Raw genomic sequence first — 90,149 nt, forward strand, 5'->3', positions numbered from 1 at the left:
AACGTGAGCGCCATCACGCTGTCGCCGCATGTGGGTGCGCATGCCGATGCCCCGCTGCATTACGACCCGCAAGGCGTGGCCGTAGGCGCTTTGGACCTGCTGCCCTTTCTGGGCCGCTGCCGCGTCATCCACGCGCTGGACGCTGGCCGCTTGATCACCATGGACCTCCTGCAGCACGCCCTGAACGACGTGCCCGAGCGGCTGCTGGTGCGCACCTACCGCCAGTTTCCGCACCAACACTTCGACACCCAACTCACCGCCTTTGACCCCGCCTGCGTGCAGCACCTGGCCGATCTGGGCGTGCGGCTGATCGGCACCGACAGCGCCAGCATCGACCCGGCCGACAGCAAACAGCTGCCCAGCCACCAAGTCATCCGCCAGCGCGGCCTGCGCGTGCTGGAAAACCTGCTGCTCGATGACGTGCCCGAAGGCGATTACGAACTGATCGCCCTGCCCCTGAAACTCATGAGCGCCGACGCCAGCCCTGTGCGGGCGGTCTTGCGCGAACTTTGAACACTGCTTGAAAGACCCAAACATGATGAACCTCACCCCCACCCTGCAAGACTGCGAACTGCTGGACCAACAAGACCCGTTGCGCACCCTGCGCGAGCTGTTCGAGGTGCCACCTGGCGTGATTTACCTGGACGGCAACTCGCTGGGCGTGCTGCCCAAAACCGCCCCGGCCCGCGTGGCCCATGCCGTGACGCACGAATGGGGCACCGACCTGATCAAAAGCTGGAACACCGCAGGCTGGTTCACCCTGCCCCAGCGCGTGGGCGACAAAATTGCCCGCGTCATCGGTGCCCAGCCGGGTGAAGTGGTGGCGGCCGACAGCACCTCGATCAACCTGTTCAAGGTGCTGGCCGCCGCGCTGCACATCGCCCAAGCCGACCATCCGCAAAAAACCAAAATCGTCAGCGAGCGCAGCAACTTCCCCACCGACCTGTACATCGCAGAAGCCTTGTGCAAAGAGCGTGGCTATACCCTGCAACTGGTCGAGGCCGAAGACCTGGCGGCCTCTTTGCAAGCCGATGTGGCGGTGCTCATGCTCACGCATGTGAACTACCGCACCGGGGCCATGCACGACATGCAGGCCGTCACCGCGCAGGCCCACGCCCAAGGCATCCTCACCGTGTGGGACCTGGCGCACAGCGCAGGCGCGGTGCCCGTTGACCTGAACGGCTCAGGCGCCGACTTTGCCGTGGGCTGCGGCTACAAATACCTCAACGGCGGCCCCGGTGCCCCGGCTTTTGTGTGGGTGCACCCCCAGCACACCGACCGCTTTTGGCAGCCCCTGGCCGGCTGGTGGGGCCATGCCGCGCCCTTTGCCTTCACGCCCGACTACCAACCCGCCAAGGGCATCACCCGCTACCAATGTGGCACCCAACCCATATTGAGCCTCACAGCACTCGACTGCGGGCTGGACGCCTTTTTGGCTGCCGAGGCGCTGGGCGGCATGGCCGCGCTGCGCCAAAAGTCGCTGGCGCTCACGGGCTTGTTCATGCAACTGGTGCGCACCCGCCTGCACGGCCACGGCTTTGGCATCGCCACCCCGGCTGAAGAAGCCCTGCGCGGCTCGCAAGTGAGCCTGACTCGGGCCGAAGGCGCTTACGCCATTGTGCAAGCCCTGATCGCGCGCGGCGTGATTGGCGACTTCAGGGCGGGCGATGGCGGCCAGCACCCGGACATCCTGCGCTTTGGCTTTACCCCGCTCTATGTCGGCTATGCCGACGTTTGGCAGGCCGCAGAACACCTGTGCCAGGTCATGCAGAGTGGCGAATGGCAAGACGCCCGCTTTGCGCAAAAGAACGCCGTCACCTGAAAGGCCTGTCATGAGTTCCTGCCCTTTCTCATCCACCACCCACACAGCCAGCGCCAGCACAGCGCAAGGCGAGCGCATCGTGCACGATGAAAAAGCCCAGCTCGACTTTGATGGCCGCATGAGCTACGGCGACTACCTGCAACTCGACGCCATCCTGAACGCCCAAAAACCGCTCTCGCCCGACCACAACGAGATGCTGTTCATCGTGCAGCACCAGACCAGCGAGCTGTGGATGAAGCTGATGCTGCACGAGCTTAAGTTCGCCATGGCGGACATCGCGCAAGACCAGTTGCCCGACGCCTTCAAAAAACTCACCCGCGTCAGTCGCATCATGGAGCAGCTGGTACACGCTTGGGACGTGCTGGCCACCATGACCCCGCCCGAGTACAGCGCCATCCGCCCGTATCTTGCACAGTCGAGTGGTTTCCAGAGCTGGCAGTACCGATGCATCGAGTTTGCGATGGGCAACAAGAACGCGGCCATGCTGCAGCCCCACGCGCATCGCCCTGATCTGTCGGCCATCGTGCAAGCGGCCTACGAAGCGCCCTCGCTGTACGACGAATGCCTGCGGCTTTTGCAGCGCCGCGGTCTGGATGTGCCGGACAGCCACACCCAGCGCGACTGGCGACAGCCCTACCCGGCCAGCGAGGCGGTCGAAAACGCATGGCTCGTGGTCTACGGCAACCCGCAGCAACACTGGGACCTGTACCAGCTGGGCGAAGAGTTGACCGATCTGGAAGACGCCTTCCGCCTGTGGCGCTTTCGGCATGTGACCACGGTGGAGCGCGTGATCGGCTTCAAGCGCGGCACGGGCGGCACGGGCGGCGTGAGCTATTTGCGCAAGATGCTGGACACTGTGCTCTTCCCGGAAATCTGGACGCTGCGCACGCAACTGTGACCCAGCCCCCTAACGATCAAGCTGCGGTCAACAGGTGCATTCATTTGCACTAACATGCCCGCTTGCACCAACGGGGAGAGCACATGCAACTGAACATCAACGGCCAAAGCCAAACCGTCACCACCGACCCCAGCACGCCCCTGCTGTGGGTGCTGCGCGATGAACTGAATCTCACGGGCACCAAATTCGGTTGCGGCATCGCCGCTTGCGGGGCTTGCACCGTGCATGTGGACGGCCAGCCCGTGCGCTCTTGCGTCATGCCTGTGTCTGCTGTGGCCAATCAACCCATCAAAACCATCGAATCCTTGGGCTCGGCAGAAAAGCCCCACCCCTTGCAAAGCGCGTGGATCGCCGAGCAGGTGCCGCAATGCGGTTACTGCCAAAGCGGCATGCTGATGGCTGCAGCCGCCTTGCTCGAAAAAAAACCCCAGCCCAGCGATGCCGACATTGACGCCGCCATGACCAACCTCTGCCGCTGCGGCACTTACCAGCGTGTGCGGGCGGCCATCCACCGGGCTGCGGCTGAACTGAAGAAAGGCGGTGCCGCATGAAACGCCGCACCTGGATTTTGAGCGCCTTGGGCGCTACCGGCGCACTGGTGGTGGGTTGGGGCGCGATCCCCGCCCGCTCACGCCTGGGCTCGCCCGAATTGATGCTGCCCACACAAGGCGATGTGGCGCTGAACGGCTGGATCAAGATCGCCGCCGATGGCGAGGTGGTGCTGGCGATGCCGCGCAGCGAAATGGGCCAGGGCGTGCACACCGCGCTGGCCATGCTGGTGGCCGAAGAACTCGATGTGCCACTGAACCGCGTGCGCCTGGAGCAAGCCGGAGCCGACAGCATTTACGGCAACGTGGCCATGCTGGTGGCCAGCCTGCCCTTTCACCCGCTGGACAGCGAAGGCGAGCACAAGTCCATCAAGATCAAGCTGGCCGAGTGGATGGTGGGCAAGATCGCCCGCGAACTGGGCATCAACGCCACGGGCGGCTCGTCTTCGGTCGCCGACCTGTGGGAGCCGCTGCGCATGGCCGCCGCCACCGCACGCGCCAGCCTGGTGCAGGCCGCTGCTGCCGCGTGGAAGGTGCCCGCCAGCGAGATCACCGTGCGCGATGGCGTGATGCAACATGCATCGGGCCAAAAGGCGCATTACGGCCAAATGGGTGCAGCGGCTGCCGGCAGCACACCGCCGAACATCGCCCCCAAAGCCCGTGAGGACTGGAAGTTGATCGGCCAAAGGGTTGCACGCAATGACATCCCTGCCAAAGTCATGGGCCAAGCGCAATTCGGCATGGACGTGCGCTTGCCCGGCCTGCTGTTTGCGTCCGTGCGCATGAACCCCGTGCTGGGTGGCGCAGCCGCCCCCATGGACACCCAGGCCGCGCTGGCCTTGCCGGGTGTGAGCCAGGTAGTGGCGCTGGACGCTTGGGGCGGCGGAACGGGTGGCTTTGCGGTGGTCGCTACAAACACCTGGCAAGCGCGCCAAGGCGCACAAGCCATGAAGGTGCAGTGGCCAACAACGCCTGCAGGCGCCCCAGACACCACCCGCATCCAGGCCGACCTGCTCAAGGCACTGAACACCGAAAGCGGCTTCACCTTCCACGAGCAAGGCCTGCCACTCAAGGCCGAGCAAACGGCGGCCAGCCGCATTGACGCGCTCTACCAAACGCCCTACCTAGCCCACGCCACCATGGAGCCGATGAACTGCACGGCACGGGTGAAAGACGGCAAAGTCGAAGTTTGGGTGCCCACGCAGGTGCCACAAATGGCGCGGGCCATGGCCGCCAAAGTAGCGGGGGTCAAAGAAGACCAGGTCACCGTGCATGTGACGCTGTTGGGCGGCGGTTTTGGCCGCAGGCTGGAGGTCGACTTTGTCGGGCAAGCCGTGCAAGTGGCCATGGCCTGCAAGGGCGCGCCCGTGCAACTGGTCTGGTCGCGCGAAGAAGACATGACGCACGACTTTTACCGCCCCATGCACCTGGCCAAATTCCAGGCGTCCATCGACGCACAAGGCGAAGTCAGCAGTTTGCGCATCAAGTCGGCGGGCGACGCCATCACCCCGCGCTGGATGGCACGCGCCGCACCGCACCTGTCGGGCCCCATCGACATGCCCGACAAAACCACATCCGAGGGTCTGTTCGATCTGCCCTACGGATTTTTGAACCAGCACATGAGCCATGTGGCCACCCAATCTGGCGTGCCCGTGGGTTTTTGGCGATCGGTGGGCCATTCGCACAACGCCTTCTTCTCGGAAAGCTTCATCGACGAACTGGCCGTGGCCACGAAGCAAGACCCGCTGGCCTTTCGCCTGAAGCTGTTGAAAGACGCGCCGCGTTATGCGGCGGTGTTACAGCTCGCAGCCAAACAAGCCGGCTGGGGCAAGCCTTTGCCCGCAGGCCGCGCGCAAGGCATCGCGCTGCACAAATCTTTTGGCTCCATCGTGGCACAAGTGGCGGAGGTCTCGGTCGAGCAAGGCCAGATCCGCGTGCACCGCGTGGTCTGTGCCATCGACTGCGGCACCGTGGTCAACCCGGACACCGTGGCCCAGCAAATGCAGAGCAGCGTGGTCTATGCCTTGAGTGCCGCGCTGTTCGGCCAAATCGACATCGTGGGCGGCGTGGTGCAGCAAAGCAATTTTCCGAACTACCCCATGGTTACGCTCAGCCAGGCACCAACGGTGGAAACCCACATCGTGCCCAGCACCCGCCACCCAGCGGGCGTGGGTGAACCGGCGGTGCCGCCTCTGGCCCCGGCGGTGAGTAATGCGCTGTTTGCCCTCACTGGCAAGCGTCAGAGGGCATTGCCTTTGAAGCCATGAACCTCTGATGCGTCTGCGTAAAGCCAAGGCACATCCATCACCCGCTCACCCATGAGCCGCATCGACAGATTGCGCCCCAGCGCGACAGCGCCCTGGGCGTGGAAGATGCGGCCGTTGCGAATCGCCCGGGCCTGCACGCGGGCATTGCGCACCCAGCGTTGCTCGGCATAAGCCTGCAGTTGCTCGGCCACTGTCGCGTTGCCCACACTCAGGCACTGCGCCAAGGCCTGTGCGTCTTCGATGGCCATGCCCGCGCCCTGCGCCAAATAAGGCCGCATGGGGTGCGCTGCATCACCCAGCAAGGCCACGCGGCCTTGCGCCATGTCGCTGGCACCGCTCACTGGCGAGCGGTCGTGCAGCGCCCATTGCCGCCAAGCGGGCACCGATGCCAAACGCTCGTGCAAATCGCGGCCCACCACGCCCATGGCCTGCATCAGAGCCTGGGTGTGTCCGGCCTGGTCCCAGTCTTGAGCCTGGTCGGGTTTGGCGCCGTGCACGATGGCCACCAGATTGAGCCACTGCCCACTGCGCACCGGGTAATGCACCACATGCAGGCGCGGCCCCATCCACACGGTGACCTGGTCGCTGCGCAAGTGCGTGGGCAAATCGGCCTGCGCCACCAGCGCCCGGTAAGCCAGATGCCCGGTGAACCGCGCCGAGGCATCGCCCAGCAGTTGCTGGCGCACCGCGCTCCAGATGCCGTCGGCCCCGATCAGGGCGCTGACTTGCAGGCTCAGGCCTTCTGCCGTGTTCACTTGCAAAGCCTCTTCGGTTTCGTACCAGCCATGCACGGTCTGTCCCAGATGCAATGCCAAGCCTGCATCCTGCACCGCCCGCTGCAGCAGGCCCTGCAAATCGGCACGGTGGATGGTGGCATAAGACGCGCCATACAGCGCTTGTGCCCTTTCCCCTAGGCGCAGCGTGCCCAGCACCTGACCGGTTTGCGCATCGCGCGCTTGCAGCTGCTTGGGGAAAGCCGCCACCTCCGCCAGCGCCGCACCCAGACCCCAGGCCTGCAAGATGCGCGTCACATTCGGCCCGATCTGGATGCCCGCGCCCACCTCGCTGAGCTGCGTGGCCCGCTCCAGCAATTGCACTGGCACCCTTTGCCTCGCACAGGCCAGGGCCGCCGCCAGCCCGCCGATACCGCCGCCTGCGATCACCACCGGATTGCGCTCATTTCTTGTCATAGGTCAATTGTGCCCGGGCTTGAAGGAGTCAAAAAATTGGAAAATTGGAAACCATGACCGCGATCAAATCCCCCGAACTTTTATTGCCAGCGGGCTCGCTCGACAAAATGCGCGCCGCTTACGACTTTGGTGCCGACGCCATCTATGCGGGCCAGCCGCGCTACAGCCTGCGGGCACGCAACAACGAATTCAAGCTGGAGCAGATCGGCATCGGCATTGCCGAAGCGCACGCCCGGGGCAAAAAGTTTTTTGTCACCAGCAACCTGCTGCCGCACAACGACAAGGTGCGCACCTATTTGCGCGACATCGAGCCGGTGATCGCCATGAAGCCCGACGCCCTGATCATGGCCGACCCGGGCCTGATCATGATGGTGCGCGAGAAATGGCCCGAAATGCCCATCCACCTGTCGGTGCAGGCCAACACCGTCAACTGGGCGGCGGTGAAGTTCTGGCAGAAGGTGGGCGTGACCCGCATCATCCTGAGCCGCGAACTGAGTCTGGACGAGGTCGAAAAAATCCGCCAGGAATGCCCCGACATGGAGCTCGAAGTCTTTGTGCACGGTGCGTTGTGCATCGCGTATTCGGGCCGCTGCCTGTTGTCCGGCTATTTCAACCGCCGCGACCCCAACCAAGGCACCTGCACCAACGCTTGCCGCTGGAGTTACGGCACCCAAGAAGCCACCGACGAGACCGACTCCGGCGAGGTCCAGCCCGTGCGCATGGCGGGTGACTTCAACTTCGAGCAGGAACAGGAAAACGCCGACAAAGCTTTCTCGGCCTGTGGCGACGGCCAGCGCCACCCCGCCGCCGACAAGGTCTACCTGATCGAAGAAGCCGGACGCCCGGGTCAGCTCATGCCCATCATGGAAGACGAGCACGGCACCTACATCATGAACAGCAAGGACCTGCGTGCGGTGGAGCTGATCGAGCGCCTGGTCAAGATCGGGGTGGACTCGCTCAAGATCGAAGGCCGCACCAAGAGTTTGTATTACGTGAGCCGCACCGCGCAGGTGTACCGCCGGGCCATCGACGACGCGGTGGCCGGTCGCCCCTTCAACCCCGAGCTGATCAGTGAACTCGACGGTCTGGCCTCACGCGGCTACACCTCGGGCTTTCTGGAGCGCCGCCCCGCGCAGTACTACCAGAACTACGAAACCGGCCACTCGGTGGGGCACCGCAGCCAATTTGTGGGCGAGGTGCGTGAGGTGGGTGATGGCTGGGCGCTGGTCGAGACCAAAAACCGTTTCGCGGTAGGCGACACGATCGAGGTGATCCACCCCAGCGGCAACCGCAAACTGCCGCTGACGCACATGAAAAGCGAATCCGGCGAAGCCATCGAGGTGGCTGCGGGCAATCCGCTCAAGGTGTGGATTCCGCTGGACGGCCCGGCCGAGGGTGCTTTGATCGCTCGGATGTTCTGACCCGCATCCGCGCCTGCGATGCAGGCGCAGGCACAGGCACAGGCACAGGCGCAGGCGCAGGCGCAGGCGCAAGTTTTAAGTACCCATTAACACCGGCAAGCCCTGCACCGCAGAAAAGTCGCGGTCATGTGTGACCAAGGCCGCTGCGCCGATCTGCAGCGCCGAAGCCAGCTGCACCGCATCGGGCAGCTTGAGGCGGTACTGCACCCGCAACTGCGCCGCCAGACTGGCCACCGCTGCGGACAAGGGCACCACCTGGTAAGCGCCCAGCGCCGTCTCGTAGCGCTTAGCCAGGGCCGTCTGGCCCGCCTTGAAAGGACCGGTCAGCACTTCGGCCAAGGTCACGGTGCTCAAGGCCAGCTGAATCTGGCCGCGATCTGCGGCTTCGAAAAGACCCACAAAACGGGGCGCGAATTCGGCATGGTCTTCGAGCAGGTAAATCCAGGGCGCGGTGTCCACCAGCACGGTGGCCCCCTCGCTCAGGCCGCACCACAGCGATGCCGAAGCACGGACTCGGCCACGGGTTCCCACCGCTCAAGCCCACTCATCGCGCAGCTGGGCGACCGCCGAGGCCGCACCCTCCGGCCACAGGCCTCGGCCCGAGCCACGCAAGGCTAGAACACCCCCTTGCCTGGAGCGGATCTGCTCCTCACGCCACTGCGCCACCGGCACCACCACCGCCACCGGCTTGCCGTGGCGCGTGATCACACTGCTGTAGCCCGCCACCGCCTCGGAGGCGATGAGCGGCAGCTGCGCCCGGGCTTGTTCGAGGCCGTATTGCGGGGTGTCTGACATGGCGAACTCCTTGATTTCCGTACAGACTGTACAGAAACTCAGAGGCGTTTGTCAATCACCCCATTGGCGCATCGATGCCCACTGCAACCGTCAGAGGCCAACACACACGCGGATTTCAGCGCCCGTTCAAAGGGTAAGAAGGGTCGTTGTAACCGGGCGTCGACGGATGCCCGGGCGCCACGAGGCTGTTGACCAAGGCTTCGTCTTCGGCGGTGATCGTCACCTCCAAAGCGCCCGCATAGTCTTGCCACTGCGCCAGCGTGCGCGGCCCGGCGATGACCGCGCTCACATGGGGGTTGGCCAGCACCCAGGCGGTAGCAAAGTGCGCCAGCGACACGCCCTTGGCCTCGCAATGCTGGCGCAGCGTTTGGGCAATCTGCAGCGACTCTTCGCGAAATTCGGTTTCCATGATGCGCTTGTCACCACGCGCTGCGCGGCTGCCCTGGGCGGGGGCCTGACCGGGTGCATATTTGCCTGTCAACACGCCACGCGCAATCGGGCTGTAGGGCACCACACCCAGACCGTAATGGCCGCAGGCTTCCAGAATTTCCACCTCGGGCAAGCGGTTGAGCAGGTTGTAATAAGGCTGGCACACCACCGGGCCGGGCATGTTCATCTGGCGGGCCAAGTTGACCATCTCGGCGATGCGCCACCCCCTGAAATTGGACACGCCCCAGTAACGGATCTTGCCGTCGCGCAGCAAAGCCTCGATGGCCCGCAAGGGCTCCTCCAGGTCCATGCCGTTGTAGTCGCGGTGCAGGTAATAAATGTCCAAGTGGTCGGTGCCCAGGCGGTGCAAACTGTCTTCGCAGGCACGCATCATCCAGCTGCGCGAGTAGCCTTGGCAGTTGAGTTGGTCCGACATCGGATTGCCGACCTTGCTGGCCAGCACCCAACGGTGGCGATGCCCCTGAAGGACCTGGCCCACCATGTCTTCAGACTTGCCGAGGGTGTAAATGTCGGCGGTGTCGATGAAGTTGCAGCCTTTTTCCTGTGCATCGGCCACAATGCGCCGGGCATCTTCCAGCAGCGTCTGGTCGCCGAACATCATGGTGCCCAGGCACAGGCGGGACACTTTCAGAGGGCTTTTGCCCAGGGTGGTGGTTTTCATGGCGGGGTCCTTGGCATGACAAGTAGAAGTGCAAAGCCTAAAGCCAAGGGGTCAGCCCGTCTGTCACCTGTGTAGACGACAAAAAAGCCCCCGGGCTTTTCAGCGCGGGGGCTTGAAGACTCGCTTTCGAAGGCGATCAGGCGGTCACGCCCTTGGCGTTCTCCACGTACTCCTCAATCTGGTTGAAGTTCATGTACTTGTAGATCGCCGCGCCATCCTTGTTCACAATGCCCATAGCTTCGTGGTACTCGGCCACGGTGGGGATGTGTCCCAACTTGGACGCGATCGCCGCCAGCTCGGCGCTGGCCAGGAACACGTTGGTGTTCTTGCCCAGACGGTTGGGGAAGTTGCGGGTGGAGGTGGACACCACGGTGGCGCCTTCGCGCACCTGGGCCTGATTGCCCATACACAGGGAGCAGCCGGGCATCTCGGTGCGGGCACCGGCTGCGCCGAAGTTGGCGTAGTGGCCTTCCTTGATCAACTCGCTCTCGTCCATCTTGGTCGGTGGGGCGACCCACAGCTTGACGGGGATGTCGCGGCTGCCGCCGAGCAGCTTGGCCGCAGCGCGGAAGTGGCCGATGTTGGTCATGCACGAACCGATGAAGGCTTCGTCGATCTTGGTGCCAGCGACTTCGGACAGGAACTTGGCGTCGTCCGGATCGTTGGGGCAGCACAGGATCGGCTCTTTGATCTCGTTCATGTCAATCTCGATGACGTGCGCGTATTCGGCGTCCTTATCGGCTTCGAGCAGCTCGGGCTTGGCCAACCAGGCCTCGACCTTCTCGATGCGGCGGGCCAGGGTGCGGGCGTCAGCGTAACCGTCGGCGATCATGTTCTTCATGAGCACGACGTTGGACTTCAGGTACTCCTCGACCGGCTCTTTGTTGAGCTTGATCGTGCAACCCGCAGCCGAGCGTTCGGCAGACGCGTCGGACAACTCAAACGCCTGCTCGACCTTCAGGTTGGGCAAGCCTTCGATTTCCAGGATGCGGCCCGAGAACTCGTTGATCTTGCCGGACTTGGCCACGGTGAGCAGGCCCTTCTTGATGGCGAACAAGGGAATGGCATGCACCAAATCGCGCAGGGTCACGCCGGGCTGCATTTCGCCTTTGAAGCGGACCAGGATCGATTCAGGCATGTCCAGAGGCATCACGCCTGTGGCGGCACCGAAGGCCACCAAACCGGAGCCCGCTGGGAAGCTGATACCAATGGGGAAACGGGTGTGCGAGTCGCCACCGGTACCGACGGTGTCAGGCAACAACAGGCGGTTGAGCCAGCTGTGGATCACGCCGTCACCGGGGCGCAGCGACACGCCACCGCGGTTGCTGATGAAGGCGGGCAGTTCGCGGTGGGTTTTGACGTCCACAGGCTTGGGGTAAGCGGCGGTGTGGCAGAACGACTGCATCACCATGTCGGCGCTGAAACCCAGGCAAGCCAGGTCTTTCAGCTCGTCGCGGGTCATTGGGCCGGTGGTGTCTTGCGAGCCCACGGTGGTCATCTTGGGTTCGCAATAAGTGCCGGGGCGCACGCCTTGGCCTTCTGGCAGGCCCACAGCGCGGCCAACCATCTTCTGGGCCAATGTGAAACCGGCCTTGGTGGCGGCTGGTGGCGTGGGCAGACGGAACACAGTGGAAGCGGGCAAGCCCAGGAACTCGCGGGCCTTGGCGGTCAAGCTGCGGCCAATGATCAGGTTGATACGTCCGCCGGCGCGCACTTCGTCAAACAGCACGTCGCTTTTGAGTTTGAACTCGGTGACGGTGGCGCCGTTTTTCACGATCTTGCCGTCGTAGGGCAGGATGTCGATGACGTCGCCCATCTCCAGCTTCGTCACGTCCACTTCAATCGGCAAAGCGCCAGAGTCTTCTTGGGTGTTGAAGAAAATGGGAGCGATCTTGCCGCCCAAAGTCACGCCACCAAAGCGCTTGTTGGGCACAAACGGGATGTCTTGGCCGGTGGCCCAGATCACGCTGTTGGTGGCCGACTTGCGGCTGGAGCCGGTGCCGACCACGTCGCCCACGTAGGCCACCAGATGGCCTTTTTTCTTCAGGTCTTCGATGAACTGCATGGGGCCGCGCTTGCCGTCTTCTTCGGGCTTGAACGCCGCGCCGGGGCGGGTGTTCTTGAGCATGGCCAGGTAGTGCAGCGGGATGTCGGGACGGCTCCACGCGTCGGGCGCGGGCGACAAGTCGTCGGTGTTGGTCTCGCCGGGCACCTTGAACACGGTGACGGTGATTTTTTTCTCGACTTCGGGGCGGCTGGTGAACCACTCGGCCTCGGCCCAGCTTTGCATGACTTCTTTGGCTTTGGCGTTGCCGGCCTTGGCTTTTTCGGCGACGTCGTTGAAGAAGTCGAACATCAACAGGGTTTTCTTCAGGGCCTCAGCGGCCACACCGGCCACTTCGGCGCTGTCGAGCAACTCGATCAGGGGATGCACGTTGTAGCCACCCACCATGGTGCCCAGCAGTTCCGTGGCTTTGGCTTTGGAGATCAAGCCAACTTGGACTTCACCATGGGCCACAGCGGCCAGGAAAGACGCCTTGACCTTGGCGGCGTCGTCCACGCCAGGTGGCACGCGGTGGGTCAACAAATCCATCAGGAAGGCATCTTCACCAGCGGGTGGGTTCTTGATCAGTTCGATCAACTCGGCCACTTGCTTGGCATCCAGCGGCAATGGCGGGATACCCAGAGCAGCGCGTTCTGCTGCATGTTCACGGTAAGCTTTCAACATGGTTTTTTCTCCTGTCAGTCAAAGTTTCAAGTTTTATCGACCCATGCCTGTCGTATCGATCAGGCTGGGCGGGGGATTGGTTTTCATGTTCTCGGCAAAGGCCACCTGTTCGGCGTTGGCGCATTCATCGGCCAAGCGGCGGCCTTTGTTTTGATCCATCAACATGGATTTGTTGGCCAGTTGCAACCAGACAGCGCCCGCTTTGCGGTCTTCCAGACGGATCGCGCCTGTGCTGGTGGCCACGGGGTGCATGCGGTAGCGAAAGCCTTTGCCGTGCAAATAGAAGTAGCCAGGCTGCGAGGCGTCAGCCTCCAGACGCACCGTGGCACCCAGCTCGCAAGGCAATTGGCCTTTGTGCACGCGCTCGGCAATGGCCAGCTCTTCCGGGCCCATCGGGGTGTCGGGTTCGGGCTTGGGGGCCTCGGCCAGTTTGGATTTGGGCGCCGCTTTGGCGGCGGACGTCTTGGGTTTGGTTGGCGTTGCTTTGGAGGAAGCTGCAGGGGCTTGTGACCATGCCGGCAGCGCCAGCAGGGAGAACACCAGTGTCGCCATCATGTTTCGCATCTCGATCTCCTTCGCACGAATGTTCTTCATCATGAAACAGATCGGGCTGGCTTGCCGTCACCCGAAAAGAAAAACTGAATCCCGGAAGGCAAACGACAACCGGTGTGGTGCGCACGCTCGATCAACTGCCAGAAAAACCGGTAGCTGGCCCGGTCGTGCAGTTGACCTGCGTGGCTGATGGGCGCCCACTGGGCCGCCTGCGCGGCCAGAATGATCTCACTGGCTTGTTCAATTTGCGCCTCGCTGGGCGCCATGGCCTGCAGGATCGGCCGAATCTGGTCAGGGTGGATACTCCACATGCGGGTGTATCCCAGCTCACGGGCCGCTTTTTGGGCGGCCATGCGGATCGCTTCGGTGTTTTTGAACTCGGTGACCACACAATGCGAGGGCACTTTCCCGTGGGCGTGGCACGCGCTGGCAATCTCGAGTTTGGCGCGCAACACCAGCGGGTGGGTGAACTGCCCCTGAATACCCATGCCATCGGCGGGAATCGCCCCGCCATGGGCCGAAACAAAGTCCATCAGGCCAAAACTGATCGATTGCACTCGCGGGTGCGCCGCAATGTCGAAGGCACGGTTCAAAGCAGCGGGGGACTCGATGAGCACATGCAAAGGCAAATCGTGGGCACCGGCCTCATTCAAGGCCTGCTCGGCCAGCTGCACATCGGCCACCGACTCGACCTTGGGCACCATGATGTGCGTCAAGCGCTTCGCCGCCTGGCCTGCAATGGTGGCCATGTCGGCTTGGAAACTGGGGTGGTCCACGGGGTGCACACGCACGCCCACACGGGCACCGGGTGCCGCGCCAAGGGCCAGCTCGGTGACCAGCGCGGCATGCTCTACCTCGCCACCCACAGGGGCGCCGTCTTCGCAATCGAGGGTCACATCAAAGACGCAGGTTCCAAACTCCTGCGTCATTTCGACTTGCAGCTGCAAGCTTTTGCGCATCCTCGCGTCGACACCGCTGTAATGGTCACAAACCGGCAGCTGAACGCTTCCGGCTTGCGCACCCAACAGGACGTCGCGAGGATGGCTCACTGAATGTCTCTGGGAGGCAATCAGATCAGGTGAGCGACGCCAGCTTGCTCGTCGGTCAGCTCTTTCAGGGTCTTGTCGATGCAAGCCTGGCTGAAGGCGTCGATCTCCAGACCTTCAACGACCTTGTACTCGCCGTTTTCGCAGGTGACGGGGAAGCCAAACATGACATCCTTGGGGATACCGTACCAGCCTTGCGACGGGATACCCATGGTGACCCACTTGCCGTTGGTGCCCAGGGCCCAGTCGCGCATGTGGTCGATGGCGGCGTTGGCAGCCGAAGCGGCCGAGGACAGGCCACGGGCTTCGATGATGGCCGCGCCACGCTTGCCCACGGTGGGCAGGAACACGGTTTCGTTCCAGACCTGGTCGTTGATCATGGCCTTGACGGATTCGCCCTTGATGGTGGCGAAACGGTAGTCGGCGTACATGGTGGGCGAGTGGTTGCCCCAGACGCACAGTTTTTCGATGTCGGCCACGGCCTTGCCGGTCTTGGCGGCGATTTGCGAAGCAGCGCGGTTGTGGTCCAGACGCAACATGGCGGTGAAGTTGCCGGGCTTGAGGTCAGGCGCAGACTTCATCGCGATGTAGGCGTTGGTGTTGGCGGGGTTGCCCACGACCAGCACCTTGACGTTGCGCGAAGCCACGGCGTTCAGGGCCTTGCCCTGGGCAGTGAAGATGGCACCGTTGATGGCCAGCAGCTCGGCACGCTCCATGCCTGGGCCACGAGGACGCGAGCCGACCAGCAGGGCGTAGTCGGTGTCCTTGAAAGCGGTCATGGGGTCGGAGTGGGCTTCCATGCCGACCAACAGCGGGAACGCGCAGTCTTCCAATTCCATCATCACGCCCTTGAGGGCTTTTTGGGCCTTTTCGTCAGGGATCTCCAGTAGCTGCAAGATGACGGGCTGGTCTTTGCCCAGCATTTCGCCGGAGGCGATGCGGAACAACAATGCGTAACCAATTTGACCTGCTGCACCGGTGACGGCAACGCGGACGGGCTTTTTGCTCATGATGGAAAACTCCAGAAGGTTGAAAACAAGGGTTGCAGGCGCTGACCAACCATCGGCCAGGGGGTCTGCCCGGCACGCCGGACCCGCGCGCCGCACCCAGATTCATGAGCGCGAAACGCAAGCAAACAGCTTGGAAGTGTACCCGCGAAAACCCTGATTCGTCAATTTGTCTTATGTCTTATATAAGATATCATGTGCCACCTGACGCGCAACTGACCCGCACGCCAGAATTCAACCTATGAACAACACTTCCCCATTGGCCGACAACAGCTCTACCGCGACCGAGACGTCTGTGCCGACGCCGGCATTCAGCCCGCTGTACCAGCAGATCAAAGGCCTGATTCTGCAGAACCTGCAGTCTGGCGAGTGGAAGCCTGGCGAATCCATCCCCAGCGAAATGGAGCTCGCCGCCCGTTACCGGGTCAGCCAGGGCACTGTGAGAAAAGCCGTCGACGAACTGGCCAGCGACAACCTGCTGGTCCGTCGCCAGGGCAAGGGCACTTTTGTGGCCACCCATGCCGAACACCATGTGCAATACCGGTTCCTGAAACTGGTCCCTGACCGCGGCGACCTGGACACCGAGGGCCCCGCCCAGCGCGAAATCGTGGATTGCAAACGGCTTCGGGCCACAGCCGACATTGCCCGGGCGCTGACCTTGAGAACCGGAGACACGGTTTTGCAGGTCCGCCGTGTACTTTCATTTGCAGGAACTCCCACCATTTTGGAAGACTTGTGGCTGCCTGCCGCGCCCTTCAAAGGCCTGACCGCAGAAAGACTGGCCGACTACCACGGCCCCATGTACGCACTGTTCGAAACCGAGTTTGGTGTGCGCATGGTCCGCGCTGACGAGAAAATTCGCGCAGTCCTGCCCGATGCCACCCAAAGCGAGCTGCTCAAAGTGACTCCCGGCACCCCCTTGCTGAGCGTGGAAAGGGTGGCATTCACCTACAACGACACCCCCATGGAGCTGCGCCGGGGCTTTTACCGCACCGAAAGTCACCACTACCACAACGCCTTGAGCTGAGCCACCCGAAATGTGCAGAAGATCTCCCAGCGCAGCCCGTGTGCAATGCTCATGTCAGTTTGTTGCGTTGCAATAGAATCCACCGGTTTGTCATCCAAATTACGAACGCGTTACACCCAGAAAGTACCCACATGACTGAACTCGCCCGAAAGCGGCCTGAATTCCGCAACATCAACGCCTTGAAAGACTTGCCCACTTACCGCCTCCCGGCGGCCGGTATTGTCTCCATCTTGCACCGCATCAGCGGTTTCCTGATGTTTTTGCTGATGCCACTAATCATCTGGATGTTTGACAGTTCGATCACTTCGGAGATTTCCTTCGCCAAGCTGTCGGCCGCCTTCAATGCCGGTCTCGGTTTTGTGCCCGGCTGGTTCATGAAACTGGTGGCGCTGGCGCTGATCTGGGCCTACCTGCACCACTTCATTGCCGGCCTGCGTCACCTGTACATGGACATCTGCCATGCGGTCACCAAAGAGTTTGGCAAATCCTCCGCCATCGTCACCCTGGTGCTCAGCATCGGCCTGACCGCCGTGCTCGGCGCCAAGATGTTTGGTTTGTACTGATCTGCCCCATAACAACAAAGGAAACTGACCTATGTCCGTGAACTACGGCTCCAAACGCATCGTCACCGGTGCTGGCTACGGCTTCCGTGACTGGCTCGCGCAACGCGTGACCGGCACTCTGATGGCCCTTTTCACCGTGATCTTGCTGGCCCAGGTGATCTTCACCGCTGGCCCCATCGGCTACGAAGAATGGGCTGGCATTTTTGCTTCCCAGTGGATGAAGGTCCTGACCTTCTCCGTCATCCTTTCCCTGCTTTACCACGTCTGGGTGGGCATGCGTGACATCTGGATGGATTACGTCAAGCCACTGGCCGTGCGTCTGGTCTTGCACGTCTTCACCCTCGTCTGGCTGGTCGGCTGTGCCGGCTGGGCTGTTCAGGCCCTGTGGCGCCTGTAACGCGTCAGCCCTTCGCCTGTCATTGCGCTGAAACCACACCAACCAAGTTAAACCATGAGCTATACCAAAGACAAAATCACCACCCGCAAGTTTGACGTCGTGATCGTCGGCGCCGGTGGTTCGGGCATGCGTGCCTCGCTGCAGCTGGCCCGCGCCGGCCTGAACGTGGCCGTGCTGTCCAAAGTGTTCCCCACCCGCTCGCACACCGTGGCGGCCCAAGGCGGCATCGGTGCCAGCTTGGGCAACATGTCCGACGACAACTGGCACTACCACTTCTACGACACCATCAAAGGCTCCGACTGGCTCGGCGACCAGGATGCGATCGAGTTCATGTGCCGCGAAGCGCCCAAGGTCGTGTACGACCTGGAGCACATGGGCATGCCTTTTGACCGCAACCCGGACGGCACGATTTACCAGCGTCCATTTGGCGGCCACACCGCCAACTACGGCGAAAAGCCGGTGCAACGCGCTTGCGCTGCGGCTGACCGTACTGGCCACGCCATGCTGCACACCCTGTACCAGCAAAACGTGGCAGCCAAAACCAGCTTCTTTGTGGAGTGGATGGCGCTGGACCTGATCCGCGACGCCGAAGGCGACGTGGTGGGAGTGACTGCCCTTGAAATGGAAACCGGCGACCTGCACGTCCTGCACGCCAAGACCGTGCTGATGGCCACCGGTGGCGCTGGCCGCATTTATGCGGCTTCCACCAACGCCTTCATCAACACAGGCGACGGCCTGGGCATGGCAGCACGCGCTGGCATCCCACTGGAAGACATGGAGTTCTGGCAATTCCACCCCACAGGCGTGGCCGGTGCTGGCGTGCTCTTGACCGAAGGCTGCCGTGGTGAAGGCGCGATCTTGCTCAACAGCAATGGGGAGCGCTTCATGGAGCGCTATGCGCCCACCCTGAAAGACCTGGCCCCGCGCGACTTCGTGTCCCGCTGCATGGACCAGGAAATCAAGGAAGGCCGTGGCTGTGGCCCGAACAAAGACTACGTGCTGCTCAAGCTGGACCACCTGGGTGCTGACACCATCCACAAGCGCCTGCCCTCGGTGTACGAAATCGGCGTCAACTTCGCCAACGTCGACATCACCAAAGAGCCGATTCCCGTCGTGCCCACCATCCACTACCAGATGGGCGGTATCCCCACCAACATCAACGGCCAGGTCGTGACGCAAAACGCCACCGACCACAACGCCGTGGTCAACGGTTTGTATGCCGTGGGCGAATGCTCTTGCGTGTCGGTGCACGGCGCCAACCGCCTGGGCACCAACTCGCTGCTCGACTTGCTGGTATTCGGTCGTGCTGCCGGCAACCACATCGTCGACTTCGCCTCCAAGACCAAGTCGCACAAGCCTTTGCCCGCCGACGCTGCAGACTACACCCTGAGTCGCTTGAACAAGCTTGAAGGCCGTGGCGGTGAATACGCCCAGGACGTGGCCAACGACATGCGCGCCACCATGCAACAACACGCAGGTGTGTTCCGCACCCAAGCCTCCATGGACGAAGGCGTGCAAAAAATCGCCGCCATCCGCGAGCGCGTCAACGCGATCGGTCTGAAGGACACCTCCAAAGTGTTCAACACCGCCCGCATTGAAGCCCTGGAAGTGGACAACCTGATCGAAGCCGCGCAAGCCACCATGGTGTCTGCCGCTGCCCGCCGCGAGTGCCGTGGTGCCCACACCGTCAGCGACTACGAGCGTCCAGTGGACGACGCCGTGGCACCATTGGGTCGTGACGATGCCAACTGGATGAAGCACACCCTGTGGCACAGCGCATCCAACAGCCTGACCTACAAGCCTGTGAAGCTCAAGCCCCTGACTGTGGACTCGGTGCCACCCAAGGTCCGCACGTTCTAAAGATTGTCTGGACCGCGCACTCCAAGTGGCGGTCCACCACCCGAATACACCAGGAGTTCTTTCATGACCCTACGCACTTTCCAGATCTACCGCTACGACCCTGACAAGGACGCCAAGCCCTACATGCAAACCATCCAGGTCGAACTGGACGGCAATGAACGCATGCTGCTCGACGCCCTGATGAAGCTCAAGGCTGTGGACCCCAGCATTTCCTTCCGCCGCTCCTGCCGCGAAGGCGTGTGTGGCTCTGACGCGATGAACATCAACGGCAAAAACGGCCTGGCGTGTCTGACCAACATGAACACCCTGCCCGGCACCATCGTTTTGAAGCCCCTGCCTGGCCTGCCCGTGATCCGCGACGTGATCGTGGACATGACCCAGTTCTTCAAGCAGTACCACTCGATCAAACCCTACTTGATCAACAGCACCATCCCGCCCGAAACCGAGCGCCTGCAAAGCCCGGAAGAGCGTGAAGAGCTGAACGGTTTGTACGAATGCATCCTGTGCGCCAGCTGCTCGACCAGCTGCCCCAGCTTCTGGTGGAACCCCGACAAGTTCGTGGGTCCTGCCGGTTTGCTGCAGGCCTACCGCTTCCTGGCCGACAGCCGCGACGAAGCCACGACCGAGCGTCTGGACAACCTGGAAGACCCTTATCGTTTGTTCCGCTGCCACACCATCATGAACTGCGTCGATGTCTGCCCCAAGGGTCTGAACCCCACCAAGGCCATCGGCAAGATCAAAGAGATGATGGTTCGCCGCGCTGTCTGATGCCCGTCACCCCCATCCTGGAAGACGCGTCACTGGTCGGCGCCGACCGCCTCGCTCCTTTGAGCGAGCGGTCGCTGAGCAAGCTGCGCTGGCGCAGCCGACGCGGTCTGCTCGAAAACGATTTGTTCATCGAGCGCTTCTTCAACCGCTACGCCGCTGCGCTGACGGTTGGCCAGGCTCGGGGCATGTACGTGCTGATGGACCTGTCAGACAACGATCTCATGGACTTGTTGTTGCGCCGCAAGGAGCTGCAGCCCGAGATCAGCACCGAAGAGGTGCGTGAAGTCCTGGACCTGCTAAGAAGTTGACCCATCACGGGTCGAGCACGGATTTATTGAGGAAACCCACCATGAAACTCGCCGATAACAAAGCCACCCTGTCGTTCTCCAACGGCAGCCCCAGCATCGAGATGCCCGTCTACTCCGGCAACATCGGTCCTGACGTGATCGACATCCGCAAGCTGTACGCACAAAGCGGCATGTTCACCTACGACCCGGGTTTCCTGTCCACGGCTTCTTGCCAGTCGGCCATCACCTACATCGACGGCGACAAGGGCGAGCTGCTGTACCGCGGCTACCCCATCGAACAACTGGCCAACAAAGCCGACTACCTGGACACCTGCTACCTGCTGCTGAACGGCGAACTGCCCGTGGGCCAGCAAAGCAAGGACTTCCACAAGCTCGTGAACCAGCACACCATGGTCAACGAGCAGATGCAGTTCTTCCTGCGCGGCTTCCGCCGTGACGCACACCCCATGGCCGTGTTGACTGGCCTGGTCGGCGCCCTGTCGGCCTTCTACCATGACAGCACCGACATCAACAACCCTGAGCACCGCCACATCGCCGCGATCCGCCTGATCGCCAAAATGCCCACTTTGGTGGCCATGGCTTACAAATACGGCGTGGGTCAGCCCTTCATGTACCCCCGCAACGACCTGTCCTATGCAGGTAACTTCCTGCGCATGATGTTCGGCACACCTTGCGAAGAGTACAAGGTCAACCCCGTGCTTGAGCGCGCCATGGACCGCATCTTCATTTTGCATGCCGACCACGAACAAAACGCCTCGACTTCCACTGTGCGTCTGTGTGGTTCGTCCGGCACCAACCCGTTCGCCGCCATCGCGGCGGGTGTGGCTTGCCTCTGGGGCCCTGCCCACGGCGGTGCCAACGAAGCTTGTCTGAACATGCTGGAAGACATCCAGAAAATGGGTGGCGTCTCCAAGGTTGGCGAGTTCATGAACCAGGTGAAAGACAAGAACTCCGGCGTCAAGCTGATGGGCTTCGGTCACCGCGTGTACAAAAACTACGACCCCCGCGCCAAGCTGATGCAGGAAACCTGCAACGAGGTGCTGGCCGAACTGGGCCTGGAAAACGACCCCCTGTTCAAACTGGCCAAAGAGCTGGAAAAGATCGCTCTGGAAGACGAATACTTCGTCAGCCGCAAGCTCTACCCCAACGTGGACTTCTACTCCGGCATCGTGCAACGCGCCATCGGCATCCCCGTGAACCTGTTCACCGGCATCTTCGCCCTTGCCCGTACCGTCGGCTGGATTGCCCAGTTGAACGAAATGATCAGCGACCCCGAGTACAAAATCGGCCGCCCACGTCAGCTGTTCACCGGCTCCCCACGCCGCGACGTGCAGCGTTGATCGGTTTTCAACCGAACCCGAAAGCCCGCCCATGTGCGGGCTTTTTTCATGCCCACTGCGCCTGTAGGTCGGCACCTTCAGGTCCGACGTGGTGAGCGTCGGCGCGGGTGGTACGCCGGGGCTGAAGCGACCTACCGACAAGACACCACAACTGGCATGGCTGTGGCCCGGGGCTGTCAGGCCGATTTGCTGGCGCGAAGCGACTGATGAGGCCTGGCAGCCCCGGGCCACAGCCGCGCAAGTCCCTGCGACGGCGGCATCACGGTCACGCAAGTCCCCACAGAGACCTCAGACCCTCAATGAATGGCAGGGATACAGCGCTCTAACCGCATAAAATGGCAGGCTGCACAGCAAGGAAGCTCCATGGCACGTACGCTTTACGACAAGATCTGGGATGAACACGTCGTCCACACCGAAGAAGACGGCACCTCCGTCCTCTACATCGACCGCCACCTGGTGCACGAAGTCACCAGCCCCCAGGCCTTTGAGGGTCTGCGCCAAGCCGGCCGCAAAGTCTGGCGCGTCAGCTCCATCGTGGCGACTGCCGACCACAACACCCCCACCACCGGCTGGGAACTGGGCTACGACGGCATCACCGACCCGATCAGCAAAGAACAAATCACCACGCTGGATGCGAACATGAAGGAATACGGCTCGGCCGCCTTCTTTCCGTTCTTGTCCAAGCGCCAGGGCATCGTGCACGTCATTGGCCCAGAAAACGGCGCCACCCTGCCCGGCATGACTGTGGTCTGCGGCGACTCGCACACCTCCACCCACGGCGCGTTTGGCGCACTGGCCCACGGCATCGGCACCTCCGAAGTCGAGCACGTCATGGCCACCCAAACCCTGCTGGCCAAAAAAGCCAAGAACATGCTGGTCAAGGTCGAGGGCACGCTGGCCAAAGGCCTCACGGGCAAAGACATCGTGCTGGCCATCATCGGCAAGATCGGCACCGCAGGCGGCACCGGTTACACCATCGAATTCGCAGGCTCAGCCATCCGCGCGCTCAGCATGGAAGGCCGCATGACGGTCTGCAACATGGCCATCGAAGCAGGCGCACGCGCAGGTCTGGTGGCGGTCGACGAGAAAACCATCGAGTACGTCAAAGGCCGTTTGCTCTCGCCCACGGGTGTGGAGTGGGACCAGGCCGTGGCCTACTGGAAGACCCTGCAGTCCGACCCGGGCGCGCACTTTGACGCGGTGGTCGAGCTGGACGCCAGCGCCATCGTGCCCCAAGTCACCTGGGGCACCTCGCCCGAGATGGTGCTGGACATCGACGGCCACACGCCCGACCCGGACAAGGAAAAAGACGACGTCAAGCGCGATGCCATCGAACGCGCCCTGACCTACATGGGCCTGCAGCCCGGCAAGGCGCTGTCTGACATCACCATCGACAAGGTCTTCATCGGTTCGTGCACCAACAGCCGCATCGAAGACATGCGCGAAGCCGCCGCGATCGTCAAGAAGCTCGGCCAAAAAGTGGCCAAGAACGTCAAGCTGGCCATGGTCGTGCCCGGTTCGGGTCTGGTCAAGGAACAAGCCGAGCGCGAAGGCCTGCACGAGATCTTCAAGGCCGCAGGCTTTGAATGGCGCGAGCCCGGCTGCTCCATGTGCCTGGCCATGAACGCCGACCGCCTCGAGCCCGGTGAGCGCTGCGCCTCGACCAGCAACCGCAACTTCGAAGGCCGTCAGGGCGCGGGTGGCCGCACCCACCTGGTCAGCCCCGCCATGGCCGCTGCTGCTGCAGTGCACGGCCACTTTGTCGACATCCGCAAATTCGCCTGAATCCAAGGAGCCTGGTCATGAAAACACTGATTCGCCTGACCCTGATTGCCAGCCTGCTGAGCCTGGCCGCGTGCAACACCGTGCGCGGCATTGGCCAGGACATCGAAAAACTGGGCTCCACCATCGAAGGCGCTGCCAAGAAATAAAGCCATGCAAAAATTCACTTTACTCAAAGGCCTGGTGGCCCCGATGGACCGCGCGAACGTGGACACCGACGCCATCATCCCCAAGCAATTCCTCAAGTCGATCCGCAAAACCGGCTTTGGCCCCAACCTGTTCGACGAATGGCGCTACCTGGACGTGGGCTACCCCGGCCAGGACCCGGCCAGCCGCAAGCCCAACCCGGACTTCGTGCTGAACCAGCCGCGCTATCAGGGCGCCAGCATCCTGCTGGCCCGCAAAAACTTCGGCTGCGGTTCATCGCGTGAACACGCCCCCTGGGCCATCGACCAGTACGGCTTTCGCTGCGTGATCGCACCCAGCTTTGCCGATATCTTCTTCAACAACTGCTTCAAAAACGGCCTGCTGCCCATCGTGTTGTCCGAAGCCGTGGTGGCCCAACTGTTTGACGAAGTGGCCGCCTTCCCCGGCTACGAACTGACGGTGGACCTGGAGCGCCAGGTCATCGTGCGCCCGCAAGGCGAAGAAATCCCGTTCGAGGTGCAAGCCTTCCGCAAGTACTGCCTGCTCAACGGTCTGGACGACATCGGCCTGACCCTGCGCCATGCCGACAAGATCAAGGCGTTTGAAGCCGAACGCCTGGCCACCAAACCCTGGCTGGCCCACACCGCCCACTGAATATCCACACCGAAGCACCCCTTGTGGGAGGCTGCCCCTGCAGCCGAATGCACGCACACATTTCGGCCGCAGGGGCGGCCTCCTACCTGCAGACCCGACATCATGAAAATCGCAGTCCTCCCCGGTGATGGCATCGGCACCGAAATCGTCGCCGAAGCCGTCAAAGTCCTGAACACACTCGACCTGAAGTTCGAGATGGAAACCGCCCTGGTCGGCGGCGCCGCGTACGACGCCTATGGCCACCCCCTGCCCGAGGCCACGCTGAAGCTGGCGATGCAGTCTGATGCCGTGCTGTTTGGCGCGGTCGGCGACTGGAAATACGACAAGCTCGACCGCCCCCTGCGCCCTGAACAAGCGATTTTGGGCCTGCGCAAAAACATGGGCTTGTTCGCCAACTTCCGCCCCGCCATTTGCTACGAGCAGCTGGTAGGCGCCTCCAGCCTCAAGCCCGAGCTGATTTCGGGTCTGGACATCCTGATCATCCGCGAGCTGACGGGCGACATCTATTTTGGCCAGCCACGCGGTCGCCGCGTGGCCACAGACGGGCACTTCCCCGGCGCCGAAGAAGCGTTTGACACCATGCGCTACAGCAAGCCCGAGATTGAGCGCATCGCCCATGTGGCCTTCCAGGCCGCCCGCAAACGCAACAAGCGCCTGACCAGCGTGGACAAGGCCAACGTGCTCGAAACCTTCCAGCTTTGGAAAGACGTGGTCACCGAAGTCGGCCGGCAGTACCCCGACGTGGCGCTGGACCACATGTATGTGGACAACGCGGCCATGCAGCTGGTCAAGGAACCCAAGCGCTTTGACGTGGTGGTCACCGGTAATATGTTCGGCGACATCCTGAGCGACGAAGCCTCGATGCTGACCGGCTCGATCGGCATGCTGCCCTCGGCCAGTCTGAACACGAAAAATCAGGGGCTGTACGAGCCCAGCCACGGCAGCGCCCCCGACATCGCAGGCAAAGGCGTGGCCAACCCACTGGCCACCATCCTGAGCGCCGCCATGATGCTGCGCTTCAGCCTGAACCAGGAAGAAGCCGCCCAGCGCATCGAAGCGGCGGTACAAAAAGTACTGGCCCAGGGCCTGCGCACAGGCGACATCTGGAGCGAAGGCACCACCAAGGTGGGCACCGCGCAAATGGGCGATGCGGTGGTCAAGGCCCTCGGCTGATCCGACCACTCCAAAAAAGACCCGGCACCTGCGAAGGTGGCCGGGCTTTTTTTCGTTCAAAACACCGTGCAGCGGGTCAGTGCTGCCCCATGCGCACCAACCGCCCGGGGCGTGCTTCGGTGATCGCACCGCCCTGCTGAACCGCCTCACCCGCGACCCAGGTGGCCACATAGCCTTCGGCCTTTTGCACAAAGCGTTTGCCGCCTGCGGGCAAGTCGCGCACCAATCGGGGCAAGCCCACGCTCAGGCGGGCCGGGTCGATGGCATTCAGATCGGCCCGCATGCCTTCGGCAATCACGCCCCGGTCTGACAAGCCCAGGTAACGGGCATTGCGGCGGGTCAGCATTTCCACCGCGGTTTCGAGCGGGATCGCGTCCCGCCCCCGGTCCCGGACCCAATGGGTGAGCATGAAGGTGGGAAAGCTGGCATCGCACACCGTGCCCACGTGCGCGCCCGCATCGCTCAAGCTGCTGAGCGCCCGGGGATGGTCCAGCATGCGGCGTACCGTGTCGAGCGAGCCCTCGTTGTAGTTGAAGATCGGGAAATAAATCAGCCCCTCGCCGTTTCCCGCGCACAGGTGGTCGTAAATCACGGCCAGCGGCGAGACACCCGCCTGCTTGGCACGCACCAGAAAACTCTGCATCACCGAGGGCTCGTAGTTGAGGTTGCCCTCGAGCGCAAACATACGCCCACTGATCAGGTCAATCTTGGCCAACAAAATGTCCACCAACGGCGGGATTGCGCTGCCGTCTCCGGCCAGGCGTTCGGACTTTTCAGACAGGATGCGCGCCTTGCGGGCCGGATCGCGCAAGGCTTCGGCCCGCTGTGCCAGCGGCAGATGGGCCACTTCTTTGTAGGACGGGAACCCCATAAAAGGGTGAAAGCTCGCGTCCAGCCCATTGATCACGCCGATGCCGCGGACAGCGGTTTGCAGGAACAAGGGCAGCCCCGCCTTCACGGCCGCCTCGACCCGCTGCTGGATCTTCAGGTATTGCTCGCCGCCCGGATCGCGCTGCAACCAGGTCAGCGACACGTGCCTGCCGCTCGCACGCGCGAGCGCCTCCACACAATCGAACTCGGCATCAAACTGCTCCGGACCGCTGAGCAAGTTGTAATCGCTCACCACCTGGATCACCCCGTGGTTCAGCCCTTCAAAAGCCTGCGCCAGCCCGGTCAACTCGTCGTGGCCCGCATTGGCCGCAGGCGTGTCCTTGCCCTCGGACGTGCGGTGGTTGTCGCTGCGCCCGGTGCTGAAGCCGGCAGCGCCCGCCTGCAGGGCCTCGCGCAGCAGGGCCTGCATGACCCGGATGTCGTCGGCATTGGCCTGCTCATGGGCCTGCGCCCGCTCGCCCATCACATACATGCGCAAGGGGTCATGCGGCACCTGCACCAGGTAGTCCAGGCTGCGCGGCGTGGCTGCCAGCGCGTCCATGTACTGCGGAAAGGTCTCCCAGTTCCAGCGGATGCCTTCGTGCAAAGCCGCGCCCGGGATATCCTCCACACCTTCCATCAGCTTGATCAAATCATCCTCATGGCCGGGGCGTTTGGGGGCAAAACCCACGCCGCAGTTGCCCATGACCAGCGTGGTCACACCGTGGTAAATGCTGGGCGTGAAGCATTCGTCCCAGGTCACTTGCCCGTCGTAGTGGGTGTGGATGTCCACAAAACCCGGGGTGATCCACAAGCCCGTCGCATTCAGGGTTTGCCGGGCGGGCTCGTCCACCTGGCCCACCGCCACAATGCGGCCGCCGCGCACCCCCACATCGGCCACGCGCGCAGGCGCGCCCGTGCCGTCGACCACGGTGCCATTTTTAATCAACCAATCGAGCATCTTTTTTTCTCCAATACAGGGCCAGGCCCATGCCGCTCACGATGTGCCAAATGCCCCATAGGCTGGCCAGCGTGACCATGCCCAGATCGCTGCCAAACTGCACCGCGATGATGCCCAGCGCCAGGCCCGAGTTCTGCATGCCGCCTTCGATCATGATGGCCCGGCGGTCCCGCTCGCTCACGCGCATGGCCAGGCTGGTGGCCCAACCCAGAAACAGGCCGCTGGCGTTGTGCATCACCACCAGCAGCAAAGTGGGCAAGAGGCCCAGTGTCAGCAACTGCCGCTCCTTGATGAGCCCCGCCACGATGAACAAAATCAAAGCGCCCACCGCAAAGTGGCCCAGCGGCTTGCGGATGCGCTCGGTCAACGCAGGCAGTCGGTGCGAGAAGACCAAACCCAGCGCCAGGGGGATGCCCAGCAGCAGCACCAGACTCAGCCAGATGCCGGACGGGTCGATCGACAACTGGCGCAACCAGGACGCGGTTTCAGGGTTGGCCGCGATCATCCAGCTGAAGTTGAAGGGCGTGGCAAAGAGCGCGATCACGCTGGCCACGGCCGAGATGCTCACCGACAGCGCGGTGTTGCCCCGCCCCATGTGGGTCACCACATTGCTCAGGCTCCCGCCCGGGCAGGCGGCCACCAAAATCATGGCCGCCTCGATGTTGGCGGGCAAATCCAGCGCCAGCGTGGCCAGCCAGGTGCCCACGGGCAACAAGATGAACTGGGGAATCAGCCCGCAGACCACCGCACGGGGGGTTTGGGCCACGCGGCGGAAATCCTCGATTCGCAGCTCCAGTGACACCGAAAACACCATGGTGGCCAGCACCAGGCTCAAAACCAGTTGTTGTGAAGTCATTCGTATGTCCTTTCAAAAAGTATAGACAACGCCAGACCTCTGACCACAAAGGGTTTACGCGCAGGCGTGCCTGCACGGCGACAACCCGGTGCCCACCGCACCCGTCAGGCACGCACAAGGCAATCCGGTACAATGCCACCCCATGTTCTACGCCCGCCTGTTCTCCCTGAACCCGATCACTGCCGCTGCAGCGACGGCCGGTGCGCGTGCAATCACCACCAAAACCACGACCATTAAGGGCTGATCCGGCCTGGTTCGTCGTGCGCCCCTCCCGGCCAGACGAGCCGGGCAAACAGTCAGGTCAAACACTGTTTTAAAAACTGAAAGGGCGTTGAAATGAGCAAGTTAGTAGGTTTGGTCGGCTGGCGCGGCATGGTCGGCTCGGTATTGATGGACCGCATGGTTCAGGAAAAAGACTTCGACCTGATCGAACCGGTCTTCTTTTCCACATCCAACGCAGGCGGCAAAGCCCCCGCGATGGCCAAGAACGAAACCACGCTGCAAGACGCACATAACATCGACGCCCTCAAGCGCTGCGAGATCATCATCACTGCCCAAGGCGGCGACTACACCTCTGAAGTCTTCCCCAAGCTGCGCGCGGCTGGCTGGACTGGCCACTGGATTGACGCGGCTTCGACCCTGCGCATGGAAAAAGACGCGGTCATCATCCTGGACCCGGTGAACATGCCCGTGATCCAAAACGCCCTGGCCCACGGTGGCAAGAACTGGGTGGGCGGCAACTGCACCGTATCCTGCATGCTGATGGGCGTGGGCGCACTCTACAAAGCCGGCTTGGTGGAGTGGATGAGCACCCAGACTTACCAGGCGGCATCGGGTGGCGGCGCACAACACATGCGCGAGCTGCTGACCCAATACGGCACATTGAATGCCGAAGTCAAAGCCTTGTTGGACGACCCCAAGAGCGCCATTCTCGAAATCGACCGCAAGGTGATCGCCAAGCAGCGCGCCCTGACCGGTGCCGAGACCGCCAACTTTGGCGTGCCGCTGGGTGGCTCGCTGATCCCCTGGATCGACAAGGATCTCGGCAACGGCATATCCAAAGAAGAGTGGAAGGGCATGGCCGAAACCAACAAGATTCTGGGCATGGGTGAGTCTTTTGGCACTTCCGCTATCCCCGTGGACGGTTTCTGCGTGCGTGTGGGTGCCATGCGCTGCCACAGCCAGGCTCTGACTTTCAAGCTGAAAAAAGACGTGCCCGTGGCCGACATCGAAGCCATGATCGCCGCCGACAACGAGTGGGTCAAAGTGGTGCCCAACACCCGCGAAGCCACCATCCGCGACCTGACCCCCGTGGCCGTGACCGGCACCATGACCATTCCCGTGGGCCGTGTGCGCAAGCTGGCCATGGGCCCCGAGTACGTGGGCGCGTTCACCATCGGTGACCAGCTGCTGTGGGGCGCGGCCGAGCCGCTGCGCCGCATGCTGCGCATCCTGCTCGACGCTTGATATTGACCCGACCCACGGCCCCCTGACGCCATGTCCAGCACGCGCCGCTCCAAGACCCGCCCCCCTGCACTGCTCAGGTCTTGGGCCGTGGCCTCGGTGCTGGTCTGCGCCAGCTGGTCTGCCCAAGCCCTGAGCCTGGGCCAGGTTGCCGTGGAATCTGGCTTGGGCCAGCCCCTTCGTGCAGCCGTTGAAATCACGCAATACAAGGTCGAAGACCTGCGCAGGCTCCAAGTGCAACTGGCCGAGCCCGCCCGTTTTGAACAAGCGGGCATGGCTTTTCACCCGGCCCTGAGCGGGCTGCAGGTCCGCCTGGAGTTTCGCGGCGACGGCAAGCCTTACATCGCCTTGTCCGGCCAAACGCCCGTCAACGAGCATTTCATCGATGTCATCGTGGAGGCCCAGTGGCCCTCAGGGCGTCTGGCCATGAATTACACGCTGTTGGTTTCACCCGTCGGCGCTGGCAAGACCCAGCCCGAAAAAGCCTCGGGTGATGCGCCCATCACAGCCCCGGTGGTCTCTCCGCAAGCCTTGGCCTCCAGCGTGCTACCCACGGTCGACAACGGCTCACCGAAAGACTTCATCACGGTGCAAGCAGGCGACACGGCTTCGAAGTTGGCCTCGCCTCGCCTGCCCCAAAGTGTCTCGCTGGAGCAGATGCTGTTGGCCATGGTGCGGGCCAACCCGGAGGCTTTCATCGAGGGCAATGTGAACCTGTTGCGCGAAGGCGCGCAAGTGCGCCTGCCCCTTGCGCAAGAGGCCACTCAGGTTTCGGCCGAAGAAGCGCGGCAAACCGTGATTGCGCAGACTGTGGACTTTGCGGCCTATGCACGCCGCTTGGCCCAATCCGCGCTGAAAGCCCAGGACAGCCCCAGCCGTGAGATGACCGGCAAACCCGGCCCAGCGCTGCCCCCCACAGCGCCCTCGCCGCCTGAGCGTGATCAACTGATCCTGAGCCAACGCGATGTCACTGTGCGCAGCGCAGAGGCACAACTTGCCATAGAGCGAGAAATCCAGGACAAAACCGAGCAACTGGCTGCGCTGAAAAAAAATCTGGAATCCCTCAAATCCTTGTCGGCTGCGACCGATGCCACATTGGACTCGCCCACGCAGACCTCGTCCCTGAAGCCCAGCTTGCCTGCTGCAGTGGCCGAGTTGCCCACCACCTCCTGGCTGGACCGGCTCCGCCACAGCCCCTCTATAGGGGTATGGGCGGCGGCACTTTTGGCGGGCATGGCGGCTTGGGTGTGGTGGGCCAGACGCCGCCCCGACCGTGAAGAAAATTTGTTTGGCTCGCACGCAACCCTGAGCCCTGGATGGACATCCACGCAGTCGCAGGACAAGGCCACGACCTTGCCGCCACTGCCCTCCGGCTTGCCCCCGCAATTTGCCAACCTGGACTTGAACCTGACGCCCGCACCGGACGCCCAAGCCGCGCCACCTGCGCCGTCACCACAGGGCCCCAAGACGTGAGACTCGCGCTGGGCATTTGCTATTCGGGCACGCGTTACCAAGGCTGGCAAAGCCAGGCCACGGGCCTGACGATTCAGGACAAACTCGAAAAAGCCCTGACGCAATTTGCCGATGTGCCCCGCGTCAGCACCTTGTGCGCAGGCCGCACCGATGCGGGCGTGCATGGCCTCATGCAAGTGGTGCACTTTGACACCGAGATCGAGCGCGACACGCACTCCTGGGTGCGTGGCACCAACCGCTATTTGCCCCCCGACATCGCGGTGCAATGGGCGCAGGTGGTGCCTGAGACCTTCCATTGCCGTGGCAGCGCCACCGGCAGGCGCTACATCTATGTGCTGCTCGACTCGGTCGTGCGCCCCAGCCTGGAAGCAGGTCGTGTGGGCTGGGTGTACCGCCCATTGGCGGAAGCACCCATGCGCGAAGCCAGCCAGCACCTGCTGGGCGAGCACGATTTTTCATCGTTTCGGGCCAGCAGCTGCCAGGCGCTGTCACCTGTCAAAACGCTGCGGCACATCGGCATCACCCGCCACGGCGCTTATTGGCGCTTCGAGTTCGAGGGCAACGCCTTTTTGCACCACATGATCCGCAACATCATGGGTTGCCTGGTCACCATTGGCCAAGGCAACCAGACGCCCGACTGGATGCGCGAGGTGCTGCTGGCCCGAAGCCGGGATGCGGCAGCACCCACGTTTTCGCCCGATGGCTTGTACTTCGCCGGGCCCATCTACAGCCCCGAATGGGGCCTGCCCGACACCACCCCCGCTTTTGATTGGTTGCCATGAGCACAAGCCACACAGCCACCCACGCGCCGACACACCCCGCCCCGCAGCAACGCACGCGCATCAAGATGTGCGGCTTCACCCGCGAGGCCGATGTCTTGGCCGCCTGTGCCGCCGGGGCTGACGCCATTGGTTTTGTGCTGTATCCGCCCAGCCCGCGCAACGTGAGCATCGAGCGTGCAGCCGAGTTGGCCCGCCTGCTGCCCGCTTTTGTGACGCCCGTTTTGCTCTTCGTCAACGAGACGTCCGAGCGCATCGAGGCGGCTTGCGCGGCCGTGCCCGGCGCATTGCTGCAGTTTCATGGCGACGAATCGGCCGAATTTTGTGCGGCCATGACCCAGCGCACAGGCCGCCCCCACCTCAAAGCCGCCCGAATCCCCCTGTCAGAGGTCCATGACTTCGACTTGCTAGAATTTGCCTACCTTCATCATGCAGCCCAAGCCCTCTTGCTCGACGCCCATGTCGACGGATACGGCGGCGGCGGAAAAACATTCCATTGGTCACGCCTGCCACCAAACGTCAATGCTCACCTCGTTTTGTCTGGTGGACTCACACCTGCAAACGTGGGCGATGGCATTCGGGCGCTGCGCACGCACGGCCTGTCTCTGGCCGTTGACGTGAGCTCGGGCATCGAAGCAGGTAAGGGCCTCAAAGATGCCGACAAAATGCGGCAGTTTGTCCAGGCGGTGCGCGCCGCTGACAACGCCTCTCCCCTTTGAATTCAACCCCGGGTCCGTTCGGGCCGCACAGGCAACACCCCCTGCGTGGCCAACACCGAACGACCCCAACCGATTGAGCACCATGTACGAGTACCAACAACCCGATGCCAAAGGCCATTTCGGCGTGTATGGCGGCAGTTTCGTCAGCGAAACCCTGACCCACGCCATCAACGAGCTCAAAGCCGCCTACGCCCAGTACCAGCACGACCCGGCCTTCATCACCGAATTCAAGTCCGAGCTGGCGCACTTTGTGGGCCGCCCCTCGCCCGTTTACCACGCGGCCCGCATGAGCCGTGAAATGGGCGGAGCGCAGATCTTCCTCAAACGCGAAGACCTGAACCACACGGGTGCCCACAAGATCAACAACACCATCGGTCAGGCCATGCTGGCCAAGCGCATGGGAAAGCCGCGCATCATTGCCGAGACCGGTGCGGGCCAGCACGGCGTGGCCACCGCCACCATCTGCGCCCGTTATGGCCTGGAATGCGTGGTCTACATGGGTGCCGAAGACGTCAAACGCCAAAGCCCCAACGTCTACCGCATGAAGCTGCTGGGCGCGACCGTGGTGCCTGTCGAGTCCGGCAGCAAGACGCTCAAGGACGCTCTGAACGAAGCCATGCGCGACTGGGTGGCCAATGTGGACAACACCTTCTACATCATCGGTACCGTGGCAGGACCCCACCCCTACCCCATGATGGTGCGCGACTTCCAGAGCGTGATCGGCGAGGAATGCCTCACGCAGATGCCCGAGATGTTCAAGTCACTCCAAATGGCAGAGCAGCAGCCCGACGCCGTGATCGCCTGCGTGGGCGGTGGCAGCAACGCCATGGGCATCTTCTACCCCTACATTCCTTACGAGAAAACCCGCCTGATCGGCGTGGAAGCCGCGGGTGAAGGCATGGACACGAACAAACACTCCGCCTCGCTGCAACTGGGCTCGCCCGGCGTGCTGCACGGCAACCGCACCTACATCCTGCAAGACGAAAACGGCCAGATCACCGAGACGCACAGCGTGAGCGCGGGCCTGGACTACCCCGGCGTGGGCCCCGAGCACGCCTTCTTGAAGGACATCGGCCGCGCGGAGTACGTGGGCATCACCGACAAGGAAGCGCTCGAAGCCTTCCACTACCTGTGCCGCACCGAAGGCATCATCCCCGCCCTCGAATCGAGCCACGCGGTGGCCTACGCCATGAAACTGGCCAAAACCATGCGTCCGGACCAAAGCATTCTGGTCAACCTGTCGGGCCGTGGCGACAAGGACATCGGCACCGTGGCCGATTTGTCGAACGCCGACTTCTACTGCCGCCCCAGCTGCCAAGGCCAATCGGTCAAAGGTGGCGAGCAGCCTGTGAACTTTGTGAAGTAAAGGCCAGATCATGAGCCGCATCGACGCCACCCTCTCTGCCCTCAAAGCCCAGGGCCGCAAAGCCCTGATCCCGTATGTCACGGCAGGCTTCCCCCAAAAAACCACCACCGTGCCCCTGATGCACGCCATGGCCAATGCCGGGGCTGACATCATCGAACTGGGGGTGCCGTTTTCCGACCCCTCGGCCGACGGCCCGATCATCCAGAAGGCCGGTGACAAAGCCCTGGCCTTGGGCATCGGCACCGTGCAGGTGCTGGCCATGGTGCACGAATTCCGCCAAACCAACACCACCACCCCGGTGGTGCTGATGGGTTACGCCAACCCGGTGGAGCGCTACGACCAAAAACACGGCGCTGACAGCTTCATCCGCGACGCCTCGGCTGCCGGAGTGGACGGCGTGCTGATCGTGGACTACCCACCCGAAGAATGCGTGGAATTTGCCTCCAAGCTGCGCGCCCACAGCATGGACTTGATCTTTTTGCTGGCTCCCACCAGCACCGACGAGCGCATGCAGCAGGTGGCCCAAGTGGCCAGCGGCTATGTGTATTACGTGTCGCTCAAGGGCGTGACCGGCTCGGGTGCGCTCGACACCGACGCGGTCGAGGCCATGCTGCCGCGCATCCGTCAGCATGTCAGCGTGCCCGTGGGCGTGGGCTTTGGCATCCGCGACGCTCAGACGGCCAAGGCGATCGGCCGGGTGGCCGACGCGGTGGTGATCGGTTCGCGCCTGATCCAGCTGATTGACGCAGCCCCGGAAGCCCAAATCAACACCGTGGCATCGGACTTTTTGCATGGCATCCGCCAGGCCCTGGACGCCTGAACAGGCCTGCCGACGTTTCAACGATAATTCGCCGCACAAGGAGAACCCCTCATGAGTTGGCTCGAAAAACTGCTCCCCCCCAAGATCCAGCACACCGACCCAGCCGACCGCCGCTCGGTGCCGGAAGGCTTGTGGGTCAAGTGCCCCAGCTGCGAGACGGTGCTGTACAAAACCGACTTGGAAGAAAACCAGAACGTCTGCCCCGGCTGCTCGCACCACCTGCGCATCGGTGCGCGTGCCCGTCTGAATGCCTTCCTGGACGGTGAAGGCCGCTACGAAATCGGCCAGGAAGTGGTCCCAGTCGATGCACTGAAGTTCAAGGACAGCCGCAAATACCCCGAGCGCCTGAAAGAAGCCATGAACAACACGGGCGAAACCGACGCCTTGGTGGTCATGGGTGGGGCTGTGCACAACATCGAGGTCGTGGCTGCTTGCTTCGAGTTCGACTTCATGGGCGGCTCGATGGGCTCGGTCGTCGGTGAGCGATTTGTGCGCGGCGTGGAAACCGCCATCGCTCAAAAAGTGCCTTTTGTTTGCTTCACGGCCACAGGCGGTGCCCGCATGCAAGAAGGCCTGCTCTCGCTCATGCAAATGGCCAAGACCAATGCCGCCCTGACCCGACTGGCGAAAAAAGGCCTGCCCTACATCAGCGTGCTGACCGACCCGACCATGGGTGGCGTGTCGGCTGGTTTCGCCTTTTTGGGTGACGTGGTCATTGCCGAGCCCAAGGCCCTGATCGGCTTTGCTGGCCCCCGCGTGATCGAAAGCACCGTGCGCGTGACTTTGCCCGAAGGCTTCCAGCGGGCGGAGTTTTTGCAAAGCAAGGGCGCGGTGGACTTCATCTGCGACCGCCGCGAACTGCGCAAAACCATCGCCAGCACCCTGGCCATGCTGCAACGCCAGCCGACAGACGCGGTGAGCTGATCGGCATGGATACCCGCATTCGCGGGTATGACAGAAGCGGCATCAACCCCGACTTGACTGTCTGGTCCCCTTCGATTTGACTTTCTGATCACCTTCGACTTACCCGCCTCGTCACCCCCGACCAGATCGGGGGTCTAGGCCTCCGGCAGTCATGAATGCCCACGTGCGCGGGCATGACAGAGGGCTGATCAGTGCATCCAGCTCATCTGCAAGCCCGACAACAACATGCCCACGATCTGCAACAGCAGCAACAAGGCCAAAGGCGAGAGGTCAATGCCACCAATCAAGGGCACCGCGCGCTGAAACAGGCGCAAAAAAGGGTCGCACAAACGCACGGTCAGGGCGTACATGGGTGAGCCCGGGTTGACCCAGGACATGATGGCCAGGACCAAAACCAAAGCGCTCAGGGCCGAGACCACCAACTGCGCCAAGCCCACCAGACTGACCAAGGGCAACAAACTCAAAGACCCCTGCCCACCCGCCAGCAACCACAGCAGCAAAAACTGCAGCAACTTGACCAACCAGGCGGCCACCCAACTCGACAAATCCCACTGGGTCCAGGCGGGGATGACCTTGCGCAAGGGCAAAACCAGCCAATCGGTCATGGCAAACACGAAGCGGCCCAGTGGCTGGTGAAAGGAAATGCGCTGCCATTGCATCAAAAACCGCAGCAAACAAGTGCCTGCGACCAAGCCCGCCACCACGTCCAAGACCATACTGACCATCTGGAACCACATCGTTTTTTCTCCTGCTCGTGCGATGATACCCAGATGCCCGATCGCGACACCCTACACCCACAAGCCCTGACCGAATTGCCCCTGTTCCCTTTGGGCACAGTGCTGTTTCCGGGGGCTTTGCTGCCCCTGCAGCTGTTTGAGCTGCGCTACCTGCAGATGATTGGCGAATGCGAGCGCCAAGGCACGGGCTTTGGGGTGGTGACGCTCACCCAAGGCCGCGAAGTGCACCGCCCCGGTGCAGCGGCCGAACAGTTTGAGGCCATGGGCACCCGGGTGCAGATCGAGCGCATCGAACGGCCTCAGCCGGGCCTGGTGATGGTCTGGTGCCGGGGTGTAGAGAAGTTTTGCATCGAAGCCACGCAGCAGCGCAGCGACGGCCTGTGGTTGGGACGGGTGGAGCTGCTGCCGCCCGAGCCTGCGGTACAGGTGCCCGAAGACCTGCAGCACCTGTCGGCGCAGATGCACAAGGCCCTGACCCAGCTGAGCGAACAGCCCAGCGTGGTGCCACCCTGGAACGAAGCCTGGCGGCTGCAGGACTGCAGCTGGCTGTCCAACCGCTGGGGTGAGCTGCTGCCCTTGCCCCTGCAGATGAAATACCGGCTGTTTGCCCTGCAAGAGCCCTTGATGCGGCTGGAGCTGGTGGGTGACATAGTGGCCCCTGCCGGAGCGACGGAACAACAATCCGACCAGAAGCCGCCCGCAAACTCTTAAAATAGAGGGCTTTGCGCCCTCGCGCACCCCACAACCCCGGATCGGGCGGCGTCCATGCGCCACGGTCCCCACCGCACCTTGCCATGTCTGACACGACCGCCCCCGCCGCTCCCGCACAAGATGAAAACCAACTGATCGCCGAGCGCCGCGAGAAGCTCAAAGCGATGCGCCAGGCGCAAGCCGATGGCAAGGGCGTGGCCTTCCCCAACGACTTCAAGCCCGAGCACCACGCGGCCAACCTGCACCAGGCCCATGGCGAGAAAGCTGCCGAAGAACTGAACGGCGAAGGCGTGGCCAAAACCACCGCCAAAGTCGCGGGCCGCATGATGCTCAAGCGCGTGATGGGCAAGGCCAGCTTTGCCACGCTGCAAGACGCCACAGGCCGCATCCAGGTGTATGTGACCCGCGACGACGTGGGCGAAGACCTGTACGCCCTGTTCAAGCACTGGGACCTGGGCGACATCGTCGGCGTCGAAGGCCACCTGTTCAAGACCCGCACGGGGGAATTGTCGATCCACGCCACCAGCATCCGCATGCTCACCAAGAGCCTGCGCCCCATGCCCGACAAGTTCCACGGCGTGGCCGACCAGGAAGTCAAATACCGCCAGCGCTATGTCGACCTGATGACCGACGAAGCCGCCCGCAAGCGCTTTGTGGCCCGCAGCAAAGCCGTGAGCGGCATCCGCGAGTTCATGGTCAAGCAGGGCTTTTTGGAAGTCGAAACGCCCATGCTGCACCCCATTCCCGGTGGTGCCAACGCCAAGCCCTTCATCACGCACCACAACGCGCTGGAGCAAGAAATGTTTTTGCGCATCGCGCCCGAGCTGTACCTCAAGCGCCTGCTGGTGGGCGGCTTTGAGCGCGTGTTCGAGATCAACCGCAACTTCCGCAATGAAGGCATCTCGGTGCGCCACAACCCCGAGTTCACCATGATGGAGTTCTACGCGGCCTACTGGAACTACCAGGACCTGATGGGTTTCACTGAAGAATTGATTCGCGACGCCGCCATGACCGCGGCTGGAACGCTGGCCCTCAGCTACAACGGCAAGCCCGTGGACCTAAGCAAGCCCTTTGCCCGCATGACCATCCGCGAAGCGATCGTGAAGTACACCGAAGCGGGCGACAACGTGGACAACGCCGAGTGGCTGATCAACGCCCTGAAAAAGCTGGGCATGAGCGAAGCCAAGGACAAGCTGTCCACCCGCAGCCTGGCCAGCCTGCAGGTGTTCTATTTCGAGGAAACCGTGGAAGACAAGCTCTGGGAGCCGACCTTCATCATGGAGCACCCGACCGAGATCAGCCCGCTGGCCCGCGCCAACGACAGCCGCCCCGAAGTGACCGAGCGCTTTGAGCTGTACATCACGGGCCGCGAGTTCGGCAACGGCTTCAGTGAGCTGAACGACGCCGAAGACCAGGCCGCACGCTTTCATGCCCAAGTGGCCGCCAAGGACGACGGCGACGACGAAGCCATGTACTACGACCACGACTTCGTGCGCGCCCTCGAATACGGCATGCCACCCGCAGGCGGCTGCGGCATCGGCATCGACCGACTGATGATGCTGCTGACCGACAGCGCCAGCATCCGCGACGTGATCCTGTTCCCGGCGTTGAGGCACGTGCAGGAATAAGCGATCCAAGCTCCAAAAACAAACCCGGCCAAGGCCGGGTTTGTTATTTCATGCAGGCAGATCGTCAGCCCTGTTGCCGGGGTGGCAGACGGGGCGCATCGTCCACCACCTCGCGCACTTCCACATCCAAGATGTCGTCCTGGCGCGGTGTCTGAAAGCCGGATGGCGCTCCCGATTGAGGACCAGGCTGGCCGCCCCAGCGAGCGCCCTTGCGCAGAGCACTGAACTGTTGCCAAACCAGCACCACCTGGGGCTTGCGGCCCGTGAGCAGCCAGCGCACGGTGGCAAACACGGTGTAGACCGCCAGCGCCAGCAGCAAGCCCGCCAACAGGCCCAGGCCGATCAGGCCCATGAAAATTTTGCCAATCCAGTTCATCGAAGAGTCACTCCCTTTTTTGCATGTCATGCCGGACTTGATCCGGCATCCAGGTGTTTGCCACCCGAACCCGGCTCACATTAGCCTGAGCTTGTTTATGGCAGGCGGTCGAGCGCCTGCATGTAGTCGGCCGAGCGCACCAGCTCGTCCCAGGGGCGAGCGGGCGAGCGGGGCAAGAGGTTCAGGCGTCGCTCTTCGCTGATCTCGCTGGGCGTCCAGTGCCCTTTGACGGCCGCTTCGGCCAGGCCGTCCAGCACCTCATCGAGCTCGGCACCTCCGTTGTGGGCCGAGCGGTTGCACAGCAAGGCCAGGTCGCACCCGGCCTGCAGCGCGGTCAGGATGGCTTCGGTGTAGCTCAGCGTGCGTCCGTCCAGCTGGCGTGCAGCGGCCATCGACAGGTCGTCGGTGCAGACCACGCCTTGAAAGCCCAGCTGGGCGCGCAGTATGTCCTGCAACCAGCGCGACGAAAAGCCGGCCGGGCGGCTGTCCACCTTGCTGTAAATGACATGGGCGGGCATGACGGCGGTGAGCACGCTGCCCAACCAACGGTAAGGCTGCGCGTCGTCGGCCAGGATGGTTTTGAGGCTGCGCTTGTCCACGGGCAGCGCCACATGCGAGTCGGCCTTGACGGCGCCGTGCCCGGGAAAATGCTTGCCGCAATTGCCCAAGCCCGCCTGCAGCAGGCCCTGCATCAGGCTGCGGGCCAGCAGACTCACCACACGCGGGTCGCGGGCAAAAGCGCGGTCACCGATGACGCCACTCTCGCCGTGGTCCAAATCCAGCACGGGCGTGAAGCTGAAGTCCACGCCGCAAGCGCGCAGCTCGCTGGCCAGCACAAAGCCTGCCGAGGTGGCCGCCTCGCAAGCCTTGAGCACGCCCGAGCCGGGCTGGCCTTTGTCATCCTGCCCCCACAGCGCGCCCAGGGCGCGCATGGGTGGCAGATGGGTGAAACCGTCGGTGCGAAAGCGCTGCACACGACCGCCTTCGTGGTCGACGGCGATCAAGAAGTCGGGGCGGAGGCTTTTGATCTCGGCGCACAAGTCGGTCAGTTGCGAACGGCTTTGCCAATTGCGGCCAAACAGGATCATCCCACCCACCAGTGGATGCGCCAGGCGGCGGCGGTCCACGGCGGTCAGCGTGGTACCGGCAATGTCAATGATCAGGGGGGCGTGCATGGTCATCCTTTGGGGGTCATGGGCGAGTGGATGCCTGCGTGTGCGGGCATGGCAACTTGGCTGGTTTGGATTGGCGGCTGATCTGGCATGCCTTGCAGCGTTTTGGTCTCGACCACGCAAAAACTGGCGGCGTACTCGGACTCGTCGGTCACGGTGATGTGGACACTCAGGCCCTTGGCCTCAAACCACGCTTTCAGCCTCCCGTGCAACACGATGACCGGCTGGCCGCTGGGCAGCTTGCCGATCTCGCACAGCCGCCAGGTCATGGGCATGCGCATGCCCAAGCCAATGGCTTTGCTGAAGGCCTCTTTGGCCGAAAAGCGCGTGGCCAAATAACGCACCCCTCGCTCGGGCCAGCGGGCGCTGCGGGCCCTCCAGGTGGCCATTTCGGCATCGCTCAAGACCTTGGCGGCAAAGCGCTCGCCGTGCCGATCCAAGCTGGCCCGGATGCGGCGGATGTCGCAGATGTCGGTGCCGATGCCGTAGATCATTTTTTCAGGCAATCCAGATACGCCTGCACGGTGGCGGCGTACCCCATCTCCAGCGCATCGGCCATGAAGGCGTGGCCAATCGAGACTTCTTGCAGGCCCTTCACTGCCGCCACAAAGGCGGGCAGGTTGTCACGGTTCAGGTCGTGGCCCGCATTCAGGCCCAGGCCCGCCTGCGTGGCGGCTGCGGCGGCTTCGGCGTAGCGCTGCAGCTGCATGGCTTGTGCTGGCGTGCCAAAGGCTGCGGCATAAGGCTCGGTGTACAGCTCCACCCTGTCGGCCCCCACAGCGCGGGCAGCGGCCATTTGCTCCGGGATCGGGTCCATGAACAGGCTCACCCGCACACCCAAGGTCTTGCACTCGTCGATCAGGGGTTTGAGGCGCTCGGCGTCTTGCGGAAACGTCCAGCCATGGTCGCTGGTGAACTGGCCTTCGCTGTCAGGCACAAAGGTCACCTGGTGCGGGCGCACGGCCCGCACATGGTCCATCAGGTTGTGGAAGGGATTGCCCTCGATGTTGAACTCGCGGTCGGACCAGGCTTGCATGAGGGCGTGCAACTCGGGCACGTCGCTCGCGCGGATGTGGCGCTCGTCCGGGCGGGGGTGGATGGTGATGCCCTGCGCCCCGGCTTGCAAACACAGCTGTGCCGCACGCGTAACGCTGGGGATGCCCAGGTGGCGCGAATTGCGCAGCAAAGCAACTTTGTTGACGTTGACCGAGAGGGCAACGCGTTCGGAAGAGGTGTTCATAAAGTTTGCAAGTCCAGCATCATTTGGCGAGTGCGCAAAGCGCCCACGCCGCAATGGTAGTTGAGCAAAAGGCGCAAGGGGCGCTGCAGCTGCACCAGCAGGTCGGCGCATTCCCGCAGCAAAGCGGCCAAAGGGCTGGGCGAAGCCAGCGCCGCGTGCAGCGCCAGCCACTGTTCGCCGCGCAAGGCGTGGCGCGGGTCATCGCTCACCCACTGCAGCCCCGCCTCGGGCACCAGCGCATAATTGTCGTCGGGCAACAACGGTTTGAGGGTCAGGGTTTGTTGGTTCAGGGCGGGCAACAGGCCCATTTCCTTGAGCAGCAGCAGCTCAAAACCGCGCAAGGCCCACTGCAAGGCGTCCGGGTCGCCACTGGCCAGCAGGCGCACGGCGGCGGCATACACCTCAAACAGCTCAGGATGCGGGTCGTCACGCGCGGTCAGGCGCATCAGCAATTCATTGAGGTAGTAACCTGACAGCAGCGCCTCGCCCGTGGGCATGACATGACCGCCCACCCATTCGGCCGACTTGAGGGTGCGGATGTCGCCGTCGCCCCCAAACGCCAGCGACAAAGGCTGCAGCGGCAAGAGCACCGGGCGAAAGCTGGACGTGGGCCGTTTGGCCCCTTTGGCGACCAGCGCCACCCGACCATGGTGACGGGTGAAGACCTCCAGAATCAGGCTGGTCTCGCTCCAGTCGTAGCGGTGCAGCACATAGGCTGGCTCGTCTGCGATCCGCTTGGCCGCCATGTTGCGTGTTTACTCGTAGCCGAAGCTGCGCACACGGGCTTCGTCGTCGGCCCAGCCCGAACGCACCTTCACCCACAGCTCGATGAACACCTTGGCGTCCAGCAGTTTTTCCAGCTCCATGCGGGTTTCGGTGCCGATGCGCTTGAGCTTTTCGCCTTTGTCACCGATCACCATGGCCTTGTGCCCCTCGCGCTCGACCACGATGGTGGCCGCAATGCGCAGCATGCGCTTGGCGGTGCGACCAGCTTCTTCTTCGAACTTGTCGATCACCACGGTGGAGGTGTAGGGCAGCTCGTCGCCCGTCAGGCGGAACAGCTTTTCGCGCACCATTTCGCTGGCCAAAAACTTCTCGCTGCGGTCGGTGAGTTCGTCTTCGGCATGCCACCAGGGCTGCTCAGGCAGGTACTTTTCGCAAATGCCCAGCAGACGCTCGATGTCCTTGGGCTGCTTGGCCGACATGGGCACAAACTCGGCAAAAGCATGGCGCTCTTGCATGCTTTGCAGCCAAGGCGCGATGTCACCACGGCGGTACACGTTGTCGAGTTTGTTGGCCACCAGCAAGACGGGAATACCGGGTTTGAGCAGGGCCAGCACCTTGGCGTCCGCCGTGGTGAAGCTGCCCGCCTCGACCACAAACAGCACCAGGTCCACATCGCTCACGGCACCGACCACGGTTTTGTTCAGCGACTTGTTCAAGGCTGTGCCATGGATGGTCTGAAAACCCGGGGTGTCCACAAACACATACTGGGCAACGCCCTGGGTACGGATGCCAGTGATGCGGTGGCGCGTGGTTTGCGCTTTGCGCGAGGTGATGCTGATTTTTTGGCCGACCAAGGCGTTGAGCAAGGTGGACTTGCCCACGTTGGGTTTCCCCACAATGGCCACCAGCCCGCAGCGCTGGCCTTCAACAGGCACGGGCGCGGAGGCTGCAGCGACCGGGGGCAAGGCCGCGTCTTCTGTGGCATCGCGTGGCTGGATGGTCACGCCCGCGATTTGGACCGGACGGCGAAGGGTTGGCTCTTGCGGCGTGCGTTCAGTTTCAGGCGTTTTCTTGTCGGTGCTCATGCGGCGCTTTCGGATTTCAGGGTCTGCAGCATGGCGGCGGCCGCTGCTTGTTCGGCGGCGCGACGCGATGCGCCTGAGCCTAGTTGGGTTTGGCGCAATTCGGTCACTTCGCAAGAGACCTCGAACTGCTGGCGATGCGCCGCGCCGGAGGTGCCGACCACGGTGTATTTGGGCAGCGCGAGCTTGCGCCCTTGCAACCACTCTTGCAATTCGGTCTTGGGGTCTTTGCCCACGGCCTGCATGTCGGGTTTGATGTCGACCTGGGCAAACAAGCGCTCGACCAAGGCTTGTGCGTTCTGGTAGCCGCCGTCCAGGTACACCGCGCCAATGATGGCCTCCAGGGTATCGGCCAGGATGGAGGGTCGGTTTTGACCACCCGAGCGCATCTCGCCTTCGCCCAAGCGCATCACGGCGGGCAAATCCAGCGTTTTGGCCAGTTGGTGCAGCGTGTCTTGTTTGACCAGATTGGCCCGCACCCTGGACAAGTCACCCTCGGGCAAACTGGCCAGCTGGGCATACAGCAGGTGCGCCACTGACAGGTTGAGCACCGAATCACCCAGAAACTCCAGGCGCTCGTTGTGGTCAGCGCTGAAGCTGCGGTGCGTCACGGCTTGCTGCAGCAAGCCCGCTTGGAGAAAGGCATAGCCCAAGCGAATTTGCAATTCAGACAGTGCAGGCGATGTGGCCACGTTCACCTCAGTCAAAAGCGCCAACGCGCTGGAGGTTGCCAAAGTTCATCCAGACAAAAAAGGCTTTGCCCACGATGTTGGCGTCGGGCACAAAACCCCAGTAACGCGAGTCCAGCGAATTGTCGCGGTTGTCACCCATCATGAAGTAGTGGCCCGCAGGCACTTTGCAGGTCACGCCCTCAACGGTGTAGTTGCAGTTTTCCCGCCCGGCGAACTGATCGGCACCAGGGATGAACGCCGGACGCTCGTCGTCCTGGATGGTCTGGTGGGGCTTGGCGCCCAAGCTCTCGCGGTGGTGCTTGAAGTAGCGCATGGTCGACTCGTCAAAAAAGTCGGGCAAGGACTGCGTCGGCACAGGCTGACCATTGACGGTGAGCTTCTTGTTCAGGTAAGCCACTTCGTCGCCGGGCACCCCGACCACCCGCTTGATGTAGTCCACGCTGGGTTTGGGCGGGTAGCGGAACACCATCACATCGCCGCGCTGCACGGGCGTGCCCTCGGTTAGTTTGGTGTTGGCCACGGGCAGGCGAATGCCGTAGTGGAATTTGTTCACCAGAATCAGGTCGCCGATGTGCAGCGTCGGGATCATCGAGCCCGAGGGGATCTTGAAGGGCTCGAACAAGAACGAACGCAGGACAAAAACCACCACAATGACAGGGAAGAGCCCCGCCGTCCAATCCAGCCACCAGGGCTGCATCAGCAGCTTCTCGCGCGACTCGCGGATGTCGGTGTCCACCTTGTCGATGCCCATTTTGGCCAACTCGGCGCGGCGCTGGGCGGTTTCGGCTTCAAGTTGCGCCACCGCTTTTTGGCGCTGAGGCAAGAACACCAAGCGTTCGGCCAGCCAGTAAATGCCGGTGATCACCGTGGCCAGCAGCAAGAGCAGCGCAAAGTTGCCCTCGATGACCCCCAGATACCAGGCACCGGCATAGCCGACAAAAGCGGCCAACACCAAAGAAGTCAGGAACTGCATCAATCTTCCACCTGCAAAATCGCCAAGAACGCCTCTTGGGGCACCTCGACCGAGCCAATCTGTTTCATGCGCTTTTTACCCGCTTTCTGCTTTTCCAGCAGCTTGCGCTTGCGCGTGATGTCACCACCGTAGCATTTGGCCAGCACGTTCTTGCGCAAGGCCTTGATGGTTTCACGGGCAATGATGTTGGCGCCGATCCCCGCCTGAATGGCCACGTCGAACATCTGGCGCGAAATGATCTCGCGCATCTTGGCCGCCACCGCGCGGCCCCGGTATTGGGCTTGGGTACGGTGCACGATGATGGACAGCGCATCGACCTTCTCGCCGTTGAGCATGATGTCCACCTTGACCACGTCGGACGCGCGGTATTCCTTGAACTCGTAGTCCATCGAGGCGTAGCCCCGACTGACGGATTTGAGCTTGTCAAAGAAGTCCAGCACGATCTCGCCCAGGGGCATCTCGTAGGTCAGCATGACCTGGCGGCCGTGGTAGGCCATGTTGATCTGCACACCGCGCTTTTGGTTGGCCAGCGTCATCACAGGGCCCACATAGTCCTGCGGCATGTACAGGTGCACCGTGACGATGGGTTCGCGGATTTCCTGCAGCTTGCCCTGGTCAGGCATTTTGGAGGGGTTCTCGACCATGATGACTTCGCCGTCGCCCTTGACCACTTCATAGACCACGCTCGGCGCCGTGGTGATCAGGTCCTGGTCGAACTCGCGCTCCAGGCGTTCCTGCACGATTTCCATGTGCAGCAAGCCCAGGAATCCGCAACGGAAGCCAAAGCCCAGGGCCTGGGACACTTCGGGTTCGTAGTGCAGCGACGCATCGTTGAGCTTGAGCTTTTCCAGCGCGTCGCGCAGCGCGTCGTACTGGTTGGCTTCGGTCGGGTACAAACCAGCAAACACCTGGGGTTGGATTTCCTTGAAGCCGGGCAGCGCCTCGGTGGCCGGGCCCAGGTTGTTGGGCAGCTTTTTTTCCAACGTGACGGTGTCCCCCACTTTGGCCGCCTGCAATTCCTTGATACCCGCGATGATGTAACCCACCTCGCCCGCCTTGAGCGATTCACGCGGCTGGTTGGCGGGGGTGAACACCCCGAGGCTGCCTGCTTCGTACACGGCATTGCTGGCCATCATGCGGATGCGCTCGCCTTTGATCAGCTGGCCATCGACCACGCGCACCAACATGACCACGCCCACGTAGGTGTCGAACCAGCTGTCGATGATCATCGCGCGCAGTGGCGCATCGGGGTTGCCCTTGGGCGGCGGAATGCGGGCCACCACGGCTTCGAGGATTTCTTCGATGCCCATACCGGTCTTGGCCGAACAGGGAATCGCATCGGTGGCGTCAATGCCGATCACGTCTTCGATTTCGGTGCGGGCGTTGTCCGGATCGGCGTTGGGCAAATCCATCTTGTTGAGCACCGGCACCACCTCCACACCCAGGTCGAGCGCGGTGTAGCAATTGGCCACGGTTTGCGCTTCCACACCCTGGCTGGCATCGACCACCAGCAACGCGCCTTCACAAGCCGACAGCGAACGTGACACTTCATAAGAGAAGTCCACATGGCCGGGCGTGTCGATCAGGTTGAGGTTGTAGACCTGCCCGTCTTGGGCTTTGTATTGCAGCGCAGCGGTCTGCGCCTTGATGGTGATGCCACGCTCTTTCTCGATGTCCATCGAGTCCAGCACCTGGGCTTCCATGTCTCGCGCTTCCAGACCGCCACAGCGTTGAATCAAGCGATCGGCCAGCGTGGATTTGCCATGGTCAATGTGGGCAATGATCGAAAAATTTCTGATGTGATTCATCAAACAACGTCTGCAAGTATTTGTGGATCAAGGATCCGTAAAAGAAAAAAGGGCGCGTCTGGTGTTGACGCGCCCTGAACCAACAATCATTGGCAACTGCGATAGTTGGGACTTCATTGTAGGCAAATTGGCCCACGCGCACAGCCCCAAAAATACGTTTGACAGGTCGTTGCTGCTATGCAACATGGAATTTATCCACAACTTATACACAAGATCACGAACATCTTGCTGAACAACTTGTGGGCCATCTGTGGATCACCGGTGGACTCCTGCAAGGAATCTCGCATCGTGAACTCAGCCCTGCGCTTTATGCCATCAATCATGGGTCAAGACCGTTGATTTTAGCCAAATTCGTTATGAGAGATGAATAAAGTTAGTTGGCACAAACTTTAAAAATCTTTTTCATTGGATTCGAATTTTTCAAAAAAAACCCTTCACAGCCTTGCCAGAGACCCCAAAGCCCCGCAGGACACTGAGGACTCTTGACAAGTCCCCAGCCTCACTGGGCAGGGCGGATCAGCACGTATTGCGCGCCATCACCGCGTCGGATCAAAACGCTGGTGGGGCGATTTTTGTCCACACGCGACATGATCAGCTCAAACTCCCGCAGCGAAGTAACCTCGGTGTTGGCAATCGCCACAATCAAATCCCCTTCACGGATGCCTGCCCGTGCGGCTGCATCGGCGACCGCATCCACCCGAACACCCCCGCGCACGCGGAATTCCCGCTTCTGCGCTTCGGTCAGGTCACTGACCGTCAATCCCCAATGCTGTGCGCTGGCTGCTGGCGCTTTCTTTTCCGGGCTTGCTGCAGCCACTTTTTCGGCTTCCACCTCGGCCACCGTGATGCTCAGGTCTTTGTGACCGCCGCGGCGGAACACCGTGATGCCGACTTTGCTGCCAGGTTTGGTGTTGCCCACGGCCCGAGGCAAGTCGGCAGGCTTGTCGATGGCTTTCCCATCAAAGCGCGTGATGATGTCGCCCGCCTCAAGGCCCGCTTTTTCCGCAGGCGATCCTTCTTCAACACCGCGCACCAGCACACCCTGCGCCTTGCCCAAGCCAATCGACTCGGCAACGTCCTTGGTCACAGGCGCAATCTGAACCCCAATGCGCCCCCGGCTGACACGGCCACTGGTTCGCAGCTGTTCACTGACCCGCATGGCCTCGTCCATGGGGATCGCAAACGAAATGCCCATGAAGCCCCCCGAACGGGAATAGATCTGGCTGTTGATGCCCACCACTTCGCCGCGCATGTTGATGAGGGGGCCGCCGGAGTTGCCCGGGTTGATCGCCACATCGGTCTGGATGAAGGACAAATAATCGCCCGTGTCGCGCTGCTTGGCGCTGACAATGCCTGCCGTGACGGTGTTCTCCAGGCCAAAAGGCGAACCAATCGCCATGACCCATTCCCCGACGCGCAAGCGGCTGACATCCCCCACCTTCACGGCCGGCAGACCTGTGGCCTGGATTTTGACCACCGCCACATCGGTACGCTTGTCGGCACCCACGATGCGGGCCTTGAATTCGCGCTTGTCGGTCAGCGTGACCATCACTTCATCCGCACCCTCCACCACATGGGCGTTGGTCATGATGAAACCGTCCGAGCTGAGGATGAAGCCAGAGCCTACACCCCGAGGTTGCGCTTCTTCCTGGGACCTTGGTTGGCGCGGTGCCTGTCTGGGCGCATTGGGCATAGGCACCCCGAAAAAGCGCCTGAAGAGCTCCTGCATTTCCTCGTCGGGTGTTGCACCGCTCTGCGCGCTCTGGCGGACTTTTTCGAGCGTGCGAATATTGACCACGGAAGGGCCCACCTGCTCCACCAGGTCAGTGAAGTCAGGCAAGCCACGTGCGCCTGCGCTGGTGGTCTGGGCCATCACAGCGCCCGTGGGCACCCCGACCAGCCCCAGCGCCAAGCCACTGGCCAGGGCAAACGATGCAGCCGTTTTTATCCAATGTTGCTTCAGCACAAAAATCTCCTTGTGGTGTTCCATCACGACCATGGACCGTCTGGAAGATGTGGCCAAAAGTGACCAATTCAAGCCGTGCCCATCATGCCCCGTCAAAGGTGTAACGGCAGGGTGTCTGTCCTGGGGCGCGAATATACAGCGCATCTAAATCCGTGCCACTTTGAGGGTATCGCGGCCGCGCTCAGCCAGGCGCAGGCCCAGGAGCCATGGCTTGCGCCTTGAGCATCCTGAAAACGGACAAAAAGCAGCAGTACATCCCCCGCATCCCAACCCACCAACACGTCCAGGCCTTGGTGTTCACCATCCACGGGCTGCCAAAACCAGGCCTGCCCGCTCCAGAACAAACGCCCACCTGTCAGCGTTTGCCGCGGCGCCCACACCGCAGCGCCGCCGACACAAAGGCACCAGAACGCCCAAGCGGCAAGCACCTCTGCGGTCGATGTCTGCGCCTGCATGGGCCAAGCCAACAAACCGATGGCAGACAACAAGGCCATCAGCAGGCCTAACGCACGGCCCCAAACAAAACGCCCCACCGGGAAAGCCACAGGTGGGGCGTTGTGCATGGTGGTAACCCGGATCAGATGCGTTTGAACACCAGCGAGCCGTTGGTGCCGCCGAAACCGAAGTTGTTCTTCAGGGCCACATCGATTTTCATATCGCGGGCCGTGTTGGCACAGTAGTCCAGATCACACTCAGGGTCGGGGTTGACCAGGTTGATCGTGGGCGGCACTTTTTGGTGGTGCAGCGCCAGCACGGTGAACACGCTCTCAATGCCGCCCGCGCCACCCAACAGGTGACCGGTCATGGACTTGGTGGAGCTGACCACGGTTTTGTACGCGTGATCACCCAAAGCCGCTTTGATGGCATTGGTTTCGTTGATGTCGCCCAGCGGCGTCGAGGTGCCGTGCGCGTTCAGGTAGTCGATCTGGTCGGCGTTGACACCGGCATTGCGCATGGCATTGAGCATCGCGCGGCGTGGGCCGTCCATGTTCGGCGCGGTCATGTGACCGGCGTCAGCGCTCATGCCGTAACCACCCAACTCGGCGTAAATCTTGGCGCCACGCGCTTTGGCGTGTTCGTACTCTTCGAGCACCATCACACCTGCGCCCTCGCCCAGCACAAAACCGTCGCGGTCCTTGTCCCAGGGACGCGATGCCGCTGTCGGGTCGTCGTTGCGGGTCGACAAGGCGCGCATGGCGGCGAAGCCACCCACGCCCAGTGGCGACACGGTGCCTTCGGAGCCACCGGCAATCATCACATCCGCGTCGCCGTATTCGATCAGACGACCGGCTTCGCCAATGCTGTGCAAACCTGTGGTGCAAGCGGTCACCACGGCCAGGTTGGGGCCTTTGAAACCACTGCGCATCGACACATGGCCCGAGATCATGTTGATGATCGAGGCCGGGACGAAAAATGGGGAAATGCGACGCGCGCCGCGCGCCGTGTACTCGATGTGGGTGTCCTCGATCAGCGGCAAGCCACCAATGCCCGAACCGATCACCACACCGATGCGGCAGGCCTCTTCTTCACTCAGTGCATCGCCTGTGGGCAGCCCGGAGTCCTGGATGGCCTGGGCGGCTGCGGCAATGCCGTAATGAATGAAGCGGTCCATCGTCCGCGCCTCTTTGGCGCTGATGTAGGACTCGAGGTCAAAATTCTTGATTTCACCCGCGATGCGGCACGACATCGCCGAAGCGTCGAAACGGGTGATGGGACCAATGCCGGACTGGCCGGCTAGCAGGTTGGACCATGCGTCGGCGACCGTGTTGCCCACGGGGCTGACGCATCCCAAACCCGTGATAACAACGCGGCGCCGGGTCATCGTCGATCAGGCCTTCTTGCTTTGGGCGTAGTCGATCGCAGCTTGCACCGTGGTGATTTTTTCTGCGTCTTCGTCAGGAATCTCGATGCCGAACTCGTCTTCGAGTGCCATCACCAATTCCACCGTGTCCAGGGAGTCGGCACCCAGATCGGCCACGAAGGCTTTTTCGTTGGTGACTTGTGACTCTTCAACGCCGAGTTGTTCGGCAATGATTTTTTTGACACGTGCTTCGATATCGCTCATGGGGTCCCTCTGAGGGTTGTGAAAAATGAAGATTTTACCTGTCCGGAAGGGGTTTCCGGAAATCAGGCCATGAACATGCCACCATTGACATGCAATTCCTGTCCGGTGACATAACCGGCATGCGGCCCGGCCAGATAGGCCACCGCATGGGCGATGTCATCGGGTTTGCCCAGATGGCCCAGAGGAATCTGGCCCAGCAGGGCTTTTTGTTGCTCTTCGGGCAGGCTGGCGGTCATGTCGGTCTCAATGAAACCGGGGGCCACGCAGTTGACCGTGATGCCGCGGCTGCCCAACTCACGGGCCAGCGCACGGGTCATGCCCGCCACACCCGCCTTGGCGGCGGCGTAGTTGGCCTGGCCGGGGTTGCCGGAGGCCCCCACCACGCTGGTGATGCTGATGATCCGGCCATAGCGCTGTTTCATCATGGGGCGGATCACGGCACGGCTCATGCGGAAGACCGCCTTGAGGTTGGTGTCGAGCACCGCGTCCCAATCGTCGTCTTTCATGCGCATGGCCAGCGTGTCACGGGTGATGCCCGCGTTGTTGACCAGCACCTGCAGGCCGCCGTGCTCCTTGACGATGGCGTCGATCAGGGCCTCGCCTGCTGCGGCATCGTTCACGTTCAGGTTGGCACCCCGGCTGCCGGGAAAGGCCGACAAGGCCTGGCTGATCTTGGCGGCACCGTCGTCGCTGGTGGCGGTGCCAATGACTACATAACCGGCTTTGGCAAGATGCAAGGCAATGGCGGCACCAATGCCCCGCGATGCGCCCGTCACCAGCGCCACTTGTTTTTGTGCTTCGCTCATGCGAGGAGTCCTTTCACTTCAGCCAGGGTGGCGGGGTCGTACAGCGCCACGCCGTTCAATTCAGCGTCAATCCGCTTGGTCATGCCCGCCAGCACTTTGCCGGGGCCGCATTCGACCAGGGTCGTCACGCCACGGGCCTTGATGGCCTGCACGCACTCGACCCAGCGCACCGGGCCAAAGGCCTGGCGGTACAGCGCATCGCGGATGCGGTCAGCGTCGGTTTCGATGGCCACGTCGATGTTGTTCAGCACCGGGATCTGCGGCGCGCCCAAATTCAGGGTGGCCAGCTTTTCGCGCAGCTTTTCGGCGGCGGGCTTCATCAGGCTCGAATGGAAAGGTGCCGACACGGGCAAAAGCAGCGCGCGCTTGGCGCCCATGCCCTTGAGCACTTCACAGGCCTTGTCCACGGCCGCCTTGCTGCCCGCGATCACGGTTTGCGCGGCGTCGTTGAAGTTCACGGCTTCGACCACTTCGGCGCTACCCGCCGCAAAAGTGGCTTGCGCCGCTTTGCAGCCTTCGATGACTTTGTCCGAGGCCAAGCCCAAAATGGCGGCCATGGCCCCCACGCCCACAGGCACAGCTTCTTGCATGGCGGCGGCGCGCAGGCGCACCAGCGGCGCGGCTTGTGTGAGCGTCAAAACGCCCGAGGCCACCAAAGCGCTGTACTCGCCCAGCGAGTGACCAGCCACCACGGACGGCTTGGCACCACCTTCGGCCAGCCAGGCGCGGTAGGCGGCCACGGCCGACACCAGCATCACGGGCTGGGTGTTGGTGGTCATGGCCAGCGCTTCCTTGGGGCCTTCGTGGATCAGTTGGGCCACGTCTTCGCCCAGAGCGTCCGAGGCTTCCTTCAAGGTTTCAAGCACGGCGGGGTGGTCGCCCCACGCGTCCAGCATGCCCACCGATTGGGAGCCTTGGCCGGGAAAAACAAAAGCAAATGTGGTCATGTGCAAATTCAGAGTCTGAAAAGAATGGGGATCAGCGTGCTGCGCACCGCTGGCCCGGGCCTGTCACATCAATAACGCAATAGCACCGAACCCCAGGTGAAGCCGCCGCCCACGCCTTCGAGCATGAGGGTCTGGCCACGCTGGATGCGCCCGTCGCGCACGGCGGTGTCCAGCGCCAGCGGGATCGAGGCGGCCGAGGTGTTGCCGTGCTGGTCGACGGTCACCACCACCTTGTCAGCGCCCAGCTTGAGCTTTTTGGCGGTGCTTTGCATGATGCGGATGTTGGCCTGGTGCGGAATCAACCAGTCAATGTCGGCATCGGTCAGATTGGCCTTGGCCAGGCTGGCGCGGGCGGTGTCTTCGAGCACACCCACGGCCAGCTTGAAGACGGCCTGGCCGTCCATTTTCAGGACGGGGTCGCCCAGAATACCGCCCCGGTTGACGTGGCCGGGCACGCACAAGATGTCCTTGTACTTGCCGTCGGCGTGCAAATCGGTGGCCAAAATGCCGGGTTGATCCGAGGCTTCGAGCACCACCGCGCCTGCGCCATCGCCAAACAACACGCAGGTCGTGCGGTCCTTGAAGTCGAGGATGCGGCTGAAAATCTCTGAACCAATGACCAAAGCGCGCTTGGCCGAACCGGACTGGATCATCGAATCGGCAACGGTCAGGGCATAAACGAAACCACTGCACACGGCCTGGACGTCGAATGCTGGGCAACCTGCTGCGCCCAGTTTGTGCTGCACCATGGTGGCCACCGACGGGAACACCATGTCGGGGGTCGAGGTGGCCACGATGATCAGATCGATGTCTTGCGCAGCCAAGCCCGCAGCGCTGAGTGCCTGGCGGGCGGCTTCGGTGGCCAGATCGCTGCAGCCTTGCTCATCGGCCGCGAAGTGCCGGGCGCGGATGCCGGTCCGCTCCACAATCCAGTCGTCGGAGGTTTCCACCCCCTGCTGCGCCAATTCGGCGGCCAAGTCGGCGTTGCTCAGGCGTCTGGCGGGCAGGTAGCTACCAGTGCCCAAAATGCGTGAATAAATTCTCATACAGATGTGACCGCAGGTTCAGATCGCTCGGCCTGCGCACCCATCAGCAAAGGTGCAGCATGGGCGATGCGGTCTCGAACGCGGTCCAGCAATTGGTTTCGGGCTGCATCATAAGCCCGGATCAGGGCATTCTCAAAAGCCAACTCGTCGGCCGAGCCGTGGCTTTTGAAGACCAGTCCACGCAAGCCCAGCAAAGCAGCGCCGTTGTAACGGCGATGATCTACACGGTTTTTAAATGCAGTTAAGACCGGATAAGCCAACAAAGCGACTGTTTTCGTGAAAATGTTGCGAGAAAACTCAGCTTTTAAAAAGCCGCCGACCATGGTCGCCAGGCCTTCGCTGGCCTTCAAGGCCACATTGCCGACAAAGCCGTCGCAGACCACGATGTCCACCGTGCCTTTGAAAATATCGTTGCCTTCCACGTTGCCATGGAAGTTCAAATCTTCGGAGTTGGCCGCAGATCGCAACAATTCACCGGTTTTTTTGATGATTTCATTGCCCTTGATGGCCTCTTCACCGATGTTGAGCAAGCCTACAGAAGGCTGATCCTTGTCTTGCAGGACCGACACCAGCGCCGAACCCATGACGGCAAACTGCAACAAATGCTCGGGCGTACAGTCCACATTGGCCCCCAGATCAAGCATGGTGGTACCACCACCCTTGAAGTTGGGCATCTGGCCCGCGATGGCCGGCCGGTCAATGCCGTCCATGGTTTTGAGCACATAACGGGCGATGGCCATCAAGGCCCCGGTGTTGCCCGCCGACACCGCAGCAGCGGCCTTGCCGTCGCGCACCTGCTCGATGGCCACACGCATGGAAGAATCTTTCTTCTTGCGCAGCGCCACCTCCAGTGGATCGTCCATTTCGACCACTTCGGTGGCCGCCACCACCACGGCACGGGGATCGGCAAAGGACGCGAGAGCATCCGCACGCCCCACCAGCAACAAACGTGCATCAGGGTGGGTGGCCAGAAAATGGCGGCAAGCCGCCAGCGTGACGCGAGGGCCGTGGTCGCCACCCATGCAATCGACAGCCAGGGTGATCGGGATGGGCGAGGTCATGGATTCCTAGAGCTCAAAACCGTTTTAAAAATCCCCAGCCATAAAAACAAAAGCCCGAGGCTACTTGCAAAGTAGCGCCGGGCCTTTTGAGGCTTGGGGCTGACGCCGATCAGGCTTCAGATTTGTTTTTCAACACCTGGCGGCCACGGTAAAAACCGTTGGGGCTGATGTGGTGACGCAGGTGGGTTTCGCCTGTGGTGGGCTCGACTGCGATGCCGGGCACGTTCAGGGCGTTGTGCGAACGGTGCATACCGCGCTTGGAAGGCGACTTTTTGTTTTGCTGAACAGCCATGATGGCTCCTTGGAAGCTGGGAGGCCGCGCAAATGAAGACGCAGCGTCTGGTTAATGAGAATGTCACCCAGGATTGCTGAGCGAAGCCATTGATTATAGCCTAAGACAAGCCCCACGGGAAGGGGACTATGACAGGCTCATTGGGGCTTGCCGGTTTTCAAGCCCGCCAGAACACCAAACGGGTTCGGCCGCTCGGCGGCCACTTCAAACGCCGGATCCACCGCCGACATGGGCACGGCCTGCGGGCAAACTTCGTGCAAAGGCACCAGTGGCAAAGACAAAATCAGCTCATCCTCGACCAAGGCCAAGGCATCGAAGTCGCGGCTGATGACCAAAATATCCTCTTCGGCCTCATCGTCCAGAGCCGCGGCGGTGGCTTCGTCGGCCACAAAGCGAAATGAGCGCTCGGCCTCCACCGTTTCCAGCACCGGGGTCAGGCACCGCTGGCACTGCATGGGCAAATCCACGGTCGCATGCAAATCCAGCCAAATCTGGTCTGCCCCGCCCGATTGAGGCACCGTGTGGCCTTGCAAGCGCCAAACCACCCGGCCAGCGGCCAGCTGCGCTTGGCCCCATTGCTCCTCGGCTAAACGTGGCCAATCGGCCAAGGCCCCTTCGCCCTCCAGGTGCATGGCGTCACGGGCAAAAGACAGCAAGTCCAAGTGTTGGGGGTCCAATTTTTTTTCCATGGCTGCAGTGTAAGAGAATCACCCATCCGAATTTCAACGGGGATTTGCGCCTTGACACCGACATCTGCTGCCACACCCGCCCTCAGCCGCCCTGTGGTGCTGGGCTCGACCTCGCGCTACCGGCGCGAATTGCTGGAGCGCTTGCGCATCCCTTTCAGCGTGACCGCACCCGAAGTAGACGAAACCCCCATGACGGGTGAAAGCCCCAGGAATCTGGCCTTGCGCCTGGCTTTGGCCAAAGCACAGGCCGTTGCCGCCTTGCACCCGGAAGCGGTGGTGATTGGCTCGGACCAGGTGGCCGATTTGGCGGGTCAGCCCTTGGGCAAGCCGGGCGAGCACGCGCGCGCGGTGCAGCAACTGCGCCAGATGCGTGGACAGACGGTGATTTTTCAGACCGCGCTGGCGGTGGTGTGCCGTGTCATAGGCTTTGAAGCGGTCGATCTGGCCGAAGTCCGGGTGGTCTTTCGTGACCTGAGCGATGCTGAAATCGAGGCGTACCTGCAGGCAGAAAAGCCTTACGACTGTGCCGGCAGCGCCAAAAGCGAAGGCTTGGGCATTGCCTTGCTCGAGTCGATTGACAACGATGACCCCACGGCCTTGGTCGGTCTGCCCCTCATCCGCACCGCACGCCTGTTGCGTCAGGCTGGAGTGAAACTGCTGTGAACGCCCCCCAACCACGCCAAGGCTGCCTGTTTTTGGTGCCCACCCCACTCGACTTTGCTTGCACCGAACAAGCCCCCATCGCCGATGTCTTGCCCACCAAAACCTTGGCCACGGCTGCCGGCATCCAGCACTGGGTCTGCGAAAACGCCAAAAGCACCCGCGCTTTTTTGAAGCGCGTGGGCGAAACCCACCCCTTGATCGCCCCGCTGGCCGAGCAAAGCATCACCGAATTACCCCGCCATGTGCACAAAAAAGGCGACCATCAATCGGGTTTTGATGGCAAACCGCTGCTGACAGCCGCTTTGCAGGGGCACGATGTGGGCCTGATCAGCGAAGCGGGCATGCCCGCCGTGGCTGACCCCGGCAGTTCGGTCGTGCGGGCAGCGCACGATCTGGGCATCGCCGTGGTGCCGCTGGTCGGCCCGGTGTCCTTGCTGCTGGCCTTGGCCGCCAGTGGCCTCAATGGCCAGAACTTTGCCTTTGTGGGCTACCTGCCGCAAGATGCGGGGGAGCGAACAGCCCGCCTGAAACAACTGGAGTCACTGGCCCTCAAAACCGGCCAGACCCAGCTGTGGATCGAAACCCCCTACCGCAATGCCGCCATGCTCAGCGGCTTGCTGCAAAGCCTGAACGCCAACACGCGCCTGGCAATCGCCAGCGGCTTGACGCTGCCGTCGGCCAGCATCCAGAGCCACACCGTGGCGCAATGGAAAAAGGGCAGACAAGGCCCGGATGGTCACACGCCCGCGGTTTATGCCATCGGGCCTTGATGTGGGGTGAGGCCTTGCGACTCAGCGCAGGCCTGTGCTGGCGCGCAAGGCACGCACCGTGCCTTCGCCCACGGCAGCGCCAAAGCGCTTGACCAGACGCTCGGCCACGTTTTCGCGCTGGGTGTAATCGATCACATCCGGGGCCTTGACCACCTCACGTGCGACGCCGTCCAGACTGCCCAGGCTGTCGGCCAAGCCCAGATCCACCGCCTGCTGCCCACTCCAGAAAAGGCCGCTGAACATCTCGGGGGTTTCCTTCAGGCGATCGCCACGCCCTTTTTTCACCACCTCGATGAATTGGGTGTGGATTTGGTCCAGCATCGCCTGGGCGTGCTTGCGCTGCGCCTCGGTTTGTGGGCTGAACGGGTCCAGGAAACCCTTGTTGACCCCAGCAGTCATCAAGCGGCGCTCCACGCCCAGTTTGTCCATCAATTCGGTGAACCCAAAACCGTCCATCAGCACGCCAATGCTGCCCACGATGCTGGCCTTGTCGACATAAATCTTGTCTGCCGCAGCCGCAATGTAGTAAGCGGCTGACGCGCAGGACTCTTCCACCACGGCATAAATGGGCTTGTTGTGCAAAGCCCGCAAGCGAACAATTTCGTCGTTGATGAGGCCCGCCTGCACCGGGCTGCCGCCGGGGGAATTGATCAGCAACACCAAGGCCTGCGAGCCCGAATCCTCCAAAGCCAGGCGCATGGACGACATGACGTTTTCCGCGCTGGCCTCGGTCTCTGAGCCGATCTCACCCACGATGGACACCATGGCCGTGTGCGGCATGGTGGGGTTACTGGTCGGTGCGCTGTAACTGAAGAGCTGCCAAAACACCACTGCCAAAAACACCAACCAAGCCACGCGCAAACCCACTTTCCAGCGGCGGGCTGTTTTCTGCTCGTTCAAATTGGCAAACGCCAGCTGCTCCAAGGTCTGGCGTGCCCAGCCTTCATCCGGGGCCATGACGGCATGGACGGGTTCACTGGCGGCCGAAGCGGACACGGGGTCCTGAGGGTCTTGCATGGTCAAAATTCAAGGGGTTTCAAGTTGTAGGCAGTATGCCAGTGAACCACGCCGTCCCGCTCTGAAAGGTCTATTTTGACCAGGCCGCCACGACAGGGGCCACCGGCACAAGCGCCCGTATCGGGCTGGTAAGTCGCGCCGTGCGTGGCGCACATGAGCCACCGCCCGGTGTCGTCAAAAAAACGGTCTGGCTGGTAGTCCATTTCCATGGCCACATGGGTGCAGCGGTTCAGGTAGGCGTGCACTTGGCCCTGGTAACGGATGGCAAAAGCCCGGCAGGTCTGTCCGGCGTACACGATGTCAAAGGGCACCGCCCGTCCGGCGTTGACCAGATCGGCGCTGTTGCACAAGGGAATCATCTGCTCCATGGGGGCCCCTCGTTTCAAGCGTGCTGCAACAACCAGTCGTGCAATTCACGCACGCTGTGCGCCACATGGCGCGGCTTCAGCACATGAAAAGCCTCAGGCTCGTGGGCCCCGTAACTCACGCCCACGCTGGCACAACCTGCATTCAGGGCCATCTGCAGGTCATGCGTGGTGTCGCCAATCATCAAGGTGCGCTCGGGCTCTGCGCCAAATTCGCGCATCAACTCGTGCAGCATCAAAGGGTTGGGCTTGCCCGCTGTCTCGTCGGCCGTGCGCGAACCATCGAACACACCGCGCAGCTCCACAGCCTGCAAGGCTTCATTTAGACCATGGCGGCTTTTGCCGGTGGCCACCGTCAGCCAGTGGTGCCGGGCTTTGAGGGCGTCGAGCAAATCCAGCACGCCCTCAAACAGGCTGATGTCGTTCTGGTGCTGCAGGTAATGGTGGCGGTAACGCTCGCCCAGGGCCGGGTATTTGTCTTTCGGCACATCGGGCGCGGCGTGGGCCAGCGCGGGCAACAGCGACATGCCGATCACATAAGAGGCCGTCTCGCGTGTGGGCTCCTGCCCGCCCACATCCACCACCGCCCGCTGGATGCAGCGGGTGATGATGGCGGTGGAGTCAAACAAAGTGCCATCCCAATCGAAAGCGATCAGGTCAAACTGGCGGGGTCTGAAGTGGGGCATGGTCGACATACGCTTTCAATTCGGGGGGTAAATCGGCCTGCAGGGCGACACGCTCGGCAGTCACCGGGTGGTTGAACTGCAAGCGCCAGGCATGCAAAAACATGCGTTTGAGGCCTGGGCTGGCGGACGGCTTCTGGAGTTGGCGATTCCACTCGAAATCGCCGTACTTGTCATCGCCCGCGATCGGATGCCCTTGCGAGGCCAGGTGCACCCGGATCTGGTGGGTGCGTCCGGTCTTGATGGTGACCTCCAACAAAGTGGCGCCAGGCAAGCGCTGCGCCATTTTGACCAAGGTGATCGAACGCATGCCGTCCAGGTCTTCAGGGGTGGTGACCCTGACCCGACGCTCACCGTCAGGCAGCAAAAACTTGTGCAGCGGCTGGTCGATCACCTTGAGTTTGGCGGGCCAGTCGCCCTTGACCAGCGCCAAATAGGTCTTGCCCGTTTCACGCTCACGGAACTGGTCTTGCAGGTGCTTCAGGGCGCTGCGCTTTTTGGCCACCAGCAAAATCCCGCTGGTGTCGCGGTCCAGCCGATGCACCAATTCCAGCAGCTTGGCCTGGGGTCGGGCTTGGCGCAGCTGCTCAATCACGCCAAAACTCACCCCCGAGCCGCCATGCACCGCCACCCCGGCCGGTTTGTCAATCGCCATCAGGCTGTCGTCTTCCAAAAGCACCGGAAATTCACGCCCAGGCGCTGGGCGCTCGGCTTTTTCGGCGACTTTTTCAGAAATACGCACGGGCGGCAAACGCACCTCGTCGCCGTTTTCGACCCGGGTCTCGGCCGACGCACGGCCTTTGTTGATGCGCACTTCGCCGCTGCGGATGATGCGGTAGACGTGGGTTTTGGGCACACCCTTCAAGTGACGCATCAAAAAGTTGTCCAATCGCTGCCCGGCCGACTCCTCGTCCACCAACAACCATTTGACGGCGGGCGTCGCAGCAGCGGACTTGGACCCTATAATGTGATTCACTGGCAATTGGCTGTAAGTGGTTGATTCAAATGGAAATGAATTCCTGAAGAACTGGAGTTTAGTCCACCACCACCGCGTCAAACCAGATGGTCGATGCCACCCCCGGCACGATTTGCAGACTGAAGGCCAGCGCCGACAGTGGCCAATCGCCCCGGAGGTTGGGCCGACGCCCTGAAAACCCAGATACGGAATACCCCAAGTCCAGCAGCCCCAACATGGCTGTTGGACGGATCAAAGCGAGATGGTTGTGTTGTTCGGAACTTTGCTGATGTGCTTGGAGTGGCTCACGAAGCCATTCTGCACAGTCACGCCTCGTGCCGGGCAGTTGGTCCTGGACACCGGGGGAAGCCCCCGGCAGTGGACGAATGCTTGCACGCCTTTCCCCTCGCCCCATCCACGCGCCACGATCCCCATTCCTGTGCTCACGCACAGCTGAATGGCGATCACCTTCGGCAATTCCCTTCGTTTCAGGCGTCAGCTCCGGCAACGGAGGCTTTGAGATTCCCAGGAATCCAGAGCCAGTTGTGTAAACAGGTTCCAGACAGCAGGCATTTTTCTGCACTGGGGCCAATGCTGACAAGAGAAGGAACGCATCATGAAACGGATGCTGATCAACGCCACGCAAGCTGAAGAGCGCCGCCTGGCCATCGTCGATGGACAAAAACTCCTCGACTACGAAATCGAAATAGAAGGCCGCGAACAGCGCAAGGGCAACATCTACCAAGCGGTGGTGACCCGCGTCGAGCCCTCGCTCGAAGCCTGCTTTGTGGACTACGGCGAAGACCGCCACGGCTTTTTGCCCTTCAAGGAAATCTCGCGCCAATACTTTGCCGAAGGCGTGTCCGTCAGCCAGGCCCGCATCCAGGACGTCATCAAAGAAGGCCAGTCCCTCTTGGTGCAGGTCGAGAAAGAAGAGCGCGGCAACAAAGGCGCAGCGCTCACCACCTTCGTCAGCCTGGCTGGTCGTTATGTGGTGCTCATGCCCAACAACCCCCGTGGTGGTGGCGTCAGCCGCCGCATCGAGGGCGACGACCGCGCAGAGCTCAAAGAAGCCATGGACCAGCTGGAGTACCCCAAGGGAATGTCGATCATTGCGCGTACCGCAGGCATCGGCCGCTCCGCGCCCGAGCTGCAGTGGGACCTGAACTATTTGCTCAAGCTCTGGAGCGCCATCGATGGCGCCTCCAAAGGCGGCAAGGGTGCCTTCCTGATTTACCAGGAATCCTCGCTGGTCATCCGCGCGATTCGTGACTATTTCAACAACGACATCGGCGACATCCTGATCGACACCGACGACATCTACGACCAGGCTCAGCAGTTCATGAGCCACGTGATGCCCGAATTTGCGCCCCGCGTGAAACGCTACCGCGACGACGCGCCGCTGTTCAGCCGTTTCCAGATCGAGCACCAGATCGAATCGGCCTATGCCCGCACGGTGCAACTGCCTTCGGGTGGCGCCATCGTGATCGACCACACCGAAGCCTTGGTGTCGGTCGACGTCAACTCCGCCCGCGCCATCAAGGGCGGTGACATCGAGGAAACCGCTACCCGCACCAACCTGGAAGCCGCCGACGAAGTGGCCCGCCAGATGCGCTTGCGCGACCTCGGTGGCCTGATCGTGATCGACTTCATCGACATGGAAGAGTCGAAAAACCGCCGCGAGGTGGAAAACCGCCTGCGCGACGCCTTGCGCCAGGACCGTGCACGCGTGCAGTTCGGCACCATCAGCAAATTCGGCCTCATGGAAATGAGCCGCCAGCGCTTGAAGCCTGCCCTGTCTGAAGGTGCGTCCATCCCCTGCCCCCGCTGCGGCGGCGCGGGCCACATCCGTGACACCGAAAGCTCGGCATTGCAGATCCTGCGCATCATCCAGGAAGAGTCCATGAAGGACAACAGCGCCGCCGTGCACGCGCAAGTGCCCGTCGAAGTGGCCTCCTTCCTGCTAAACGAAAAGCGCTCCGAGATCGCCAAGATCGAACTGCAGCAACGCATCAACGTGCTGCTGGTGCCCAACAAGTCGCTGGAAACCCCGCACTACAAACTCGAGCGCCTGAAGCACGACGACCCGCGCCTGGACCGCATCGAAGCCAGCTACAAGATGGCCGAAGAGATCGAAGATGCAACCACCGTCACGCGCCGTTCGCAAGAGCCCACCAACAAGCAAACGCCTGTCATCAAGGGCGTGTTGCCCGATGCACCTGCGCCGATTGCCCCGGTCAAGCCCGAAGCCCCGGTGGCTGCGGCCAAGCCTGCACGCAAAGCCGCAGCAGCCCCCGTGGTCGCTCCAGCAGCCTCCGGCGGTTTCTTTGGCTGGTTGAAAAACCTGTTCGGTGGCAGCGCCCCTGAAGCAGCCCCCGCAACTGTGGGCAAGAAAGACGACAAAGCACGCGAAGGCCGCAACGGCGAGCGCCGCAACGAGGCCCGCGAAGGTGGCCGCGATGGCGAACGACGTGAAGGTGGCCGTGACGGCCGCCGTGGTGGACGCGATGGCCGCCGTGGCGAGCGCAGCGAAAACGCCACAAGCGAAGTCCGCGCACCCCGCGAAGGTGGTCGTCGTGGTGAAGGCCGCGGCGAGGCACGTGCCGAAGGTCGAAACGAATTACGTGAAGGCGAAGCCCGCCCCGCACGCGGCGAACGCGCTGAGCGGGGTGAGCGCGCAGAACGTCCTGCAGGCGAGCGCGCACCGCGCGAAGGCCGCCGCGACGGTCGTGGCGAGAACCGCAATGAAGGCAGAAACGAAGGCCGCAGCGATGCAACACCCGAGTTGAACGCCGATGGCACTGAAGTGCGCAGCGAGCGTGCACCCCGTGGCGAAGGCCGTGGTGAGGGGCGCCGCGAGCGTGGCGAGCGCAACGGTGAAGGCCGTCGTGAGCGCGGCGAACGCGGTGGTGAACGCCGCCCAGCAGACGCTGCAGCCAGCGATGCCCAGGCTGCTGAGACCGAGGTGATCACCGCCGAAGGACAAGAAGGCAACGCGACGCAAGAAGGCGGTGCGCCGTCTGAGAACAACGGCGAGCGCCGTGAACGCCGCTCTCGTGACCGCTACGGCCGTGACCGCCGCGAACGTGCTGGCGAACCCCGCCAGGACAACCTGGGCGAAGAAGCTCAAAGCAACCTGAATGCCGACTCAGCCACCGCACCCAGCGCAGAAACCACGGCTGAAGACCGGCCAGCGCCACGCTCGTACTTTGAACGTGCACAGCAAGCTGCTGCAGCGCCCGTTGCTGCCGCAGCCGAAGCCCAGTCCGCCAGCACCGAAGCGCCCGCAGCACCTGTGGTCACAGCTTCGGCTGTGTCTGCTCCGGTTGAGGCCCCAGCAGCCCCCGCAGCCGCTCCTGTGGTGGTCACGCCGCCCGCAGCACCTGCTGCGGCACCCCAAGCGGCTGCACGCACGGGTCTGCCTTCCGTGGCGAACTACACCCTGGAAATCGACAGCTTGCAGCAAGTGGCGCAAAGCTCTGGCTTGATTTGGGTGAACTCTGACGCCGCCAAAGTGGCCGCTGTCCAGGCTGCCATTGCCGCTGAACCCCAACCGGTTCGCGTGCCACGCGAGCGTCCGCCCGCTGTGGTGCTGGACGAGGGCCCGCTGGTGTTGGTGGAAACACGCAAAGACCTGAAAGACATGAACTTGCCTTTCTGATCCACGGGTCAAAAAAACCGGGCGATTTGCCCGGTTTTTTTTCGCCTGTGCCCCGCGAGCTTGGGGTTCACAGGCATGGAAACTCGGTCAAGCCGGGTGTGGCCGAGTCGGGCGGAATGAGCTGCTTGTGTCATGCCCGCGAGCGCGGGCATCCATCGCACACGGGGCCAGGGGGCACGGGCCCTCACTCAGACTTGTCATACCCGCGAAGGCGGGTATCCATGTTGGCTTGACCACACAGCCCAGCAATCGCACTGCAGGCACACACGGGTGGATACCCGGTCAAGCCGTGTATGACAAAGCAAGAAGCCCGGTGGACTGGGCCAGGCCGCTTGGGCGTGGGCTCTCAGGGCTGCGCCACCAGGGCGGCCTGTTTCCAGGCGGCCGTGGCCGCTGCGGGCTCCTGCCGCTGCTCGGCCAATTCGGCCAAAGCGCACCAAGCGCTGCGTTGGAGTACAGGCGCCTGCAAACCCTTGACAGCTTGCGACAACAGGCCTTGCGCCTTGCCCCACAGCTGGTGACGCAAGCACAGCATACCGGCCAGGTACTGCCAGCGCGCATCCTGCGGATGGGCTAGCTGGGCCGCCTCCACCCGGGCCAACCATTGGCGCGCATCGCTGGTTTGCGCATCGGCCAACGCCGCGTCCAAGGCTTGCACCATGCGCGCTAGCTGATCGGGTGTCCAGCTGGATGAAAGAGACTGCAAAGCCCCCCAAACAGGCTGCAACCACTGCCTGGCCATGACCGCTGAGCCACCCACAGCCAGCAGTCGCCAGGCGGCCTCGGCGGCCAGATCGGGCATTTCACGTTGGGCCGCACTCAAGCCCAACCACAAACGCTGCACGCCATCTGCATCGTGCGTGTGCGACAGCCACTCCAGTATCAAGCTGCGCACCAGACTGTTGGCGGTGGCTGGCGTGAAGGCCCGATGCTTGGCCAGCAAAAGTGCCGTGTCCAGCGCCTGAGCAGGTTGCCCGGCCAGGCGGGCGGCCTTGAGCTGCAGCCGCATGGCCACCATGCGGCGGGCTGTCGCAGGGGGCAAGGACTGCAAAAGTTCCAGACTGCCGGCAGCATCACGGTCATCCAGCAGCCAGCGCGCGGCGCGAAGCTGGGCGCCTTCGGTCAAGGTCTGGCGCTCGGCCGATGGCCCGCTGCGCGCGGCTTCCAGCGCCGACTGCCCATGGCCTTGTCGCAGATCGCGGTCCTGCAAAGCGTGGGCCGACTCGGCCACCATGATGTGCGCCACGGTGCGCAAAGAAACCGCATGGTCCAGCTCCAGTCCCGCATCGCGCAGCAACGCTTCTTTTTCCAGCGCCATTTGCGCGGCCTTGCGGGCCCGCAAAAAACGCCCGGCCATGAACTGGCTGATGGATTCCAGCAGGGCGGCATGGGTAGCCCGTTCTTTTTGCTGCATGCGCCAGCGTCTGGCTTGCTGAGGCAAAGACAACAAAGCCGACAAAGCCTGCTGGGCCAGCACCACCACCAGCACGACCAAGCCCAAAACCAGCAAAACCAGATTGAGCGACAAATCAATCCGGTACGGCGTGAGGAACAAGGTCACGGTGCCCTGGTTGTTCCCCGCCAGCCATGCCGCAGCCGCAGCCAAAGCGAACAAGCTGATGAGCCAAAGTGCTGCACGCATGCGGACCTTACCTTCCGGCCGCCGCCGTGGCCAGGGCCGTCAAGGAACCCTCCAGGCGTGGCGTTTCACTGGCTTTCAACTGCACCGCGGATTGGTCCAGCAACTGCAGCATCTGGGTGGTCTTGCGAGAAGACCCGTCGGCATAGCGGCGCACGATCACCGCCGCAGACGCCAGGTCGGCACGCGCCGCATCTTTTTGCCGTGCGAGCAAACCCAGGCGGGCGTTGAGCAGTTTCAGCTTGAGGTTTTCACGCAGGAAAAACCCCTGCTCGGGTGTCAACAGGGCGGCCTCGGGTGACTCGATGCGGCTGACCCGCACCAAGCCCTTGAGCTGGTCTGCAAACTGGTTCAGACCCGCCATCCACCAGGAAGGGGCCGCGGTCTGCCCTGGGGCCAAAGAACGGTTCATGGCCGCTGCCGGCAACTCCTGGTTGGCCAGTGTCAAACCGTCGACCAACGCCACGCCTTCGTCCAACTTGATCAACAAACCCGGCAAATCGAAGGTCTGCGCCGTGCTCAGACGCTCCAGATCTTTTTCAAGCGCCCGCAGCACCGGGGCCAGGCGCGGCTGAGCGGCCCGCTGCACGCGCGTCTGCGCCGATTTGAGCGCAGCGATCAACGGTTCGGCACTGCCCGTCAGTTGGGCCTGTTGCTGGGCCATGCGCAGCGCCGCTTCAATGTCCACCACCAGGTTTTCGTCGCGCGAACGCGACAGGCTTTGCATCAATTCTTCCAGCTGACCCCGCTGCAAAGCCACCTCGCCCAGACGGGCCTCGACCAAAGCCAAGCGGGCGGCGCTGTCCTTCACCGTTTCTTGCGCCTGCTTGGCCCACGCTTTGGCTTCCAGGGATTGCTGGCCCGCATCGGCACTTTGGCGCGCCAGTTGTTCCTGAATGCGTGCCAACTTCTGCCAGAGCAACACAGACACCAGCAAAGCCAAACCCGCCAGCGCCACAGGCAGCCAACGTAGCCAGGCGCGCCGCACCGACCTGGGTGGTGCAGAAATGGCGTCGGTCTCAGGTGTGGGTGTCATGCCAGCGATTTTATAGACTCGGCCTGCGCATCCACAGCCGCAGGCACCAGATCCACCCGCCCCCAGCCTGCTTGTTGCAAGCGCTGTGCGATGCGCGGGTGCGTGGCCAAGGCCCGCGCCTGCGCCAAAGGCAAGTCAGGACAGGCCTGCACGAGGTGTTGCGCCGCCTCGGAACTGCTGAACAGCCACGCGCGGCCCTCGCGCACAGCCTGGCGGGCACGGCTTTGCTCTGCAGGCGTCAACTCTGGGGCCTGGCGCACATAGGCCACGGCTTGTAACACCTGCAGGCCCGCGCTTTCGAGCTGCAGCGCCAGCCAATCACGCCCTGCGAGCTGCCCCCGGGCATCGGCGCCACGCACGATCAGCACCGAAGGCCTGGACGGGGAAGCCGCCACTGCGGCTTGCACCCGCTGCGCCACCAAGACCCACAAAGCTTCCGAATCGAACTGGGGCGCGTCTTCATCGGGTGAATCGATCAGGCCCTCAGGCCAGCCCGCCGCGAGCAATGCAGCCCGGGTGCCCGGGCCGGTCGACCAGGCGCGGCAGCTGGGCATCGGCAGGCCCGCAGGCCGGGCCGCCATGAAAAAACGCACCGCATTGGCGCTGACAAACATCAGCGCCAAATGGCCAGGCACCGCCTGCCAGACCGACTCCAGTGCCGAAGGCTCGGGCAAGGCCGCGATCTCGATCAGGGGAAACGTCTCGCAAGGCACACCCCGCGCCTGCAAGGCGTCGGCCCAAGTCTGGGCCTCACGCGCAGGACGCGTCACGATCACCCGGCAAGGGGCTGCGGCAGCAGAAATGGCAGACGCCAGCGCCATGTCAGCGCCAGACCTCAATGCGCTCCGCCGTCGCGCAAAGCCTGCGCCACACTCAGGCCCAGCGCTTCTGCGGCTTGCAAGCCCTCGGCGCTGGCCTGCGCATCGGCGGTGACCAGGGTGGTCGCGCCTTCCGGGTCGCCCCAGGCCGCTTGCAGCTTGAGCACACCCGCCTCGATGGTGGCGTGCGCGGCCAAAGGCATGGAGCAGCTGCCGCCCAGGGCGCGGCTCACCGCCCGCTCGGCCGCCACGCGCCGCCACGACGGCGCATCGGCCAGCTGCGCCAGCAGGGCACGCAAATCGGCCCGGTCGCTGCGGATTTCAATGCCCAAAGCGCCCTGCCCTGCGGCGGGCAGCATTTGGTCGGTTTCAAAAATGTGGCGAATCCGCTCGGACAAGCCCAGGCGCTTGAGGCCCGCTGCTGCGAGCACGATGCCCGCGTACTGGCCTTCGTCGAGTTTGCGCAGGCGCGTGTCCAGATTGCCGCGCAAGGGTTCGATCTTCAAATCCGGGCGCAAGGCGCGCAGCAACACGGTGCGGCGCAGGCTCGATGTGCCGACCACCGCACCTGGCGGCAAGTCTTCCAGCCGGGCGTATTGCGGCGAGACCCAGGCGTCACGCGGGTCTTCGCGCTCCATCACACAGGCCAACTCAAAGCCCTCGGGCATGTCCATGGGCACATCCTTGAGCGAATGCACCGCGATATCGGCGTGGCCTTCCTGCAAGGCCACTTCCAGCTCTTTAACAAACAGGCCTTTGCCGCCGACTTTGGACAGGCTGCGGTCCAGAATCTGGTCGCCCTGGGTGGTCATGCCCAGCAGCCGGACCTGGCAACCACGGGCCTCGAGCAGGGACTTGACATGTTCGGCCTGCCACAGAGCCAGGCGGCTTTCTCGGGTGGCGATGACGATGGCGGGCTGGTGGGTCTCGGTCACGACGGGCTTTCTGAAAAATTTTTTGATCCCATCAAAATGAAATCAATTGGTCATTTTGTCTCTCCGGGCGATGCTAGCATGATGTCAAGGGAAATTGACACCCCCGCACAACCCCCTCCAGATCCCCGAGCACACGATGAAACAGGCCGCACCAGACAACGCCTTGCCCCCCAAAGCCGCTCCAAGCAGTACCCCCCAGGAAAAACGCGACAGCGAACGCCCCTTGGTCGAAGACATCCGCTTGCTCGGCCGCATCTTGGGCGACGTGATCCGGGTGCATGAAGGCGCCGAGGCTTACGAGCTGGTCGAACAGATCCGCAAACTTTCGGTGGCCTTCCGGCGCGACGCCGACCACGAAGCCGATAAGGCCCTGAAAAAACTGCTCAAGGGCCTGCCCGGTGACCGCGCCGTGAGCGTGATTCGTGCCTTCACTTACTTCAGTCACCTGGCCAACCTGGCCGAAGACCGCCACCACATCCGCCGCCGCGCCATCCACGAGCGGGCGGGCCACACGCAAGAAGGCAGCATCGATGTGGCGCTGCAGCGCCTGCGCTGGGCGGGCATCACGCCGCGCAGCATCTCCGACATGCTGGCCACCAGCTATGTCTCGCCCGTGCTCACCGCCCACCCGACCGAAGTGCAGCGCCAAAGCATCCTGGACGCCGAGCGCGACATCGCCCACCTGCTGACCGAGCGCGACGCCATCAAGGCCCGTGCCGCCGCCGTGAATGCCGCCAAAGACGCGCTCAGCCCCAAAGAGCTGGCCGCCAACGAGCTGCAAATCCGCGCCCGGGTGATGCAGCTGTGGCAAACCCGCCTGCTGCGCTTCACCAAGCTCACCGTGGCCGACGAGATCGAAAACGCGCTGAGCTACTACGAAGCCACCTTTTTGCGCGAGATCCCCAAGCTCTATGCCGAACTCGAACACGCCCTGCCCGGCCAGCCGATTGCCAGCTTTTTGCGCATGGGCCAGTGGATTGGCGGTGACCGCGACGGCAACCCCAACGTGACCGCCCAGACGCTGGAGCACGCCCTGACCCGCCAATGCGACGTGGCCCTGCGCCACTACCTGACCGAGGTGCATTACCTGGGCAGCGAGTTGTCGCTGTCGGCCATGCTGGTACCCTTTGGCCCCGAGATGCTGGCCCTGGCCGAGCGCTCGCCCGACACCAACGAACACCGCCAGGACGAGCCCTACCGCCGGGCGCTGACGGGCATGTATGCCCGGCTGGCGGCCACGCTGAAAAAGCTGACCGGCGGCGACGCAGCCCGCCACGCCGTGGCCCCGCAAAACCCTTATGCCAGCGCCGAAGCGTTTCTGGCCGACCTGCGGGTGATCGAAGCGTCGCTGTGCAGCCACCACGCCGAAGCCCTGGCCGCCCAGCGTCTGCACCCGCTGATCCGCGCCGTCGAGGTGTTTGGCTTCCATCTGGCTACGGTGGACCTGCGCCAAAGCTCGGATCAACACGAAGCCGTGGTGGCCGAGTTGCTGACTGCTGTCCGCGTCGAGAAAAACTACCGCCAGCTCGAAGAGCACGCCAAGCAAGCCCTGCTGCTGGGCCTCTTGAACGACGCCCGCCCGCTGCGTGTGCCGGGGGCCGACTACAGCGCCCACACCGTGTCCGAGCTGGCCATTTTCGAGACCGCGCAACGCTTGCTGCGCAGCTTCGGTCGGCAGGCGATTCGCCACTACATCATCAGCCACACCGAAAGCGTGAGCGATCTGCTGGAAGTCCTGCTTCTGCAAAAAGAAGTGGGCCTGCTGCGCGGCACGCTGGACGCGCAAGCCCGCAACGACCTGATCGTGGTGCCGCTTTTTGAGACGATTGAAGACCTGCGCAACGCCGCGCCCATCATGCGCGACTTCTATGCCCTGCCCGGCATGGCCGCGCTGGTCGCACGCTCGGGCGGCGAGCAGGACATCATGCTGGGCTACTCCGACAGCAACAAAGACGGCGGCATCTTCACCAGCAACTGGGAGCTGTACCGCGCCGAAATCGCCTTGGTGGAGTTGTTCGACAAACTCCAGAGCAGCCACGGCATCACCTTGCGCATGTTCCATGGCCGGGGCGGCACCGTGGGCCGGGGCGGCGGTCCGAGCTACCAGGCCATTCTGGCTCAACCCCCGGGCACCGTGCGCGGCCAAATCCGCCTGACCGAACAAGGCGAAGTCATTGGCTCCAAATACGCCAACCCCGAGATCGGCCGCCGCAACCTCGAAACCCTGGTCGCCGCCACTTTGGAGGCCACGCTGCTGCAACCGACCAAACCCGCCACGCGGGCCTTTCTGGATGCGGCGGCCGAGCTGTCCGAGGCCAGCATGGGCGCTTACCGCGCACTGGTCTACGACACCCCCGGCTTCACCGACTACTTTTTTGGGGCCACCCCACTCAAGGAACTGACTCAGCTGAACATTGGCTCGCGCCCCGCCTCGCGCAAGGCGCTGGAAAAGATTGAGGACCTGCGCGCCATCCCCTGGGGCTTCAGCTGGGGCCAGTGCCGCCTGACTTTGCCCGGCTGGCTGGGCTTTGGCTCGGCGGTGGCCACCTTTTTGGACAAACCCGACGCCGCCGAGCGCAAAGCCGCACTGGCCCTGCTGCAAAAGATGTACCGCCAGTGGCCGTTTTTCCGCACCCTGCTCTCCAACATGGACATGGTGCTGGCCAAGAGCGATTTGGCCCTGGCCTCGCGCTACGCAGAACTGGTGGGCGACGCCCGCCTGCGCAAAAAAATCTTCACTCCCATCGAGGCCGAATGGCACCGCACGGCCGACGCGCTCACGCAAATCACGGGCGAGAAAAAACGCCTGGCCAGCAACCCCGCGCTCGACCGGTCCATCCGCCACCGCTTTCCCTACATCGATCCGCTGCACCACCTGCAAGTCGAGCTGATCCGCCGCTATCGCGAGGGCAAGGCCGACGAGCGCGTGCAGCGCGGCATCCACATCTCGATCAACGGGATTGCGGCGGGCTTGCGGAACACGGGTTGACGGCTGATTTTCGGGCGACAGCTGGTCGCCCGATAAAATCGGGGGCTATGACAAATCAACTCGACAAAAAATCCCAAGCCTGGTCCGCGCTCTTTTCTGAACCCATGAGCGAGTTGGTCAAGCGCTACACTGCCAGCGTGTTCTTCGACAAGCGCCTGTGGCAAGCCGACATCCAGGGCTCGTTGGCCCATGCCGAGATGCTGGCGGCGCAAAACATCATTGGCGCCAGCGACCTGGCCGACATCCAGCGCGGCATGGCGCAGATCACCCAAGAGATCGAATCCGGCGCGTTTGAATGGAAACTGGACCTGGAAGACGTGCACCTGAACATCGAGGCTCGCCTGACCCAATTGGTGGGCGACGCGGGCAAACGCCTGCACACCGGACGCAGCCGCAACGACCAGGTGGCCACCGACGTGCGCTTGTGGTTGCGAGGCGAGATGGACCTGATCATCGACTTGCTGACCGACCTGCAACAGTCGCTGGTCGATGTGGCCGAGCAAAGCGTCGACGTCATCCTGCCGGGCTTTACCCACCTGCAAGTGGCCCAGCCCGTGAGCTTTGCGCACCACCTGCTGGCTTATGTGGAAATGTTTGCGCGCGACGCCGAGCGCATGAGCGACGTGCGCCGCCGCACCAACCGCCTGCCCCTGGGCAGCGCCGCCTTGGCCGGTACCACCTACCCGCTGGACCGCGAGCGCGTGGCCCGCACCCTGGGCATGGTCGATGAATCCGGCAACCCACAGGTCTGCCAAAACAGCCTGGACGGCGTGAGCGACCGCGACTTCGCCATCGAGTTTACCGCCGCTGCTTCGCTGTGCATGGTGCACATCAGCCGCTTCTCTGAAGAGCTGATTTTGTGGATGAGCCAGAACTTCGGCTTTGTGCGCATTGCCGACCGCTTCACCACCGGCTCGTCCATCATGCCGCAGAAGAAAAACCCCGATGTGCCTGAGCTGGCACGAGGCAAAACCGGTCGTGTGGTTGGCCACCTGATGGGCCTGATCACCCTGATGAAGGGCCAGCCGCTGGCCTACAACAAGGACAACCAGGAAGACAAGGAGCCGCTGTTTGACACAGTGGACACGCTCAAAGACACCCTGCGCATCTTCAGCGAAATGGTCGGCGGCCAGGTCAACCCCGCCACGGGCGTCAAAGAAGGCGGCATCACCGTCAACGCCGCAGCCATGGAAGCGGCTGTAAAAAAAGGCTACGCCACCGCAACGGACTTGGCCGACTACCTCGTCAAGAAAGGCCTGCCCTTCCGCGATGCGCATGAGGTGGTGGCCCACGCGGTCAAAACCGCTCAGGGCCTGGGCGTGGACTTGTCGGAACTCTCACTGGAAACCCTGCAAAAGTTCGACAGCCGCATCGAAGCCGATGTGTTCGGGCCACTCAGCCTGCAAGGCTCGCTGAACGCCCGCAACACATTGGGCGGCACAGCGCCCACGCAAGTGCGTTTGCAGATCGCACGGCACCGCGCTCGCCTAGTCTGAACTGCCAAGCGCTGCAACGCAGCTTGCATCAGCCGCCTGTCGAGCCTGGGGGCGGCACATCCCACCCCAGCATGCGCTGCCCCAGCCATTGCAAGCCCTCCCCTACGTTCATGCGGCGGCTGCGCTGCTCGGCTACCGGGTGGATCTGGCCCGCTTGCAGCGGTGGCCCGATGTCAAAAGAAAACACATAGTCCGGCTCCTGACCCATGCGCAGGTCGGTCACGACCAAGCGCGCGCCCTCTTGCTGCACCTTGAAAAACCCGTCGGTGAAGCGAGCCAAACGCTGCAGCTGCGGGTGGTCCGCGTGTTGGGCGACCAAAGCGCTGCCACGCGCATGCGCCACGAAGCGAATGGGCCGACCGCCATCCATGAGTGCGTAAAAGCCTTCGTGTATGCGCTCACCATCGAGGGCCACCACACGCCACACCAAGGTACTCAAGGGCGCAGGCGTGACCAGCAACTGTTGGCTGGGCAGGCCTTGCGCCTGCAGCGACTGCCGGGCGTGTTGCGTCACACCCCATTGCGCCAGCGCACTCCAAGCCAGGTAAACGGTGCTCAAAGCCAAGGCCCAGCCGTTGATGGCCAAAGCCCGGCCCACGGTTTTGACGCGCAAAGCCGCCACCACGCCCGCCAGCAAGGGCAGCGAATACACCGGGTCGATGATGAACATGCTGCCGAGGCCATAGGCTTCGTCGGTGAAGGGCTGAAACACCTGGGTGCCGTAAATCGTCATCAGGTCCAGCAAGGGGTGCGTGACGAGGGCCAGCATGAGCGCCCACCACCAACGGCCGTAGAGCTGCGGTTGACGGTGGATGCGGCTCACCCCCCAGGCCATGGGAAACGCAAAGAGGGTCAGCAACAGCAAGGCGTGCGTCTCGGCGCGGTGTCGGATCATGTTCAGGATCGGATCACCGTGGTCCAGCAGCACATCCAGATCGGGCAGTAAACCGGCCACACCGCCCCACAGGGCCGACTTCCACAGCGCGGTGCGCCGCCCCATGACAGCCACGCCGATCGAGGCGCCCAAAAGTACTTGCGTGACGGAATCCATGGCCTTAGCTTGGTAATTGAGAACAGTGGTTTGACTCGGCAGACCCCACAGCGGTCGGGCCTTGATACGGATCAAGAGGTTAGCGACTTTGACATGCCCTGTGGCATCCCGGGCCGTTTCAGGCTCGTGCCAGCCGTTTCGCTTGCAAGCGTCGCATACGGTGTACACCGCCGCTTCATCCCGCGCAGTTTGATCTGGATCAGCGTTTGCACAGCACCCACCTTCTAAAAAGAAAAGTTCCTCAGAAGGAGACAGCCATGCAGCCAGCCTCAGCCCCCCAAGACATCGGGATGTTGGATGCCGTATCCAGCACCTTGCTCGTACCGCTGATGGCACGGGCACGCGCTGGTTCGATCTACCCATGGCTCGATCCGGGTGACACACAGGCACAGCACGTGATGGCAAAAATCGGCCATGACCTGGATGCTTTGCTGCAAGACCGTTCTGCCATGCTCCATGTGCTGTGGCGAACCCAGTTGCTCAAGCGTCTGGGAAAAGCCTTCTTCGAACACCACCCCGACTCGCAAGGCATCAACCTGGGAGCTGGTTTGTCGGATTATTTTCAATGGCTGAACAACGGTCACAACGGCTGGCTGGACGTGGACCTGGAGGGGGTGGTGTCGCTGCGACACTTGTTGCTGCCTGTGCATTCCCCGACAGCCCAGGACATCTGCGTGGACCTGACGCAACCCGGCTGGTGGCAGCAGTTGCGACTGAGCGAACGCGCATCACGTGAGCCTTTGCTGCTTCTTTGTGAAGGCGTGCTGATGTACTTGACGCCCACTCAAGTCCGAGCCGTCTTTCGTGAAATCGGTAACAACGCACCCGAAGGCTCCGAGCTGGTCTGCGACTTCATGACCCCTTTGGGCGTTGGTCGCGCCCACATGGCACCCAGTGTGTCAGGGACCGGGGCGGAGTTTCTCTGGGGTGCGCACAACGCCATGGAAGTGGCGCACTTGCACCCCCGCATGGAACTGATCGCCCAACACACCGTGGCGGAGCTCTATGGTTGGGCGGTTTGTTGGGCCGAGATGTGCATGACACCCTGGACGGGCGGCCCGCTGTACGGGGTCGCGCACCTGCAAATCACCGAGCCCTGAAACCAGCAACGCCCTGGCCTTGAGACCAAGGGATGGCGCGATAATGTGAGCCATTCTCACGTTTCACTGTTTTTTGCCATGTCTGCCACAGCCCACACAGCCCCCTCCGCCCCATCCACCATGGCCTGGACCGCCTCGCTCCAAACAGACGATGCCCGCATGGACGAAACGCACCAGGAGTTTGTGGACATGATCAACCAGATTCTGGCCACACCCGAAGACGAACAGTTGCCGGTTTACAAGGCTTTTTTGAACCACACGGTCGAGCACTTTGCGCAGGAAGAGCGCTGGATGCTGGCCACCGGGTTTTCGGCCGACAACTGCCACGCCGAGCACCACGCCACGATCCTCGAAACCATGCGGGTGGTGGAAGCCCACTATCTGGACAGCGACAAGACCATCATCACCCGCATGGCCGAAGCGCTGGCCGAATGGTTCCCGGGCCACGCCAACAGCATGGACGCGGGCCTGGCCGCACACCTCAAGTCAGTGGGTTTTGACAGCGTGACCGAAACCCTGGCCGACCCCTCGGTCATTCAAAACGTGACCATGTCGGGCTGCGGCAGCGTCAGCTGCAGCAGCTGACGATCCGCTCATACCCATCACTGGGGCTTGATGCCCGCGGTCTGGATCACGCGGGTCCAGGTGTCGATCTCGGATTTGACAAAGCCGGTGTAGGGCTTGCTGCCCAGGGCGGGCACCACAAAACCCACCGAGGTCAGGCGCTGACGCACAGTCTCAGACTGCAAAGCCTGCACCATGGCCGCTTCGAGTTTGTCCACAATGGCCGCGGGCGTGCCTTTGGCCACCGACAGGCCTGACCAGGACAGCGCCTGAAAATCCTTGTAGCCCGACTCGGCCACGGTGGGCACATCGGGGTACAGAGGGTTGCGTTGCAGACTGGTGACAGCAATCGGGCGGATTTTGCCGGCCTTGATGTGGGGCAAAGCCGCATCCTGGTTGATGAAAATCATGGGCACAGTCCCGGCCAGCAAGTCATTGAGCAACGGACCACCGCCCCGGTAAGGTATGCCCGTCAGGAAGATGCCCGTGGTCTGCTTGAACAGCTCCATCGCCATGTGACCCGATGCCGCGTGGGTGAAACCGTAATCGAGTTTGCCGGGGTTTTTCTTGGCGTAATCCACCACATCCTTGACCGTCTTGAAAGGCAAGGACGGGTGAACCACCAACACATTCGGCCCCGAGTGCACTTGCGTCAGGTGAATCAGGTCGGTCATGGAGTTGTATTTGAGCTTGGGGTCCAAGCCATGCGCCACAGCGTTTTGACCCACACCGCTTTGGATCAGGGTGTAACCGTCAGCGGGCAAGCGGATGGCGCGTTCCGTGCCCACAATGCCACCTGCCCCGCCAATGTTCTCCACCACCACGGCTTGCTTGAGGATTTTGCCCAGCTCATCGGCCATCAAACGGCCCATCACATCGCTGGTGCCACCGGGAGGAAAAGGAACCACCAGTTTGATCGGCCGGTTGGGATAGTCGCTCTGCGCCCACACCGGGGAGAGGGCCAGGCCCACAGCAGCAATGCACAGTGTTTGGATGAGTTGTCGTTTGAAATTCATGAAAGTCTCCTGTGGTGAATCGGTTCAGGTGATTGGGGCGGGGTTGAACAGCACCAGAGCGTTGTGCAGCTTCCAGTGCTCGGCCCAGGTCTTGCGGCCACTGGCCACGTCGAGCACCATGCGAAACAGCTCCCAACCGGCTTCTTCGATGGTGATTTCACCATCGGCAATCCGTCCTGCGTTCATGTCCATCAGGTCGTGCCAGCGGCGGGCCAGGTCGGTGCGGGTCGCCACCTTGACCACAGGGCAAGCCTGTAGGCCATAGGGCGTGCCTCGCCCGGTGGTGAACACATGCACGTTCATGCCAGCGGCCAGCTGCAAAGTGCCACAAATGAAATCGCTGGCGGGGGTGGCTGCAAAAACCAGGCCTTTTTGATCGGGTTTGAGTTTGTCACCCGGCGCCAGCACGCTCGATATGGCCGAGCTGCCGCTCTTGATGATCGAGCCCATGGCTTTTTCGGCGATGTTGGACAAGCCCCCGGCCTTGTTGCCCGGCGTGGTGTTGGCCGTGCGGTCGACCTGACCCCGGTCCAGATATTGGTCGTACCAACCCAGCTCGCGCACGATGTCCTCGGCCACTTGCGGCGTAGCGGCACGGCTGGTGAGTTGTTCCACCGCATCGCGCACTTCGGTGTTTTCGGAAAACATCACGGTGCCACCTGCGCGCACAATCAAATCGGCCATGAAACCCACGGCCGGGTTGGCGGTCACACCCGAAAACGCATCGCTGCCGCCGCACTGCACACCAACGACCAAGGCACTGGCCGGCACGGTCTGACGGCGACGGGCGTTCAGCCGCTCCAAGTGCGAGCGAGCACTTTGCACAATGTGTTCAACCATGGACATGAAGCCCACGTGCGCATCGTCCTGCAGGCACACCCCATCAGGCCCTTGGTCTTTCTCACGCGCATCGTGGATCGGGAAACTGCCCGCTGGCAACAGGCGGTCAGGCTGCAGTTTTTCGCAACCCAGACTGACGACCATGACCTCGCCACCAAAGTTGGGGTTCAGGCTGATGTGGCGCAGGGTGCGGATCGGAATCTCGGCACCGGGCGCGTCAATCGCCACGCCGCAGCCGTAGGTGTGCTCCAGACCCACCACGCCGTCCACATTCGGGAACAGCGGCAGCAATTCGCGTTCAATGCGCTCCACAGCGATCTTGACCACCCCGGCCACACATTGCACCGTGGTGGTCAGGGCCAACAAGTTGCGCGTGCCCACCGAGCCATCGGCATTGACATAGCCTTCGAAGGTGAGGCCTTCGAGCGGTTCTTGCCGCGCCGGTCGGACCGTGGCCATGGGCAGACCCTGCAAGGCACGCGCAGGCGGGATGTCAAGCAACCGCTCGTGTATCCAGCTGCCCGCCGGGATGGCCTGGCGGGCATAGCCCACAGGCACGTTGTAGCGCATAACCGCCTGGCCTGGGGCCAGATCGGTCAACGCCACCTTGTGGCCTTGTGGCACCTTGTCGCGCAAGACCAGACCGTCGGCCACCCCTTGGGGTACGACGGTGCCAGTCGGTAAACCGCCGTCGTTGACGACGATGGCCACGTTGTCCGCAGGGTGCATGCGCACCACACGCGGCGTCACAGCTTGGGTGGTGTTGTTCACGCCAGGATCTCCACCCAATTGGGGCCCTGACCTACGGGGATGCGTTGCTGCAAGTGCAATTGGCCCGAGTCCGGCTCGATTGCCCAACGGCTCAGGTGGTGCGACAGCTGTCCAACCACCAGCAAGTGCCGCCCGGACGGATCGATCGCAAAACCCCGTGGCTGGGTTTCAACCGGTGTGTGGCCCTGGGCTGTGAGACAGCCCGTTGCGGCATCCACCGTGAAGTGCGCCAAAGTGCTGGACGTGCGCTCGCTGGTGTACAGGTGACGCCCATCAGGCGTCAGGTGAAGGTCGGCTGCCCAAGGTTTGCCTGTGAAGCCTGACGGCAAAATATCCACGGTTTGCAACAGGCTCAAGCGGGCCCGATCCGCGTCCCAGGTCAGCACATCCACCGTGCCATCGAGTTCATGGAGCAAATACACATGGCGGCCTTGCGGGTCAAACCGGAAATGCCGAGGGCCAGCGCCAGCACGCGCCGCCCAAAATGCAGCTGGCGTCAATTGGCCTGTGCCTGCGTTGAAATGCAGAACCATGAGTTCGCCACCGCCCAGCGCTGTTGCCAGCACATAGCGCTTGCAAGGTGAAGGCAGGATGGCGTGGGCATAGGGGCCTGTGGGCACCACCTGCTGCACAAGGCCCACTGTGCCATCAGGTACGATGGGGCTGACCGTGAGCTGGTGTCCAGGGTAAGAAGCCGCCAGCAAGAACCGGCCCGTCAAGTCGGTGCTGACATAAGCCATGCTGGCTGGCAACTCGGCCTCCCCCAACAAGTGCAGATCACCGCTGACAGAGTCAATCGCCAGACTGGCCACCGCCATCGGTTCGCTGCGCCGAACCGCGTAAAGTACTTTTTGATTCGGGCTGACCGCCATGGGCATCAGGTTGCCCCCCACGAGCACCGTGCTTTGCCAACGCAAGCTGCCATCGGCCCCCATGTGCAGCACAGAGATGTCGCCGCTGTCGGCGTTGGAAACATAAACGTGGGGCATGGTCAAAATGGGAAAAAAGAATCAGAACAACAGCGATGCCTGCTCAGGCATCAAAACCATACACCTGCGCCGGGTTGTCCACCAAAATGCGCCGAATGTCAGCCGTGCGGGACACCCAGTGGGGCAAAAGGTTCATCAACGCGGCAGAGGATGGCACGGGGTTTTGATTGGGATGAGGCCAGTTGCTGGCCCACAAGCAGCGCTCGGGGTAATGCGTGGCCAGGTAACGGGCCAGCAAACTCACGTCTTCATAGTGAGGCGCCCCAGTTTGCGAAGTTTCATAAGGGGCCGACAGCTTGACCCAGACACGCCCTGTGTCCAGCAAGCGGCAAAGGGCCTGGAATGCCGCATCGTCCGTGCTGGCAGGTGGCACCAAAAATTTACCTGTGTGGTCCAACACGATCTGGGCATCGAGGCTTTGCAGCAAAGGCAGCCGCTGCACGAAGTCACAGCCGTTGAACTGCACATTCAGATGCCAGCCCAAGGGACGGATCTGGTGTGCAAGCGGTGCAAATGCGTCCCAGCCCAGCGGTCCACCGGGCAACATCATCATGCGAACACCACGCACGCCCGCTGCATGCAAATCGCGCAGCGTGCTTTGCGTCACCGAAGGGGGCACGATGGCCACAGCACGGGCACGGCCAGGCATGCTGGCCACAGCGGCCAGTGTGCAGCGGTTGTCAAAACCGTAGCCGGTAGGCTGCACCACCACCACACGCGTCAATCCCAAAGCCGCTTGCACTTTGGCGTAATCGGCCATCGGGGCATGCGGAGGTTTGAACGTGGCGGTAGGGGCCAAGGGATAAGCATCGTCATAGGCATGCACATGGCAATCGCAGGCCCCGAACGGCACTGAAAAAGACACGGCATCAGACTCAGCCATCGCAACGGCGCTCATGTGGACATCCTCGACATCCAACGGGTGGCCTGCGCCGGATTGACAGCCCCGTGCGGCAGACGCCCTTGCAAAATGTCTCGCGTCTGTACCACTGTTTCCAGGGCCTGGTGTGCAATGGCCTGCGGCGTGAGCCCACCCACATGTGGCGTGGCGATGACACGAGGATGCCGCGCCAGTTCAGGCGATGGCATCTGGTCTACTGCGCACCCGACATCCAGCGCAGCACCTGCCAACCGCCCCTGATCCAACGCCAGCAAGAGCGCTGACTCGTCCACCAGCTGACCCCGCGATGCATTGATGAAAAAAGCAGAGGGCTTCATGCACGACAAGGCCTGCGCATTGATCAACTTGTCCGTTTCGGGCTTCGCTGGCGCAAGGCACACCACATGGTCTGCACAGGCCAACAGTTCATGCAAGGCCAGTGACTCCACAACAGGGTCTTGCGGCTGCACATAAGGGTCGTACACACACACACGCATGCCAAACGCCTGTGCCAGCCGCGCCACATGGCGACCAATTTCGCCATAACCCATGATGCCCAGGCACGCCCCGCGCAGCTCTCGGCCCATGCGTGGCTCCACCGACTGGCCTTGCCAGTAGGCTGCGGCGGCTACGCTGATGTGGCGGCTCAAGTCGATCATGGCACCGATCACCCATTCGGCCACAGCAGGACCAAAGCCGGGGCTGGCCTGGGTCACCAAGATCCCCTCACGACTTGCCGCTGCGACATCGATGGTGCGGATGTCCACCGCACAACGCACGGCCGCCAGCAAACTCGGCACCGAAGCAAAAAAGTCGGCATCAAGTGCTGTTTGGCGGTACGCGATCAACACATCGCAGCCCTGCGCAGCCTCGATCAGCTCTGAGCTTGACCAGTCGTGCGCATCGGGATTGAGCTTGACGCGGGCCACCTCCTGCAAATTGGCCAGCGCCTGCTCGCCAAAGTAAGTGGCCAGTCGCTCACGGGGATGGGTGACCAGCACCAAAGGCAAAGGCATGGCTGTTTTTACAGACCCATGGTACGTGGCAACCACAGCGAAATTTGCGGCACATACGTCACCAGCATCAACACCATCAGCAAGATCAAAAAGAAGGGCTTCATGGATTTCACCACTTGCTCGATCTTGAGCTTGGCCACTGCACTGCCCACAAACAGCACCGCCCCCACAGGAGGTGTGATCAGGCCAATACCCAGGTTGACCATCATGATCATGCCAAAGTGAACCGGGTCGATACCAATGCTTTTGATGACAGGCATCAGGATAGGCGTGAGGATCAGGATCAGCGGCGCCATGTCCATCAAAGTGCCCAGCACCAGCAGCATGATGTTGATGCACGCCAGAATCACCCATGGCTCATTGCTCAAAGCAGTGAAGAGCGTGGTGATCTTCATTGGAATCTGCATCATGGTCATGATGTAGCCGAAACTCGCCGCAAAACCGATCAGGATCATCACGATCGTCACTGTCTTGACGGTGCGGTGCATCAGTTTGGGCAGGTCTTTCCACTTGTAGTCGCGGTAGATGAACATGGTCACAAAAAAGGCCCACACCACCGCGATCGAGGCCGATTCTGTGGCCGTGAAAACGCCGCTGAGGATGCCACCCAGAATAATCCCCATGGTCATCAAGCCCCACATCGCATCGGAACAAATTTTCAGCGCCTCTTTCAGGGGGATAACGCGGCCTTTGGGGTAGTTTTCCTTGCGTGCCACATACAGGCAATAAATCGCCAAACTGAGCCCCAGCAGCAAACCCGGGAAGACCCCAGCCATGAACAGGGCTGCGACCGACACCGTTCCGCCTGCCGCCATTGAATAAATGACCGCGTTGTGGCTGGGCGGAATCAGGATCGCCTGCACCGAGCCACTCACCGTGACCGCCGTAGCGAAAGGACGTGGGTAACCTTTTTTCTCCATCTCGGGGATGAGGACCGAGCCAATCGAGGCCGTGTCAGCCACAGAAGAACCGGAAATGGCCCCAAAAAAAGTGGACGCCAAGATGTTGACCAGCGACAAGCCGCCTCGTACAAAACCGATGAGCACACCAGCAAACGCCACAAGACGCCGCGACATGCCGCCTTCGGCCATGATCGCGCCCGCCAGTACAAAACAGGGAATGGCCAACAAGGAAAACTTGTTGACGCCACTGGCCATCTGGATCATCACCGCATCCAGCGGCAGTTCAATCCACATCGCCCCCAGCAAGGCCGCCAGACCCAAGGCATAGGCCACAGGCATGCCGATCAGCATCAACAAGACAAAACTACCAATCAGAACCAGTGCATCCATGATCAGATCGCCTCCGCCGATGTAGGGCCTTCATGGTCAAAGACCACCACAGCACGTTCGTGCGCTGGACCCCAAAACAAAATTTCCAGCACAAAGACCAAAGTCATCAATGCCCCCAAAGGCAAAGGCATGTAGGTCCAGCCAACCGCCATCCAGGGCAAATCGCCCAAGGTCTGACCCATGGTTTCCATGGCCAGCTTGCTACCCCAAACCATCACAAAAACACAGATGCCTGCCATGCACAAATGCACCAATGTGGCACATGTTTTTTGCACAGGCTCAGGCAAACGATCGGTCAGCATGCCCACGGCGATGTGTGATCCTGCTCTGTAACTGGCTGCGGCCCCCATGAAGGTGAAAGTGACCATCAGCAACACCGCCACGGGCTCCGGCCAACTGGAGCCCGTGCCCAATACATAGCGCGTGAACACGCCCCAAGGAATGATGAGGCTCATGAAAAAAATCGAGATGCCCGATATCCAGATGCACAACAGATACAGGCGATCAAACAAACGCACCATGGTCAAAATCCCCCGGGATTGGTGTCGACTCCAACGGCAGGGACAGGGCAAGCCCTGTCCCGCGCAGCAACAGCGCAACAGGCGCCAAAGCTGCAACTCACTTGACGGCTTCGATGCGCTTGATCAAGTCGGCAAACTGACTGCCGTATTTGGCACGCACAGGCGCCGTGGCGTCATAGAACGCTTTTTTGTCCACCGTCTTGAACTGGATGCCAGCGGCTTGCAGCTTGGCGCTGTATTCGGCCACGCTCTTGTCCCACATGGCGCGCTGCTCCATTTGGGCTTCGCGGGCAAACTTCATCAAGCTAGCCTGATCGTCCTTGCTCATCTTGTCCCAGGTGACTTTGGACATGACAAAAATTTCAGGAATGATCAGGTGCGTCGTTTGGGTGTAAAACTTCACCCCGGTCGAATAGTGATTGGCCGTGAACAAGGTCGGTGGGTTGTTCTCTGCCCCATCCACCACCCCCGTTTGCAAGGCGCTGTAAGTGTCGTTGTGCCCCATGGTGATGCCGTTGCCGCCCATCGCGTTCATGGTGTCCACAAACAAGGGGTTGCCCATGACACGGATTTTCAGACCCTTGAGGTCGGCAGGCGACTTGATTTCCTTCTTGGTGTAGAGGCTGCGTGAGCCACTGTCCATCCAGCCCAATGCCACCAGGCGTGCCGGGCTGTTGGTGATCTTGTCCAGAATTTCTTTGCCCACAGGGCCGTCGATCACGGAACGCATGTGCGCTTCATCGCGGAATACAAATGGCATGTTGAACACGTTCACATCGGGCACCACTGGACCCAGAATGCCCAGGGAAATACGGGCGATCTGGATCGCACCGATTTGGGTTTGCTCGACCACTTCTTTTTCAGAGCCCAACACACCGCCTGCGAACATTTGCAGCTTGTAGCGTCCACCTGTGGCCGCTTCAAGCTTTTTGCCCATGTTTTCAATCGCGACCACGTTCGGATAGCCAGCCGGGTGCACATCCGAAGCCTTGAGTACGGTTTGTGCCGAGGCCACGGGGATCAAAGCCAAAGTCAGCAAGGCCGCTGCCGTGGAAGAAATCAGGTTTCTGCGAAAGTTCATCTATGTCTCCTGTTCAAAGGGGTGAAAGCCATTGCAGCCAACCCATGCACTTGAAAAAACCGCATCAGGTCATCAGTTGTCGTACAATAGAGGCGTCATTATCCTTCCGCTTCGCCTTTCAGTCAGCTAGGGATTACCCATGGATGCAACGACCACTTCACTGAAAAAACCCGGCGGCTTGGCCATCCAGCTGGTCCACGCCATGACCGAGCAAATTCGCAGCGGCCGCCTCAAAGCAGGCGACAAACTGCCGACCGAAGCGGCCATCATGAAAGACTTTGGCGTGAGCCGCACCGTGGTGCGCGAAGCGATCTCCCGGCTACAAGCCTCAGGTTGGGTCGATACGCGCCACGGTATTGGCACCTTCGTCCTGCACCAAAGCGAACACCCCTCTTTCCGCATCAGCCCAGAGCACATGGGCACCCTGCGCGAGGTCATTGCACTGCTGGAGTTTCGCATCAGCGTGGAAACCGAGGCCGCCGCACTGGCCGCCGTCCGTCGCACACCTGAAAACCTGGCAGAACTGCAGTCCGCATTGCGTGCATTCAACAGCGCGATTGACGAGGGACGAGACGCGGTGGCTGCCGACCACCAATTCCATCAGGAAATTGCGCGTGCCACCCAAAATCACCACTTCACCGACCTGATGAATTCGCTGGGCGCAGGGGTGATTCCACGTGCCCGCATCAGCAGCATACTGACCTCCGACCCCGAACGACAGAACTACCTCAGGCGGGTCAATCAGGAGCACGAAAGCATTTACAACGCCATTGCCGCGCAAGATGTCGAAGCTGCGCGCGCCGCGATGCGCACCCATCTGGCCAACAGCCGGGAGCGTCTGCGCAAAAGCGACCCCGACAGCAACTGAGGCTGTCAACGCGACTTCACCCGCGTTTTCCCCAATGCGCAAACACCTTTCAAGTTGTACGATGTCTTTTGACTAAAGACATCAACCATGACCACTTTAACCACACCCCACGTCACGCGCATGCTGGTGATTCCTGTGGCCGGCCACGACGGCATGCTGCTCAATTTGAGCGGCGCTCACGGCCCGTTTTTCACCCGCAACATCGTCATCCTGACCGACTCGGCAGGCCACACCGGCTTGGGTGAAGTGCCTGGCGGCGAAAAAATTCGCCAGACGCTGGAAGACGCTCGACCATTGGTCGAAGGCCAGCCGATTGGCCATTACAACCGCGTGCTCAACGCGATGCGCCAGCAGTTTGCCGACCGCGACAGCGGAGGCAGAGGCAACCAGACCTTTGACCTGCGCACGACCATCCACGCAGTCACCGCCGTCGAAAGCGCCCTGCTCGACCTGCTGGGCCAGCACCTGAACGTGCCGGTTTGCGCCTTGCTGGGCGATGGCCAGCAACGCAGCCGGGTGCAAATGCTGGGCTATCTGTTTTATGTGGGCGACCGGCTACAGACTGACCTGGCTTATCGGAGTGAGCCCGAGCAAGCCGACGACTGGTTGCGCCTGCGCCACGAAAAAGCCATGACCGCCGAAGCCTTGGTGCGCCTGGCTGAAGCGGCGCAAGCGCGTTATGGCTTTCAGGACTTCAAACTCAAGGGCGGCGTGCTGCGCGGCGAAGAAGAAGTCGAAGCCATCGTGGCCCTGCATGAGCGTTTTCCGCAGGCGCGCATCACGCTCGACCCCAACGGCGGCTGGCTGCTCAAAGACGCGATTCGCATTCTGCGCGACCACCGCAACACCATGGCCTACGCCGAAGACCCCTGCGGCGCAGAGGGTGTGTTCTCGGGCCGCGAAGTCATGGCCGAATTCCGCCGCGCCACCGGCTTGCCTACCGCCACCAACATGGTGGCCACCGACTGGCGAGAGATGGCGCACAGCATCCAGCTGCAGTCGGTGGACATTCCACTGGCCGATCCTCATTTCTGGACGCTGCAAGGCTCGGTGCGCGTGGCGCAGCTGTGCCAGATGTACGACCTGACCTGGGGCTCACACTCCAACAACCACTTCGACATTTCTCTGGCCATGTTCACCCAATGCGCCGCCGCCGCACCCGGCAAAGTCACCGCGATCGACACGCACTGGATCTGGCAGGACGGCCAGTTCCTGACCAAAGACCCACTGCAAATCAAGGACGGCTACGTCGATGTGCCCGCCAAACCCGGCTTGGGCATCGAGGTGGACATGGACGCCGTGATGCAAGCGCACCAGCTTTACCAACAACACGGTCTGGGAGCACGTGATGACGCCATCGCGATGCAGTACCTGGTTCCCGGCTGGAAATTCAACAACAAAATGCCTTGCATGGTGCGCTGAGCACGCAGGCAATTCACACCAAAGAAGGAAACAGCATGAAACTCGGATTCATCGGCTTGGGCATCATGGGCGCCCCCATGGCCGGACATCTGCTCGCGGGCGGCCACGAAGTCTTTGCTTTTTCACGCAGCGGCGTGCCTGCGGGCGTGCTCGAACAAGGCGCCAAAGCCTGTGCCAGCCCGGCCGAGGTGGCGCAGCACGCCGATGTCATCTTCACCATGGTGCCCGACACACCGCATGTGGAAGACGTGTTGTTTGGCGAACAAGGTGTGGCCAAAGGCCTGAAGGCGGGCAAGACCGTGGTGGACATGAGTTCCATCTCGCCCATCGCCACCAAGACCTTCGCCGCCAAGATCAACGCCTTGGGTTGCGAGTATCTGGACGCTCCAGTGTCCGGCGGCGAAGTGGGCGCCAAAGCGGCCAGCCTGACCATCATGGTGGGCGGCAGCGAAGCCACTTTTAACAAAGTGCAACCGCTGTTCGCCCTGATGGGCAAAAACATTACCCTGATCGGTGACAACGGCAGCGGCCAGACCTGCAAAGTAGCCAACCAGATCGTCGTGGCACTCAACATCGAAGCGGTAGGCGAAGCCCTGCTGTTTGCCGCCAAAGCGGGTGCAGACCCGGCCAAAGTGCGCCAGGCGCTGATGGGGGGCCTCGCCACCAGCCGCATTCTGGAGTTGCATGGCGAGCGCATGATCAAGCGCACCTTCAACCCGGGCTTTCGCATCGAGCTGCACCAAAAAGACCTGAACCTGGCACTGGAAGGTGCCAAGGTCATGGGCCTGAGCCTGCCCAACACGGCCAGCACTCAGCAACTGATGAGCAGCTGCGTGGCCAACGGCGGTGCCGGTTGGGACCACTCCGGCATCGTGCGCGCACTGGAGATCGCCGCCAATTTCCAGATTGCAGGCAACTGAACATTCCTCCATTCCTGTAAAGAGACAAGCCCATGGACATGCCCATCAACCATTTCAAACACGCGATCCAATCGGGCCAAAAGCAGATTGGCCTGTGGTCGCACCTGTGCAGCAACATCAGCACCGAGATCCTGGCGCACTGCGGATTTGACTGGTTGCTGCTGGACATGGAGCACTCGCCCAACGATCTGAGCGAAATCCTGGCGCAACTGCAAGCCATGAAAGGCAGCCCCACCACGCCCATCGTGCGCCCACCGTGGAACGACATGGTGACTTTCAAGCGTTTGCTCGACGTCGGGGTGCAATCGCTGTTGGTGCCTTACATCCAGACCGAAGAAGAGGCGCAACAGGCAGTGTCTTACACCCGCTACCCACCGCACGGCGTGCGCGGCTATGCGGGTGCGCCCCGCGCCAGCCACTATGGGCGCGTCAAGGGTTATGCCCAGCACAGCAGCCAAGAAATTTGCGTTCTGTTGCAGGTGGAAACTGTGCTGGGTTTGCAAAACATCGAAGCCATCGCCAACGTGGACGGCGTGGACGGCGTGTTCATCGGCCCCGGTGATTTGTCAGCGGCCCTGGGCCACCTGGGCAATCCCAGGCATCCCGAGGTGCTCAAAGTCATCGACGCGTCCATTGCCCGCATCCGCGCCTGCGGCAAGGCGGCCGGCATCTTGACGGGTGACGAAGCTCTGGCCCAACACTATGTCGAGCAAGGTTGCCTGTTTGTGGCCGTGGGGGCCGACCAGAACGTGCTGCGCGACAGTGCCACCGCACTGGCGGGCCGCTTCAAATCCTGAACACCGGACAACACATGCTGAACACCCCCGCCTCCACCATCCGATTTCCCCGCCTGCTGCTTACGGGCGCTGGCGGTAACCTGGGCAAAGAACTGCGCCCCCGCCTGAAAGCCTATTGCGATGTGCTGCTCGTGAGCCACCGCCGGGAGCTGGAGCCTGCGACGGCTGGAGAGGAAGTCCAACTCGCCTCCCTGGAAGACAAGGACCAGATGATGGCCTTGCTGGACGGCGTGAACGCCGTGGTGCACATGGGTGGCGTCTCGACTGAACAGCCTTGGGAGCCGATTTTGGCGGGCAACATTGTGGGCATGGTGAACCTGTACGAGGCGGCACGTCTGAAGGGTGTACAACGCATTGTGTTCGCCAGCTCGAACCATGTGACCGGTTTTTACCGCCAGGATGAAGTGGTCAACACGCGCATGCCACCCAAGCCCGATGGCTTTTATGGCTTGTCCAAAGCATTTGGCGAAGACCTGGCCCAGCTGTACTGGGACCGCTGGGGCATCGAAACCGTGAGCCTGCGCATCGGCTCGTCCTATGCCGAGCCCAAAGACCGCCGGATGCTCGCCACCTGGCTGAGCTTTGACGACCTCGAACGCCTGGTGGTGGCCGCCCTCACTGCCCCCATCGTCGGCCACAGCATCATTTACGGCATGTCAGACAACCAAACCTCTTGGTGGGACAACACCCACGCCAAACACATCGGTTACCGCCCGCTGGACACCTCGGACGTCTTTCGCCCCGCTGTCGAGGCACGCCAGCAGAGCATCGACAAGCAAGACCCGGCTGCGATTTACCAAGGCGGTGCGTTCGTCAAGGCCGCGCCACACGGCTGAGTTCACGGCCTACAAGAAATTTCAAACCGACTGTCCCAAGTTTCACAGCGCCCGGCAAGGCCTGCGGCTACGATGGGCGAATTTGTGAAATCGCTCTACCCCCAGCAGGAGACACCCCATGCCCGTGATCACCAACATCGAAGACCTGCGCGTTCTGGCCGAAAAGCGCGTGCCGCGCATGTTTTATGACTACGCCGACAGCGGCTCCTGGACCGAGGGCACTTACCGCGCCAACGAAAGCGACTTCCACAAGATCAAGCTGCGCCAGCGCGTGGCCGTGAACATGGAAAACCGCACCACGGCCACCAAGATGGTCGGCATCGACACCAAAATGCCCGTGTGCATCGCCCCCGTGGGCCTCACGGGCATGCAACACGCCGATGGCGAAATGCACGCCGCTATGGCCGCCAAGAAGTTCGGCATCCCCTTCACGCTGTCGACCATGAGCATCTGCTCGATCGAAGACATCGCCGCCCACACGCAAGCACCCTTCTGGTTTCAGCTGTACATGATGCGCGACCGCGATGCCATGGCCCGCATGATCGACCGCTGCAAAGCGGCCAAGGTGAGCGCCATGGTGCTCACCCTCGATTTGCAGGTGATTGGCCAACGCCACAAAGACCTCAAAAACGGCCTGACCGCGCCACCCCGCCCCACCATTGCCAACATCATCAACCTGATGACCAAGCCGCGCTGGTGCCTGGGCATGGCGGGGACCAAACGCCGCACTTTTGGCAACCTGGTGGGCCATGTGAAAGCCGTGACCGACATGAACTCGCTGGCCTCGTGGACCAACGAGCAGTTTGACCCGACGCTCAACTGGGAAGACATCGCCTGGGTCAAGAAGCAATGGGGCGGCAAGTTGATCTTGAAGGGCATCATGGACGTGGAAGACGCCAAACTGGCCGTGGCCAGCGGCGCCGACGCCATTGTGGTCAGCAACCACGGCGGCCGCCAGCTTGATGGCGCGCCCAGCAGCATCGAGGCGCTGCCTGCCATCGTGGCGGCTGTGGGCGAACAAATTGAAGTCTGGATGGACGGCGGCATCCGCTCAGGCCAGGACGTTTTGAAAGCTTGGGCGCTGGGCGCCAAGGGCACCATGATCGGCCGCGCCATGGTCTATGGCCTGGGCGCCATGGGCGAAGCGGGCGTGACCAAAGCCCTGCAAATGATCCACAAGGAGCTGGACGTGACCATGGCCTTTTGCGGTCACACCAACATCCAGAATGTGGACCAGAACATCCTGCTGCCGGGCACTTTCCCCACGGCCTGACGTCTTCTCGGTCATTCCCGACTCGATCGGAAATCCAAACGCCACCTTCGTCATTCCCGACTTGATCGGGAATCCATGGTTTCAAAGGCATGGATACCCGCATGCGCGCATATGCGCTAACTTAAAATATCAATTTGAGATATGCTCTTCTCCATTGCGTATGGAAGGAGAAGGCCATGGAGTGCTCGGTGCAGCCGTCGGAATTTGTTCGCCTCGATGAGGACTGGCAGCT

Annotated in this window: 87 protein-coding genes (1 of these 87 running past the window's edge); 39 read left to right on the forward strand and 48 right to left on the reverse strand. The window is 62.1% G+C overall.

Annotation, left to right across the window (positions count from 1 at the left end; genetic code table 11):
* The 5 genes from kynB to B9Z34_RS07145 all read left to right on the forward strand — a co-directional run.
* On the forward strand, positions 1-513 hold the 3' portion of the coding sequence (kynB, locus tag B9Z34_RS07125) for an arylformamidase (protein WP_108427426.1). It extends 114 nt beyond the left edge of the window; 513 of the gene's 627 nt are visible here — the last part of the coding sequence; its start codon lies off the left edge, out of view; the stop codon is at positions 511-513.
* 22 nt (positions 514-535) lie between these two features.
* Entirely contained in the window at positions 536-1,822 is a 1,287-nt protein-coding gene (kynU, locus tag B9Z34_RS07130; protein ID WP_199220089.1) for a kynureninase, read from the forward strand.
* Between the two features lie 10 nt (positions 1,823-1,832).
* Positions 1,833-2,720 (forward strand): tryptophan 2,3-dioxygenase, encoded by an 888-nt coding sequence (kynA, locus tag B9Z34_RS07135; protein WP_108427427.1) that lies wholly within the window; start codon positions 1,833-1,835, stop codon positions 2,718-2,720.
* 83 nt (positions 2,721-2,803) lie between these two features.
* Positions 2,804-3,271, forward strand: a complete 468-nt coding sequence (locus B9Z34_RS07140; RefSeq protein ID WP_108427428.1) for a (2Fe-2S)-binding protein — start codon at positions 2,804-2,806, stop codon at positions 3,269-3,271.
* Positions 3,268-5,535, forward strand: a complete 2,268-nt coding sequence (locus B9Z34_RS07145; RefSeq protein WP_108427429.1) for a xanthine dehydrogenase family protein molybdopterin-binding subunit — start codon at positions 3,268-3,270, stop codon at positions 5,533-5,535. Before B9Z34_RS07140 ends, B9Z34_RS07145 begins: the two co-directional genes overlap by 4 nt.
* On the opposite strand, the gene B9Z34_RS07150 is transcribed toward B9Z34_RS07145, so the two are convergent.
* Positions 5,508-6,725, reverse strand: a complete 1,218-nt coding sequence (locus tag B9Z34_RS07150) for an FAD-dependent monooxygenase (protein WP_108427430.1) — start codon at positions 6,723-6,725, stop codon at positions 5,508-5,510. The genes B9Z34_RS07145 and B9Z34_RS07150 overlap by 28 nt on opposite strands.
* A 53-nt stretch (positions 6,726-6,778) precedes the next feature.
* Between B9Z34_RS07150 and yegQ the strand changes: the two genes are divergently transcribed.
* On the forward strand, positions 6,779-8,146 hold the full coding sequence (gene yegQ / locus B9Z34_RS07155; protein ID WP_108427502.1) for a tRNA 5-hydroxyuridine modification protein YegQ: 1,368 nt from the start codon (positions 6,779-6,781) through the stop codon (positions 8,144-8,146).
* Between the two features lie 75 nt (positions 8,147-8,221).
* Here yegQ and B9Z34_RS07160 read toward each other — a convergent pair whose 3' ends face one another.
* The 7 genes from B9Z34_RS07160 to B9Z34_RS07190 all read right to left on the reverse strand — a co-directional run bounded on the left by B9Z34_RS07160 (position 8,222) and on the right by B9Z34_RS07190 (position 15,388).
* The gene (locus tag B9Z34_RS07160; RefSeq protein ID WP_108427431.1) at positions 8,222-8,677 is read right to left on the reverse strand and encodes a PIN domain-containing protein; all 456 of its coding nucleotides are present in this window, start codon (positions 8,675-8,677) and stop codon (positions 8,222-8,224) included.
* A gap of 3 nt (positions 8,678-8,680) precedes the next feature.
* Complete coding sequence (locus tag B9Z34_RS07165) at positions 8,681-8,941, reverse strand: type II toxin-antitoxin system prevent-host-death family antitoxin (RefSeq protein ID WP_108427432.1); 261 nt, start codon at positions 8,939-8,941, stop codon at positions 8,681-8,683.
* Between the two features lie 115 nt (positions 8,942-9,056).
* On the reverse strand, positions 9,057-10,052 hold the full coding sequence (locus tag B9Z34_RS07170) for an aldo/keto reductase (RefSeq protein ID WP_108427433.1): 996 nt from the start codon (positions 10,050-10,052) through the stop codon (positions 9,057-9,059).
* Positions 10,053-10,188: 136 nt separating this feature from the next.
* On the reverse strand, positions 10,189-12,780 hold the full coding sequence (gene acnB / locus B9Z34_RS07175) for a bifunctional aconitate hydratase 2/2-methylisocitrate dehydratase (RefSeq protein WP_108427434.1): 2,592 nt from the start codon (positions 12,778-12,780) through the stop codon (positions 10,189-10,191).
* 33 nt (positions 12,781-12,813) lie between these two features.
* Complete coding sequence (locus tag B9Z34_RS07180; protein WP_233249477.1) at positions 12,814-13,344, reverse strand: hypothetical protein; 531 nt, start codon at positions 13,342-13,344, stop codon at positions 12,814-12,816.
* A gap of 29 nt (positions 13,345-13,373) precedes the next feature.
* On the reverse strand, positions 13,374-14,291 hold the full coding sequence (locus B9Z34_RS07185; RefSeq protein ID WP_369907616.1) for a CoA ester lyase: 918 nt from the start codon (positions 14,289-14,291) through the stop codon (positions 13,374-13,376).
* 110 nt (positions 14,292-14,401) lie between these two features.
* A complete protein-coding gene (locus tag B9Z34_RS07190; protein ID WP_108427436.1) occupies positions 14,402-15,388 on the reverse strand; it encodes a malate dehydrogenase in 987 nt (328 codons plus the stop codon).
* A 238-nt stretch (positions 15,389-15,626) separates the two neighbouring features.
* Between B9Z34_RS07190 and B9Z34_RS07195 the strand changes: the two genes are divergently transcribed.
* The 11 genes from B9Z34_RS07195 (at position 15,627) to leuB (ending at position 25,404) form a co-directional block, all read left to right on the forward strand.
* A complete protein-coding gene (locus B9Z34_RS07195; RefSeq protein ID WP_108427437.1) occupies positions 15,627-16,412 on the forward strand; it encodes a GntR family transcriptional regulator in 786 nt (261 codons plus the stop codon).
* 131 nt (positions 16,413-16,543) lie between these two features.
* Positions 16,544-16,975: a succinate dehydrogenase, cytochrome b556 subunit gene (gene sdhC, locus B9Z34_RS07200; protein WP_108427438.1), complete on the forward strand. Its 432-nt coding sequence runs from the start codon at positions 16,544-16,546 to the stop codon at positions 16,973-16,975.
* Positions 16,976-17,006: 31 nt separating this feature from the next.
* The gene (gene sdhD / locus B9Z34_RS07205; RefSeq protein ID WP_108427439.1) at positions 17,007-17,372 is read left to right on the forward strand and encodes a succinate dehydrogenase, hydrophobic membrane anchor protein; all 366 of its coding nucleotides are present in this window, start codon (positions 17,007-17,009) and stop codon (positions 17,370-17,372) included.
* Positions 17,373-17,426: 54 nt separating this feature from the next.
* Positions 17,427-19,232 carry a succinate dehydrogenase flavoprotein subunit gene (gene sdhA, locus B9Z34_RS07210; protein WP_108427440.1) on the forward strand — a complete coding sequence of 602 codons (1,806 nt, stop codon included), beginning with the start codon at positions 17,427-17,429 and terminating at the stop codon, positions 19,230-19,232.
* Positions 19,233-19,295: 63 nt separating this feature from the next.
* Entirely contained in the window at positions 19,296-20,000 is a 705-nt protein-coding gene (locus tag B9Z34_RS07215) for a succinate dehydrogenase iron-sulfur subunit (RefSeq protein WP_108427441.1), read from the forward strand.
* Complete coding sequence (locus B9Z34_RS07220) at positions 20,000-20,308, forward strand: succinate dehydrogenase assembly factor 2 (RefSeq protein ID WP_108427442.1); 309 nt, start codon at positions 20,000-20,002, stop codon at positions 20,306-20,308. The genes B9Z34_RS07215 and B9Z34_RS07220 overlap by 1 nt, the downstream gene beginning before the upstream one ends.
* A gap of 41 nt (positions 20,309-20,349) precedes the next feature.
* Entirely contained in the window at positions 20,350-21,648 is a 1,299-nt protein-coding gene (gene gltA, locus B9Z34_RS07225) for a citrate synthase (protein ID WP_108427443.1), read from the forward strand.
* A 363-nt stretch (positions 21,649-22,011) separates the two neighbouring features.
* Positions 22,012-23,433 (forward strand): 3-isopropylmalate dehydratase large subunit, encoded by a 1,422-nt coding sequence (leuC, locus tag B9Z34_RS07230; RefSeq protein WP_108427444.1) that lies wholly within the window; start codon positions 22,012-22,014, stop codon positions 23,431-23,433.
* Positions 23,434-23,450: 17 nt separating this feature from the next.
* Positions 23,451-23,579: an entericidin A/B family lipoprotein gene (locus B9Z34_RS07235; RefSeq protein WP_108332105.1), complete on the forward strand. Its 129-nt coding sequence runs from the start codon at positions 23,451-23,453 to the stop codon at positions 23,577-23,579.
* Positions 23,580-23,583: 4 nt separating this feature from the next.
* Positions 23,584-24,231, forward strand: a complete 648-nt coding sequence (leuD, locus tag B9Z34_RS07240) for a 3-isopropylmalate dehydratase small subunit (RefSeq protein WP_108427445.1) — start codon at positions 23,584-23,586, stop codon at positions 24,229-24,231.
* Between the two features lie 102 nt (positions 24,232-24,333).
* Positions 24,334-25,404: a 3-isopropylmalate dehydrogenase gene (leuB, locus tag B9Z34_RS07245; protein ID WP_108427446.1), complete on the forward strand. Its 1,071-nt coding sequence runs from the start codon at positions 24,334-24,336 to the stop codon at positions 25,402-25,404.
* 76 nt (positions 25,405-25,480) lie between these two features.
* Here leuB and B9Z34_RS07250 read toward each other — a convergent pair whose 3' ends face one another.
* Both B9Z34_RS07250 and B9Z34_RS07255 read right to left on the reverse strand, forming a co-directional pair.
* Positions 25,481-27,235 carry an amidohydrolase family protein gene (locus B9Z34_RS07250; protein WP_108427447.1) on the reverse strand — a complete coding sequence of 585 codons (1,755 nt, stop codon included), beginning with the start codon at positions 27,233-27,235 and terminating at the stop codon, positions 25,481-25,483.
* Positions 27,216-28,091: a bile acid:sodium symporter family protein gene (locus tag B9Z34_RS07255; RefSeq protein ID WP_108427448.1), complete on the reverse strand. Its 876-nt coding sequence runs from the start codon at positions 28,089-28,091 to the stop codon at positions 27,216-27,218. Before B9Z34_RS07255 ends, B9Z34_RS07250 begins: the two co-directional genes overlap by 20 nt.
* 336 nt (positions 28,092-28,427) lie before the next feature.
* Here B9Z34_RS07255 and asd point away from each other — a divergent pair, with 336 nt between their 5' ends.
* The 7 genes from asd to accD all read left to right on the forward strand — a co-directional run bounded on the left by asd (position 28,428) and on the right by accD (position 35,636).
* A complete protein-coding gene (gene asd, locus B9Z34_RS07260; RefSeq protein ID WP_108427449.1) occupies positions 28,428-29,558 on the forward strand; it encodes an aspartate-semialdehyde dehydrogenase in 1,131 nt (376 codons plus the stop codon).
* A 30-nt stretch (positions 29,559-29,588) separates the two neighbouring features.
* Complete coding sequence (locus B9Z34_RS07265; protein WP_108427450.1) at positions 29,589-31,028, forward strand: FimV family protein; 1,440 nt, start codon at positions 29,589-29,591, stop codon at positions 31,026-31,028.
* The gene (truA, locus tag B9Z34_RS07270) at positions 31,025-31,810 is read left to right on the forward strand and encodes a tRNA pseudouridine(38-40) synthase TruA (RefSeq protein WP_108427451.1); all 786 of its coding nucleotides are present in this window, start codon (positions 31,025-31,027) and stop codon (positions 31,808-31,810) included. Before B9Z34_RS07265 ends, truA begins: the two co-directional genes overlap by 4 nt.
* Positions 31,807-32,526, forward strand: coding sequence for a phosphoribosylanthranilate isomerase (locus B9Z34_RS07275; RefSeq protein ID WP_108427452.1), 720 nt, complete (start codon positions 31,807-31,809; stop codon positions 32,524-32,526). Before truA ends, B9Z34_RS07275 begins: the two co-directional genes overlap by 4 nt.
* Before the next feature lie 82 nt (positions 32,527-32,608).
* On the forward strand, positions 32,609-33,892 hold the full coding sequence (gene trpB, locus B9Z34_RS07280) for a tryptophan synthase subunit beta (RefSeq protein ID WP_108427453.1): 1,284 nt from the start codon (positions 32,609-32,611) through the stop codon (positions 33,890-33,892).
* Positions 33,893-33,902: 10 nt separating this feature from the next.
* Complete coding sequence (gene trpA, locus B9Z34_RS07285) at positions 33,903-34,712, forward strand: tryptophan synthase subunit alpha (RefSeq protein ID WP_108427454.1); 810 nt, start codon at positions 33,903-33,905, stop codon at positions 34,710-34,712.
* A 51-nt stretch (positions 34,713-34,763) separates the two neighbouring features.
* Positions 34,764-35,636, forward strand: coding sequence for an acetyl-CoA carboxylase, carboxyltransferase subunit beta (gene accD, locus B9Z34_RS07290; RefSeq protein WP_108427455.1), 873 nt, complete (start codon positions 34,764-34,766; stop codon positions 35,634-35,636).
* 188 nt (positions 35,637-35,824) lie between these two features.
* Here accD and B9Z34_RS07295 read toward each other — a convergent pair whose 3' ends face one another.
* Positions 35,825-36,373, reverse strand: coding sequence for a YggT family protein (locus B9Z34_RS07295; protein WP_108427456.1), 549 nt, complete (start codon positions 36,371-36,373; stop codon positions 35,825-35,827).
* Positions 36,374-36,406: 33 nt separating this feature from the next.
* On the opposite strand from B9Z34_RS07295, the gene B9Z34_RS07300 reads away from it, so the two are divergent.
* Together B9Z34_RS07300 and lysS are read left to right on the forward strand one after the other, a co-directional pair.
* Positions 36,407-37,084: an LON peptidase substrate-binding domain-containing protein gene (locus B9Z34_RS07300; RefSeq protein ID WP_108427457.1), complete on the forward strand. Its 678-nt coding sequence runs from the start codon at positions 36,407-36,409 to the stop codon at positions 37,082-37,084.
* Between the two features lie 83 nt (positions 37,085-37,167).
* Positions 37,168-38,712, forward strand: coding sequence for a lysine--tRNA ligase (gene lysS, locus B9Z34_RS07305; RefSeq protein ID WP_108427458.1), 1,545 nt, complete (start codon positions 37,168-37,170; stop codon positions 38,710-38,712).
* Between the two features lie 64 nt (positions 38,713-38,776).
* Here lysS and B9Z34_RS07310 read toward each other — a convergent pair whose 3' ends face one another.
* The 19 genes from B9Z34_RS07310 to B9Z34_RS07400 form a co-directional block, all read right to left on the reverse strand.
* Positions 38,777-39,088, reverse strand: a complete 312-nt coding sequence (locus B9Z34_RS07310; RefSeq protein ID WP_108427459.1) for a hypothetical protein — start codon at positions 39,086-39,088, stop codon at positions 38,777-38,779.
* A gap of 95 nt (positions 39,089-39,183) precedes the next feature.
* Positions 39,184-40,269 (reverse strand): beta-N-acetylhexosaminidase, encoded by a 1,086-nt coding sequence (gene nagZ, locus B9Z34_RS07315; RefSeq protein ID WP_108427460.1) that lies wholly within the window; start codon positions 40,267-40,269, stop codon positions 39,184-39,186.
* Positions 40,266-40,754, reverse strand: coding sequence for a holo-ACP synthase (acpS, locus tag B9Z34_RS07320; RefSeq protein ID WP_233249479.1), 489 nt, complete (start codon positions 40,752-40,754; stop codon positions 40,266-40,268). Before acpS ends, nagZ begins: the two co-directional genes overlap by 4 nt.
* Positions 40,751-41,500, reverse strand: a complete 750-nt coding sequence (locus B9Z34_RS07325) for a pyridoxine 5'-phosphate synthase (RefSeq protein ID WP_108427461.1) — start codon at positions 41,498-41,500, stop codon at positions 40,751-40,753. Before B9Z34_RS07325 ends, acpS begins: the two co-directional genes overlap by 4 nt.
* Positions 41,497-42,246, reverse strand: a complete 750-nt coding sequence (gene recO / locus B9Z34_RS07330; RefSeq protein WP_108427462.1) for a DNA repair protein RecO — start codon at positions 42,244-42,246, stop codon at positions 41,497-41,499. Before recO ends, B9Z34_RS07325 begins: the two co-directional genes overlap by 4 nt.
* Before the next feature lie 9 nt (positions 42,247-42,255).
* Entirely contained in the window at positions 42,256-43,311 is a 1,056-nt protein-coding gene (gene era, locus B9Z34_RS07335) for a GTPase Era (RefSeq protein WP_199220090.1), read from the reverse strand.
* Positions 43,308-44,042, reverse strand: coding sequence for a ribonuclease III (rnc, locus tag B9Z34_RS07340; RefSeq protein ID WP_369907615.1), 735 nt, complete (start codon positions 44,040-44,042; stop codon positions 43,308-43,310). Before rnc ends, era begins: the two co-directional genes overlap by 4 nt.
* Entirely contained in the window at positions 44,008-44,973 is a 966-nt protein-coding gene (gene lepB, locus B9Z34_RS07345) for a signal peptidase I (RefSeq protein ID WP_108427463.1), read from the reverse strand. Before lepB ends, rnc begins: the two co-directional genes overlap by 35 nt.
* On the reverse strand, positions 44,973-46,781 hold the full coding sequence (gene lepA / locus B9Z34_RS07350; RefSeq protein WP_108427464.1) for a translation elongation factor 4: 1,809 nt from the start codon (positions 46,779-46,781) through the stop codon (positions 44,973-44,975). The genes lepB and lepA overlap by 1 nt, the downstream gene beginning before the upstream one ends.
* A 499-nt stretch (positions 46,782-47,280) precedes the next feature.
* Positions 47,281-48,771: a DegQ family serine endoprotease gene (locus B9Z34_RS07355; RefSeq protein ID WP_108427506.1), complete on the reverse strand. Its 1,491-nt coding sequence runs from the start codon at positions 48,769-48,771 to the stop codon at positions 47,281-47,283.
* Positions 48,772-48,839: 68 nt separating this feature from the next.
* Positions 48,840-49,310: a hypothetical protein gene (locus tag B9Z34_RS07360; RefSeq protein WP_146179626.1), complete on the reverse strand. Its 471-nt coding sequence runs from the start codon at positions 49,308-49,310 to the stop codon at positions 48,840-48,842.
* A 14-nt stretch (positions 49,311-49,324) separates the two neighbouring features.
* Entirely contained in the window at positions 49,325-50,569 is a 1,245-nt protein-coding gene (gene fabF, locus B9Z34_RS07365) for a beta-ketoacyl-ACP synthase II (RefSeq protein ID WP_108427466.1), read from the reverse strand.
* A 6-nt stretch (positions 50,570-50,575) separates the two neighbouring features.
* A complete protein-coding gene (gene acpP, locus B9Z34_RS07370) occupies positions 50,576-50,812 on the reverse strand; it encodes an acyl carrier protein (RefSeq protein ID WP_019427049.1) in 237 nt (78 codons plus the stop codon).
* 62 nt (positions 50,813-50,874) lie between these two features.
* On the reverse strand, positions 50,875-51,618 hold the full coding sequence (gene fabG, locus B9Z34_RS07375) for a 3-oxoacyl-ACP reductase FabG (RefSeq protein WP_108427467.1): 744 nt from the start codon (positions 51,616-51,618) through the stop codon (positions 50,875-50,877).
* Positions 51,615-52,565, reverse strand: a complete 951-nt coding sequence (gene fabD, locus B9Z34_RS07380) for an ACP S-malonyltransferase (protein WP_108427468.1) — start codon at positions 52,563-52,565, stop codon at positions 51,615-51,617. The genes fabG and fabD overlap by 4 nt, the downstream gene beginning before the upstream one ends.
* 68 nt (positions 52,566-52,633) lie before the next feature.
* Positions 52,634-53,611: a beta-ketoacyl-ACP synthase III gene (locus B9Z34_RS07385; RefSeq protein WP_108427469.1), complete on the reverse strand. Its 978-nt coding sequence runs from the start codon at positions 53,609-53,611 to the stop codon at positions 52,634-52,636.
* Positions 53,608-54,672 carry a phosphate acyltransferase PlsX gene (plsX, locus tag B9Z34_RS07390; protein ID WP_108427470.1) on the reverse strand — a complete coding sequence of 355 codons (1,065 nt, stop codon included), beginning with the start codon at positions 54,670-54,672 and terminating at the stop codon, positions 53,608-53,610. Before plsX ends, B9Z34_RS07385 begins: the two co-directional genes overlap by 4 nt.
* Before the next feature lie 109 nt (positions 54,673-54,781).
* Positions 54,782-54,964 carry a 50S ribosomal protein L32 gene (rpmF, locus tag B9Z34_RS07395; protein WP_005794249.1) on the reverse strand — a complete coding sequence of 61 codons (183 nt, stop codon included), beginning with the start codon at positions 54,962-54,964 and terminating at the stop codon, positions 54,782-54,784.
* A 137-nt stretch (positions 54,965-55,101) separates the two neighbouring features.
* Complete coding sequence (locus tag B9Z34_RS07400) at positions 55,102-55,653, reverse strand: DUF177 domain-containing protein (protein WP_108427471.1); 552 nt, start codon at positions 55,651-55,653, stop codon at positions 55,102-55,104.
* Positions 55,654-55,704: 51 nt separating this feature from the next.
* On the opposite strand from B9Z34_RS07400, the gene B9Z34_RS07405 reads away from it, so the two are divergent.
* Both B9Z34_RS07405 and B9Z34_RS07410 read left to right on the forward strand, forming a co-directional pair.
* A complete protein-coding gene (locus tag B9Z34_RS07405) occupies positions 55,705-56,316 on the forward strand; it encodes a Maf family nucleotide pyrophosphatase (protein ID WP_233249481.1) in 612 nt (203 codons plus the stop codon).
* Positions 56,313-57,086 carry an SAM-dependent methyltransferase gene (locus tag B9Z34_RS07410; protein WP_108427472.1) on the forward strand — a complete coding sequence of 258 codons (774 nt, stop codon included), beginning with the start codon at positions 56,313-56,315 and terminating at the stop codon, positions 57,084-57,086. The genes B9Z34_RS07405 and B9Z34_RS07410 overlap by 4 nt, the downstream gene beginning before the upstream one ends.
* Before the next feature lie 21 nt (positions 57,087-57,107).
* Here the strand turns inward: B9Z34_RS07410 and B9Z34_RS07415 are convergent, their stop codons facing one another.
* The 5 genes from B9Z34_RS07415 to B9Z34_RS14555 form a co-directional block, all read right to left on the reverse strand.
* A complete protein-coding gene (locus tag B9Z34_RS07415) occupies positions 57,108-58,043 on the reverse strand; it encodes a S49 family peptidase (protein WP_369907617.1) in 936 nt (311 codons plus the stop codon).
* Positions 58,044-58,105: 62 nt separating this feature from the next.
* Positions 58,106-58,471, reverse strand: coding sequence for a Rieske 2Fe-2S domain-containing protein (locus B9Z34_RS07420; RefSeq protein ID WP_108427474.1), 366 nt, complete (start codon positions 58,469-58,471; stop codon positions 58,106-58,108).
* A 14-nt stretch (positions 58,472-58,485) separates the two neighbouring features.
* Complete coding sequence (locus B9Z34_RS07425; RefSeq protein ID WP_108427475.1) at positions 58,486-59,154, reverse strand: HAD family hydrolase; 669 nt, start codon at positions 59,152-59,154, stop codon at positions 58,486-58,488.
* Complete coding sequence (locus tag B9Z34_RS07430; RefSeq protein ID WP_108427476.1) at positions 59,126-60,127, reverse strand: RluA family pseudouridine synthase; 1,002 nt, start codon at positions 60,125-60,127, stop codon at positions 59,126-59,128. The genes B9Z34_RS07425 and B9Z34_RS07430 overlap by 29 nt, the downstream gene beginning before the upstream one ends.
* Before the next feature lie 58 nt (positions 60,128-60,185).
* A complete protein-coding gene (locus B9Z34_RS14555; protein WP_158268706.1) occupies positions 60,186-60,344 on the reverse strand; it encodes a hypothetical protein in 159 nt (52 codons plus the stop codon).
* A gap of 378 nt (positions 60,345-60,722) precedes the next feature.
* Between B9Z34_RS14555 and B9Z34_RS07435 the strand changes: the two genes are divergently transcribed.
* Positions 60,723-63,767, forward strand: coding sequence for an Rne/Rng family ribonuclease (locus B9Z34_RS07435; RefSeq protein WP_108427477.1), 3,045 nt, complete (start codon positions 60,723-60,725; stop codon positions 63,765-63,767).
* 346 nt (positions 63,768-64,113) lie between these two features.
* On the opposite strand, the gene B9Z34_RS07440 is transcribed toward B9Z34_RS07435, so the two are convergent.
* The 4 genes from B9Z34_RS07440 to hemC are packed head-to-tail and all read right to left on the reverse strand — an operon-like array spanning position 64,114 to position 68,195.
* Positions 64,114-65,409, reverse strand: a complete 1,296-nt coding sequence (locus B9Z34_RS07440; RefSeq protein WP_108427478.1) for a heme biosynthesis protein HemY — start codon at positions 65,407-65,409, stop codon at positions 64,114-64,116.
* 7 nt (positions 65,410-65,416) lie between these two features.
* Complete coding sequence (locus tag B9Z34_RS07445) at positions 65,417-66,442, reverse strand: uroporphyrinogen-III C-methyltransferase (RefSeq protein WP_108427479.1); 1,026 nt, start codon at positions 66,440-66,442, stop codon at positions 65,417-65,419.
* Positions 66,439-67,263: a uroporphyrinogen-III synthase gene (locus B9Z34_RS07450; RefSeq protein ID WP_108427480.1), complete on the reverse strand. Its 825-nt coding sequence runs from the start codon at positions 67,261-67,263 to the stop codon at positions 66,439-66,441. The genes B9Z34_RS07445 and B9Z34_RS07450 overlap by 4 nt, the downstream gene beginning before the upstream one ends.
* Positions 67,264-67,277: 14 nt before the next feature.
* Positions 67,278-68,195 carry a hydroxymethylbilane synthase gene (gene hemC / locus B9Z34_RS07455; RefSeq protein WP_108427481.1) on the reverse strand — a complete coding sequence of 306 codons (918 nt, stop codon included), beginning with the start codon at positions 68,193-68,195 and terminating at the stop codon, positions 67,278-67,280.
* Between the two features lie 136 nt (positions 68,196-68,331).
* Between hemC and ppc the strand changes: the two genes are divergently transcribed.
* The gene (gene ppc, locus B9Z34_RS07460; protein WP_199220091.1) at positions 68,332-71,184 is read left to right on the forward strand and encodes a phosphoenolpyruvate carboxylase; all 2,853 of its coding nucleotides are present in this window, start codon (positions 68,332-68,334) and stop codon (positions 71,182-71,184) included.
* A gap of 47 nt (positions 71,185-71,231) precedes the next feature.
* Positions 71,232-72,680: an argininosuccinate lyase gene (gene argH, locus B9Z34_RS07465; protein WP_108427482.1), complete on the forward strand. Its 1,449-nt coding sequence runs from the start codon at positions 71,232-71,234 to the stop codon at positions 72,678-72,680.
* Positions 72,681-72,708: 28 nt separating this feature from the next.
* On the opposite strand, the gene B9Z34_RS07470 is transcribed toward argH, so the two are convergent.
* The gene (locus B9Z34_RS07470; protein WP_108427483.1) at positions 72,709-73,731 is read right to left on the reverse strand and encodes a metal-dependent hydrolase; all 1,023 of its coding nucleotides are present in this window, start codon (positions 73,729-73,731) and stop codon (positions 72,709-72,711) included.
* 257 nt (positions 73,732-73,988) lie between these two features.
* Between B9Z34_RS07470 and B9Z34_RS07475 the strand changes: the two genes are divergently transcribed.
* Together B9Z34_RS07475 and B9Z34_RS07480 are read left to right on the forward strand one after the other, a co-directional pair.
* A complete protein-coding gene (locus B9Z34_RS07475; protein WP_108427484.1) occupies positions 73,989-74,831 on the forward strand; it encodes a class I SAM-dependent methyltransferase in 843 nt (280 codons plus the stop codon).
* A gap of 78 nt (positions 74,832-74,909) precedes the next feature.
* Positions 74,910-75,416 carry a bacteriohemerythrin gene (locus B9Z34_RS07480; protein ID WP_108427485.1) on the forward strand — a complete coding sequence of 169 codons (507 nt, stop codon included), beginning with the start codon at positions 74,910-74,912 and terminating at the stop codon, positions 75,414-75,416.
* Between the two features lie 17 nt (positions 75,417-75,433).
* Here the strand turns inward: B9Z34_RS07480 and B9Z34_RS07485 are convergent, their stop codons facing one another.
* From B9Z34_RS07485 to B9Z34_RS07520, 8 genes are all read right to left on the reverse strand, one after another.
* Positions 75,434-76,411 (reverse strand): tripartite tricarboxylate transporter substrate binding protein, encoded by a 978-nt coding sequence (locus tag B9Z34_RS07485; protein ID WP_108427486.1) that lies wholly within the window; start codon positions 76,409-76,411, stop codon positions 75,434-75,436.
* A 24-nt stretch (positions 76,412-76,435) separates the two neighbouring features.
* Complete coding sequence (garD, locus tag B9Z34_RS07490) at positions 76,436-77,980, reverse strand: galactarate dehydratase (protein ID WP_108427509.1); 1,545 nt, start codon at positions 77,978-77,980, stop codon at positions 76,436-76,438.
* A gap of 38 nt (positions 77,981-78,018) precedes the next feature.
* Positions 78,019-79,011 (reverse strand): beta-propeller fold lactonase family protein, encoded by a 993-nt coding sequence (locus tag B9Z34_RS07495; RefSeq protein ID WP_108427487.1) that lies wholly within the window; start codon positions 79,009-79,011, stop codon positions 78,019-78,021.
* 43 nt (positions 79,012-79,054) lie between these two features.
* Positions 79,055-79,909 carry an amidohydrolase gene (locus tag B9Z34_RS07500; protein ID WP_233249483.1) on the reverse strand — a complete coding sequence of 285 codons (855 nt, stop codon included), beginning with the start codon at positions 79,907-79,909 and terminating at the stop codon, positions 79,055-79,057.
* Positions 79,906-80,901, reverse strand: coding sequence for a D-isomer specific 2-hydroxyacid dehydrogenase family protein (locus B9Z34_RS07505; RefSeq protein WP_108427511.1), 996 nt, complete (start codon positions 80,899-80,901; stop codon positions 79,906-79,908). Before B9Z34_RS07505 ends, B9Z34_RS07500 begins: the two co-directional genes overlap by 4 nt.
* A 14-nt stretch (positions 80,902-80,915) precedes the next feature.
* Positions 80,916-82,199, reverse strand: coding sequence for a TRAP transporter large permease (locus B9Z34_RS07510; protein ID WP_108427488.1), 1,284 nt, complete (start codon positions 82,197-82,199; stop codon positions 80,916-80,918).
* Between the two features lie 2 nt (positions 82,200-82,201).
* Entirely contained in the window at positions 82,202-82,720 is a 519-nt protein-coding gene (locus B9Z34_RS07515) for a TRAP transporter small permease (protein ID WP_108427489.1), read from the reverse strand.
* A 97-nt stretch (positions 82,721-82,817) separates the two neighbouring features.
* Positions 82,818-83,801, reverse strand: coding sequence for a TRAP transporter substrate-binding protein (locus B9Z34_RS07520; protein ID WP_108427490.1), 984 nt, complete (start codon positions 83,799-83,801; stop codon positions 82,818-82,820).
* 139 nt (positions 83,802-83,940) lie between these two features.
* Between B9Z34_RS07520 and B9Z34_RS07525 the strand changes: the two genes are divergently transcribed.
* The 6 genes from B9Z34_RS07525 to B9Z34_RS07550 all read left to right on the forward strand — a co-directional run bounded on the left by B9Z34_RS07525 (position 83,941) and on the right by B9Z34_RS07550 (position 89,917).
* Positions 83,941-84,669, forward strand: a complete 729-nt coding sequence (locus B9Z34_RS07525) for a FadR/GntR family transcriptional regulator (protein ID WP_108427491.1) — start codon at positions 83,941-83,943, stop codon at positions 84,667-84,669.
* An 87-nt stretch (positions 84,670-84,756) separates the two neighbouring features.
* On the forward strand, positions 84,757-86,091 hold the full coding sequence (gudD, locus tag B9Z34_RS07530) for a glucarate dehydratase (RefSeq protein WP_108427492.1): 1,335 nt from the start codon (positions 84,757-84,759) through the stop codon (positions 86,089-86,091).
* Positions 86,092-86,126: 35 nt separating this feature from the next.
* Positions 86,127-87,011 carry a 2-hydroxy-3-oxopropionate reductase gene (locus B9Z34_RS07535; protein ID WP_233249485.1) on the forward strand — a complete coding sequence of 295 codons (885 nt, stop codon included), beginning with the start codon at positions 86,127-86,129 and terminating at the stop codon, positions 87,009-87,011.
* A gap of 32 nt (positions 87,012-87,043) precedes the next feature.
* Positions 87,044-87,808 carry an HpcH/HpaI aldolase/citrate lyase family protein gene (locus B9Z34_RS07540; protein ID WP_108427493.1) on the forward strand — a complete coding sequence of 255 codons (765 nt, stop codon included), beginning with the start codon at positions 87,044-87,046 and terminating at the stop codon, positions 87,806-87,808.
* Between the two features lie 14 nt (positions 87,809-87,822).
* Complete coding sequence (locus B9Z34_RS07545; protein ID WP_108427494.1) at positions 87,823-88,644, forward strand: NAD(P)-dependent oxidoreductase; 822 nt, start codon at positions 87,823-87,825, stop codon at positions 88,642-88,644.
* A 118-nt stretch (positions 88,645-88,762) separates the two neighbouring features.
* Positions 88,763-89,917, forward strand: a complete 1,155-nt coding sequence (locus B9Z34_RS07550) for an alpha-hydroxy acid oxidase (protein WP_108427495.1) — start codon at positions 88,763-88,765, stop codon at positions 89,915-89,917.
* Positions 89,918-90,149 lie beyond the last annotated feature (232 nt).

It is taken from the genome of Limnohabitans sp. Hippo3 (genome assembly GCF_003063665.1).
Taxonomy (GTDB): domain Bacteria; phylum Pseudomonadota; class Gammaproteobacteria; order Burkholderiales; family Burkholderiaceae_C; genus Limnohabitans_A.

Coding starts and splice junctions, on each gene's coding strand:
- B9Z34_RS07495 (WP_108427487.1), bottom strand. CDS start 79,011: ATGCCCCACGTTTATGTTTCCAACGCCGACAGCGGCGACATCTCTGTG.
- B9Z34_RS07325 (WP_108427461.1), bottom strand. CDS start 41,500: ATGAACACCTCTTCCGAACGCGTTGCCCTCTCGGTCAACGTCAACAAA.
- plsX (WP_108427470.1), bottom strand. CDS start 54,672: ATGACCTCGCCCATCCCGATCACCCTGGCTGTCGATTGCATGGGTGGC.
- B9Z34_RS07165 (WP_108427432.1), bottom strand. CDS start 8,941: ATGTCAGACACCCCGCAATACGGCCTCGAACAAGCCCGGGCGCAGCTG.
- B9Z34_RS07500 (WP_233249483.1), bottom strand. CDS start 79,909: ATGAGCGCCGTTGCGATGGCTGAGTCTGATGCCGTGTCTTTTTCAGTG.
- B9Z34_RS14555 (WP_158268706.1), bottom strand. CDS start 60,344: ATGTTGGGGCTGCTGGACTTGGGGTATTCCGTATCTGGGTTTTCAGGG.
- leuB (WP_108427446.1), top strand. CDS start 24,334: ATGAAAATCGCAGTCCTCCCCGGTGATGGCATCGGCACCGAAATCGTC.
- B9Z34_RS07355 (WP_108427506.1), bottom strand. CDS start 48,771: ATGGAACACCACAAGGAGATTTTTGTGCTGAAGCAACATTGGATAAAA.
- B9Z34_RS07480 (WP_108427485.1), top strand. CDS start 74,910: ATGTCTGCCACAGCCCACACAGCCCCCTCCGCCCCATCCACCATGGCC.
- era (WP_199220090.1), bottom strand. CDS start 43,311: ATGAGCACCGACAAGAAAACGCCTGAAACTGAACGCACGCCGCAAGAG.
- leuC (WP_108427444.1), top strand. CDS start 22,012: ATGGCACGTACGCTTTACGACAAGATCTGGGATGAACACGTCGTCCAC.
- B9Z34_RS07300 (WP_108427457.1), top strand. CDS start 36,407: ATGCCCGATCGCGACACCCTACACCCACAAGCCCTGACCGAATTGCCC.
- rpmF (WP_005794249.1), bottom strand. CDS start 54,964: ATGGCTGTTCAGCAAAACAAAAAGTCGCCTTCCAAGCGCGGTATGCAC.
- B9Z34_RS07295 (WP_108427456.1), bottom strand. CDS start 36,373: ATGTGGTTCCAGATGGTCAGTATGGTCTTGGACGTGGTGGCGGGCTTG.
- B9Z34_RS07445 (WP_108427479.1), bottom strand. CDS start 66,442: ATGACACCCACACCTGAGACCGACGCCATTTCTGCACCACCCAGGTCG.
- acnB (WP_108427434.1), bottom strand. CDS start 12,780: ATGTTGAAAGCTTACCGTGAACATGCAGCAGAACGCGCTGCTCTGGGT.
- B9Z34_RS07525 (WP_108427491.1), top strand. CDS start 83,941: ATGGATGCAACGACCACTTCACTGAAAAAACCCGGCGGCTTGGCCATC.
- B9Z34_RS07415 (WP_369907617.1), bottom strand. CDS start 58,043: ATGGCCCCGGATGAAGGCTGGGCACGCCAGACCTTGGAGCAGCTGGCG.
- B9Z34_RS07215 (WP_108427441.1), top strand. CDS start 19,296: ATGACCCTACGCACTTTCCAGATCTACCGCTACGACCCTGACAAGGAC.
- B9Z34_RS07265 (WP_108427450.1), top strand. CDS start 29,589: ATGTCCAGCACGCGCCGCTCCAAGACCCGCCCCCCTGCACTGCTCAGG.
- gudD (WP_108427492.1), top strand. CDS start 84,757: ATGACCACTTTAACCACACCCCACGTCACGCGCATGCTGGTGATTCCT.
- B9Z34_RS07170 (WP_108427433.1), bottom strand. CDS start 10,052: ATGAAAACCACCACCCTGGGCAAAAGCCCTCTGAAAGTGTCCCGCCTG.
- B9Z34_RS07520 (WP_108427490.1), bottom strand. CDS start 83,801: ATGAACTTTCGCAGAAACCTGATTTCTTCCACGGCAGCGGCCTTGCTG.
- trpA (WP_108427454.1), top strand. CDS start 33,903: ATGAGCCGCATCGACGCCACCCTCTCTGCCCTCAAAGCCCAGGGCCGC.
- sdhC (WP_108427438.1), top strand. CDS start 16,544: ATGACTGAACTCGCCCGAAAGCGGCCTGAATTCCGCAACATCAACGCC.
- B9Z34_RS07145 (WP_108427429.1), top strand. CDS start 3,268: ATGAAACGCCGCACCTGGATTTTGAGCGCCTTGGGCGCTACCGGCGCA.
- B9Z34_RS07150 (WP_108427430.1), bottom strand. CDS start 6,725: ATGACAAGAAATGAGCGCAATCCGGTGGTGATCGCAGGCGGCGGTATC.
- B9Z34_RS07510 (WP_108427488.1), bottom strand. CDS start 82,199: ATGGATGCACTGGTTCTGATTGGTAGTTTTGTCTTGTTGATGCTGATC.
- B9Z34_RS07185 (WP_369907616.1), bottom strand. CDS start 14,291: ATGCGCAAAAGCTTGCAGCTGCAAGTCGAAATGACGCAGGAGTTTGGA.
- B9Z34_RS07515 (WP_108427489.1), bottom strand. CDS start 82,720: ATGGTGCGTTTGTTTGATCGCCTGTATCTGTTGTGCATCTGGATATCG.
- fabD (WP_108427468.1), bottom strand. CDS start 52,565: ATGACCACATTTGCTTTTGTTTTTCCCGGCCAAGGCTCCCAATCGGTG.
- B9Z34_RS07140 (WP_108427428.1), top strand. CDS start 2,804: ATGCAACTGAACATCAACGGCCAAAGCCAAACCGTCACCACCGACCCC.
- B9Z34_RS07250 (WP_108427447.1), bottom strand. CDS start 27,235: ATGCTCGATTGGTTGATTAAAAATGGCACCGTGGTCGACGGCACGGGC.
- lysS (WP_108427458.1), top strand. CDS start 37,168: ATGTCTGACACGACCGCCCCCGCCGCTCCCGCACAAGATGAAAACCAA.
- recO (WP_108427462.1), bottom strand. CDS start 42,246: ATGGCGGCCAAGCGGATCGCAGACGAGCCAGCCTATGTGCTGCACCGC.
- B9Z34_RS07425 (WP_108427475.1), bottom strand. CDS start 59,154: ATGCCCCACTTCAGACCCCGCCAGTTTGACCTGATCGCTTTCGATTGG.
- B9Z34_RS07195 (WP_108427437.1), top strand. CDS start 15,627: ATGAACAACACTTCCCCATTGGCCGACAACAGCTCTACCGCGACCGAG.
- fabF (WP_108427466.1), bottom strand. CDS start 50,569: ATGACCCGGCGCCGCGTTGTTATCACGGGTTTGGGATGCGTCAGCCCC.
- lepA (WP_108427464.1), bottom strand. CDS start 46,781: ATGAATCACATCAGAAATTTTTCGATCATTGCCCACATTGACCATGGC.
- B9Z34_RS07535 (WP_233249485.1), top strand. CDS start 86,127: ATGAAACTCGGATTCATCGGCTTGGGCATCATGGGCGCCCCCATGGCC.
- B9Z34_RS07550 (WP_108427495.1), top strand. CDS start 88,763: ATGCCCGTGATCACCAACATCGAAGACCTGCGCGTTCTGGCCGAAAAG.
- sdhD (WP_108427439.1), top strand. CDS start 17,007: ATGTCCGTGAACTACGGCTCCAAACGCATCGTCACCGGTGCTGGCTAC.
- lepB (WP_108427463.1), bottom strand. CDS start 44,973: ATGCAGTTCCTGACTTCTTTGGTGTTGGCCGCTTTTGTCGGCTATGCC.
- B9Z34_RS07385 (WP_108427469.1), bottom strand. CDS start 53,611: ATGAGAATTTATTCACGCATTTTGGGCACTGGTAGCTACCTGCCCGCC.
- B9Z34_RS07220 (WP_108427442.1), top strand. CDS start 20,000: ATGCCCGTCACCCCCATCCTGGAAGACGCGTCACTGGTCGGCGCCGAC.
- argH (WP_108427482.1), top strand. CDS start 71,232: ATGACAAATCAACTCGACAAAAAATCCCAAGCCTGGTCCGCGCTCTTT.
- B9Z34_RS07475 (WP_108427484.1), top strand. CDS start 73,989: ATGCAGCCAGCCTCAGCCCCCCAAGACATCGGGATGTTGGATGCCGTA.
- kynA (WP_108427427.1), top strand. CDS start 1,833: ATGAGTTCCTGCCCTTTCTCATCCACCACCCACACAGCCAGCGCCAGC.
- B9Z34_RS07450 (WP_108427480.1), bottom strand. CDS start 67,263: ATGGCGCTGGCGTCTGCCATTTCTGCTGCCGCAGCCCCTTGCCGGGTG.
- accD (WP_108427455.1), top strand. CDS start 34,764: ATGAGTTGGCTCGAAAAACTGCTCCCCCCCAAGATCCAGCACACCGAC.
- B9Z34_RS07310 (WP_108427459.1), bottom strand. CDS start 39,088: ATGAACTGGATTGGCAAAATTTTCATGGGCCTGATCGGCCTGGGCCTG.
- acpS (WP_233249479.1), bottom strand. CDS start 40,754: ATGATCTACGGCATCGGCACCGACATCTGCGACATCCGCCGCATCCGG.
- B9Z34_RS07545 (WP_108427494.1), top strand. CDS start 87,823: ATGCTGAACACCCCCGCCTCCACCATCCGATTTCCCCGCCTGCTGCTT.
- B9Z34_RS07470 (WP_108427483.1), bottom strand. CDS start 73,731: ATGGATTCCGTCACGCAAGTACTTTTGGGCGCCTCGATCGGCGTGGCT.
- ppc (WP_199220091.1), top strand. CDS start 68,332: ATGAAACAGGCCGCACCAGACAACGCCTTGCCCCCCAAAGCCGCTCCA.
- yegQ (WP_108427502.1), top strand. CDS start 6,779: ATGACCGCGATCAAATCCCCCGAACTTTTATTGCCAGCGGGCTCGCTC.
- gltA (WP_108427443.1), top strand. CDS start 20,350: ATGAAACTCGCCGATAACAAAGCCACCCTGTCGTTCTCCAACGGCAGC.
- trpB (WP_108427453.1), top strand. CDS start 32,609: ATGTACGAGTACCAACAACCCGATGCCAAAGGCCATTTCGGCGTGTAT.
- B9Z34_RS07435 (WP_108427477.1), top strand. CDS start 60,723: ATGAAACGGATGCTGATCAACGCCACGCAAGCTGAAGAGCGCCGCCTG.
- asd (WP_108427449.1), top strand. CDS start 28,428: ATGAGCAAGTTAGTAGGTTTGGTCGGCTGGCGCGGCATGGTCGGCTCG.
- fabG (WP_108427467.1), bottom strand. CDS start 51,618: ATGAGCGAAGCACAAAAACAAGTGGCGCTGGTGACGGGCGCATCGCGG.
- B9Z34_RS07420 (WP_108427474.1), bottom strand. CDS start 58,471: ATGGAGCAGATGATTCCCTTGTGCAACAGCGCCGATCTGGTCAACGCC.
- B9Z34_RS07255 (WP_108427448.1), bottom strand. CDS start 28,091: ATGACTTCACAACAACTGGTTTTGAGCCTGGTGCTGGCCACCATGGTG.
- acpP (WP_019427049.1), bottom strand. CDS start 50,812: ATGAGCGATATCGAAGCACGTGTCAAAAAAATCATTGCCGAACAACTC.
- B9Z34_RS07235 (WP_108332105.1), top strand. CDS start 23,451: ATGAAAACACTGATTCGCCTGACCCTGATTGCCAGCCTGCTGAGCCTG.
- B9Z34_RS07485 (WP_108427486.1), bottom strand. CDS start 76,411: ATGAATTTCAAACGACAACTCATCCAAACACTGTGCATTGCTGCTGTG.
- B9Z34_RS07440 (WP_108427478.1), bottom strand. CDS start 65,409: ATGCGTGCAGCACTTTGGCTCATCAGCTTGTTCGCTTTGGCTGCGGCT.
- B9Z34_RS07180 (WP_233249477.1), bottom strand. CDS start 13,344: ATGCGAAACATGATGGCGACACTGGTGTTCTCCCTGCTGGCGCTGCCG.
- nagZ (WP_108427460.1), bottom strand. CDS start 40,269: ATGACCATGCACGCCCCCCTGATCATTGACATTGCCGGTACCACGCTG.
- B9Z34_RS07400 (WP_108427471.1), bottom strand. CDS start 55,653: ATGGAAAAAAAATTGGACCCCCAACACTTGGACTTGCTGTCTTTTGCC.
- B9Z34_RS07540 (WP_108427493.1), top strand. CDS start 87,044: ATGGACATGCCCATCAACCATTTCAAACACGCGATCCAATCGGGCCAA.
- garD (WP_108427509.1), bottom strand. CDS start 77,980: ATGCACCCTGCGGACAACGTGGCCATCGTCGTCAACGACGGCGGTTTA.
- kynU (WP_199220089.1), top strand. CDS start 536: ATGATGAACCTCACCCCCACCCTGCAAGACTGCGAACTGCTGGACCAA.
- B9Z34_RS07275 (WP_108427452.1), top strand. CDS start 31,807: ATGAGCACAAGCCACACAGCCACCCACGCGCCGACACACCCCGCCCCG.
- B9Z34_RS07190 (WP_108427436.1), bottom strand. CDS start 15,388: ATGAGCAAAAAGCCCGTCCGCGTTGCCGTCACCGGTGCAGCAGGTCAA.
- B9Z34_RS07360 (WP_146179626.1), bottom strand. CDS start 49,310: ATGCACAACGCCCCACCTGTGGCTTTCCCGGTGGGGCGTTTTGTTTGG.
- sdhA (WP_108427440.1), top strand. CDS start 17,427: ATGAGCTATACCAAAGACAAAATCACCACCCGCAAGTTTGACGTCGTG.
- leuD (WP_108427445.1), top strand. CDS start 23,584: ATGCAAAAATTCACTTTACTCAAAGGCCTGGTGGCCCCGATGGACCGC.